The organism is Gottfriedia acidiceleris (assembly GCF_002128425.1).
GTDB classification, from domain to species: domain Bacteria; phylum Bacillota; class Bacilli; order Bacillales; family Bacillaceae_G; genus Gottfriedia; species Gottfriedia acidiceleris.
In genome coordinates this window covers 230,687-332,703 of record NZ_NESS01000006.1, presented here as the reverse complement: position 1 = coordinate 332,703, position 102,017 = coordinate 230,687, and the positions used below count along the sequence as shown (strand labels likewise).

Sequence of the window (102,017 nt, the reverse complement as noted above, 5' to 3'; positions counted from 1 at the left end):
ACTAATGAACTTGCTAAAGATTTATCTTCTAATTTTTCAGCAGCTGGTACATCTGAGTTACCAATTTGAATTGCTCCTGTTGATACTTGGTTTACACCAGTACCACTACCGCCACCTTGGACTGTAATTGATACTTGTGGGAACTTCGCCATAAATTCAGTAGCCGCTTCGTCAGCTAGTGGTTGTAATGCTGTTGATCCTGCAGCACCAATTGTACCTGTTAATTCTACTTTTTTATCATCTGTACTTGTCTTGCCAGTTGTTTTTTCATCTTTATTAGAACATCCTGCTAACATACCTGCTATAGTCATTGCTGCAAATGTTAATTTTAATCCACGTTTCATTATTGTTTGTCCTCCTAAGGAAAATTATTATTTTCTACATCTCTAACTATAGAAAAGAATAATTAACGTAGTTTTAAACGATTGTAAATAATACGTAAAGTTGTTTTAAGTTAACAAAATAAAGATAAAAATAAGACTTTTAGTGTGAAATAGAATTCGACATAAAAAAAATGAAAATGAACGATCTCTTTCCGTCCATTTTCATTACTATTTGTCACTACTAGTTTTAAGAAAAACCTATTTATTCACTTTTTCAACGCATAATTTTAATACGGTATTCAGTAAAACATTTGCCCCTTTAGCGCAGTCCTCATATGAAGTTAATTCATCTTCACGGTGACTATACCCATTTACACTTGGCACAAAAATCATAGCCGTAGGGATATAGGAAGCAATGAATTGAGCATCATGTCCAGCACCGCTATACATTCGATTTTCTTTATACCCTAACTCTTTGCAAGCATATTCAACAGCATTGACTACTTCTTCATTAAAATCTACTGTGTCTCGATCCCATAGACGTGTAGATTTTATTGGACAACCGCTTATATTTCCTGGCAACTCTTCCACCATTCGAGTTACTTCTGCAATGACCCCAGGATCCTGATGTCTCGCTTCTAAAGTAAAGGTTACTTCTGAAGGAATGACCGTATGAATATTAGGATAAGCATTCATACGACCAATTGTATAAACAAGATCTGAATCTAGTCTCTGTAGTTGTTTTTGTAAGTCTACAATTAAATTAGCAGCAGTGAACATTGGATCTTTGCGCATGCTGATAGGAGTTGTACCTGCATGATTTGATTCACCAAAAACAGAGATTTCATAGCATACCATTCCTAGTACCCCTTCTACTACACCGATATCTAAGTTTTTACGTTCGAGTACAGGTCCTTGTTCAATATGTAGTTCGATATAAGCTCTGGCTTCTTTTAAACGATTTGTTTCAGAACCTTCAAAACCACTTACATTTAATGCTTGAGCAAAAGAAATTCCATTTTTATCTGTTGAAGCAATCATCTTCTCTTTATCAAATTTACCTGACAGTACTCCAGAAGACATTAGTGATGGCTCAAATCTTGCCCCTTCTTCATTCGTAAAGTTGACAATTGTAATCGGGTAGTCTAATTCGATGTTTTCTTCTCTTATTGTATAGACAGCCTCTAAAGCTGTGAGTACACCTAACACGCCATCAAATCGTCCGCCCTTAATAACTGAGTCCATATGAGAACCTATTACGACCTGCGGCAAGTTTTCCTTACCCGGTAATGTTGCATACATATTCCCCATATCATCATATTTAACTGTCATTTCCACTTCTTCACATAACGATTGAAATTTCTTCCTTGCAGCAATATCTTCGGCAGATAATGCTAGTCTAGTGACTCCGTTGTTTTCCGTTTTACCATATTCACTAAACAACTCAATTAATTTTTGAAGTCGATTAGCATTCGTCTTTATCATGTGAACGCCTCCTTTAATTATTGGGCAATTTCTTCTGATCCATGCTCAGCCTTTTCTCTTTCAACCAATGCGTTAGTTACTAAACTTACGCCCACACTGATAATAATATTAATGCTAATTGCTACAAATCCAATGTTAATATCATTTATTGAACTTGGAATAGTAGGAAAAATATTGATTAATTTAAATGAAGTTATTGCATTAAATAATACGATGGAAACCCCTGTAATAACACCAGCAATCGCACCGTACTTATTCATTAGTTTTGTGTTAAAGAAACCGAAGATCAATGCTGGCACTAATTGAGTAATTAAACCATATGACATAATGTTTAAAACAGCCAACGCTTCTCCGCCCGTAATAGTAAATACATACGCTACTAAAATAATAAATAAAACAAATAATTTAGATACATTCAGTTGCTGACGATCACTTGAGTTTGGCTTAATTAATTTGTAAAATCCAGTCATTAACCCTACTGCTCCAGACATAACCATTACAGAAACAGGAACTAATGCAGTTAAAAGTCCTGCCCCACCAACAATTCCTACAAACCAAGGATCAAATGTTTTCATAGTAAGACGTAATAGAGAAAGATCACCTTCAGGCCCTTGTAATCCTGGCACTTGAATGATTGCGGCAAATCCAATAAAGAAGGCAAATAAAATTAAGATTGTATACAAAGGCAATGTGATCGCATTTTTCTTTAATGCCCGTTCACTTTTAGCTGCTAAAACAACACTAAAAGATTGTGGTAAAAGGTAAAAACCAAATGCATTAAGAACAATTGTTGAAATAAACCAAGGCATACTATAACCTTCAGATGCGAATGTTAAAGCTTCTGGCTTAACTGTTTGGACAGCTTCAAATAACGGTCGAATACCACCAAAATAATGATATGGAATATAGATACCTAAGAATACAATGACAAATAAGATTAAAATATCTTTTAATACCGCATTCCAAGCAGATCCATGGATACCTGAGTTAATAACATAAATTGCAACAATAACTGCACCGATTGTAGAAGCAATTAATGGCGTAATAACACCATAAGAAGCTTCGGAAACGATAATCCCTAATCCTTTTAATTGAATTACGATGTACGGTACAAGTGCGATTAAACCTATGAAAGCTACAACCATACCTAAAGCCTTACTATTATAGGTTTTCATAAAGTATTGAGGCTGTGAAATAACATTATTCTTCTTTGCAAAACGCCAAATTTTTGGGATAATCCAATAGGAAAGTACATAAGCCAAGCAAATATAAGCTGGCACATAATATGCTGCCGCACCATTTGAATAGGCCCAGCCACTGCCGCCTAAAAAAGTAAAAGTCGTATAAACTTCACCAGCAATTAATAAGAATACGAATATTGTACCGAATCCTTTATTACCTACCGCAAACTCATTTACATTCATTTCTTTCCCACGACTTGCGCGAATCCCTAAATATAATGCAACGGCCCCAATAAAGAAGATAATTAGTAAGGCAACATTCATTCAAATTCACTTCCTTTATTGGTAGAATCTAATTTATAAACGATGAACAGAATAACAGATGATAGAATCATCCATAATACAATCCAAAATAGTAAGAATGGCACTCCTAAAAAAAAGGGTTCTATACGATTAGCTAATGGTAGAAGGACACACATTCCTATAAAAGGAACAATCAGTAATAATTGTGAATATTTTTTCACTTGCTACCCACACTCCATTCCTCCAATTGATTTGCATATACTATTTCACCATTTAAAATTGTCGAGTCTACTTTTACTTCGAGTAAATCTTCCACCTGACAATCTAATATAGAAGTATTTAAAATAACTAAATCAGCCAATTTTCCTGATTCTATGCTTCCTTTAGAATCTTCATCAAAACTTGCATAAGCCCCATTATACGTATACATTCGAATCGCATCCATTAGCGATACTTTTTGTTGTTGTCCAAAATCTGTATTTTGTCGTGTTAAACGAGTAACAGCTGTGTATATGCCAACTAAGGGATTAACTGTCGTGATCGGAGCGTCTGAACCAGCCGCTGTGATGATGCCTTTGTTCAATAAATCTTTTGCCGCGTACATATAATTGGTTCTTTCACCATAGTTACGAATATAACTTTCTCCGAATTCATAAGGAAAGGAAGGGTTGAGTATAGGAATGACATTTAGGGCCTTGGCTTTTTCTTGCAAATCAGGTGGACAGACGCCTAAATGTTCAACACGGTGACGATGATCATCACGTGGAAATTCATTTAAGATATTTTCGATGACACTCAAATATTGCTCAATCGCTCGGTCACCTTGAGCATGAACTGTAATTTGATAGCCATTTCGATGTGCTGGGGAAAAGATAGAATAAAGTTCTTCTTCTGTATACTGTAAATAACCGTAATTATTGCCATCACTTGTGTACGGTTCACGAGTTGCAATTGTCGGGCCAGTACTACTACCATCAGTGAAAAGTTTAGCTGGTCCAATTTTGAAAAAGGCATTTCCTGTATTCGTCAGTACTCCAGCTGCTAACATATTTTTAGTAAAATTCTCGCAATCGTTCAAACTGCCGATTAATGCATAAACTCGAGCTTTTAATTGCTTATTATTTGAAGCAATTTGCATAATTCGAAAGCTATTTTCATCGAATCCACCGGCATCATGGACACTTGTAATACCATAAGCAAATAATTGTTCCTGTGCTTTCATTAGTGCATTAAATAATTCTTCATTACTATAAGTCACATTTTGATTAAATTCTAAAAAGGCATTTTCAATGAGGCGACCAGTAAACTTGCCGTTATTATCTTTTTCGATTGTTCCGCCTTTTGGATTAGGCGTGCTTGTATCAATTTTGGCGATCTTTAAGGCAGTTGAATTAACAATCCCAATATGTCCACAAGTGCGGGTAATAACAATCGGATGTTCCTGTGTAAGTTCATCAAGTTCTTCAATCGTAGGATATCGTTGTTCCTTTACCATTAACTCATTAAATCCAAAGACACGTATTATATGTCCATTTTTAGTATTTTTAACGGTGTCAGCTAATTTATCTTTTAGCTCTTCAATCGAATTAATTGCGGGATTTTTACAATCGAGGTGCATTAATGTATTTCCGTATAAAAAAAGATGCATATGAGCATCAATAAAACCTGGTAAAACAGATCTTCCATGCAAATCAATGACTTGTGTTGAGACAGTTATATATTTTTTTATTTCTTCTGTTGTTCCTACAGCTGCAATCTTATTCCCTTCGATCAGACATGCTTCAAAGACTTCATTTTCACTATTTACTGTAATCACTTCACCATTTAATAAAGCTGTCTTTTTCATTCGCACACCCTCTTTATCTAAATTTTATGAATATACAAAAAATATAACATAGCTTTTTAATCGCTCGATATGCACATAATGTAAAAAAGTTCCCTTTGTCGTTTTACATTATGTTATATTTTCTGTATAAAGCATTGATAAACCTTTTTCTAAAGAGGAGGCTATATATTGTCTTATTCACTTAAGATTCAAGATTTATTTGATAAAAAACATTTCAAAAAGGCAAAAATTCTAGCTGGTCGCAGCGGGGTTTTGAATACTATTAAGTGGGTACATATACTGGAGTCAAAAGAAATTGGTACCTTCATTAAAGGCAATGAATTAGTATTAACGACTGGAATACAACTAACTCAAGAAAAGACGCTTTTCGAATTTGTAGAGCAACTAATTAGTAAAGAAGCAGCCGGATTATGTATTGAATTTGGTGAACATATACAAACTGTACCGAATAATGTAATCGAGCTGGCCAATTTGAATAATCTCCCAATTATCGTGTTTAAAGAAATCGTCCCATTTATAGAGATCACACAAGAAATACATAGTATGTTAATTAATCAACAATATGAAATGATTAAACGATTGGAAAACTATTCGCAAGAGATTAACAAATTAACTTTGAAAATTACTCACTACGAACATATTTTAATGAGGCTTTATAAATATTTAAATATTAACGTTGCATTTATCATTAACGGTCAGCAACCTTCCTTTATTCCAAATGAAAAACAGCATATGTATATGAACTTAAGAGACAAATACGAAAAGAAAAACGAAAGAAAACATTTTGCAAAATGTGAAGTAAACATACTAGAGGAAAGCTATGGTGAGGTATGTATTTTCACCGAGAACCGTACTATAAATGAATTCGAGTTATTAGTACTAGACAGAACTGTAACCGCTTTATCTCAATATTTGTTACGCAGTCTATACATAGAAGAGAAACAAACTATTTACTCCCGCGTATTATTAGAATCTTGGTTAAATGGATCATTCGAAGATTCCACCATTACCTCCTTCTTACAAGAACAAAGCTATCATAATTTAGTAGATTGCGCTTATTTCGTCTTAATCGATCACATAAAGATTTCAAAAAAAGAATACGATTTAAATTATTATAAATTATACTCCCGTAATATTTTTGAAAATAAAGGCTTCGTTATCTTTTTATTGGAGGAAAAGCAAAGACTGATTTATATCATTGCAGATATTTACGGATACGATACAAAAAAGCGTATTTTAGACTGCATTGAAAAAATCAAGAACTTCAGAATGAATAATAATTATATAGACTTAAATGTCACTTCTGCTGTTGGTCAGATTGTAAATGATTATAAATTAGTACACCAAAGTTTCGAAACTGCACAGGATACATTATTAATCCGCCAAAACGCTCTTCAACTTTCTTATTTTTATGAAGATCTCTACTTACATCAATTAATTCTTCAAATGCAAAAAAATAAAGCAATTATGGATTTAGCAAAGAACTATTTATATCCCCTCTATGAATATGATGCAAAAAATAATGGAAATTTGATCGAAACATTACAAGTTTATTTGCAATGTAATTGTTTAAAAAATGAGACTGCTAAAAAGCTATTTATTGTCCGTCAAACGTTATATCATCGGTTGTCCAAGATTGAAAGTTTAATAGGAACTGACTATATGCTTCCACCAAAGCGGCTCGCTGTTGAGTTAATGTTGCTGGCTACTCAGGATAATTTTCAATTTACAGACTTAGAAAAACTTTCTTTATAAACGGCTTTTCATATCTGCAGCTATTTTATTGAATAACTCGCTTTATAAATCCCCTTTATTTCACTCAAGTCAATTTTGTTTGCCTGAATGAAATAAAGGGGATTTTTTACTTAACAAAGTGTCAATATGTGAAACGGTTTTTAGTAAACATTTTACATTCTGTCTGATGATAATTGCGTTAAAAAACTTCACAATAAAGACAGATAAACAAATTACTAAAGGAGTGGCTCAAATGGAAAATGTTCGTATAGCTGAAAATTTGATTTCAAAAGATGAGAAATATCTATGGCATGCAATGAAGCCATATAACCCGCAAGCTACAACTATTATTCAAAAAGCTAAAGGAGCTTGGCTAACAGATATTGATGGTAATCGTTATTTAGATGCAATGTCTGGATTATGGTGTGTAAATGTTGGTTATGGAAGAGAAGAAATTGCAAAAGCAGCATATGCCCAGCTTCTAGAGAACAACTATACACCATTATCTCTTAGTCATCCTTCTGCAATTTTACTTGCCGAAAAAATCAATGAATTACTAGGCGGAGATTATGTAGTCTTCTTTTCTAATAGCGGCTCGGAGGCAAATGAAACAGCATTTAAAATTGCCCGTCAGTATTTTCAGCAAAAAGGACAAGGAAATCGATATAAGTTTGTTTCACGCTACCGCGCATATCATGGGAACACGATGGGAGCACTCGCTGCAACAGGGCAAGCCGAGCGCAAATATAAATACGAACCTTTAGCACCAGGGTTTATTCATGTGAAAGCACCGGATCAGTATCGCTACAATGAGGATGGCTTTAAGAATGCTAGCGAATTACCTTCCGTTAAAGCGGTAGACGAAATCATGACATGGGAACACTCAGAAACAATTGCGGCGATGATTTTAGAGCCAATTATTACTGGTGGTGGAGTCATTATGCCTCCTGAAGATTACTTAAAAGGTATCAGAGAAGTTTGCGATAAACATGGTGCCCTATTAATTGTTGATGAAGTAATTTGCGGCTTTGGACGCACAGGAAAAGCCTTCGGTCATCAACATTACGGAGTGCAACCTGACATCATTACAATGGCAAAAGGACTTACGAGTGCATACATGCCACTTTCAGCAACAGCAGTAAAGAGAGAAATTTATGAAGAGTTTACTAAAAACGGAAACTATGACTATTTCCGCCATGTAAACACATTCGGGGGTTCACCAGTTGCATGCGCAGTTGCCCTAAAAAACCTAGAAATTATGGAACGTGAAAACTTATTTGAACAGTCTTCAAAAATGGGTGCGATTCTACTTGATGAATTAAAAGAGAACATTTCACACCACCCTCACGTTGGTGATATTCGAGGAAAAGGGTTACTAATCGGAATCGAGTTAGTAGAAGATCAATATACGAAAAACCCTTTAAATATCGAGAAAGTCAATCAAGTAATTGCTAAATGCAAAGAACGAGGACTAATTATTGGTAAAAACGGTGTAACAGTAGCAGGCTATAACAATGTATTAACACTATCTCCTCCGTTAAATATTACAACTGAGGAAAAAGATTTCATTCTTTCTGGCTTAACGCAAGCAATAAATGAAACTTTATAAAATCAAAAGTAATGGAAGATAAAACGCACTCTAACGTGATTTATAGAAATGATAGCTGAACTTTGAAAGGAGAACTAGAAGATGACAAATATTACTGAGGTAAAAGAACTTACACATTATATAGATGGAAAAATACTTGCTGGTAAAAGCGGTCGTTTCCAAGATGTATTCAATCCTGCAACAGGCGAAGTTATTGCCAAAGTTCCATTAGCTTCGGTAGAAGAAGTGAAATATGCAATTAAAAAAGCAGAAGCAGCCTTTCCTGCTTGGCGTGACCTCTGTGTTGCTAAACGTGCAGAAATTGTAATGGTATTCCGAAACTTGCTAATGGAAAATAAAGATAAAGTAATCGAATTAATTTGTACAGAAAGCGGAAAAACAGAAGAAGATGCAATGGGTGAAATTACTCGAGGGATAGAATCAGTAGATTTAGCTATTAATGCTCCTCATTTAATGAAAGGCGAGTATTCAGTAAATGTAGGTGGACAAATTAATGCTTATTCTGCTAAGTATCCACTGGGCATAGTAGCAGCAATCTCCCCGTTCAACTTTCCAATTATGGTGCCACTTGCACAAACATGCATGGCAGTAGCAGTTGGGAATGCTGTAATTTTAAAAGCTTCTGAGCGTGTACCTATGACAGCTTTATATATTAGTGAGTTATGGACAAAAGCTGGTCTCCCAGATGGAATTTGGACAGTAATCAATGGAGATAAAGAAGCAGTAAATGAATTGCTTGAAAACCCAGCAGTACAGGCAATTTCATTCGTTGGTTCCACACCTGTTGCACGTTATATTTATGAAACAAGCGCTAAGTATGGCAAACGAGTTGTTGCTTTAGGTGGTGGTAAAAATAATATGGTAGTCATGCCAGATGCCGACTTAGAACAAGTAGCGAACGCCTTCATTAGTGCAGGCTATGGAGCCGCCTCCCAACGATGTATGGCAATTTCAACATTAATGCCTGTAGGACAAGAAACAGCTGATCGTTTAGTAGAAATTTTAGAAGAAAAGATTAATAGGTTAAAAGTTGGAGCTTACACTCAAAGTGCCGATTATGGACCAGTTATATCGCAACAAGCGAAAGAGACTATCCTAAAAGCAATTGATCGCAGTGAACAAGAAGGTGCGAAAATCGTCTGTGATGGCCGTAATAAAGACATTACTAAAAATAACAAAGGCTTCTTCCTAGCTCCAACTTTACTGGATCATGTTAAACCAGGCATGGAAATTTATGATGAAGAAGTTTTCGGCCCTGTTCGTAATATTGTACGTGTGGATTCTTTAGAAGAAGCAATTAAATTAATCAACCAGCATGAATTAGGAAATGGCGTAACGATTTTTACAAACAATGGTTTAGCCGCTAGGAAATTTACGACTGAAATTGACGTTGGTATGGTCGGCGTAAATGTACCAATACCAATTCCTGTGGGTTACCATAACTTTGCCGGCTTTAAAGGCTCAAAATTTGGCGACGGGCAAATGTTTGGTCCTGACCAAGCGCGCTTCTATACAAAGACGAAGACGATTTCGGAGCGTTGGTTGACTCCTAGTGAAAATAGTAGCTTATCGTTTGCGTTTCCTAGTAATAAGTAATCATTTTAATAGACACAAAAAGACGCGGTCCCAGATTGTTAATTGGGAGCGCATCTTTTTGTATTTGAGCTATGAATCTCTTTCATTACTCTCCTCTATTATTTTTTAATCTCAAATAGTAAAATTAGCATCTGTGAGCGTATTTTGCTCTACACATTCGTAGATTTATCCCAATAAATTTTTGCTACATCTTTTGCTTATACAGCCATACCGTGTGCAAACAATTTCTCTTCTCTACTTCACTCCAACTATCTCCTTTATATGTATTCCTTCGCGATCTCAATTCCTACATCTTTTGCTTTTTCAAATACAGAATAGGAAAAAGCTCCCCTACTCTACTACTTCTCTAATATCATCTATTTCTATTAGTTGACTTACAAATTTACTATTCCACAAATCTTCTACCGTTTCATTTACTGCTATTATCCCTTTATCAGCCAGTTTATTTAAATTCATATGAACCCTATCTTGAATTGTCATTAGGTATATTTTATTCAGAAAATTTGTATTATTTAGCCATTTTCCATTGATTTGTGTTAATAAAAAGTTATAATTAGTTTGAAAACAATTTGTGCAAACGTTTGCAAAACTAAGCAATACCTACATACATATTTTTGATGCAACTTTTGTACAAACGTTTTCTTAATTTAGAGAGAAGAAAGGGGTTTTTTCATGAGGAGAAAACAGAAATCAATATTATCGCTCGTCACTGTATTAGGATTAGTTCTCCAGATGGTTCCGGGATTTTTTACAAATGGAACTGTAAAAGCAGCAGAAACGATGGCTAGGCAAGTTGTACTTGTTGGAAGCTTTCAAAAATTGTTAGGAAATTCAGGCGATTGGGACCCATCTTCACACCAAACAGAAATGGTTTATAAAGGTAATGGTCTTTATACATTTAATGGTACTTTACCGGCTGGTGAATATGAGTACAAAATCGCTATTGGTGGAAACTGGTCAGAAAATTACGGTGAAGACGGAAATCCTGGTGGCAACAACATTAAACTAATACTGTCTGAACAAAAAGATGTTACCTTCTACTATAATGATAACACTCATTCAATTACAGACAGCACGCACTACACCTCTTTAGTAGAAGAAAGACAACCTCGCATTGTTGGAACAATTCAACCTGCAATTAATGCAGGGGCAGCTTGGAGCCCAGCGGACTCTACAGCATTTTTAAAGGATGATAATTTCAAAAATATCTATTCGTTCACTACAAAAGTGCCAAGTGGTACATACGAATATAAGATTGTACTGGGAAAAGATTGGACCGAGTCCTACCCTACTTCCAATCTGAAGTTAAATGTACTCTCTGAAACTACTATTACATTTTTCTATAATAATCAAACTAAAGAAGTATATACAGACTATAAGCCAACAGGCTCTGACGGCTGGATTGATCAGAACGCCCTCTATCATGATTCATGGGACGTAGTATACCGAAAGCCATTTGGGGCTGTTGCTGCTAAGACGCCTGTCACTTTCAGGATTTCGGCTAAGAAAGGTGACTTAACAGGCGCGAGCCTCTATGTAAAAAACTATAATTCAGGTACAACAAAAGTCTTATCTATGAAAAATGTAGGATGGTCAAATACAAATGGTAAAGGTGATCTTGAGTACTGGGAAGCTATGTTAACTCTAGCAGACAAAGGTATTTATGGGTATAAGTTCATTGTCAGAGATCAAGATACAACCGCAGAATATGGTGAAGACACACAAGAAGGTCATACTGGAAAAACTGTAGATAAAAATGCAAGTCTTTTTCAACTGACAGTATATGACCCGCAGTATCAAACTCCAGATTGGATGAAAGAAGCTGTAGTCTATCAAATCTTTCCTGATCGCTTTTATAACGGCAACAAGTCAAATGACAATGTAAAGGATAAAATTGGAGCTCGTGGTAATCAACAAATCGAACATCCTACTTCTTGGTCAAGCTTACCAGACAATCCGAATGAAAAAGGAAGTGGTTCGTATACTGGAGACGGCGAGTTTAGTAACGATTTTTACGGAGGAGACATTTCTGGAATCAAAGCCAAGCTTGATTATCTTCAATCACTGGGAGTCAACACACTCTATTTAAATCCGATTACTCTTGCACCATCTAATCATAAATATGATGCAACAGATTACAAAGAAGTGGACCCGATGTTTGGCTCAGAAAAAGAATTTAAGGATTTCACAAAAGAATTAGCGAAGCGTAACATGCATTTAATTTTAGACGGTGTTTTTAACCACGTCTCTGACGATTCAATCTATTTTGACCGCTATAACAAATATAAAACAGTTGGCGCTTATGAATATTGGTCTCGTGTTTATAATTTGATGAATGATGAAAAATTGTCCGAGGCTACTGCCAAAGAGAATGCGAAAAAGCAACTTCTATCCGAAGGCCAGTCCTTTAGCCCGTACGGTTTTGAAAACTGGTTCCATATTGAAAATGTTAAAGTTCCAAACGAAAAAGTTAACGGTGTTTCAACCGGAGAACATTATAAGTATGAAGGTTGGTGGGGCTATGACAGTCTCCCAGTATTTGAATCAAAAGAAGGTTCAAAAGTTGATCACCCTAGTGAACTTAACAACACTGCATTAGCTAACTATATAATGTATGATAAGGACTCTGTAAGCAAATCATGGATTGATCGAGGTTCTTCTGGATGGCGTTTAGATGTAGCGAATGAAGTAGACAGCTCATTTTGGCAGGAATTTCGAAAAGAAATTAAATCCAAGAAGATGACAGGTTCAGGACAAACTCTTCAAAAAGATGAAAAACCACTTATTCTAGGAGAAATTTGGGATGATGCTTCCAAATACTTCTTAGGAGATCAATATGACTCCGTAATGAATTATCGTTTCCGAGGTGCCATATTGGATTATTTAAAAAATGGTAATGCAGAAAATGCACAAAATTCACTCCTTGCTGTCCAAGAGGATTATCCAAAGGAAGCTTTTTATGCTCTTATGAATCTAATGGGATCTCATGATACAGCACGAGCTATATTCCTACTAGGCAATGGAACAGATACTTATAACAGAGCTGAACAAGATCCGAACTATAATTACAATGAAGGTGTGAAACGATTAAAGCTAGCCTCTATCCTTCAAATGGGTTATCCAGGTGCACCAACCATTTATTATGGAGATGAAGCAGGTCAAACGGGATCAAAAGATCCAGATGATCGCCGCACGTATCCATGGGGAAAAGAAAACCAAGATTTGATTAAACATTATCAAAATATTGGTCAAATTCGTAGTAAAAATTCCGATTTATTTAGTCATGGAGATCTTCACCATATTTATGCTAAAGACGATGTATTAGCTTACGTTCGTACTAAAGGTACAAAATCAGCTCTTATCATCATTAATAGAGGGAAAACTGAACGAACTGTTGATGTTGACACAAAAAAGCTGATTGCAAACGGAATCCGTCTAGAAGACCAATTAGATAAAAAATACGCTGCTACTGTGAAGGATGGCAAGTTAACATTGACCATACCTGCTGAATCAGGAAGAATGTTACTTTCTAGTAATGACGTGAAAAATCCACAGTCAGTTAAAAATGTAATCGGTACTGTAGGCTCTAAACAAATTACGTTAAGCTGGACAGGAACTGGCACAAAATTCAATGTTTATCAAACAACTGTTGCTGGCGGATTATGGACAAAAGTAAAAGAAACTAAAGACACTAATGTAACCATTTCAGATTTAAATAATGGGCGCAACTACTATTTTTCTGTAACTGCTGTAGATTCTAATGGGAACGAATCTGAACCTGCTGTTTCAGTTGGTCTCGTGCCTCATTACGATGTTAGCAAAGCTAGCGTGTCCAATATGACAGCTTTAGCCAACCAGGAGCTGAATTTAGCGCTTGATTCTAATGTTAAAGCAACTTTTTACTTGCAAGGTGCAACAGAAACAGGACCAGCTGAAGGAATTAAGGCCGAGCTTCAAGTAAGAATGAAAGGCCAGACTGCTTGGGAGTCATACCAAGCTCTATATAATGGTCAGACTCAGGAAAATCAAGCTAATGAGTTTCAAGGTAGCTTCACACCATTAGAGGCTGGCCAATATGAATACCGAATGGCCTTTACACCTGATTTAGGAAATACATGGGTATACTCTGAAACAAAAGAAGTGAATTATACACGTAGCACTTTAGATACTACTCCCCCTGCTAGTAAGGTCAATGTGGAAACACCAATTCAAGAATCTGGTCAGGTTAACTTGAACTGGAAACTTACGCAGCCAGATCAGCCATATAAAACTGTCATTTATCGTGACGGTCATATACTTACTTCAGTAAACGGGGACACTACTACCTTCCGTGATTATCAGGTCACAAACGGTACAACATATAATTACCAAATCCGCGTCTTTGATCAGGCAGGGAACTACGTGGATTCAAATACTGTAACTGTCACACCAGATATTGTCATGGTACAAGTCACCTTTAAGGTGCATGCACCAGATGACACTCCATTGTCAGCACAAATGAATATACCTAACAGCTTAAATGGTTGGAATACAGGTGCATGGTCAATGAGCCGAAATGGCGCAGTTACACCGGATTGGGAATATACAGTTGAGCTTGAAGAAGGAACTGAAATTACCTATAAATATACGAGAGACAACACTTGGGATCATGAAGGATTAGCAGACCATACACCATCTGATCGATCAGACGATGATATCAGTTACTATGGTTACGGTGCGACTGGAACTGATATGAAAATAGTTGTTTCAAACCAAGGTGGCAACAAAATGACTGTCCAAGATACAATTTTACGCTGGATTGATAAGCCGCTTGTAGTAAGCCAAATTGATGTAAATGGTTCAACTTTAACTCTCAAAGGGAATTCTATTAAAGGAGCTAACCTTACCATCAACGGGGAAAAAGTAACTGTTGATAATGAGATGAATTTTACCCAATCTTTTAATCTAAAAGACGGTCAGACACTAGTACCAGTACACATTGAACCAACTGATACAACCAAAACCACGATTTTTAAAGGTGATGGCGGTTCAATCAACAAAAACACAAAAAACTATGTGATAGATGTTATTAATAAAACGATTAGTGAGTCCAACTAATTAGAAACAAGGTCTACCGATTTTGGTAGACCTATTTTTGATTATTGTTGCCTTCATTTAATAAAGATAATTTCCTAATTGAATTAATCCTAAAAAGTTTTTTCCGAGTATGTATTCCTTTTCGTTATCAGGAATTAGAAGGGATTCAATCCAGCTTTTCTTGTCCGAATAGTCATATTCATTAAAAGTCTTCATTCCATATGGTCCGTCACAGCCAAATAGAACTTTACGGAAACCTAATACCTCTACCGCTTGTTTTACAATTGACGGATTTAGATAATCACTTGATGTATCAACATATACATTTGGTTGTTCCTTAACGTATTTCCATAGTTTTCTCCAAAATGGTAGACCAGCGTGAGCATAAATTAATTTAAGTTTAGGAAAATTTTCAGGTAGATATTTATAGGAATCACTCTCAGAAGATAGATGAATAATCATAGGTACACCTTTTGATTCACATAAAGCAGCAACTGGTTCAAGAGCTTTAATACTATAACCATGCATGAATGGATGAGCTTTTACCCCAATAAAACTAGGGTTTTTAAGATAGAATTCTATTTCTTCCATAAAATTAGGAATCATAGGGTTCACTGCTGCCCAACCTAGAAATCGGTCTGGAAATCTTGCAATTGCAGTAGCCACGATATCATTGTTCGGCTTGTTAAAAATCTTATATGAATTTCCATAAAGTTTCAAATAACCATCTTTTACAAGACTATCATAAAGCTTGTGACCAATTTGAGGTGTATTAAGTATTAGAAAACGGAATAATCGTTGTATATGATACTGAATGGTACTATCTGATTCAAACATTGTTTCACTCATTGGGGGGATAAGAGCAGTTTTTGCTACATTATTTTTATCCATCCCCTCTATCATTTTTTCTAAAGTCAGCATGGATTCATCCACATGAAAATGGCAATCAATAATTATATAAATCTCCCCTCTTCTACTCTATTATTTTCAATGTATTGGTTTATCAACTTTTAAATGATTCACTTTTAACCTATTTTTACTAGTATCATATATATGCTTTGAAAAAAACTTTATTTAATTAAAGACTTCTGAACAGCTTCAATACACCTTTAACAGCAAAAGAATTGCTCTTTCTTTTTTACGAATTTATTTAGAAGCAGAAGCTCTCTCAGAGGGATTTTTCAGCTATTCAATGTGGGATTAAGAATTGGAGATACATAGTATTTTCCAGTCATTATGTACTGTGATACAAAAAAATAGCTGAACCGTTAGTAGCCGAGTGAAACACAGCTACTAAAATAAGTTTCGTATTTTATGGGACTAGCTCAACCCAATAGCTTAAAAAAGAAAAAGGCTTATACATTTCTTTATAAGCCTTTTTTTAGTTAGGTTATCTATAGTCTTTTAATTGAATTGAGTGGTATCTAGTAGTTTTACTAATTAATTTAGTACGTTTGCTGTCTGAGTATGAATAATAAATTATTTTACTCCTGTTGAAATAAGCGTCATTCTTCACATAAATTACCGCTTTTAGATATTTAGGGGTATAGTTACCAAATCCAAGGAAAACTAATATACCATTCCAAACAGCTTTTGCTTTATTTATATAATAACCTCCTGGTAATCCATTAATCAGAGTAGTTGCAACTGCTGCTACGAATCCGTCACGTGCACTTGTAGTACCATAAACAGTTTTTGCATAAGTATAATCTTGATATCCATCATTTACTACCATACGAGCTGATTTCTCAGGAGTTTCAGGTGTAGCTAATGCTTCAGCTTCAAGTTGTTCAAGTTTATCTGATTCATCGACGAAAATCGTATCATCAGTTATGTTGCTTGCTTCTTCCTGTACTAGCTGAGTTTCTTCTGCATTTACAAAGTTTGGAGCAATTGTTGATGTCAAAATTGCTCCAGAGAGTACGGTTATTCTTAATTTTGTCATGATTTCCTCCTAACATTTAACTATTCACTTTTAATGTTAACAAAATATTTGGAGGAAAAATGTTCCATAAATGACGTTTTTATGTACTTTTGTCACAATATTTATCAAACTATTTTATGGTATAATATAACAATTAATCTATAGATTTAGAAGGTGTTTGTGATGACTTATTTGACAAAAAAAATAAAACCTTTTTTTATAGCAGTAATGATAGGTAGTCTTTTTATTATTAAACCTCAAAATATTGATTTAAAAATAATTTTTATGTGCATTTTAGGTGGATCACTTATATTAGAATCTTGTTTTCTAAGCTACAAAAATAAACAGGTGACTAATCGTATAGATTTCTTTTTTGGTTTGTTTTTAATTTGTTTTTCTATCTTTCAAAAAATAAATTAAATCTATCATCCGTCACAGCTTGCATTAAAATTGTATTACTATCAGTTAACATTTTTTTATTACTTTATTTTCTTTTTCAAATTCTTCAAAACGTTCATTTGTAAACTTCAAAATGCTCCAATATTGTATCAAGTTTTTATAAAAGGTGTTACAGGATTATATAGACATGTGTAGAGTGCATGTGGAAACACTTGAGATGCCAGTGAGTTACATCCATATTTATATAAATTAACACTATACATTATATACGTTCAATTATTTTCGCCAAAATGCGATTAGAATATATATATCTAGCTACCGAGGGAGGGATATTTATTTGATCCATAATATCGGGATTAAACACTGTTCTGTCTTTGGTAAAAAAGTAATAATTTTTATAATAATTTTCCTTTGTGAAATTCCATTCAATGAAATGTTTTTTATTTGTTAATAAAAAGTCTAAAATAAATATTTTTGCCTCACCACTTGGCTCATCTTCTAATTATTTTTCTGGTCCTTTATTCTTTTTTCTAATACAATTGGTCTCATTAACAATATTCAATTTGATTTAAAAAAGGATTTTCAATCGAAGAACCTTTGAAAAAAATCTTTATGTTAACTAGGTGTATAAAATATCTATTGTATAGTTTAAATCAATAAAATTAGAAATTATTTATATTTTGTTTTGTTATTATGACTTCTCTATTCTATACATGTTTTCATTTTTCATGATTTTATTTCATTTAAAACTTTAAAGTTATTGTTAGTAAATAATATGTAATTTTGTTTTGTTGTTTTAATTAAAATTCGATTAGTTGTACCATATGGTGACCCTATTCGAATTGCATTGTTATCTTCTCCACCATAAGTACTATCCTCTGAAATTCCAATAATTTCCTCTAATGGAATATTGATTTTTGTCAGCTGCCATTTAATAATCAATTCTTTTTCTGTTTTTTTTACGTCAATTCCTAATGTAAACATATTTTGAAATCCTCTTTCCATGTTTTTTATTTATATAATTTTTATATAGATTCTTATAGTTAAATATAAAGAATTTTCAAATCCACTTTTTTTCCATTTTATCCCTTTTTATGAAGAAAGAGCAAATAAATATTAATGAAAAAGCTAAGATACTCATAAAAGGTAGTGTTATAAAACCAAAATATTGAACTTGGATAGTCGTACAGTCACTAGTAATATTACAAAAAGCACTCTTTTGATGTAGATTTTGAATAATATATTGATAGGATGCTGTTAAAATTCCAAGGAAAGTTAAAATTCTAATGTAATATTTAACATTAGTGTCTTTTATTATCATAGAAATGATAGTAATTAATGGAATGGGATACATTAAAATTCTTTGATACCAACATAAATCACAAGGAACTAATTTAACAATTTCACTATAATATAAACTTCCTAGGGTCGCTGATAGTGAGATTAAAAGAGAAATTATTAAAAATTCTTTTGATGTAAGCTTTCTCATAGTAATATCTCCTTATAAAACCTCGTTTAGTTTTTCTTTTAAGTCATTTACATAGTCTAAATACTCTTTTTTAATTTCTTCGGATTCTAAATTTTTATAGATACTTATTGACTGTTCCCATTCTCCTAAAAAACAGTGTAATTTTAATATTGAATATTTAATATGATCATTAGTTGAATTTATAAGACTATATTTTATTTCTTCAGAGTTATCTAAACTTATTTGTAAGTAGTTTATTAGTTTTTTTACTTTTAGTTGTATGTCTATAAAAAATAGGGTTGCTTTATAGTAAGCTATATCTAAACAATTTGGAAAAGTTTGTTCTAATGATTTTAATATTTCACTTAACTCTTTAAAGTCCCTAGTTAGGAAAAGTATTTTACACAGGAGCAACATAGTGTCTAGATAATATCGTTTATCTGAACTAGAATTATATAAATCCAATGCATTAAATAGTACATTTTTAATTAAAGTACTATCGTCATTAGCTTGTTCTAATTCTCTTGCGTAAAAAAATAACCATTTAGGATTTTTAGGTTCTATATTTATCATTTCTCTAGTTAATGCAATATTTCTTTGGTTCTTCTCTATTTGATTAACTACTTTAGGACTATATCCATCATGATGAACATAAATATCTACACTCATATGATTAGGTATAGTATTATCAATAAAAACTGGTTCTTCATGTACCTTCCCTTTAAATAGAATTTTATTTTTTAAAGGGAATAATCTTCTAGTTTCTGTATATATATGACCATTATGTTCAATAATCATAGGGCTAACAACACATTTAATTTTTAAAAAATCGATTAATTTTGCTATTCTTTTAGCTTTTCCCTGATTTTTTATATCATAAATATTATCTGCATCAATAAAATATATCCAATCAGAAGAAGCATGCTCAATAACTTTATTTCTATGAAAAGAAAAATCATTTATCCAATTTTCAGAAAGGATCTCCACACTTGGAAAGTAGTGCTTTATGATATCTATGGTATTATCTGTTGATAATGAATCAATAATAATGATCTTATCAAACTCATCAATAACACTTTCTAAACATCTTTTTATGCATCTTTCCTCATTAAAGGTTAATATTCCACAAGTAATAGAAGGAGATTTTAGATTTTCATATCTCTCCACCATTTCCTCTAGACTTCCTGTATAATCCACTTCTATATAATTAATTGTATTAATTTCTCTTATAAGATGTATGTCTTTTAAAAGTGAAGAACCAGGAAAGTTCAAATTTAAATTTTTAAAAAGATTCTTTAAGTCCCCCAAAAAGTGTTCCTCCTACGAAAAATTTAATCATATTTCAAAAATTTTTTTAAAACTTTTTCTGATTGTACTCCTTCTAATCGTGCTAATTCTTTTCCATTTTTATAATGTAAGAAGGTAGGTGTTTTAGTAAGATTTTGATCTTTTAAGAAAGATATATCAAAATTTTTATCTTCTTCTACATTCATTGCAATGAGCTTAATATGATCTTCTTTTATTATTTTGTTTACGATTGGTTTCATCTGTGCACATCCTGGACAACTTGTCTTATGAATATAAATAACAAATTCGGAATTCGATTTAATTTTATCTTCATATTGTTTTAAGCTTATATTTTTGTAAAGGGGCTTATCTAAACTACTCGATTGTGAAATAATACCTACTATACAAATAGAAGCAATTAGTAAACTAATAATAAATAACCATTTTTTCATACACTTACCACCTTTGTAGTATTTAAATTATCAAAGTTTTCTTTTATGACTTTATCTTTAAAAATAAACTTTTTATCATAATGATTAATAATTTCAGGATTATGAGTAATAAATAGAATAGAACATTCTAATTCAGATAAATTATTGTATATTTTTTTAAAGGTTTCTGAATCTACATTACTAAGTGATTCATCTAAGATTAAAACACTCGGATTATGAAGAATAGCTCTTGCTAGTGATAATCTTTGTCTTTGTCCTGTAGATAAATTTGCAGCATGCTCACTTAAGTAAAATTCAAATCCTTTTGGTAAAGTATTTATAAAATTATAAATTCCTGCAATTTCACAGGCTTTTATGATATCTTTTTTGTCGAAGTTTTCTCCCATACATAAGTTTTCTATAATACTACTTTTAAAAAGGAATGGATTCTCGTCTAAATAAATAATTTCTTTTCTTAGTTCTTCAGCATTTATATCATTAATATCTATATTATTTATACATATCTTTGATTTTTCGACCTCATAAAATTTGACCAAAGTTTTTGCAAGGGTACTTTTTCCTACCCCACTTTCACCAACTAATACAATTTTTTCATTTTTGAGAATTGAGAAATTTACATCTTCGATAATTTTATTAAAACTATCAAAGCTAAAGGAAAAATTGCGAAATTGTATTTCAGAAATAGGATGCATTTTTTTTATTTGTTCTTCTTTTTTTATCGGATAATTTAAAATATCTAAAAATCTATCTGTCGCAACGAATGCTTTTTGTAGTTCTGATTGTACACTTATTAATCTATCTAAAGAATTCATTAAAAATAGAATGAGCGAATTAATAAATAATAAGCTTCCTAGTGTAAGTGCATCATTTAAGACTTGTTGGGATCCAATCCATAATATAATTATAGAAGCTGAGCTTTGAATCAAATATTTTAACGTATTATTATTATTTACCGCTTTTAATTCTTTCATTGTTGAATCTAGCTGTACATTAAATATTTTCTCAAATGAATCTGAAAAATATCTTTTCTTATTGAGCGAGTATATAGTTGGCATGTTTTTGATAAATTGAACTAAAAAAGATGTAGTTTTAGCTCTACTTACCATTAAATCTTTATTTTTATTTTCAAGGACTTCATAAAAAAGAACTGTTAGACACAGTAATAGAAGTAAAGGTAATAAGGATGTAAAGAATAAAATGCTATTTACCTTAAAAAGGATAACGCTAATTGCTAATATTATAGTGATATCTAATACTGCAGATACAATATTTACGCTAAGAATATTTCTAATATACGCACTATCATTAAACCTTGAAATAATCTCTCCATCATCCCTATTTAAGAAAAAGTTAATTGGCATTCTAGTTATTTTTTTAAAATATTTTTCAGATATATTCTTATCTATTTTGTTAGACATTTTTAATATAAATAGATTTCTTATATAATCTAACGATACACGAAGTAGACTACTAGCTACGAATATTGCCCCCAAATAAGGTAGATATGAATCTAAGTGCATTGGAATAATAAGATCTACGACAAATTTCATAAACATGGACAATCCAACTGTTAATCCCACAAGTAGTAAGGATAAAAGAAATACTATAATAAAAGAAAATACATTTTCTTTTATTATTCTCTGAAAAAATGTTTTTTTATTATGTATTTTATTTGTTGTATTAGAAACTTCTTTAGTAATCTCAACACTTAATATTATTCCCGAAAAGATATTGTTAAACTCTTTAATCGGCATCTTAGAAATCTTTCCCTCTTCTGGATCACTTATAATTAGATAATCTTTCTCTTTTTGGTATACAACAATATAATGTCCTTCATTATCATTTTTTGTTAAAGCAATAAAGGGCGTTTTAAATTGTTCTAAAAAATCTACTAGTCTCTCTTTATTAATTTTCAGTGCCTTGCATGTAAAATTATCAAATTTATTAAAAACGGAAATTAAGTCTTTTAAACTATATCCCTTCTTATCGAAAGTAAGATCTCTTAAATAATCTATTCCATAATAAAGACCATGAAACTTTAGAATTGAAGAAATACACGCAAGTCCACAGTCATGTTTATCAAGTTGTTTTGTATGTATGAAGTTATTCTTATACATATTACATTTTCCTTTAATTTATAAATTTTTTATTTAAAATCAAAAAAGAAATTTCATCAATATATAATGAAATTTCTTTTGGAATTATATAACTTCATTTAAAAGCTTAGCTCTTAAACATATTAAATATAAGAAGCTTTTCATATGTACACTTTTTAATTGAATTTATATAATTAATAGTTAAATTTTTTATTAATAGCAGTAACTTCTATAAATTTCACAAGAAGTTGCTCCACCGCCACAACCGTAAGCTCCTCCACCTGCACAAGATAGCCAGATAGCTGTACATTGTGCTTTAGTAAGTGCTCCATTTCCTACGTAATTTTCTAGTTCCTCAAAACATAATTCTTGAACTAAGTTTTCCATTTCTAGTTTGTTCTCCATTGTCTATTCCCCCATATATAAGTTATTAAAATATACATTTAAAATTTTTCACACAATTCGAATTCTCAGACTAGTCAATGTGTTAATAATATTCTATTTTAAATGTAAATATATACTACCATAATATTTTGAAAAAATATAGAAAAAAATGGAAAAAATGGAAAAAAAAGTAAACCAGTTGCATTATTGTTGAAAAAAATGTGAATCAATTATGGGGTCCACTTTCTTTAGAAATTGATTGAATACCTATTAAGTTTTATATAAAATTAATTGCATTTAACTTATTTTCCTTTCAATACGCCTTTAAAATTCCTCACAAACAAACATACTAGACAATAGATACCTTTCTTAATGAAGTTTCCAAAACACTTATGCTACTTTACGAAGAACATTTTACCTTTTCTTAGCATTACATTTTCTCCTAACCTCCTAAATCAAATAAAAATGACAATTACAACAGAAAAAACGTCCTAATAGGTTGATATGCAGTTGATTACAAAATTTTTTATCTTTTTTGCAATTTTTATATCTGCTAATCCATGTACTATTTATCAAATGCCAGTTCGATTGAAGAAAAATTGAGAATAGCTGTAGAACAAGACTTAATATCTAATTTTATGGTTACTAGTTTTCTAGAATACAAAAAAATGAAGGTGAAAAATAATGAAGAATGCTAGTCTTTCATTGGAACAAATCAAAAAAATTTTTCCAGGGACATCAACTACTATCATCTCTAATAAACGTTCTGTAACTGTACAGAAATATGAACAATTAAGTTTTTTAGAAATAGAACTTGAAATTTTATCTAATCATCAAAATTAAACCCACTTTAAATTGTCGATGCTTGGTGGTGAATGTGGTTAGATGGCTAAAAAACGAATTATTCTACAGCCAGTTGAAAAAAGTTTTGAAACCCTTACAACAATGGGTGTTTTTATTAATCCAAAAAGTCTTGATGGATGAATTAAAACTTTCACCAACCCAAAAAGCACGACTTTATCAAACGATGTAAGGAACCAGGAATGATTGATATTCAAGAAAATATTTACTTTAGTGGAAAATACCATGTATTCATGCGACGTGTTAGTACAAATCAACAGGATATAAAATCGCAAATTTTAGCTGATGAAATTTACCGTTCATTAATTCCTGATCATTTAATTCTAATTATTGAGGAAAAAGGTGTTTCAGCTAATAAATTACGCTATCACGAAAGAGAGAAAATGAAAGAAGTAATTAGATTAATACAAGCCGATAAAGTGGATACTGTTTATGCTTTTGATCGAACAAGATTATTTCGTAAATTCCTAGATTCTATGTTGTTTTTTGACTTATGCATAAAGTTAAAATAATTTATACATCTTCTGAACATATTCAATCTACTAATCGTGCGCTTTTAGGGGGCATACTTTTTGTTTTTGCGGAAGAGGATGGGAAAAATATAGCAAGAAAATCAAGTGAAGTCAGAAGAGCTTATCCTGCACAAAAATATGGATTTGTTAGAAGTGAGGATAAAAAATGTCATATTTACAATCCGGATAAAAAAGAAACGATATTACTTTTATTTGAAAAACTTCAACTCGTAAATAGCGAGGAAGAATTTTTGGAACTTGTGAAACAGCATATAAACAATTTAAACTTAACCCTAAAAAATTTCTTTCTATTATTCTAGATCCTTTTTACGCGGCTCATGACCTAATAAATAAAAAAGTTAAGCTTAATCATGTTGATCCATATATAGCCTTAAATAAATATAATCAAATCCCAAAAAGAATAACTCCTTATTTTGATAATTATTTAAGACATTACAAAAGCTTGATGCTATTCAGCCTACTTCTGTACCCGTTATATGTGGAGTGTGCCAAAAGACACTTAAACTAAAAAAAATTTCTCAACAATTCTATTCTTGTTTCTTTCTGTACAAAAGATGTTATCAACATGAACAAGGACTTCTACTGCTACGTTGAATGTAATTAAGGAATGTGGTGGAAGCATAAAGTATGGAAATATATTTTGTAAAAATAGTAAAGCAATAAAAGAGAAAACTTTATGTGAAACGATATTAAATGATTTATCTAATCTATTTGACGAGCTTAATAAAAATCAACTAGATGATGTACTTCGGAAGCAAATTGATAACAAAAGGAAGCTATTAGCAAAAGAAATTTCTACTCTTGAAACTACTATTCGAAAATTTACAAAAAAGATTCAGTACTATGATTTATTTCTAGAGAAGGAAATTTCAAAAGAAGAGCTTGAAGAACTAAGAGAAATGTTTAAACTAAAAGTTAATAAACATAAAAATGAAATACTAAATATTACCTCTCAGATAGAAGAAATTGCACACGAAGATCATCTACACAACCTTAAAGACAAATTAAACGAGTGCACTAAAAGAGCTTACAGCAAATATACTCCATATTTTTGTAAAGAAAATTGAATATCGAATTGATGGTAGTATTGATATACACTACAATTTTGCAAATGCATTAAAAAATGTGTAAAGGCAACGTACCATGAAAGGGACGCTGCCTTTTAAAGTATTTATTACTTAGTTTTTAAAATGAGTTGCGAGATACACTCCACGTGAGCAGTATGCGGAAACATATCAACAGGCTGTAAATACTTCACATCATAACTCTTACTCAATACATTTAAATCCCTAGCTAAAGTAGAAGGATTACAAGAAACATAAACTAATTTCTTCGGTTTAATTTTTAATACCGTATTTAGAAACTCCTCATCACAACCAGTTCTCGGTGGATCAGTTATGATTACATCTGGTTTCCAGCCTTCATTTAACCATTTTGGTAATACTTGTTCAGCTTTACCTGCTTCGTAGTGCGTATTTGTAAATCCATGGCTTAGAGCATTTGTTTTCGCATCTATGATTGCTTCTTTCGTTACGTCCATGCCTCGAACTTCTTTTGCGTCTTTTGCTAGCCATAGTCCGATAGTCCCTACTCCACAATAAGCATCTACTACTTTTTCTGTTCCAGTAAGTGCAGCTGCTTTTTTGACTTCATCATATAGCTTAACTGTTTGTTCAGGATTTAATTGGAAAAACGCTCTTGCCGAAAGTTCGAATGATAAGTCTCCAAGCTTTTCTTCAATTACTTCTTCACCTGCTAAATAAACAGTTTCACGACCAAAGATCACTGAAGTCATTTGATTATTAATGTTTTGCATTAAGCTTGTAACTTCAGGAATTCGCTTTTTAATTTCACTGATTAATTCATTTTTCTGAGGAAAATCTTTCGTTCCAGTTACAAGTACTAATTGGATTTGACCTGTACGTAAACCAACTCGTGCTACGATTGTTCGGATTACCCCTTTATTTTTTCGTTCATTATAAACAGGGATATTTAAACGAGTTAAAATTTTCTTCACTTTACCTGTAATTTTATTTAAATCCTCATGTTGAATTGGGCAATGGCCAATATCGACAACATTGTGAGAGTTTTGTGTATATAATCCAGCAATTATTTTATTTTTTTCTAGCCCAGCTTGAAGCTGACTTTTGTTGCGATAATTCCAAGGATTTTCCATACCAATCGTTTCTTTAATTGGTGTTTTTTCTAGTAAATCTTTCGCATACTTTTCCATTGCTTGGATGACAATGTCGCGTTTATATCGAAGTTGTCCTTCATAGGTTGCATGCTGAATTTGGCAGCCACCACATTTTTCGTAGATTTTACAAGTCGGCTCTACACGATCTGGCGATGCTTTTCGAATACGTTGAATTTTCCCTTCAGCAAAACCGTTGCGAACATTCGTTACCTCTGCGACTACTTCCTCACCAGGTAATGCTCCTTTAATAAAGACTACTTGTCTTTTGAAGTAACCGACACCCTCACCATTAATCCCAATACGTTTAATTGTTATAGGAAAAGATTGTCCTACTTCTAATTTATTTGTTAACTGATTACTCATATAGACAACTCCATTATTCTATGCTCTTCCAAAGATAAAGGGCCGCGTAGCTTCCAAACGGAGAAACCTGCTCCTTTACATAATTCATTATTTCTTTCGAAGGCTTTTCATCTAAATTTAAAAGCTTTTGAAGTGCGATTTGAATGCCAACATCACCAACCGGGAAAATATCTTTTCTACCAAGACCAAATAATAAGAAGTTTTCAACTGTCCAAGGACCGACTCCTTTAAGCTTGATTAACTCCTTTGAAATGTCCTCCGAAGATAATGTCCGATAATCTTGATGACTTAAAACTCCTTCACTCCAAGCTTTAGCAATTCCAATCATATATTCAGCTTTTCTAGTACTAAGCTGCAAATCTCTTAACTCATCTATCGTTAAATTAGCAATTATTTCAGGTGATGGAAAAAACCACGAATTACCAATTCTTTCACCATACATTCGAACAAATCGTTTTGTTACTTGGATTGCAAATGTACGCTGTATTTGTTGATGAATAATACATGTAATTAAACAAGCAAAAGGATCATTCGAAACGGTAATTGGTGTATGTCCAAAAAGGTCGATTAGAGGAGATATTGTAGTTTGTCTTAAATGATGATGTAACTCTTCAAATTCTGTTTGCCATTGCAAAATAGTAGCAATTTCTTCGAGTATTTTCTCTTTATTTCCATGTTCACTAATGACTTCAAACCGTACGGGAGCATCATTTATTTTCTTAACCTTCACAACTGCTTGATCCCCATCAATATAAAGCGGAATGCTTAACCGCTTTTCAGCAGAATGTACTGTAAATGTTGGCTCATGCTCTAATCTCTTTAAAACTTCTTCCCATTGATATGGTGTTTCTAAAGCAACCTCTTCCTTCCACATTCACCCGTTCCTCCTTAATTACTCTGAAGTGTATTATAGCATAACAAGTACCGCTTAAGAAAATTTGTGTGAAATGCAAAAAAACTAGAGAAAGATCTCTAGTCAGTACAAAATCCAAAATTTTCACAATAATTGCAAGCGCTTGTCAACAGTTTGAAAATACAAAAAAAGCTTGGGGACTAGTCAAGCTTTCTTTGCTCTTTAAATTTTAAGGGAATGGGGAAACTTTCAAGTCCAATCAGGTTTCAAAACTTATCAAATATCGCTACAGCGGTGTTGATATTTGCTATACTTAAATGATAACGATTATCATTATCAAAGTCAATAGTTGAATTAAAATTATTTGAATCTTTTTTTGAGGCTTCTCTCTTAAAAAACTATTATTCAGCTCTACCTCTACTCTCTTCTTTCTTAAAATAACTCTATAAATAATTGGAAACAATACAAGTACAATACCTACTTACCATTCGTAAATTATGTTCTTTCGAAGACGCATTAGGTTATAATTTATGATAAACTATTTAATTGAAAGTAGAGACTAGTGAGGTAAGACTATTATGGAAAAAGCCAAAGTTAGTGTAGTCGTTGTTGCCCATAATCATGAAGATGTCTTAAAAGATTGCTTAAACAGTTTACAAAGTCAATCATTAACTGATATTGAAATGATTATTATTGACAACGGTTCATCTGATAATAGTAAAGAAATAATTGAGGAATATTCAAATTCACATAAAAATTTTCGCTCTATATCATTAGAGCTAATGGCAAAAAACAAAGCACGTAACATAGGTTTACATGAAGCTACTGGAGAGTTTGTAGCAATTATCGATGCAGATGATATTGTAAATCCTTCAGCCTATGAACTTTTATATAATAGTGCCAAAAAAGATCAAACTGATATTGCTTTAGGAAATATCCAATTATTCAATGGTACAAGAAAATGGGAGCACCATGAATTAAAATCTATCATAAAAAAAGATTTACCAACATTACGTGAGTTTCATAAACATCCAGAACTTCTGTTAAATCCTTCTATTAAAAATATGATGATTAAAAGAAGTTTAATAATCGACAATCAATTGCAATTCAATGAGCTTTTAACAGAACAACAAGATTTATTATTTACTCAACAATCTTTTATTTGTTCAAATAAAGTTTACGTAACTTCAGATATCGTCATAAAAGTGAGAGATTTAACAAATAGTGATGTCATTAAACAAACTAGTACTTTAGAATTTTTTGATAACCTTCTCGTTACTCAAACAGAATTAATAAACTATTATAATCTGAAAGATATCACCTCTCATTACTCGCATGTTGAGAAAAAATTATGGGATTATTATTTAACGTCTTTACTGACTAAGGCATACTATTTCCCTTCTGAACAGTACAATGACCTTTTAAGGATCTCATCGGATTTTGCTAAAAACTTGTCTAAAAATCTAATGGAAAATAATACTTCTAAAATTAGTAAAGTATTTTATACAATTTTTCTAAATCAAAATCCAGAAGAATTTCATTTATTGATGAGTTTATTATCAGATCGTACCTTACAAAAAGGCGCAGTGATGATAGAGGGAAAATATTATCATTATTTTGCAAAGTATTTTCCAAAATATAAAGAATACCTAGAAATAAAGGAATTTAATTTACATCAAAAAATTGAAATCCTTTCGTTACGAGGTGACCGCTTGCAAGTTGGTGGCTTCGCATTTATCGAGGAAATTAATAATTTAAATTCTATTAAGGAATTACAGTTTAAAAATAAATCAAATGGTCAATTAATTACAGTTACACTCGAAACTCTTGAACGATCTGATTTGTCTTATCTTTTCTCAAAAAATAGTATCAATTATAATGATGGTGGCTATAAAACAACTACAATTGAGCTAAGTAAAATATTACCAGATGGCGATTATGAAGTGTTTATTTCAGTAAAAGTTGGAGATATTTCATTAAAAAAACCACTTCATATTTTCTATTTTTCAACTAAGGCAAACTCAAAACCAGCAACAACTAAAACACATAGTATCGTACCTTATTTTCCAAAGAAAAATTTACACATTCGAATCAAAAAAACAGGCTTACTCGGAAAATTAAAAACAAAAATCCAAAAATCATTCCGTGATATCGTTTATGAATTTGGGTTACTTGTACTTAGAAGAGAATGGAAGTCATTCCTTATTTTTTACTTATACCGTTTAACCCAAAGATATTATCGAAATAAGCATATTTGGTTAATTGGAGAACGAAAAGATACGGCACAAGATAATTCATACCATTTATTCAAGTACATTCAGAAAAATAAAATAAGAGATAACTGTTATTATTTGATTGATAAAAAGGCAAAGGATTACGAATATATAAAGGAATTCGGAAACATTGTCCAATATGGAAGTTTAAAGCACACACTTTATTTATTAACATGTGATAAAACGATTAATGCCTATTCAGAGCGTGCAAACATGTACACCCATGAGTACTTACAAGTTTTAAAATGCCATCCTGAATGGCAGCAAAATCAAAAAATCCTTATTCAACATGGCGTTATTGGAGTAAGTCGAGTAAATCATGTACTGAATAAAAATCGAATGGGCTATTCATTGTTTATCGTTTCATCTGATTTTGAAAAAGATCATATTGTTAACGAATTCGGTTATGCTGAAAATGAAGTCGCCGTTACTGGATTGGCTAGATGGGATGCGCTTGAAAATACAGGAAATGGGAAAACCATTTTAATCATGCCAACATGGAGAAACTGGAATAAAAGTACTCAGCAATTAATGAACTCTGAATACTTTAACCGTTATTTTTCATTACTTAGTAATCCCGAATTACATCAAATACTAGAAAAAAATGATTTAAATATCATCTTTTATCCGCACTACCAGACTCAAATTTATATGAAGGATGTACCAAATTTCCATAAAAGGATAAAAGTGATTCGTCAAGGTGAAGAGACCGTTCAATCTCTATTAAAAAGATCAGATTTATTAATTACTGATTACTCGACAGTTTCATTTGATTTTTCATATATGGAAAAACCAGTTATTTTCTATCAATTTGACTATAAGCGATTTTACTATGAGCATTACAATCAAGGACCAATTACACAAGACTTACTTTTTGGAGAGGTTGTATCTGAAGAAGAGGAAGTTATTAACGGAATAAAAAAATTCGCTAATAAAGATAAACAATTCTTAGAAAATACAGTCGAAAATCCATTTGTAATTAAAACACCTAAGCAACATGCTAAATTAAACTACGAAGCAATCGCAAACCGTTAAAGAACTGACTAGCCTTTTAGGCGACGTAGATGCACAAAAAAGCTAATGATTAAAGTAGTTCTAGTAAAACTACTTAATCATTAGCCTTTTATTTTTTAGGTAGATAAAAGTTCGGATCAAATCCGCTTCTCTCCATCATTAATTCATCTAAACTTCTAAATTGATACCCTCGTTTATGTAAGCCAGTAATAATTGCATCCATCGCTTCTGCATTATCCTTTGATACAGTATGCATTAAAATAACTGCTCCAGGATGAATCATTTTCATCACATTATCATAAGCATATTTCCAACCTCTTTGTTGATCAACCTTCCAATCGACATATGCCAATGACCAGAAAATATTTTCATACCCTTGTTTATTAACTAGTTGCAAAGTACGTTCACTAAAAACGCCCCTTGCAGGTCTGAAATATTTCATATCTGTTCGGCCAGTTAACTCCTGGTATGCAATTTTCACTTGTTCCAATTCCTCTACAATCTTTTGATCACTTATGGTTGTCATATCAGGGTGACTCCATGAATGATTTCCGACAATATGCCCCTCATTTACCATTCGTTTCACTAATTCAGGATTTTCCTTAATATAATGCCCCGTTATAAAAAAAGTCCCATGTACACCATGTTTCTTTAAAACATCCAAAAACTTTGGTGTAAAACCATTTTCATAGCCATTGTCAAACGTTAAATAAACATCTTTTTTGGTAGTATCCCCTAAATAAACTGACCCCGTATTTGACAATAATTTATTAAGTTGCTCACCTGCATCCGGTGGAACCTCATTCTTCGCACGAACAATTCCCCAGCCGTGTGGCGTATTACTATAAGCAAATGTTGTACTAGGAAATACTAAGAAGAAAGTAAGAATATATACAATAATTTTTTTCAATTCATTCACCTCACTTAAAATTAGTATCTGTAAATAAATTAGAAATATGAAAAGAAATGGTGTATTTTTGCTAGAAAACTAAAATTTTCTAGCAAGGATTTTTGTTGAAAAGGAGATGCTTTCGAATTAAGATGTTTTTTGATTCGGAACTTAGGACCATTCAATTTTAATTAATTTACCCTAAAATTAGATTTTTTCTTCATAATTTAACTACTTATTTGTACAAAAAAAGCAATGTCATAAAAATGACATTGCTCCCTAAACTAAAATTATTAAAATACCTTCTCAGCCATAGTAGCTAATTTTTCAAGTGAACTCTTATCTACATCTTTATGCAATGAATTACCATGAGAATCCATTGTTACTACTGCTTTGAAGTCTTCAACTTGTAAGTGCCACATAGCTTCAGGAATACCAAACTCTAGGTAGTTTACGTCTTTTACTTCTTTAATACATTGTGAGTAGTATTGTGCTGCTCCACCAATTGCATTTAAGTAAACGCCGCCATGTTCTTCTAGAGCTTTTAATGTTTTTGCACCCATTCCGCCTTTACCGATTACAGCGCGAATGCCGAATTTTTTCATGATATCGCCTTGGTATGGCTCCTCACGAATACTTGTAGTTGGACCAGCTGCTTTAATATGATATTTGCCATCTTCATCTTTTAATACTACAGGTCCACAGTGGTAAATAATTTGTCCATTTAAATCTACTGGACAATCGTGGTCTTTTAAATGATGGTGGATTGCGTCACGTCCTGTGTACATCATGCCACTAATTGAAACGACATCTCCAACTTTTAAATCACGAATTTGTTCTTCTGTAATTGGAGCGACTAATTTCACTTCACGAGGTGCTTCAGTCGTGTCATCCGTTTCATTTGTAAAGCTAATTTCTTCGCCTTCGCGATATAGCCATTCTGAAATTTCACCAGTTTCAGGATTGATTTTCATTCCTAAACGACGGAATGCCCAGCAGTTATACGCTACTGATACGAAGAAGCTCGCAGGTAGACGGTTCATCACACCAATTTTACAGCCAAGTAGAGTTGTTTCTCCACCAAAGCCCATTGTTCCTACGCCAAGCTTGTTCGCATTTTCCATAATGTAATCTTCCATTGCTTTAAGCTCTGGAATTGAATTTTCATCATCAGATAAACGGAATAATTGATCCTTAGCAAGCTCATATCCGCTAGTACGGTCTCCACCAATACCAACTCCGATGAAACCTGCGCTACAGCCTTGTCCTTGTGCTTGGTATACGCTGTGTAAAATACATTTACGGATACCATCTAAATCACGACCTGCTTTTCCAAGTCCTTCAAGTTCGCATGGTAAGCTGTATTGGATGTTTTTATTTTCACATCCGCCACCTTTTAAGATTAAGCGAATGTCGATATAGTCACCCTCGTGTTGCTCAAATTTAACAACAGGAGTACCCGGTCCTAAGTTATTACCACTGTTTTTACCAAATAAAGAATCTACAGAGTTAGAACGAAGCTTACCGTCTTTTGTAGCTTGTTCAATTGCAGCGTAAATTGCTTCTTTTATCACAAGTTGGTTTACCCCAACTGGCGTTTTCACTTTAAAAGTTGGCATACCAGTATCTTGGCAAATCGGTGAAACATCGCCTTCAGCCATCATAATATTGTTTGTAATCGTTTCCAATGCGATGGCACTTCTTGTACCTGCAGTTTCACTTGCTTTAGCTTGTCTGATTGCTTTACGTACATCTTTTGGTAGATTTGTTGATGTTTCTACAATTAATTGATAAATACTTTCTTGTATGTGTTGCATTAATGCTCCCCCTTAAACCCTTTATAAAAAATACAGAATGTTCCCCTTTTCATTATAATACAATTTTTAATAAACGGAATAAAAAAAGCCCTTCAGAATTAGTTTCTGATTTGGGCAAATATTTAGCTACTTCTACAGTTAATTGAGCGACACTCACAATTATTCCGTACACATTTTTTTCGCTTTCCAATAAAAAAAGCCCATTATAATGGACTCAATCTGGGCGATTAACTTCACGACATTTACTTTCTAAGTCATCTAAAACTGATAATAATTGATCTAGCTCTTCTAAGCTTACTTCTTCAGCTTCTAATGATTCAATTGTTTCCATTACTGAATTAAAACGTTCTTTAATATAAGATAATTGTTCAACTGTGTTTGACATGAAATGATCGTCCTTTCTAATTCATTTATATATTTATTATAACCTTCTTCCCCTATATATCGTAAACTTTCGACATTTTTTTATATTTTAGGAAGTTATTTCTATACAAGGCTTAACTTTCTTTCTTATAATAGTTGAGGAAAATTAAATTAATCTAATACTTATGGGTGCAGTTTTGTACCTAAAGGAGTAATCAAATGAAAAAATTATTACAACAAATAACACCTACATATGATCCTTGGGAAGCATATTTAGATGTTGAAGAGTATGGTAAAAACATACTTACAAATGTAGAGTTTACGACTACAACGATTTGTAATATGCGCTGTGAACATTGTGCTGTCGGATATACTTTACAACCAAAAGATCCAAATCCACTACCAATTGAGCTAGTATTAAACCGCTTAGAAGAGATCGAAAAGCTTCGTTGTATTAGTATCACTGGTGGGGAACCAATGCTTTCTAATAAAATGTTGAACGGTTATGTTGTGCCTTTATTGAAATATGCACATGAACGTGGAGTTCGTACTCAAATTAACTCAAATCTTACATTAGATTTTGAAAGATACGAAAAAATAATTCCTTATTTAGATGTGTTACATATCTCTCATAACTGGGGAACTGTTGATGAATTTGTAGAAGCTGGATTTGCGATGATGGATCGTAAACCGACTTATGCGCAGCGTGCAAAATTATTCGAAAACATGATTGAAAACAGCCGACGCCTGGCTGATGCTGGCGTTATGGTATCCGCTGAAACAATGCTTAACAAACGTACTCTTCCATACTTAGAAAAAATCCATCGTCAAATCGTAGAAGAAATGAAATGCCAACGACACGAAGTACACCCGATGTATGCCAGTGATTTCGCTAGTACACTAGAAGTGTTGACAAAATCAGAGCTACGCGAAGCAATTTCTACTTTACTTAGTGTGCGTGATGAAAATATTTGGATGCTCTTTGGTACTCTGCCATTTTATCCATGTAGCGATGATCAAAACGATTTAGATATCATACAGAGATTATATAATAGTAAAAACGTAACATTACGAAATGACCCTGATGGTCGTTCTCGCTTAAATGTAAATGTATTTGATGGAAGCATCATCGTTACTGACTTTGGTGATGTACCTCATCTTGGAAATATTCAAACTCATACATTACAAGAAGCATATGACACTTGGACATTATCAAAAACAGCAAATGAACTAAGCTGTCATTGTCCAGCAGTTAAATGCTTAGGACCTAATATTCTTGTAAAAAACAGCTATTATCCTGAAACTGATTTTTCGAATAGAAGTACTAAGATTTTAAAAGGAATTTAAATTCCGGGAAAAGGAACATGTCATATTTGTGGCATGTTTTTTTGTGTACTGAACTCTAGTTTGTTCAAAGCATGGTTCAAACAAAAAAAACCACAAGGAAAATAATTTACCTTGTGGATTTCTCTATTATCTAGGGTGCGGCGAAGTAAAGTAACCAAACGAAACATAATCCTGAACAGGAATCCATGCACCTACACCTTGTGATACTACATTCTTAACTTGTAGAGTTCTTTTATTACCTTTTAAGATTAAGTACACTTCTCCAAATGTGACTTTTCCTTTTTCATTAACTGCAGGAGCATAAGCATATAAATAGCCGAGTTGCTTTGGTGGTACATTATATACTCTTTCATTTTTAGTTCCTGCTCCAACGACTGTTTGGAATGCTAGTGGGAGAGTTGTTTTTTCTGATGCATCATGCATCATTAAATTAATCACGTCATCCGAATTCCTTACTTTAGCAGTTAAACCACCTTTAACAATCTGTTGTGAATTTTGGTAGTATTTTATTCGTTTGTACGCTTTTTCTCCTCTATTATCTAGAAAGTTCGTATTAATTTTTTTATATTGCCAATTGATTGTTGTCTCATTTGATTCGTAATTTAAAGGCCAAACTCCTAAGAAAATTTTCGCATTATAGCCTACTGCAAATGGTGCTTTACTGACAGAGGATTCATTAAACATACGAATTAGATTTGGATTCTCAATTTTTACATTTGATGAATTTAATAACTGCTTAGCTAATCCCCCTGGTTGAAGTTCTGGAAGGTCCTGAGTTGGATTAGGATAAGTATTTTCTTTTGTCACATTTGCAGCCGAACGTGGGACTTTAATTTCTGAATTAGCTGCAAAAGTTGTTTGTCCATTATTTAAAGAAATAAATAAAATTGCTATATTAAAAAGAACGAATGGCTTAAACCATTTAGACATATTCATGCCCCTTTCACAAATAAGGAAATTATTACTCTTAGCATGAACATTTTATGTAAATATATGTATTCCTTAAAATGAAAAATTTTACGATGAAGTCAGCTTAATATATAATTTCTCTATTGGACCTCTTAACTTTTGCAAAATAGGTCCAATACTAAATGTAATTAAGACGGTTCCGATTCCAATTGGACCTTTTAGTAGAAATGCTAATACTAAAGCGAACACTTCACCAATCGTTTTCGCCACTCCTAAGCTTACTCCGAACCGCTTATTTAGGGAGATCATTAAATCATCTATTGGACTTAAAGGAAACTTTGCTTGCAAATAAATCGCAATTCCAATTGTCATACTCAAAATGGCTAGTACTAATTGGATATATCTAGTGACCATATTAGAATCAAATAAATGCTCAGACTCCACAGTTAGCCAAAAATCAAGAAACCGTCCTATTAAAATAAACGTAATTGTAGCAAGCCAATCCGGTCTTTTTTTTTGTAAAAATGCATTTACAAACAATAGTACTGATGAGTTAATGATAATCCAATTTCCAACAGATAAGCCAAAGGTTTTCGACTCTCCAACAGCTAATGCATCCCATGCACTAGCTCCTAGGTTAGCTTTAATAGCTAAACTAATTCCTAAAGTTAAAAATAGTAATCCAATTAAATAAAATAGAATTCTTATTATTATTTTCAAGTATTACCACCTTCAATTTTTGTTTTTATAATAGATAGAACCCGATCCCCATAATGAAATAAGCAGCTAATAAAGTTAACCCTTCAAACCAGTTTGTATCTCCATCATTCATAATGGCAATTGTTAAGAATACTGAAGTGACCATCGCAACTAATTCAGGGATTGAAAATATTAAAGGCATGCGATGACCTAGAAATAATGAGCAAATCACTAAAACTGGTGCTACAAACATAGCGATTTGTAATGAAGAACCGACAGCTATTTCTACCGCAACGCCTACTTTATTTTTATATGCCATAACAATAGCAGATGCATGTTCAGCTGCGTTACCAACGATTGCAACAACGATTATACCAATAAATAATTCAGTCCATCCAAACTTATCTCCAACTGTCGTAAACGTGTGGACTAGCTTCTCTGAAACATATCCAACCGCTACAGTAGCGATTGCTAAAATGATCATTGCTTTCCATGTTCCCCACTCTGCTTCTTCGTGTTCTTCTACGATCTCTTGATTTTTAGCTACGTAAACCCCACGATGTGTAACTAACTTGAAGTAAAGTGCTGCTAAATATAAAACCATTAAAACAATCGAAACGCCCACACTAAGTGTCATCTTATCATTTGCAGTCATTTTAACAGAAAACATTTCTGGAATGACAAAGGCTAGTACTACTGCAAAGATCAGTAACCCTGAATTATGTCTAGCATCATAAACATTGAAGCTTTGACGCTTAAATTTTAGTCCACCTACAAAAAAGGATAATCCACCTACAAGAAGTAAGTTACCTATTACAGAACCTGTCAATGATGCTAAAACTACTTCTACTAAACCGTTTTGTAATGCAATAATCGCAATAATTAACTCTACCGCATTCCCGAATGTTGCATTTAAAAGTCCTCCAATTCGCGGGCCAGCTGCAATCGCTAAACTTTCAGTAGCTCTTCCCATAATGCCAGCTAATGCAATAATCGTTATACAGTAAATGATAAATAATAGAATCTCGCTCCAATGCATCAAGCTCCCAATTACCGATAATGGTACACCAATAAATGTAACAATAAAAAATAAACGATGAGCCATAATAACCTCCTAAATAAATATCCTTATTAAGTATCATATGCAAAAGACTTAAAAAAATAGGTTTAAATGTAAAACAATTAACAAACACTTAAAATGTTGATGGCTAAATCATCTATAAAAGTTTAGTTTCTACCTATATGGTTCAAAGGATTATGACCTCGAGAACTAGAATTACTTAAGTTGGAGATTTGGTTGGTATAATCTATTTCTACCTCCCCATCTTCTGAACTAGGAGGGAGTTAATAAAATGATTCAACAAAATATTTTGAAAGTACTTAAAGCGAAACAATTAGGTATATTTACAACCATTCGTGAAGACTTTCCGCATAGTTGTTACATGGTATTTTTCTTTAAAGGCCTAACACCTTATATCGCTACAAATAAGAATTCACAAAAAGTAGAAGATATAAAAAAGAATCCAAACGTACATATACTACTTGGCCATGATGGTGATCGATTAGATGATAACTTTGTTGAAATGTTTGCAAGTGCTGAAATAATTGAAAATGCTAGTCCTGAAGAGAAAGTTTGGACAGAGGAATTGTCTAGATGGCTTGAAGGTCCCGAGGATCCTAACTATGTACTCATTCAAATGAATCCAGTTAAAATCGGGTATGTAGAAAAAGCAGGAACAGAACCTACTTTTATAAAGCTTTAAAAAAAGAAATCTTATCTAATTGAATTTAGATAAGATTTTTTGTTGTTGAAAAAGAAACTTGTCATTATTTTTATTTGATCTACTTTTATTTGACTGTTAATAACTGTTCAAAGAAACCACCTATCGCAAGCTCTCGATCTATAAAGTGTATCTCTAGAATCCAATCTCGTGGTTGACCGTTTTTATCAGGTTCTCTCATAGGAACTTTATTATCTTGATGAATATAGTTCTCAACTTCTTCTCCTTGAATTCGTTCGTGGGGGAACTCACCTATTAGATGACCTGCGTGTGGACCACCATATTCCCATCCATATTTTTTTGCAAGATCACAAACATATGCGAAGAGTTCACTACCTGTGATATTTGGCCTTGATTGAAAGAAAGCTTTTCCCTCTTCCCAAGCCTGTTCAATATCATTACGAAGCTTTAATTTGACTGGGTCTTCTCCAAGAACGTATGTCCTGCCGAAATCTGCTTCCCAATCTTCAAAAATCGGACCAAAGTCAAGAAAAATAATATCTCTTTTCTTTACGGTTAAATCTGGTGGATTTTCTCTATAAGGAAATAGAGTGTTCTTTCCAGCTCGCACAATGCGTTTATGCCAATATTTTTTAATTCCGAACATTTGAAATGCCAATTCATAAATTTCTTTATTTATTTGTTTTTCTGTTACACCATCACGTAATATACCATTTTCTTCAACCGCTCTAAATAGTTCTTCAGCCTTCCTTTCTGCTTCTCGTAAGGCTGAGTGTCTTTTTTCTAGAAATTGATTCATCTTACCTCCACCTCGCATAATAATAATTTTTAATTCTATTACTACATTATGTTAATTTCTATTTTTAAAAAATTTTACCTCTTTAAACTTTTCAAAAGCACAATCAATTTATTAGGTATTTCATTACTTTATCGAAATAACTGTCTATTGGATTTGCTGTTTCCACAATAAGATAATCATTTGTAGGTCTTTTTGTATTGTTAACCCATTCATGAAATGCTTCTTCATTTTGTACCTCATGTATTTGGCTTATCATTCGCTCCCGCTTTTTTAATCTATAATTAATTTCATTAAAATTATTGAGATAGCATTCAACAAATTTGTATTTAGCATTATGTTTTTTTGTTAGTAAGGTTCCCTTTTCTACCAATTCTGTATATAAACAAGGGCTATCCAAAATAACATTTTGTCCTAAAGAAAGATGAAAATCGATTAAAGACCATTCGATGTCATATGATATTTTTCCTACTTCCTTTGGATCAACATTAGGTCCTAATGATTCTAGTAATGGCGATTTTACAATATCATGATCTATAACAACCGCACCTGTCTTTTTCGATATCAATCTTGATAATGTTGACTTTCCTGAACCTGGAAAGCCTGCCATTTGAAGAAAAAACATGTAATACACACCTTTCATACTACGCTCATTTAACGAATCTCAATTTCATTCGACAAAAAAAGCACATCTCCTGCTTTACGATGTGCTTTTTATGTTTAGTTATTTTAGAGTTTGATTTCACAAAGAAAAAATGGGTATTAAAATTAAAAATGATCCTAAAAAGAATATTAATCCTTTATTTATACCATGGTATAAATAAAAATAGTTCAACTGAAAAGTATGTACTTCCTCTATTTCTTGCTTACTCATGACGTTCTTTTGTATGAAAATATGCAATTACAATTATGCCAATACCAATGATTTGTCAAACCAAGCCCCTGATGAAATATAATTATTCAAATCCAGTCTAAATTTTCCCTTATCGAAGCGTTTTATCTAAAAAAATAGCACTTCCTTGTTTAAGTAATCTGGCATTTACGTTTAATAACCTCAGTTGTATAAATAAAGCTAGTTCAATATTATAAGAATCTCGTTTCGGAAATGAAATAATGTGGATTTTGGCAAAGAAAACTTATTTCTTTACGAACAGATCAGGAAATAAAACGATGCCTTCGTCTCATACATAAGAAGCCATTCGATTAAACTCGAATGGCTTTTTGAACTTTCGCTTTAAGCTTCTTATTTATTAATAAAAATAAACATGCCCCTATTAGAGCTCCTATTGAATCAATTACTACGTCATGTACTAACGGAGTTCGATTTGCAGTAAAGGATTGGTGAAATTCATCCGAAGCTGCATAAAGTATCGAAAAAATTACTCCTACGAAAAAGGAATTCTTCACGTAAAGCTTTGCTAATCTTGTAGCAAAATAAGCAAGTAAAAGATAGATTGAAAAATGGGATAATTTACGAATAAAGAACTCTGTAAATCCAGCTACTCCAAGCTCTTTTATGCTTACTACATGACCAGCATAGCTAAAGTCGACAAATGTAAAATGCTTCATTAGATTATATAAAAATGTTAAATGACTGATCTCAGGCCTTATATCTTGTTTTTCATATGGTGTTGCTGATGAATAAAATATAATGCCGGCTATAAGGATAACTGGTATCCAATAACCAATAAAAATTCGAATTCTACTTTTGGATTCCATGATATTCCTTTCCAACACAATTGACTTATTTTCTATACCTTTATTTCTATAAAATTCTATTAAAATAGACACTATTATGAAGAAAATCTAATTCATAAAGTGTCTATTTACGTTATTGGCTTACATGCATATTCTCTTCACGGTCTTTTGCACGTTCTGCAGGTGTTAATTTATTATATTCAGTTAGGAAGTTTTGATAGTTATCGCATACCTTATTTATTTCATCATACTCAACTAATTTTCCATAATGAATCCATAAGCCTTTTGTGCAGAAGTTTCTAACTTGACCTAATGAGTGACTAATAAAGAAGATTGTTTTACCTTGTTCTTTAAAATCATTCATTTTATCTAAACAACGCTTTGTAAAGGTAGGATCACCAACAGATAATGCTTCATCGATTACCATGATATCTGGGTCGATATTTACAGAAATGGCAAATCCGAGCCTAGATCTCATACCACTTGAATATGATTTAACTGGTTGATTAATAAATTTTCCAATCTCTGCAAATTCAATAATATCAGGCGTGATTTTTTCAATTTGCTTAATTGTAAGACCCATCATCAAACCTTTAAGTCGAATATTTTCCAAACCAGTTAATCGGTTATCTAATCCAGCTTGAATCGCAATTAGTGAAGCAACTCCATTTACTTCAACTTCGCCATCATTTGGCATTGTTACACCAGCAATTAAATTAGACATTGTACTTTTACCTGAACCATTTAAACCAATGATCCCTACAATTTCACCTTGTTCAATTTCAAAGGAAATGTTTTTTAGCGCATGAAAATATTCTCCGCCTTTACCACCAAAGAATAAATCCTTCAGTTTGTCAGTCGGTTTATTATAAATTTTAAATTTTTTAGTAACATTTTTAAAAACAACTTTTTTTGTCATACATTTCACCTTCTATAGGAAATCAACAAACTGCTTCCTGAATTTAACATGAAAAATTGAGCCGATAATGAAAAAGACTAGCAATACACCCCAAAAGTAAAAAGTATAACTAGAGAAAATAATATCTGAATGACCATATAATAATGCGCCACGATATCCCTCTACAATATAATAAAACGGATTAAGTTTCATTAATTGAGTTAAAATATTTGATCCTTTTGGTTCCCACAGAATAGGTGTTAAATATAAAAGCATTCTAGTAAATGATTGAATTAATAAATGAACATCTCTAACCATTGTAGATAAAGTAGATGTTAGTAATGCAAGTGCTATATTAAATATTAGGCCGGTAATCATAAAATAGATCAAAGCAAATATATTCATCTGATCGATACCTTGATTAAAAATAACACCAATTATTAATACGACCATCATGAATAGATGTGTATTGAACCTAGATAAAACGACATAAGATGGAATGATACTTAAAGGAAAATTCATCTTTGAAACTGTTCCGATTCGGTTAAAAATCGAACTTGAACCTTGCATGATTGCTGCACTAATAAAGAACCACGGAATTAATCCACAAAGCATCCAAAGAAGAAACGGAATTCCATTAACTGGAGCTCCTCCCCTTATTCCAGTACCGAAAGTCACCCAGTAAACAGCTATTTGAAAAAGTGGATTTAAAAATACCCAAATTACGCCAAGTTGGCTATCTGCATATTCTTTACGCGTCTCATAAGATGAAAGACGAAAAATTAATGATAAGTTTTTAGCATGTTCTTGTAAAACTGTTTTTATACTACTCATAAATCAACCACATTCTTTTTTATTTCTTTATATAAAGTTCCGTAATTAACAAATTTCATATCAGAATCACTTGAAGTTGGTACACAATTACGTGTATCAAATAGGACAGCTTGCTTCATTTGTTTAGCAAGTTTATTGTAGTCCATTGTTTTAAATTCATTATGATCTGTTAATACAAGAATTAAGCTTGCATCTTCCACAGCTTCTTCAGCAGATAAAACATTAATTTTCTCAGAAGATACATGTGGATCATGAATTGTGACATTTAGTCCCTCTTCATTCAATAACTCAATAATTTCCATTGCAGGACTTTCTCTCATATCATCTACATTGCCTTTGTATGTCACACCAAATGCTGCAATTTTAGGATTATCTATACCTGAAACTAGTTCTTTTACTGAGTCTACAACATATTTAGGCATAGAAACATTCGTATCACGAGATAATTTGATCATACCAGCTAATTCAGGAGCTTTCGCTACAATAAAGTATGGGTCAACAGCAAGACAGTGACCTCCAACACCTGGACCTGGTGAATGAATGTTTACACGTGGATGTTTGTTTGCCATTTGAATAACATCTAATACATTGATTTCTAATGAGTTACAAATTTTTGTCAGTTCATTTGCTAAAGCAATATTTACATCACGGAATGTATTTTCCATTAGTTTAGACATTTCAGCAGTTTTTGCATCTGTTTGAATAATTTCGCCTTCTACAAATGTACGATACACTTTTGCGCCTGCTTCACTACATGCAGCTGTAATACCGCCTACAATACGGTTATTATGAATTAATTCGTGTAAAATTTGGCCTGGTAATACACGTTCAGGGCAGTGAACAAGATAAATATCTTCCCCTACAGTAAATCCAGCTTGTTCTACTAGTGGTTTTACAAAGTCATCCATACTTCTAGGTGCGATTGTTGATTCAACGATTAAAACATTCCCTTTTTTTAAATAAGGAATTACTTTATGAACCGCGTCTAATACATATGATAAATCACATGATTTATTCTCATCATCATTATTTGGAGTTGGTACCGCAACAATAAATGCGTCAGCCTCTTCAGGAGTTAAAGACGCTCTGAAAAATCCTTTTTCTACTACTTCTTTAACCATTTCGCCTAATCCAGGCTCTTCTATATGAATTTCTCCAGAATTTAATTTATCTACAACACTTTTTTGTACGTCTACACCTACAACAGTTGCTCCATACTTCGCAAACATAGCAGAAGTTGGTAATCCTATATACCCTAGTCCAATTGTGCAAATTTTCATTTTACTATAACCTCTTTCAGAAATTTTAATAATTTCTACTCTTTCGCTTCACTAATAGTTTACTGATATTTAGATTATAGTAAACGTATTATTAGTAAACTTTTTGGATAATTGGATAAAACTTAAATCGCCATAACTTACCTTTTCAATTAAAAAACAGATAAATTAGAAAAGCACCAATCATCATTTTAAATTAGTAGAAATTATATTTCAATAAATATCTATTTATCTTATTAATCTTACAATTAATTTTCACATTTCGACTCTATTTTACATTAAATTAACTAAGATTTAACAAACTTGTATCTTAAAGAGAATAGTGAAAGGAGATAAACTACTTTTCTTAACTTACTATTCGTCATTTTAGGGTTTGATTTTAAGGATAAATAGATTTTTAAAGCTCGCTGATCTTTTAATCGTAATGTATCTGCTATAAACTTTGGTACCGCACTAAGATCATCTTTAATCGATTCATTTCGAATTGTTCTCATAAATTCATTACCAACAGAAGCAAGATTCAACTTCTCGTGATCTGGTAGTTTATTTGCCTTTATATTAATTGAGTTAATAAAGAATTTAAGCTGTCTTCTTTCAATATGAATTAATTCTTCCGTAAAACCATTTTCTTCAAAATAAGATCGCAACTCTTTTTGAAGTACGACTAATTGATTAAAAAATTGAATTGTTCCAGATTTAATTAGACTATTTTCAGGGTCTTCAATTCGATAACCGATGACATCGATGTTGCAAACAACTGTACAGTTTGATTGTAGCAAAGATTTCTCTGTGAATAATAAATCTTCACCAACACGTAGTTCTTCGTGAAATAAAATTCCTTCGCGCTCGAGAAGTTCTTTTTTAAATAATTTATTACTAGCAGATGGTGTAAGGTGTAGCTCAGGATTCTTTAGAATCTGTCTATTTTCTGGTAAATTTTCTTTAAAAACTTCTTTCATATAATCTAAACGCCAAGTTTTTTCGCTATTAAAGCATAAAATATTACCTATTGCCGTATCAGCGTTATATTTTTTTGCTAAAGAATATAATTGGCCATATGAATCTGGGTAAGCAATGTCATCTCCATCTAAAAAAGCAATATATTCCCCACTTGCATGTAATAAACCTGTATTTCTTGCGGCACTTGGCCCCTTATTTTCCTGTTTAATAAACTTTGCATTTTGATACTTTTTTGTGAATTCTTCTGCTAAAACACTACTTTTATCAGTCGAACCATCATCGACAACGATCAGTTCAATATCTTTTAATGACTGATTCATGACAGATTGTAAACTTTCCTCAATAAATTTCTCTTTGTTATAGTTAATGACTACAACACTTAACTTATAATTGGTCATCTAGCTAACCTCTCTATGCATAGAAAGGTAAAAAGAAATATGGCATAATCCCTAGTTCTTTTTACCTTCTCTACTAAAATATTCACATAATCGATAAATTTTTAGCTTACCATTGCCCTTTCACCGTATAAAACTTTTTCGTAAATTCCGATGAAAACTTTCTTCTCATTATCCCAATTGTATTTATGTCTTGCTTTTAAACAGTTTCTGCTCATTTCGTCTCGAACTTCAGGGTTGTCTAATAAATAGTTCACACCTTCAGCTATTGAATCAATATCGTGGGAGTCAACACATACACCAGTATGTTCACCTTCAACTACCTTTTGGATCTCCGGAAAGCTACAAGCAACAACTGGTACGCCGCTCATCATGTACTCAAATAATTTATTTGAAGACGCTGAATAGTGATTAAAATTTATATTATTTAATACTTGAAACCCTAGATAAGCATTTCTTGTATAATTAAGCAATTCATCTACTGGTACTTTATCAATAAATTTCACTCGATCTTGTAGTTGTAGCTCTTCTACTAATTTTAAAAGAGTAGGCTTTATCTTACCATCACCAATAAAAACAATGATCCCTCTTTTATATAAAGGTGCAGCTTTTACAATTAATTCTAATCCACGCCCCTTTTGTATACCACCTTGATAAAGAAGGATTGGTTCGTCTTCACTAATTCCTAGTTTTTCATGAAGATTAATCGCATTACTTTCTTCCGGCTTAGATACAAATGGGTAATTGTGAATTACCTCAGGATATGGAATATCATATAATTCTTGCGTATATTTTGCTCTAGTATTATTTTCGTGAATCATCACATCAATATATTTAATTAAAAACTTCTCAATTTTTCCGAATATCGGATTCTCATAACCAGATCGACTAGATTGTACTTCATGTGAATCATAAATTAATTTACTTTTTTTGAATACTTTTGCACAAATGATTCCTTGAGGTAAAGTATTTAAGTCATTCGCATGATAAATATCGTAATCCCTTTTTAGACCATGATAGATCATTTGTAAAATATTATAGCCTCTTGTTAAGAGTACTTTCATATAACGATTTCCAAAAAGGACGATTACACCTGCAATTACAATCGTTGCAACTGCATTTAAAAATAAACCTAGTAAAATCAATAAAATAGCAACTAGTTTCATTAATAAACTACTTTTTACTAAATGAAAGATTTTTGAACAATAATGAACAAGATGATAGAGTCCAAATGGTAAACGATTGTTTACTCGGATCACATTAAATCCTTCTTCCATTCGTTCTCTTTTTGGTAATTCTTTTGAATCATCATGTAAAGCAATTAAATCAACATCATATCCGACTTCTGCTAAAGCAGAACATTCACGCAGTACGCGTGCATCATTCGTAAAATGATTAAAAACAAACGCACAAACCTTTTTATTCATGGATTTCCTCCATCACTTTTAATAACACATTAATATTCGTTTTCCAACGTAGATTTTTGTATGCATATTGATAGCCATTTTCTCCATAAGTTTTTCGGAGATTTGGATCATTTGCAAGTTTATATATATTTTCAACCAATTCTTCAGGTGTATCTTCTTTCAATATAATGCCACAGTTCGCTTCATGAATAATTTCACTTGCATATCCTGCTACATCTCCAATGATTGGTTTCTTTACACACATATAATCAATTATTTTCCCAGGCAAAACGGTTTTAAACACTTCTTGGTTTACTAAACTTACATAAGCAATATCAGCACTTGCTACAAGTTTTAAAGTTTCATTTCGGGATTTTGCGGTATGTAATGTTACATTCGTTAATCCGTTTGAATCAATATAATTCTTAACTTCATTTGTATTTTTCCCATAACCAATAATCGAAAAATTAATTGATTGATTCTCTTTTAACATTGCAGCAGTTTTCATAAACTTATGCAAATCCTGTGCTAAGCCTAAATTCCCGGTATAAATAACGGTTATCTTATCTTTTTCTAAATGAGCTTCCTTATAGTCTAATTCACTTTCCGTTAATGAATTAGGTAGAAATGTAATTTTATCCTTGCTTACATTTTTATTTGTCATATATTGAATAAAACTTCGGCTATTAACAATGATCTTCGTTGCTTTTTTATATAATATTTCTTCTACTTTATATGCCACCTTTAAGATTAAAGGATTAGAGAATACTTGTACGCCCGTTAGTGACTCTGGCCATAAATCTCTTATATCTACTATTAATGGAGCTTTTAACTTCCATTTAGCAATTAAACCTGCCACACCTACAAATATTGGTGGAGAAGTAACAAAAATATAATCAAATTCAGCTTTTTGCTTAAAAATCGTACCAATAAATCGTACCATAACTTCTAGATATAAATATAATCTTTTTAAAATACTTCCAGAGTGTTTTTTTATAGAAGGATCAATTCGAATGACATCCTTTTCGTCGATTTGAGGCTCATTCCAAAATTGTTTATCTTCATATAATTCACGACTAGGATATCTAGGTTCTAATGTTAGTACTTTAACATCGAAACCTTTTTCCTTTAACTCTATGTAAATATTTTTCATACGGTTTGCTGCACTACCTATTTCTGGATAAAAATGTTGTGAAATAAGTAAAATCTTCTTTTTATGAAAACCCAAGAATGTCTTACCTCCTGAATAGAATGAATGATTAGTTTAACTTGACAAAATATACGATATTTTACCATAAACCAACCTTTTTTACCATTTTTCTAAAATTGGAAAATTTTATTTGAAGCTACTTGTACTAAAACATCGAATAATATAGTATAATGTCGACTAATTATTTTTTATTTGATATGATTATACTTATTGTATTTGAAGAAACAATACATGAAATGTAATGTTTTGTAATGTTTTTATAAACTTTGGGTATTTTATTAAAATATGTCTAATTTTTAGACAAAATATCCTTACTTGACATATTAATTCCAAAATAATAAAGCAGGTGAAAATGAATGATTTATGCAGAAATATTAGCGGGTGGAAAAGGTACCCGAATGGGAAATGTTAGTATGCCAAAACAATTTCTTGCGCTGAATAACCGTCCAATTATTATCCATACAATAGAAAAATTCATGTTAAACGACGACTTTAAAAAGATTTTAGTTGTAACTCCAAAAGAATGGATTCAACATACTAAAGATATTATTAAAAAGTATATCGGTACAAACGACCGTATAGCTGTTGTTGAAGGTGGTAGCGACCGTAATGAATCAATTATGAGTGGTATTCGCTATTTACAACAAAACTTTGAAATAACTGATGAAGATATTATCGTAACTCATGATGCTGTTAGACCGTTTTTAACTCATCGTATTATAGAAGAAAATATTGATGCTGCTTTACAATATGGAGCTGTTGATACGGTTATTGAGGCTGTTGATACAATTATTCAATCTTCAAATCACGATACGATTACAGATATTCCAGTAAGAAATACAATGTATCAAGGACAAACTCCTCAGAGTTTTAATATTAATCTACTTACAAAACACTATTCTGAATTAGATTCAGAACAAAAAGCGATTTTAACTGATGCTTGTAAAATTTGTCTTCTAAAAGGTGTAGACGTAAAGCTAGTTAAAGGTGAAGTTTTTAATATGAAAATTACGACTCCGTATGACTTAAAAGTAGCAAATGCACTTTTAAAGGATCAGGTGACAACAAAATGATTAATCAAATCTATCGTTTAGTTTCAACAAAACAAATTGAGATAACGTATAAAGAACAATCTTTAGAAGGTGAATATATCGTAGTACGTCCGACACATTTATCAATCTGTGCTGCAGATCAACGCTACTATACTGGTACTCGTGGTAAAGAAGCGATGGCAAAAAAATTACCAATGGCATTGATTCATGAAGGTGTTGGTAAAGTTGTTTATGACCCAAAAGGTGAATTCAAAACTGGCTCACATGTCGTGATGATTCCAAATACACCTACTCAGGTTGATGATGTAATTGCTGAAAACTATTTAAAAACAAGTAAGTTTCGTTCGAGTGGCTATGATGGTTTCATGCAAGATTATGTATTTCTTGAAAGAGACCGTGTAGTAGCATTATCAGAAGACATAAACTTACAAGTTGCAGCGTTCTCTGAATTAATCAGTGTAAGTATGCATGCAGTTGTCCGATTTGAAGAACGTGCACATAAACGTCGTGATGTTTTAGGCGTTTGGGGAGATGGAAACTTAGGATTTATAACTGCTCTTATCCTGAAAAAACGCTATCCAGAAAGTAAAGTATATGTATTTGGTAAAAATCATTCAAAATTAAGCTACTTCTCATTTGCAGATGAAACGTATCAAATTGATGAAGTTCCTGAAGATGTAACAGTCGACCATGCTTTTGAATGTGTAGGTGGTATTGGTAGTCAATACGCAGTAGAACAAATCATTGAACATATTCAGCCTGAAGGCTCGATTCCATTACTTGGAGTATCTGAATATCCTGTTGAAATCAATACACGAATGATCCTTGAAAGAGGAATTACTTTAATAGGTAGTAGTCGAAGCGGACGCGCTGACTTCGTTGAAACTGTTAACTTCCTTCATGAGTACCCTGAAGTAGTCGAATATTTAGAGACTCTAATTGGAGATGTAAATGTAGTTCGTAGTATCGATGATATTCATAATGCATTCGAACGTGATTTAACAACTAACTGGGGAAAATCAGTTATGGAATGGAAAATATAATGTAAATTTGAGGGGATATTGCTCTCCTCTTTTTTATGTTAATCATATAACTCATAAACTATTTTAATAATGAGGAGAAATTACCCAAAATGAATTTTGAAGTAGTAAGACCATCTATTGTAGATCAACCTAAAGTTAGTATCATTATTCCTGTATATAATGTAGAAAATTATATTAAAGAGACAATTGAATCACTTGCTAAGCAAACATTAAGTCCAATTGAAATTATATTAGTTGATGATGGTTCAACTGATAATACGCCAAACATTATCAATGACCTTTTAAGCTTATATCCAAATATACTTTATGCATTACAGAAAAACGCAGGTCCAGGTGTCGCAAGAAATAATGGGTTGACTTTAGCTAAAGGTGAATACATTAGTTTTGTCGATTCAGATGATTTATTACCTGAGGATGCATTAGAAACTATGTATCTAGCAGCAAAAACTGAGGATGCCGAAGTAGTTACAGGAGCTTCTTTAAGCTTTAATAGTACTCGTTCTTGGTATATTGCTAGCCATGTCAATAATGGTGTATATACTCCTGGTACGAAATCGCTTGTTGCAAATAAAGGACTTTTATATTCATTAGGTCCTTGTAACAAAATGTTTAAATCTAGTCTAATTAAAGATATGTCATTCCCAACTGATATTAGGGTAACAGAAGACCACCCATTTATCATTGAAGCTTATTTAAAAGCAAATAAAATTTTTACAGTTGATAAAGTAATCTATCATTACCGTAATCGTGAAGAAGAATCAAATCTTTCTCTTTCACAAGTAGTACGAGTTAATTCTGTTAAAGTTTTACGTGATATCTTAAAAAGTTTGAGCTATTCAAATCGATTATGGAATAATTTAATACCAAACGAGCTAGAGCGTCTGGATGTGATGGGTGTTTATTACCACCGTATCGTTACAGCTGATCTATGGCCTGCCATTATGAGTGCAGTTCGTTCAAAAGATGCTTCGATCCAAGAAGAAGCATTCCAATTAATCTATGACTGGCTTAAAACACTTGACTATAAATTATATAATCGAGTACCTTCTCTAACTAGAATTACATCATACGAGTTGGTTCCTCATTATGGTTTATTATCTCAAAAAGCAAAGGAATTGCATTTAAACTGGTTGAAAGAATGGGTAAAACTTAGTAACCCAGGCACTATGCACACTTTGAAAAACTCAAATAGAAAATTTGATACATCGTTATGTTTAAAAGCATTACAAAAAGATTCAATCAAACCAATTCAACGTCATATTAGCAAAAGAGATCGCAGAAAACGTATTAATAAAATTAAGAGTCGCTTTAAGAGTGCCTTTGCACGAAGAGTAGTTTTTAAGTTTGCTAGTTTACTACCTGCACAAAATACAATTGTTTTTGCTTCAAATAAATCAAAAGGTCTTGATGATTCATATCCTTTTATTTACGAAGAAATTAGAACGAAACGCCCACAATATAAAGTAGTTGATGACTTCTTTAAGAAACGTGAGTTCTCTGATTTATGCAAAACATACTACCAATTTGGCCGTGCTAAATATATTATTCTAAATGACTATCACCGCCAAATTTATAAAATGAATTTTAGAAAAGAAACAGAAGTTATTCAAATGTGGCACGCTTGTGGTGCATTTAAAAAGTTTGGACATAGTGCAGTAGGTTTTGCAGATAGTAATCCAAAACAATTTGAAACAAATGCTCATAAACCTTATACAAAAGTTGTTGTTTCAACTAATGAAGTTGTACCTCATTATGCTGAGGCATTTAATATTGATCAAAAAAATGTTTTACCTTTAGGACTACCTAGGACTGACCTTTTCTTTGACGATCAAACAAAGGATTATGTTCGTAGAAAATTCTTAAATAGATATCCAAAATTAAAAGATAAAAAAATTATTACTTATGCACCAACATTCCGTGGAAACCCAAGAGATCGAAAAACGTTCCATTTAGAACTTGATTTAGCTTCAATGGAAGAAAAATTAGGCGAAGATTATGTACTTGTACTAAAATTGCATCCGGCAGTTACGAATAATGTAAAAATTCCTGAATCTGCTCGTGATTTTGTATTGAATTTAGGCAAGGAAAATATTAATGAAGTGCTGTTAATGACAGATATTTTAATAAGCGACTATTCTTCATTATTATTTGAATATACATTACTAGAAAGACCTGTTATTTTCTTTGCATATGATTATGAGAACTATATGAAAGAAAGAAGTTTCTTCTATGATTATCATGATTTTGTACCTGGTCCAATTACTTCAACTACAAATGAGATTATCGATTTAATCCAAGAAGATCAGTTTGATTTAAATAAAGTGAAAGAATTTAACCAACGTTTTAATGAAATAGCTGACGGACGAGCTTCAGAAAGATTCGTAGAAACGCTAATTAAATAATTTTATAAAGGCAAGTAAGCATTGAAATCTGTGGATTCAACTGTTTACTTGCCTTTTCTTTTTCTTAACCTATTCATAAATCCTTATACAAGGAATAATTTCCAATATTTTTGACAAAATTACTTTTAAATAAGAAATAAACCTTTTATTTATTCGTTTTGAAATGAGGAAAAATTGATGAGTTTTGAATTAATAATCAACCCTGATTTAAAGGACGTTAAAGTTAGTTTAATCATCCCTGTATATAATGTAGAGGAATATATTGAAGTAACGTGTTCATCCTTAGTTAATCAATCACTTAAAAACATAGAAATTATATTTATAGACGATGGTTCAAGTGATCAAAGTGTTGAATTAATTAAGCAATATGCAAAAGTTTATCCTAATATTGTATTAGGTATTCAAGATAATAGCGGACCTGGTATCGCTAGAAATAATGGAAAGAAGATTGCTAGAGGCGAGTATATTGGTTTTGTCGATTCTGATGATTTATTGCCTCACGATGCAATCGAAGCAATGTACCAAGCAGCTCTTGATGAAAATGCCGAAGTTGTTACAGGGCAATCATTAAGCTTTAATAGCACCCAAAAATGGTTTATTGGCAGTCATGTTAGTAACGGAGTAAATATACCTGGAGAAAAGTCACTAATCTCAACCCCTGGCTTACTCTATTCTCTTGGACCATGTAATAAACTATTTAAAGCTAGCCACGTCAAAAATATCAATTTTCCTAAAAATATTAAAGTAACAGAGGACCACCCTTTTATAATAGAAGCATACTTAAAGGCAAATAAAATTTTCACCGTTGATAAAGTGATTTATTACTATCGCTCTAGAGAAGCTGAAGATAATATTTCTTTATCTCAAATTGTCAGAGTTAATTCTGTTAAAGTCTTAAACGATATCTTAAAAAGTCTATCAATTTCTGATCCTCTTTGGGATCAATACATTGAAAATAAATTTGAACGAATTCAAATAAAAGCGCATTACTACCAAAGAATCGTAATGGCAGATATATGGCCGGCAGTGAACAGTGCTATTCGTAGTATGGAGACAGAGACACAAGTTGAGAGTTTAAAACTTTTTTTGGAATTTATAAATAAAATTGATATTAATCTTTATAACAAAATCCCAGCTATACCTCGGATTGTTTCTTATGAAATCGTTAATCGATATCATTTTATGAGTCCAGAAGCAAAACGAATCCATTTAGACTTACTAAAAGTTTGGGAAGCACGTTTAAATCCAGAAATGGCTCATCAATTAGTAACTTCTATACATAAATTAGAAGTATACTCTTGTTTTGCGGCCGTTAAAAAAAATAGTCTATCTCCTATTAATAGCCTGGTCAGAAAGAAAGCAAATAAAAAAAGGAAAAACAAATTCTCAAGTCGTTTAAAAAGTGCCTTCGCTAGACGGGTTGTCTTAAATTTTGCAAAAATGCTCCCAATGAAAAATGAGATTATTTTTGCTTCAAATAAATCAACTGGCCTTCAAGACTCTTATTATTTTATTTACGAAGAACTCATTAAAACAAAACCAGAGTATAAAATTATTGGCCACTTTATTAGAAAGCGTAATTTCTCTGAGTTATGTAAAATGTATTATGATTTTGGGCGTGCTAAATATGTAATCCTGAATGATTATCATAGACCTCTATATAATGTAAATTTACGAAAAGATACGAAAGTCATTCAAGTATGGCATGCATGTGGAGCCTTCAAAAAATTTGGACTTAGTGCAGTAGGCTATAAAGATAGTAATAGTAAGGATTTTGAAATTAAAGCACATACTTCCTATTCCAATGTTATTGTTTCTTGCGATGAAATTATTCCTTTTTATGCAGAGGCATTTAACGTTCCAGAATCGAATGTTTTAGCTTTAGGTTTACCTAGAACTGACTTTTTTTATAATGACGAAATGTTAGAGTCTATTAAAAGGAAATATTTCAACAAATATCCGATGTTGAAAGGCAAAAAAGTTATTACGTACGCTCCTACATTTAGGGGTAGCCCTAAAGAGCGCAAGAATTTTAATTTACAATTAAATCTAATCCAAATGGCCAATAAGCTCCAAGATGAGTATGTACTCGTACTTAAACTACATCCAGCCGTCAAAAAAGGGATAGTCATTCCACAAGAAGCAAAAGATTTTGTCATTGATTTAGGCAATCATGATATGAATGAAGTTCTTTATCTGACAGATATACTAATTAGTGATTACTCATCACTTGTATTTGAATATGCAATTTTAGAACGACCTATGATCTTTTATGCATATGACCTTGAAGAATACTTAGATGAAAGAAGCTTTTTCTATGATTATGATGAGTTTGTTCCCGGACCGATAGTCAGAACAACAGATGAAATAATTAACCTTATTAAAGAAGGTAACTTCAATCTTCAAAAAGTAGCTGAGTTTAATCATCGATTTAATAAATATCAAGACGGTCAATCAGCAAAAAGATTAATTCAAACTTTAATTAAGTAATGAAAGCACTACCGTACTAGTGGTTTTACATGGTCTAGTTTGTATTCCTATGGTAAAATTAATATCATAATTTAAGTTAATAGATAAAAAAATATATGATTGCTAGTACATATTTAAGGAGAAGTTTTATGAAAAAGATCTTAATTACAGGCGGTGCTGGTTTTATTGGTTCAAATCTTGTAAAAACGTATGTAGAAAAAGGTTACCAAGTTGTAGTTGTAGATGATCTTTCAAGTGGAAACATAGCTACTCTTCCACCAAATGTTACTATTTACGAAGAAAGTATTTGTAATTCTAAATTTATTGATATCGTACTAAAAGAAAAACCGGATATCATCAATCATCACGCGGCACAAATCGATGTTCAATTTTCAATCTTAAACCCATTAGAAGACGCAAAAATTAATATTTTAGGTACTATCAATTTATTAGAAGCTGTACGCAAACTAAAAGAACAAAAAGAAGTAAATCTTGTCTATGCTTCATCAGCAGCTGTTTATGGTAATCCGGTCTATTTAGGAGTCGATGAGAACCATCAAAAACAACCTATTTCTTATTATGGCATTTCAAAATTAACACCTGAATATTACATAAATGTATATCATCAACTATATGACATCCCTTTTACTATTTTAAGATATGCGAATGTATATGGTATTGGTCAAGATCCAAAAGGTGAAGGCGGAGTTATTAGTATTCTTATGGATAAAATCTTATCAAATTCTATTTTTACGGTTTTCGGAGACGGCGAGCAAACTAGAGATTATATTTATGTAGAAGATATCGCTTCGGCAAACTTCCTTGCAGGAGAAAAGCCAGCAAATGATGTATGCAATGTTGGTACAAACATAAAAACATCTTTAAATACATTATTAGAGGTTACTGAACAAATTCTTAACCGAAAAATTGAAGTTCAATACGAAGATGAACGTAGTGGCGATATTCGTGACAGCTATTTAACAAATGAAAAAATACACTCATTATTAAATTGGAAACCAGCCTACACTTTGTATGAAGGACTAGAAAAAACATTGAACTATTATATTCAACAATCTAAAAAGGATGTTGACTGATTAAGTACTATAAACCACATCGAAAACAAAAACGACTAACTCTAACAAAAGGTTTAGTCGTTTTTATTTATGTAATGATTAAAGCTGGGTTCATCCTTTTAGGTACCCTTATTAAGTTTTTGGCTCTGTTAAATTTAAATGTTGATTTTTGGACAAAAGAAGGTTGTCTAATTAGACAACCTTTAAGAACTCTTATAGAACTCGCATCCGTTAGTTTAAGTACAGTTTTTCACTATCAGCTCTTTAGTATTTACCAAATAACTTGTATTTTTAGAAGGGCTTATTTTTTCTTACCATATTTTGCTTTCAGTTCCTTTTCTAATTCTTTTGATATTATGCCTATGCAAAATTATCACTAATACACTAATAAATAATGTAAGGACTATAATGGCTTTATCCTCAAATATAAGGCTATATATAAAAATTGCTATTCCAGCTAACATTGAACTTAGTGAAACATACTTTGAAAGTGTCAAAGTTAATATAAATACAACAAAACCTGTCAAAGTACCTAAAGGTGTCAAAAATAATAAAACTCCTGCTGCTGTCGCAACAGCTTTCCCGCCTTTAAACCCTGCAAAAACAGGAAATACGTGTCCCAATATTGCTAATAAACCACAGAAAATGGGGTTAACCGTAGAATTAAATATGTGGGGAAGTAAACAAGCAAATGTACCTTTTAATAAATCTGCAATTGCAACAATTAGTCCTGTTTTCTTTCCAAGAACTCTAAAAACATTGGTTGCACCAAGGTTCCCACTGCCATAACCTCGAATATCGGTTTTATATAATAGTTTACCGACAACTAAAGCAAATGAGATTGAACCAATCAAATAACATAGAAATAGAATTGAAATATCGAACATAATATACCTTTCTTACTTAAATTATTAATATTGATATTCTATTTAATAACCCTTTTTCCTTCTTCCACTCTACTGCTATTTAGTTCAATAAGAAAATCAACAATCTACTTTAACAGAGCCAAGTTTTTAAATCGAAAAAAGACTACCCTTGAATTTCAAAGATAGTCTTTCCTTGCTAATGATTACTTTATTTTATGATTAAAATGTTTAATAATCACTTCAACAATTCTTCTAGAAGCTTCGCCGTCTCCGTATGGGTTAGATGCTTTAGACATTTTTCTATGTGCTTCTTCATCAGACAACAGTTCATCGGCTAACGTATAAATGACTTCTTCGTCAGTTCCAGCAAGCTTTAATGTACCAGCGTCAATTCCTTCAGGACGTTCTGTCGTGTCACGTAAAACTAGAACTGGTACGCCTAAAGAAGGTGCCTCTTCTTGTACACCACCAGAATCAGTTAAGATTAAATGAGATCTCGCAGCAAAGTTATGGAAATCAATTACATCTAATGGTTCGATTAAATGAATTCGATTGTCATTTCCTAATACTTCATTTGCAATTTCGCGCACAACAGGATTCATGTGCACAGGGTACACAACTTGAATATCATGATGTTTTTCGACTAAGCGCTTAATCGCTTTAAACATATTTCTCATCGGTTCCCCTAAATTTTCACGACGGTGCGCGGTCATTAAGACTAATCTGTCATTCCCAATCTGATCTAGAACAGGATGAGCATACTCTTCTTTTACTGTTGTTTTTAGGGCATCGATTGCAGTATTACCAGTTATATAAATCGAATCTTCCCTCTTATTTTCAGCTAATAAATTTTGGGCAGCTTTTGTAGTAGGTGCAAAATGTAAATCAGTCATGACACCCGTTAATTGTCGGTTCATTTCTTCTGGGTATGGTGAATACTTGTCCCAAGTACGTAAACCAGCTTCAACATGTCCAATTGCAATTTGATTATAAAAAGCTGCAAGACTAGCAATAAAAGTAGTAGTCGTATCACCATGAACTAATACAATGTCCGGCTTTACTTCTTGCATTATCTTATTTAAACCTTCCAAACCTCGTGTTGTTACATCAATTAAAGTTTGGCGATCCTTCATTATATTTAAATCATAATCAGGCGTGATTTCAAAAATTTCGAGAACTTGATCCAGCATTTGACGATGCTGAGCTGTAACCGTCACAATTGATTCGATCTGATCCGGATATTTAGCTAACTCAAGCACTAAAGGCGCCATCTTAATCGCTTCTGGTCTTGTTCCAAAAATTGTCATTACTTTAACAGTCAAAATTCTTTCCCCTTTCAAAAACAAACTGGCTTATTGAATATGTATCTATCTATTGTATCTTAACTGAAGAAATAAAAACATTTTTTACCATAAAAAAATATCGTTTTAATTCCTAATAAGTTCTTTAACTAGTAATTTTCCTATTCTATTTCATCATGATAAAGTCTATACACTTAGTTTCCCACATTTAAAATCATTCATACTCGATGGAATCATAATAGAAGAAAAAAGCGCAGATTCTTCTATTTAAGAATTCACTGCGCCAAAAATTAATTAATGAACTAATTTTACTTGTAACTCATCAATTAGACTCAAAATCTCTGAACACATTTTATCCATACAGTAATTTTCCTTCACAAACTCAACTAGTTCTTGCCTAGATCCTTTTCTACGATCCGCAATATACTGTGCTGCTTGATCGATTGATTCAAAAATGTACTCATCAGGGAATATCGTTCGAGCTCCTTCACGATTTAATACTATTGGCACTGCGCAAGAAGCCATCCCTTCAACTGGTGCTAAGTGAAAACTTTCATAATCGCTAACTGATAAAACAAAACCAATCGACTCAAGCCATTCCGCTGAATCTCCCCACTCTTCAAACTGAACATGATTACGATAGTGGGATTTTTCAATCTTTCGAAATAAACTTGTATAATAATCCTGCTCTTGTTGATTATTCCATACCCATGGAAACTCTTTCGGGTGCTTTCCTTTTATCGAAAGAGTATATCGGCTGTCTCTTTCGTATAATTTTTCAAATATCTCAAGCGCGCGATCTAACCGTTTTAACTTCGGCACGTAACCAAGTAACCCAATTCGAAAATCTGCATCATATTGCTTAGGCAAATGGAATTTATCTACATCAACACCATTTTGAATGACAATCATCTTTTCTCTAGGAATCCTTGCAACGCGGTGGAATTCCTCATATATATAAGAAGAAATCGCAATAATCTTATCAATTTTCGTAAAATCAAATCGTTCTGGAAAAGGAGTATTCATTTCAAAACGGTGCATTCGAACAATTAATATTTGATGATCTTTTTTATGCTCCTGATACCAAATAACATTTCCAAGTCCCCACTCGCAAAAAAGAACATCAGCCCAATTAACGATTTCTAAGCTTTTTCCAACTTGATGAATTGTATGGCCTTCCCATAAATCAATTTTTATTTCAATATCACTTCTAGATTCAAACCTTTTAATCGCATCGTTTATAAATTTTAAATCATGCCCTATAATCGCCAGTTTCATAAAAACAGCTCCTTATACTAAAATTCTCTCAATTTTGTCTCGGCTAATGGCTTGTTCATAGGCATCTCGATAAAAATTAAACTCATCAATTTCAAAAAATTGAACCCCAGCTTTTGAGAAGTGTCCAATTGTTGATTTTTGATCTAAAAGCTTTATAAATTCACTTGGATGAATAAATCTAGTCGCCTTTTTACAAATCAAAGCCCCGTCAATATGGCAATCATTTACGTAGTTATAGCTATTTCCAGCGCCCTTGGCAATAATCGTATCATTCGTATACTTAGTAGCTAACATCAAGTCTCTTAAATAATTGTCTCCATAATAATGGTCTAGATTGATAGGAGCAATATAATTCGAATCAACGAGATCATTCAAGCTAAAGTAATGATGGCAATAATCAATTAGATAGGTTTTTACTTCCCCATGATTGTTTTGATTAAAAATGTCTAAATAGCCATCAAACAAGTCAAGTAAAATCACTAGCTTTTTTTGTTTGATTCCTTGTTTATTGTAAATCGCCATTAACTTTTCATAGTCGGCTTTACTTCGAACAATACCTACTAATGTAGCAGTTTCATCATATTTTTCGTATGGCAGATTAATAATATTGAATAAATCTTCCACTCGATTCGTATAAGTATGTTCCTCTAATACTTTGCGCAATGTGAGTAAACGATTTTTTTTATAAAAGGTGTCATCAGTATAGTAATTAGCAAGTCGGTCCTTCATCAGTTTTTCATCGTCTGTAGCTGTTACAATCTCTCCAAACATTTTATGAATTCCCTCTGAATGGGAACTAATAATTGGGGTATTACTTGCCAGTAACTCAAATACTCTCCGGGCAAACATTGTCGGAGATTTCGTAATACTATTTACATTTAGTGCTACTTTATATCCTTTATATGCAAGATCGATTTCATTTTGTTTTAAGTTTCCAATAATAAATGGTTTATACTCATCTGGAAATTGATTAGGACTTGTTGGATTATGATAGTTTCGATCATATATATCTAGTCCATATTCCTTCGAAGCATTTACTAGTTTCTCCATCGCACTCGTACGCTCAGGAAACTTTTTACCATAATAAGCTCCAGCAAAAACGATCTTCTCTTTACGTGTAATATATTCAATTGGATTGTGAATTTTCGGTTGAGCTGCAAAAGGTAAGCAGTAAACATTTTCACAGCCTTCATCCACGTAGTTCTGAACTGATTCAAAATCAGTCGTGAATACATAATCAAAATGTTTAGCTGTTTCAATAAAAGCTTGGTAATGAAACGGATCTTCTTTATTCCAAAAGACGGTCGGGATATTGTGTTCTTTACACCAATAAACTAATTTTAATAGTTTCGTATGATTTCTGTGATTTTTCGTACCGATTTTATCCTTCCAAGCTCCATCGTTTCCAAGCCATGCAGACTCACAAAAGAATAAATCAATTCGATGCTTTTTAAATTCAGTCAACCAATTCTCTGGAGTGATTTTTACAAGTTGAAACTCATAATCGAAGCATCGTGTCGTAAATTCGTCTGCAATAAACCCAACACGAAAGTCCTTAATTTCTTTCTTTTGTTTCTTCAAGTGACGATTGTCTATTGTACTCTTTTTATATGAACCCATTAATTTAGCATGGAATAAATGGAGTGTGGCTGCACCTGTCATGTAAATCGAAAAAGATGCAGATTGAATCTCATTTCGATTAAATTGAGATAGATCAACTAACTCATCCATATGAAAATTGATTGTGCTAGCGTTATTCTCATGATCTATCAATCGTAATTCGCAAACTACCTCACACTTACCGCTGACAAAGCCTGTGATTCCAAATTTAGTATATAACTGACTTCTTCCCTCATTAAAAAGGAGATCCATTAATTTTTGTTCATCTTTATAATCAATGACCGCAGTCTGCTTTATTAGTTTGTTATTAAATAGCGTCTTCTTTTCTTTTTGAAACTTTTGAATGCCTTTTGAAACTGTAAAATCATCAGCTGAAAATGGAAGTAACTCATGGTTTTGAAAATAAAAGGGTTCATCCACATTCATTAATTCTTGTAGCATCATCTTTGTGTCATATTTTTCATTACGTAATTTAGTAATTTGTTTTTCGATTAATTCTTTTAACATGAATGACCCCTCATTTTCTTTTTAAATACTTCAATATCTTCCAATACTTCCTTGCTAATTTTCCAAATTTTGAGTTCCTAAACGTTTCATAATTTAATTGTAGCTTTTGATATTCTTCTTGCAGTTTTTCATATTCATACGAACCAAATGACTGCTTTACTTCGTTTACAAGAACATAATCATCGAGCCCCATCATAAATTCCTCATGCTCCACGATTAAATCTAACTGACGAAATAATTGCTCTTCCATTCTTTTTTCCATTTCCATCACTTTATTTGAGAGGAATTCATTTTCTTTCATTAATAATTCATTTTTCCGTAGAATATTAGCATCGAAATCCTCAGTCGAAACTTCTATTAAACTTGGTTTAAAATTTACAGTTGTTGAATCAACATGACTACTATTCAATAATTCACTATTCTTCATTTCAAACCTCCAGAACATAAGATAAACACTGTTTCCATGTAAGACGTGTTTATTAAAAAAGGTAAAATTTTATTAATTTAAGATTAACGATTTTTTGTGAATCTAAATAAGTATCCATGTTAAAAAAATGTAAAAAAATAACTGCCTTTGCAAATTTTGCGATGGCAGTCTTTAATATTAATTAATATTTTTTACATCAATTTCTTGCTTATTATTTATTTCCATATTGCTTTTCAAAATAATGTTTATACTCACCAGAAACAATTCTTTCCCACCATTCTTTATTTTCCATATACCACTGAATCGTTTGAGCTATTCCAGTATCGAAATGATAAATAGGCTTCCATCCTAGTTTTTCTAATTTACTAGGGTCAATCGCATATCGTTTATCATGACCTAAACGATCTTTAACGAATTCAATTAAGTCTTCAGATTTACCAAGTGTTGAAATGATTGTTTTAACGACTTCTAAATTTGTACGCTCGTTATGTCCACCTATATTGTAAATTTCACCATTTTCTCCTTTATGCAAAACTAAATCGATTGCAGAGCAATGGTCAAGAACATGTAACCAATCACGAATATTTGCGCCATTACCATAAACGGGAACTTTTTGATCATTTAAAACTCTAGAAATCGTTAATGGAATTAATTTCTCTGGGAAGTGATATGGTCCGTAATTATTCGAACAACGTGTGATATTCATAGGAAATCCAAACGTTTCATGATATGCACGAACTAATAAGTCAGATGAGGCCTTACTTGCTGAGTACGGGCTATTTGGTTGTAATGGAGTTTCTTCTGTGAAGAATGTAGTAGGATCAAAATCTAATTCACCGTACACTTCATCAGTTGATACGTGAACAAATTTCTTAAGATTAATCGCTTTTGAAGCATCTAATAAAACTTGAGTTCCTAATACATTTGTTTTAACGAATATTTCTGGTTCTGCAATTGAGCGATCCACATGACTTTCAGCTGCAAAATGCACGACATAGTCGAATTGTTCTTTCTTAAATAATTTTACAATCTCTTCACGATTTGAAATATCAACTTTTACAAAATGATAATTCTCATTCTTTTCAATAGTTCGATGCTTTGTTAAATCACCCGCATATGTTAAAACGTCCAGATTGTAAATTGTATATGAAGGATATTTATTTAACATATATTGAACAAAGTTGCCACCGATAAATCCGGCACCACCTGTAATCGCTACTTTCATTTTATTACTGTACCTCGTCTCTTGAATGAATTGAACTTGATTTTAATTGAACTAAATATCTGGCTAATGCGTCTTGCCATGAAGGTAAAGCATGAAAGCCACTTTCTACTAGCTTTTGCTTTAATAATCTCGAATTTTTTGGTCGAGCTGCTCGAGTAGGATAGCCTTCGGATGAAATCGATTTTACTAAAATTATACGGTCGGTTTGTTTGAATATTTCTTTTGCAAAATCAGCCCAACTAGTAAAACCTTCATTCGTTGCGTGATAGATTCCATATTTATCGGATTTCATTAAATCTACTATTAAATTAGCTAGATCAACTGTATAAGTTGGGGAACCAATTTGATCTCCTACTATAGTTAATTCATTTCTAGTTTCAGATAATCTTAACATCGTTTTAATAAAGTTATTCCCATTAACGCCAAATACCCACGAAACACGAATGATAAAATAGTTTTCGATTAACGATTGAACAACTTTTTCACCTTCGTACTTTGTTAAGCCATAATAACCGATTGGGTCCGGTTGATCATCTTCATTAAACGGACTTTCACCTTTCCCATTAAATACATAGTCCGTACTAATATAAATGAATTTTGAATGATGCTTTTTCGCAGCTTCGACTAAATATCTCGTTCCTTCGACATTTACATTCCAGCAATTCTCTTTATCATCTTCAGCCTTATCTACCGCTGTATAGGCAGCACAGTGAATCATTACATCTGGTTTAAATGAATCTAAAATAGAAGAAACTGATTCCCTTTCAGTAATATCCAGTTCTTTTCGTCCGATTCCTTTTACAACTAAACCATGTTGTTCACAAGCCCGAACGACATCATAGCCTAACTGCCCACCGTAACCAGTTACTAAAATCTTCATTCGATTACTCCTTATAAATGAAATTATTTTCAGCATCCTTTAATAATGGTGCGATTTTGTCTTTTGCAGATAATAATGGAGAAATATTGATTGGCCATTCCACCTGAATAACTGGGTCGTTCCAAATAAGACCTCGATCACATTCAGGTGAATATAGCTCATCAACTTTATATTGGACTTCCACATCATCTGTTAAAGTCATAAAACCGTGAGCAAATCCTTTTGGTATGAATAATTGTTTTTTATTTTCAGCACTTAACTCGATTCCGAACCATTTACCGTATGTCGGGCTCCCTTTGCGAATATCGACAGCCACATCAAAAATAGAACCCTTTGTACAACGAACTAATTTCGTTTGTGCTTTTGGAGACAACTGATAATGTAATCCACGTAACGTTCCCTTAAATGCAGAAAATGATTGATTATCTTGAACAAAGTGTAAATCCATTCCAAATTCTTTCATTTTAGAATCATTATATGTTTCCATAAACCAACCTCGTTGATCTCCATAAACAGTCGGTTCAATCACTACAATACCTTTTATAAAAGTTTCTGTCACTTTCATTGATAATGACCCCTCAATATTTAATCTCTCCATCCGCAACTTTTCGTAAATAGTTTCCATAACTTGTTTTACTAAGCGCTTCGCTTAAATGTAATAATTGTTCTTTATCGATCCAACCGTTTATATAAGCAACTTCTTCAGGAGCAGAGATTTTAATCCCTTGATGCTCTTCAATTGTTTTTACAAAATTCGTTGCCGAAACTAAGCTTTCATGCGTTCCAGTATCTAACCACGTATAGCCGCGACCTAGTAACTCCACTTCTAATTCACCTAAGTTTAAATAAGCTTCATTTACAGAAGTAATCTCCAATTCTCCACGATTGGAAGGTTTTACGCTTTTAGCAATTTCAATGACACGATTATCGTAAAAATACAATCCAGTTACTGCATAATTTGATTTCGGAGCCGTGGGCTTTTCTTCAATACTCAAAACTTTTCCAGACTCATCAAACTCTACAACACCAAATCGCTCAGGATCCTGTACATGATAACCGAATACTGTTGCCCCTTTTTCTTTCATCGCTGCCTTCTTCAAAATACTACGCAACCCGCTGCCGTAATAAATATTGTCACCTAGTATCATCGCAACAGAGTCGTTTTCGATAAACTCTTCACCAATAATAAAAGCCTGAGCCAACCCATCTGGACTAGGCTGTACTTTATATTTCAATGAAAGCCCAAACTGAGAACCATCGCCTAATAACGCCTCAAAACGAGGCAGATCCTCTGGAGTTGATATAATTAAAATCTCTCTAATACCAGCTAGCATTAAAGTAGATAATGGATAATAAATCATTGGTTTATCGTATACAGGTAATAGTTGTTTACTAGTCACCATCGTTAATGGATACAGACGAGTACCGCTGCCGCCTGCAAGTATAATCCCTTTTATTGTTAAGACCTCCTAAACATTTAGGAATATATATATTATTATGATGGTAGTTAAGGGGTTGTGTAGGTTAAATTCTTAGGGGATATGTGAGTTAGAGAATAAAGAGTGGGTTTTTTGGTGACTTTTATCAAAAAAAAATAAACACCGTTAAAAAAACTTTTTAACAGTGTTTAAATAAATTTTACTAAATATTATTTTGTTTCTACAGGTAACTCTAAATTCTGACGAAGATCTTTTGAGATAGCGTTTTGTTCTTCTTGCGGAACTAAATAATAGTAGATACCATCAATTTTCTTACCTTCACCAGTCACTTGAGACTTACTAATACTTTTCGAAGCCGCACGATAATTTTTTTGAATTGCGATCATATCGTCTAACTTGAAATTCGTCACAATATTCTTTTGAATCGCTTGTAAAACGGATTGATAGTTAGTTAAAGAAGAAATTGAAGCTCCTTTTTGGATTACCGCTTCAATAATTTGTCTTTGTCGATCCTCACGACCAAAGTCACCTCGTGGGTCTAATTTACGCATACGAGAATACTTTAGGGCATCCTCACCATTCAAATGAAGTGGTCCCTTCTCAAAATGTACGCCACCATAAGTAAAGTCTAAGTTATTAACCACATCAACTCCACCTACTGCTTCTACAATATCTTTAAACCCTTCCATATTTACTTCAAGATAATAGTCAATTGGAATATTTAAGAAGTTCTCAACTGTATCAACTGACATTTGGATTCCACCAAATGCATAAGCATGGTTAATTTTATCTACTTTACCTTTTCCAACAATTTCAGTTCTTGTATCACGTGGAATACTAACCATTTTAGTTGTATTAGTATTCGGATTAACCGTTAACACAATGATCGTATCCGAACGCCCCTTATCACCAGGACGATGATCAACACCTAATAATAAAATTGAAAAAGGCTCTTTCTTTTCAACACTTACTTCTTCTTTTCGTTTCTCTGTTTTCTTAATTCCTTTATAAATGGCATCCGTCGTCTTATTTACATTATGGTAAATTGAATACGCATACCCACCTATTCCTAAACCGATAACAACTATTACACTGACTACAATTAATAGTACTTTTTTTGCCGTGGACATTTTTTTAGTTGAGTTTTTTTCTGATCTAGACAAGAGTTTTCTCCTTTTATGACCTTAATTTTCAATTAAAATAACTAAAATTATTTTATCTCGCTTCGTTTTTATCTGCTAATTTTACCATTTTTGGTAAAATATAGATAGAACCCTCGAACAGAGGAATTTGTTCATTCTAAATTCTTTTCCATTTTTAATACTCTAATTTGATAAAAGCAAACTGGAAACTTTCACATCTTCTAATTTTATAAAAATAGTTTGTTACTACAATAAAAATTGGTAATAATAAAATAAGAACAAAAGAAGTAAAAAATAAATCCATCTTTTTTCAACAGTTTCCATCATTTAGAGCTTAAAATGATTGGTTCGAATCTCGTTGCTTTTTTTCTAATCATCGATCCTTATTTAATATTTACTGTTAATAAGTCCTGTAAATATTTTAATAAATCATCTCTTAAATCATCATACTTTAAAGCAAACTCAATCGTGGTTTTAATAAATCCTAATTTTTCACCAACATCATGACGTTTTCCTTCAAAGTCATATGCAAAAACACGTTGAATTGAATTTAATTTTTGAATAGCATCGGTTAACTGAATTTCTCCACCTGCGCCAATTGTTTGTTCTTCTAAGAACATAAAGATTTCAGGTGTAAAGACATAACGACCCATAATCGCTAAATTCGAAGGAGCTGTACCAGGTGCTGGCTTTTCAACAAAGTTTTTTACTTCATATCTTCTACCTTCCTGCATGCTAGGATCTACAATTCCATATCGATGAGTTTCTTCTTCTGGAACAGTTTGTACCCCAATAACAGATGAATAAGTATTGTTATATTGGTCAATTAACTGCTTTAATCCTGGTGTCTCAGCTTCGACAATATCATCACCAAGTAATACGGCAAATGGTTCGTTACCAATAAAATTACGTGCACACCAAACAGCATGACCTAATCCTTTTGGTTCTTTTTGACGAATGTAATGAATGTCAATATTAGATGGAGCTTTAACTTGTTTTAATATCTCATATTTTTCTTTTTCTAATAAATTTTGTTCTAGCTCAAATGAATAATCAAAGTGATCTTCAATTGCACGTTTTCCTTTACCTGTTACGATAATGATGTCTTCAATTCCTGATTCAATGGCTTCTTCTACTATATATTGAATTGTTGGCTTGTCTACAATTGGTAACATTTCCTTTGGCATTGCTTTTGTTGCAGGTAAAAAACGTGTTCCTAACCCCGCAGCTGGTATAATTGCTTTTCTTACTTTTTTCATTAAAAGTCCCCCTGTTTTTTTCTACATTAAAATTTCTTGCATATTCAATTAACTCTATTTAAACAAATAAAATCTAGGATATCTACTCTGACGTCTATCTTCTAATCAGACAATTGTATTCTTTGAACAAATATTAATTCAATCTCCTAAATCTCTCAGTAACATCTCACCTTTATAATTTTATTGGAATAACATCGTTTTATCAATAGACCTAATTATAACAATTTCTTAACATATCGTTAAGTAGTTTTAAAAATATTTAGTTTAACACTTCTATAAATATAGAAGGTTTATCTGCACTATAATGATTAAATACCTTTTCAAACCTATTCATATTACAATCATTATGTAAAATTGTAACATATGTTATTATATAAATATAATTTTTTCACGATTAAGGTTTAACAAAATAAATTAACTGTTTTTTATCAGAGGGAGTGTTGTTAACGATGAGGAAAAAAAATACCCGGATAATTGACCTCTTTTTTAAGAGTCTATTATCCGGGTAACATTTCATAGCGTTAAAAATATGGCTCTTATTATTAATATTATTCTGCAGGTAATTCTAAATGCTGACGAAGATCTTTTGAAATATTATTTCTGTCTTCTTCAGATACAAGTAAATAATATATTTTATCAATCAGCTTACCTTGACCTGTAATCTGAGTTTCTGTAATATTCTTCGCAGCCGCACGATAATCTTTTTGAACTGAAATCATATCGTTTAAACCAATATTCGTCACAACATTTTTTTGAATCGCTTGTAATACGGGTTGATAGTTTGTTAAAGAAGAGATCGTTGCTCCCTTTTTAACAACCGCTTCAATAACTTGTCTTTGTCGAAGCTGACGTCCAAAGTCACCTCGTTTGTCTAACTTACGCATACGCGAATACTTTAATGCATCAACGCCATTCAAATGAAGTGGCCCTTTCGTAAAATGAACACCTTCATAAGTAAAGTCTAAGTCATTATTTACATCGACTCCACCTACTGCTTCAACGATATCTTTAAAGCCTTCCATGTTTACTTCAAGATAATAGTCAATTGGAATATTTAAGAAGTTTTCAACCGTGTCAACTGCCATTTGAATCCCACCAAATGCATAAGCATGGTTAATTTTATCTTGCTTACCTTTTCCGACGATTTCAGTTCTTGTATCACGTGGAATACTCACCATCTTTGTCGTGTTCGTATTCGGATTAACTGTTAACACAATCATTGTATCCGAACGACCTTTATCACCAGGACGGTGGTCAACACCTAGTAATAAAATTGAAAAAGGTTCTTTCTTTTCAACACTTACTTCTTCTTTACGTTTTTCAGTTTTCTTTATGTCTTTATAGATTGCATCTGATGTCTTATTTAAATTATGGTAGATTGAATAAGCATATCCGCCTATTCCTAAGCCGATGACAACTAATAAACTAAGTACGATTAATAGTACTTTTTTTGCTGTGGACATTTTTTTAGTTGCTTGTTTTTGTGATCTGGACAAGATTTTTCTCCTTTAATTATGAACTTAATCTAAAAACAAAATTACCTAATTTCTATCTTACTTGATTTGATAGTCGCTTGCCTAATTTTTTTGCTAATTTTTCGAAAAGTAAAAAATATAACCCCTCGCATTAAAGAAGGCCATGTTAACTTCAGTTCATAATAAATTGTTTCTTATATCCATTTGGATTCTTTTGATGCCAGTTCCAGGCAGTTTCAATTATTTGCTCTAAAGAATACTTCGTTTCCCAACCTAATTCTTCATAGATCTTATTAGATGAAGCTATTAGTTGAGCAGGGTCACCTTCACGACGGTCAGTAAAAATCACATTTGCATTTTTATCTGTAATTCGTTCACATGTTTCAATAATCTCTTTTACAGAAAATCCTTTACCATTCCCTAAATTATACGTCTTATTTAGGTCTCCATTTTCTAGTAAACTTTCTAGAGCTAAAATATGAGCTGATGCCAAGTCAGTAATATGGATATAATCACGGATACATGTACCATCTGGAGTTCGGTAATCAGTTCCAAATACACTAATTGACTCACGTTGACCAAGTAAATGCTGTAGTACAAGTGGAATTAAATGTGTTTCAGGAGTATGATCCTCTCCAATTAATCCTGTTGCATGAGCTCCCGCTGCATTAAAGTAACGTAATACAACATAACCTAGCCCATATGCTTTATGGAAGTCAGCTAGTATTTTTTCAATCATTAATTTTGATTGGCCGTATGGATTGATTGGATTTGTAACTGTTTCTTCAGTAATAACATCTACCTCAGGAATTCCGTATGTTGCTGCAGTAGAAGAGAATATAAATTTCTTCACGTTAAACTTCATCATATTTTCTAATAATGTTAATGTCGCACCAACATTGTTTTGGTAATATTTTAAAGGATTCGTTACTGATTCACCTACTAGACTATAAGCTGCAAAATGCATCACGGCATCAATTTTATAAGTTGAAAATACCGTCTCTAAAACGTTTGCGTCACCTAAATCACCTTCAACAAAAATTGCACGTTCATCTACTGCATCTCGGTGACCAGTTGTTAGATTATCTAATACAACTACTTCATAGTTTTGATCAGCTAGTTCTTTAACTGTATGACTGCCTATGTATCCGGCTCCACCAACTACTAAAATCATGAAAATCTCCTCCTTTAGCTTCTTCTATTTATATTGAAAATCAGTCTTTCCCTAACAAAAAATTGTTCTTTAATCTAAGTCAAAAAATAAAAAAGCACAGGATCCAAGGATTCACTGTGCTTTAATTTCTTTATTATTCAAAACGACTTAATACATCTTTCTTAATTGCTTCTAATTTTTCACAGCTATTAGTTAAAGAATTACCTTTAACTCCAAAATAGAATTTAATTTTTGGTTCAGTACCAGATGGACGTAATGCGCACCATGATTCATCTGATAAAATGTATTTTAAAACATTTGATTTTGGTAGATTGATCTCGTTTGTTATATCATCTTTAAATATCGTTTTAGTACTTTCCTTATAATCTTCAATAACTGCAACTTCAAGACCAGCAAACTCTTTAGGTGGGTTCATACGAAACTCATTCATCATTTGTTGAATTTGCTCAGCTCCATCTTTCCCCTTAAGTGTCATTGATACTAAATCTTCTTGAAAGTAGCCGTACTTTTCAAAGATTTCTAGTAATCCATCATATAATGTTTTACCTTGAGACTTATAATATGCTGCTACTTCACAAGCTAACAATACGGATTGAACAGCATCTTTATCGCGTACAAAATCTCGGATTAAGTAGCCATAGCTTTCTTCATAGCCAAATTGGAATTTGTATTCATCAGATTGTTCATATTCTTTAATTTTCTCACCAATAAACTTAAATCCTGTAAGTGTGTCGATTGTATCAATTCCATAACTTTGTGCTATTACTCGTCCAATTTCAGACGTAACGATTGTTTTTAAAACAACTCCATTTTCAGGTAATGTACCAAGTGCTTTCTTTTGTGACAATAAGTACTCAAGCATTAATGCACCAGTTTGGTTACCTGTTAGAATCGTAAACTCTCCTTCAGAGTTACGCACAGCAACACCTAAACGGTCTGCATCTGGATCAGTTGTAATTAATACGTCTGCATTTACTTGCTCACCATACTTAATACTTAATTCGAATGCTGCGTGTTCTTCTGGATTCGGAGACTTAACAGTTGTAAAATTCGGATCTGGAAGCTCCTGTTCTTTGACTACAGTTACATTCTCGTAACCTAGCATTCTTAATCCATTACGAACAGGAATGTTTGATGTCCCGTGTAACGGAGAGAAGACAATATTTAATTCCTTCGCGTGCTTTTCAACGATTTCAGAATTTACAACAACTGTCTTTAACTCTTCTAAATAAGCAGTATCTACTTTTTCGCCAATCATTTCTAGTAAGCCATTAGAAAGTAAATCTTCCTTTGAAGTTACTTCAACTGTTAATTCATCTTCAACTTGATCTACGAATTTCGTTAATGCATCTGCTTCTGCAGGTGGCAATTGTCCTCCATCAGGACCATATACTTTATATCCGTTGTACTCTGGTGGGTTATGACTTGCTGTTAGAACGATTCCACTAAATGCACCTAAATAACGAACAGCAAACGACAATACTGGAGTTGGTCTTAAGCTTTCGAATACATATGTTTTAATTCCATGATCTCCGAGAGTTGTTGCAGCCTCCATTGCAAATTCAGGTGATTTGTGACGTGAATCGTAAGCAATTACTACTCCTTGGCTTTTTGCTTCTTCACCTTGGTTTTCTATGAAACGTGCTAGTCCTTCTGATGCTTTTCTTACTGTGTAAATGTTAAGTCTGTTTGTTCCTGCGCCTAGTTCTCCTCGCATGCCACCTGTTCCGAACTCAAGGTTTTTGTAAAAGCTGTCTTCTATTAGTTTTTCATTTGATTTCATTTGTTCTAGTTGAGTTTTTAATTCAGTATCTAATGTTGGATGGTTGTACCATCTATTAAATTGATCTATATGGTTCATATATTATTACCTCTTATTATCAAAAAATATAAAATTGACTGTAAATTAGAAGCAGCCAATTACTTAAAGACCTTAAATTTCTCCTTATTACACATGAGATGTAATTAAAACCATTTGACCATCAACAGTAAATTCCTTTACATAACATGGAATTAAGAAGTGGTCACCTTTTTTTAAAGAACATGTATCCTCATTAATAGTAATAGAGCCTTCACCTTCAACTACACTAACTAAAATGAAAGGATTATTATTTGAGAGAGTAGTAGTTTCTGTAACTTCCCATCTTTCAACAGAGAAGAATTCATTGTTTACAAATTCTGTAATTAAGGTACCTTCTTGTTCAAACTCATTTTCTAGGGAGTTAGCATCTACATGAGGAAAAGTAATGACGTCCATTGACTTTTCTATATGTAACTCTCTTAAATTATCATTATCATCTCGTCGATCATAATCATACAGACGATATGTTGTGTCTGAATTTTGTTGAGTTTCTAGGATTAATGTTCCTTTACAAATTGCGTGTACTGTTCCGCTTGGTATATAGAAAAAATCTCCCGGCTTTATCTTAATTCGACGAAGAACTTCATCCCATCTGTTCTCTTTAATTGCGGAAAGAAACTCAGCTTTTGATTGAGCATTGTGGCCAAGTATTAATTCAGCATTTTCTTCGCAATCAAGAACATACCAGCACTCAGTTTTTCCTAACTCACCGTTCTCATTGATTTGAGCATATGTATCATTAGGATGAACTTGTACTGATAAATCTTCCTTTGCGTCTAATATTTTTGTTAATAGTGGGAATTTCTCACAATGTAAATTTCCAAATAAATGTCTTTGTTGGTTCCAAAGTTCACTTAAAGATAATCCACTAAATTCACCATTAACTACGATACTTGGACCATTTTCATGCGCTGAAATTGCCCAGCATTCACCTGTTTTATCGTTAGGAATATCGTAACCGAAGATATCTTTTAGTTGAGTTCCACCCCAAATACGTTCTTGAAATACAGGATTAAAAAAGAAAAGATCCTGTTTTTTTAGTAATAAGTCCATTTACATAATCCTTCCTCATTTATTCTAAAACAATAGCCATCTAGAATTTCTAGATGGCTTTAGGATTCATTACTTAATATTCAATATTTCACAAAATTTATTTACAATAAGATCTACTTCATTATTACTTTTAATTGATTCTCGAATAGGTAAATCTTTGAATTTATATAATTCTTCTAAAGTGATTATTTGAGCCAAATTATGATTTGTTAAATAAGAAATTGTATTGCGATCTTCATTTAAGGACTGTCTGTCAATGACATATAATGACTTTCCTAGATTTACAGCCTCACTAACTGTACCCCAGCCTGCTTTCGTAATAACAATGTCACTTGCTGCGATATAGTTTTGTGATTCTGTATAGTTGAAAGGAATTTTAAAAATATTTTCTCCTTCAACTTGGACATTTGAGGAAACAATATAGACGTTTTCATTATTAGACCAAACTGGTAAACCCATTAATGGTACATCTATCTTCATACCTATGCCAACAAAAACAACCTTTTTGTTACCTTGTGGATTTACAAAATTCCTTATACGATTTACTTCTTCTTGTTTTATCGTTCTACTAAAGAATGAAAAATCCAACTGGTCAATTCTGCCCAATTTCTCTTGATTTGTAGCAAGCGCAAAATAAAAATCCATTTTCTCATAGGAATTTCTTAATCTTCCTAACTGGTTTTCATCTACTAAATCTTTGTAAGCAGAATACCAAGTAAAGTTTGAGATACCTATTGTCGGGATTCCTAGTCGAGATCCTACCTCTATACCTATCGGTGATATATCTGTTAAAATGCCAACAATAACTTTATCTTTAAAATATTCCAACTCATTTTCAACTATATCTTCCCAATTTTCATAGAAAGCTTGAAGTTGTTTTAGTAGTCTAATAGGGTCTGGTTCAAGTGAGTCTTTTTTTAGCACATATCCGATATCGGTCTGAACTTCATGAAAAACAACACGTTCACCATAGTCAGCTAAAGATTCTTTTAAAAATTCTATAGCGAACGAATTACAAATAATTACTCTAACATCTGATGTTCTATTTAAAAAATTACGGATAACGGCAATACTTCTCGAAGCGTGACCGTACCCGTAGTCTGAAATATAATAGCTAATTGTTTTCATATTCAACTTTTACCCTAAATTTAATGTTTCTATTTATTAGGCCATCCAATAAATTTTATCTTTTAAAGTTCGTATAGGATTCCCACCAATAATAGAGTTTTCATTATTATAATTAGCAGTTACTACACTATTTGCTGCAACAACATTGCCATCCCCTATTATAGTACCTTTTAAAATTGTACATCTACATCCTATCCAAACTTTATTTCCAATTATGATTTCTTTATCATTATTTATTATTTCATCTTTATGGTTCTTAATAATATGAAAATCTGTATCCATTATTAATGTCTCCCATGACATTAATACATCATGGCCAATACTAATTTGTTTAAAGCAAACAATTGAACTTTCAGCAGAAATTCTAAAATTATTACCAATCTCTAATAATCCAGCAACCGATATTTTTGAACCATGCCCTATCGATGCTCTACCTTTAAAAATTATTACTCCACTATTTTCCCAGATCGTTCTTGACCTCTGCTTATCAAATATTCCAACATCTCCAAAACCTATTCTTATGTCAAACAAAGTTGGATTCGAATTTTCGATAATTACTTTACCTTTAGTCTTTAATAAACGAACATTATGAGATATCAAAACTGGCATCTTAATTGCTGTACGAAATTTAAAATACCTAAAATTAAAATAAATTGTTTTCGGTATAGCTCTTGTCAATAAATATATTTCCGAAAATTTCAAAATAATTCTCCAATCTATATTAATATATTAAATTTAATAAAGTTAATATATTTAATACTAATTATTTTCTTAGCGTACTATAGCACTCACGTTCGATTTCTAACCACTCTAAATACTTACGTTCAATGTCGCCTTCAACAACTGGGTAACCCGTTTGAACTTCAATAAATTCTAAATCAGTAATGGCTTTTAATGAGTGGAAATATCCAACTGGTATAGTTAATACATCACCCTCGCGAACAACATTTATTTGTCCATTAATAACATATATTCCTTCACCTTTTACAATCGTCCAAACTTTTTCACAGTGCTGATGACGATGATAACTTAAATTTTTTCCGGGTTTCACATTAATTCGTTTGGTTACATTATGTGTTCCATTATCATATACCATTTGGTCAAGTACACGATATGAACCCCAACGACGTTCTTCAAACATAGGACGCTGATCTAGATTTTCAACAACTTCTTTGATCTTCTGACTTGCCATTTTTTCAGAAACTAATATGCCATCAGGACCAACCGAAACAATAGCATCTTGAATCCCCATTACTGTTACAGGAATATGCAATTCATTAATGACATGAGTATTTTCACAATTACCCCATTTAAAAACTTGTCCTAGTGTATCAGAACCCATTTCCTCAGTTAACGTATTCCAAGTTCCTAGGTCTTTCCAATAGCCCTCGTAACCAATCGCAACAATTTTATCTGTTTTTTCAACAACTTCATAGTCGAAGCTAATTTTTGGTAGTTTACTATAATTTGATGATAATTCGCTATAAACAAGTGGTAGATCTTTTTCTTCAAGAATTTTTAACATTGATCCTAAACGAAATGCGAATACGCCACTATTCCATATTGCGCCATCATTAATTAATTCTTCTGCTTCTAATTCAGAAGGCTTTTCTTTAAAATGACTTACTTGGATAACCCCATCATTTACCGTTGACGGAACTATATATCCATATTTTGATGAAGGATAAGTTGGGTTAATTCCCATTAATGCCAAATCTGCATCAGAATTTTTCAAAATATTTTCTAAATCTAAAACACGTTTAAAAAATGCTTTATCAACGTATGGATCAACTGGTAACACTGCAACAATTTCATTTTCATCTACAAGTTCTTCTGAAAATAAAAAAGAAGAAGCTAGTGCAATTGCTGGGAATGTATCACGCCGTTCCGGTTCAACAATTGTTTTCACTTCTTCACCTATTTGACTTTTAATCATTTCTGTTTGTGTTTTACTTGTCGCGATTACAGTATTTCCAGCTACTCCTAAGCTCGCTAATTGACTCCAGACTCTTTGAACCATTGATTCTAACTCATTCTGTTCATTCAACAATACTTTTAAAAATTGTTTTGATCGTGAGTCATTTGATAGTGGCCAAAGTCGTTTTCCTGACCCACCTGATAAAAGGACTAAACGCATAGTGTCTCACCTCTGATTAATTGTATTAATTTAACTATTTGAAATTATTTATATATTCTTTATAATAATCTTTTCCTAAATTTACAATTTATCTGGCCAACCAGATAAATATTACATATGTTGATTTCTATTCTAGAAATCCTTATTTATTAAGTATAAGAAAAACCACTAGATTCTACTCTAGCGGTTAGTTATAAATCATTATTGAAAAATTTTCTAATACAATTTTACATTTTTATTGAAAAAACCACTTAGTTGGCCAATACCTTTTATTAAATAACTTAAAGAATAAAATACTCCAGTTTTTCCTTTAAATATTAATACTGGAAAAAAAACAATTCCAGTTAATATATGAACTATTGCCTTAACTATTCTAAGAAATATATCTTTTTTACTATAAGCTAACTCTTTTTCAATTTTTATATATGAAATCGAATTAACATAAACTCTTTTTAGCATATATTTCATATTTTGTCTTTCTTTGTGAAGGTTTTCGTAAACTTTTGCTTCTGAACAAAATACTATTTTATGGCCGTCTATTACCATTTTTTTAAAAAACATAGTATCCTCTCCACCCGATAGATTGTACCTAGGATCAAATTTATATTTGTGCTTTCTTAATATTGAAGTAGAAATTAGAGTATTGTTCGTTGCACAATGATGTAATTCCGTTCCAGTTGATGATAATTTTTCATCAAAAAATTTAGTATTTTTAATCCATTTACTGGTATTATCATTATATATAGTAATTGCTGGTCCTTTTACTACACTTGAGTTAAACTTCTGAACAGTTGTTATCATATTATATAGCCAATCACTACTTGCAACTTCATCATCATCAATAAATATTATATAATCGTAATTGTTATCTAAAGCTACATCAATACATCTATTTCGAGCATACGAAATTCCTCTTTGACTCTCGACTTGATATATAATATTAATATTTGTGTCGATATTTTTTAAAATATTTCCAATGTCTGATTTACCGTAATTATCCACAATAATTATATCAAAGCTAATATTAATATTAGTCGTCTGATTAATGAGTGAATCAATTAGTTTTAAGAGTAATGTATCCCTTTTATAAGTACATATACAAATCCCTACTTTTTTCATAATCAACTTCCCTTAATAATCCTAAATTTAAGAAATCTCTTTGTAAACCCTCCAATAATATAATAATATCTACTAATTATTACAGAAATTGTTCTCAATACACCAAAATGTCTCTTATAGAATTTCCAGTTAATGATTATATTATTGTTAGATCTAATACTAAATAGGACATCTTTTAAATCTTTAAAGTTTGCTATCTTTGCACTTAACCCAGTTGTTTCTACATTATTATAAACTTTACTAAATGGCACACTTAATATTTTATATCGTAATTTTCTTGCCCGATACATAAAATCAGCATCACCATAGTATTGTGGAAAACTAATATCATCAAATAAGCCTATATTTTCAAATATATTTTTAGGAATCAGTACTCCCATTCCTCCACACCATTCTATCTCTCTACATTGGTTAACGTCTTCATACTTTTTGTATAATTTTAACCCTTGTTTCAAAGAAAAGAATCCTCCTGCATCTATTAACTCATTATTTTTCGAATCATAAACAGCTGACGAAATAATTGAATTAGGGTAATTATTACTTACATTCATCAATATTTCCAAAATATCATTTTCAATAAAATTATCATTGTTCAGTAGTAAAACATAGTCACTTCCGTTTTCTAAGGCATATTTTATGCCTTTATTAACCCCTCCAGACCACCAAAGATTTCCATCTCCATATAATAATTTTACTTTAGGATAATTCTTAAGTATTATTTCTGAACTATTGTCCGTAGAACCATCATCTACAACAATTACTTCATAATTAATATACTTTATATGGCTTAATGAATTTAGACATATTAAGGTATTCTCGATACCATTATAAATCGGTATCACAATACTTACTTTATACAATTTATAACTTCCTTTCTATTTTTGAAAATTTTTCAACTCATAACTAACCTGTATCGATAGAGGTATGGCGGTTATTAAAAGACAAATTAGTGTAGCGAGCTTGACCCCTCCCATACCAAAATCACATACTTTTATCATATAGATTGATAAAGGGATATTTAAAATTGCAGCAACTATACAAAGCTTCAATTGTAAATCTAATTTTCCCATCCCATTTAGTATATTTACATTTATTGCATTCCAAGCTAACACAACACCACTGATAATAAAAATACTAGTAGTAAAGAAATCGTACCTTACATCACTTCTACCCAACCAAACTCTAGTAATATCATTTAAAAAAAATCCAACAAATAAGCACCCCATAGAATATGGTATAAGCATAAGCAATAATTTTTTTCTTGCTTTTATTATCCAACTAATATTTTTAGTTGTCATTGCATGAGTAACAGCTGACCATAAAGTAATTAACATAATTGAAAATAAATCATTTCCTGAATTAAAAACTTTACTAATTATAGAAAAATCAGCTACAGCACTACTATTAATAAAATTATTAATTATAAAATTATCTGTAGAAAACATTATTAATACGTAAATCTGTAAGAGAAAGAATTTTATGCCGATATTCATAATATTTTTAACCTTACTTTTGTTAAAATAACTTATTTTAGGCACTAATTCATTTCTTTTATTAATAATAGAAATAGTTAGAATTATATTCGAAATACATAAAGCCAAAAAACTAACTATAGAGTATAAGATCAAATTCTCTTCACTAAATTTAGAAATTAGAATTGTACCCAAAACAGATAATATTGCTGATATAAACTGAGTAATTGTCACTTGGCCACTTCGATGTATGCTATAAGCTATATTTCTACATGTACCTAAAATAAAGTTTAAGCAAAAGCCTCCTAGAGTAATGAAAATGGGTGTTAATAAGCCTTGAGAGATTTTATTCATTGAAAATAATACACATAGAATAATAGAAGCAATTATAAAAATAATTAACATTATTATAGTAATTCCGATATATGCTGTAGATACTAATTGCTTTGCCTCTTTTTTGTTTTGTTTTGCTAATGCTTCGCCTAGACGATTTCTTAAACCATTTCCTATTCCTAAATCTGTTAAATTAATCCAACCAATAATTGAGATAATTGTTGCCCATAAACCATATAAATTTTTACCTAGATAATCAATTGTAATCCTTACACTTATAAAGCCTAAAAGTAAAATTAGTAATCTAAAAGTGTAATTAATAAGATTATTTTTTCCTATATTATAATTCATTTCAAAAATACCACCCTTAAATAAGGTAACTTTCCAAATTAAAACCATTAGCTACTTTTAACTAGTTTAGAACATCCCATTTGTTCTATATTTTAGTTAAGTTCGTACTTCTATTAAAATTAATAAAAAAATTGGCAACGTCTCATACCGTAGCCAATTTTTTATTGTACTAATTAATTTTTCATGAATAAAAATTAATTAGTTCATATGATTTTAAAGGATATTATCTAAATTAATCACAAATTTCTATCATAATTTTTTTAAAATTATTTGTAAATTCTTCTAATTTAAATTTATTGATTGTAAACTTTTGTATTGCCATTCTTCTAGAGAATATATAATCATAATCAAGCGTCAAACATTCATCAATTACACTATTTATATATTCAATTTTATAATCATCTAACAAGATACAATGATCAATAAATTTATCGAAACCAATTCCTTTTGATACAATTGGGATTAATCCATGTCGCATTGCAGTTAAAACCGCTGTGGATGTAGCTTCAGAACAAGATGGAAAAATCATGAAATCACATTTATCACATATATTAATGAATTCTTTTTGTTGTACATCGATTTTTCCTATATCAAAAATATTCTCACTATTGATTCTTAATATTTTCCTATCCTTATCCGTTAATCCACATATAAAAAGATTCAAATCATTTCTTTCAGTAAAAATATCTATTAATAAGTCTAAACCTTTATGAACGGCACCATTAGAACCAAACCATAAAAAATTTTTATTTGCATTGCCTCTATTACTAATTTTATATTCTTTGTTTTCTAGATATGTTGGATGTAATCTATAAGTTTTGAACGGGAAATCTTTATAATAATATTCTTCTCCTAAAGTGATACAAAAATCAATGTTTTCAAAGTGATTGTCTTTATAAAACACACCACTTCTGGATATGTGTACTTTTTTATTCTTACGAAAATAATAATAATCTATTCTCTCTTTTTCTTTTTCATAAGAAATCCACGGTGGATTCTCTGTAACATATAATATTTTTATTGCTTCCTTATTAGATTTACATGCTTCATAGAACAAATTGCCTATTCCTAGAATATAATCATACTTTTTATTTTTTAAAATTTCTTTAGCCATATTGTCCATACAATTAACTACATCAATACAAAAATCTAGTTCAGTTAATACATTTATCATTTGTTGAGCTTCAAATATATTTGTATGAGCAACATTTTTAGATTTGTCTATATAATAATTATTGTTTAAATATATAAATAAAATCGTTTTTTGATCTTTAATATAATTTTTATTAATATTCTCTATAAATCTATAATTTCTTAATTTTCTATTGAGAAAATCCTTAGTAAGTTTCTTAAACATTTTTATCACCTTGCTCTAAATCAAAAACTGATTCTTTTTCAAAAATTACTAAAAATAAAACTATATAAAGTATCGTAGAAGAATCTTGTAAGTAAAAACCAGAAGGCAATGATAATAAAATAAATATTATCATAAGCCATATATATATATAGTTCTTTTTATTACATTTCTCATTAACTGCTACTCTTCTACTTATATAAAAAATAAAACTTAAGAAAAGGAGTATACCAAAAATTCCAACTTGAAAAGCAAATCCTAGAATGCCTATATCTCCAGTATAATATCCTTTATCCCTTCCCAACAAATAATAGGAATCTATATAAGAATCATTATAAATCCCCCAACCCATCAAAGGTTTCTCCAAAAACTTTTGAAGATAATAATTAATTTCTTGAAATCTAAAACCAATAGAACCTGTACCATGAGCTATTTCATCAATTACACTAGATTGAAAATTGATATAATTAAGGGATATTGAGATCCCAACTAATATTAAAAAAACAGCTAACCCTACTACTATTTTTTTAGCTTTTGTTCTAAAGTCAGAATTAATTATCCATATTATTATTATTGTTCCAATTAATGCTATATTAACATTTCTTGTATTACATACAAATAGAAAATAAACTACATAGATTGATAAATACAGGATGTTAGAAATACCTTTTTTATTACCTTTAAGCCAACTATCTAAATACATGAATAATGAAAAAATTACTAATGACATCCCCTCATAAAACCTTACATTTCCATCTCGAATTGAAAAAATAACATCCAAGAAAATAATTTTGGGATATACAATAGCCTGAGCAATATAAATTATTGCAGCAATAATACCTGTATTTATTAAAATATCTTTTACTCTAGATATACTTTTCGCATTAAAATACAGCATAAAATAGAAATATAATAAATATTTAAAAAACATTAATATACCTATAATACCTTTAGTTATTGGTTGTGAAATTATAATATTTGCATTTATTATCTCCAAAATGACCCATAAAACTAAAAATAAAATTTGAAATGAAAACTGCATTTTAGAAAATTTCCTTTTAATCAAACATACAAATAAAGCAAAAATAATTACTCCAAAAATATAAATATGAAACGGGTTATCTGATACAAAATAAAATAACTTTTCATTTAATAGTATTAAAATAATTAGCGTGTAATATGGAAAATATAGTACTAAGAAAAATAATCCTATCATTGCAATTGCTAATATGATTTTTGTATCATAGGTTGCAGAAATCGCACTTATTACTATGGCCCATAAGATTAGTAATAAATTTATAAATTTACTAAAATTATCCTTTTTTAAGATATTTATCATTCTAAATGCTCACACTTTCAATAGCTTTTATAAATTCTTTGCTTACGTTATTAAATGAAAATTTATTAACTAACTCTAAAGAATTAAATCTTTTTTGATCAATATTTTCTTTATTATCTATAATATCTCTTAATTTTCTTAAAAAGTTATCTTGGTCATAAGGATCATAGATATAACCATTATCTTTAATTACATCATAGCTTGCGCCAGCATACTTTGATGTCAATAAAGGTAATTCTGCACATAGCGCTTCAATAAGCACCAAACCAAAACAATCATTTAGAGATGGGAATATAAATAAATCAGCATTAGCATAAAGCTCTCTTAACTCTTTTCCTTCTTTATATCCAAGGAAAGAAACCTTTTGATCAATTTGTAACTCTTTACACAAATTAATCAACTTTTCCTTTTCTTCACCTTCTCCAACAATTGTTAATGTATACTCTTTTTCGATTTTTGAAATAGCTCTAAATAGAAGATCTAATCCTTTTAGCTTTATTAATCTACCGACATAAAGAAGATTATTAGTATTGTTCCTCTTATTTTTTATAATATATTTCTCTAAATCAACAGTTAAGTAACTAATAAATATTTTATTACTATTAGCACCATAAAATCTCTGAGCTTCCTTTGTCTGAGTACTGCTTGCTATTAAAGCATCTGAATTACTACATATTATTTGTCTTACTTTTTTTGAAATAGGATTAATATTTTTTTCAGATTGCAATGTACCATCTGACCATGAAATATACTTTTTATTATGTTTTTTTGCCCAAAGATAACCTAAAAGTGTAGAGGGATTATATTCAGCACCTATTACAATATCAGGATTAATTTCATTTAATTTTGACTGTACTCCTATTGGCAAATTAGTATATTTATTGAATTTGCCTATTTTGATTTTTATTGCTTTACTTTTTAAAAAGTGTGAATTTAACATATTTTTTTCATCAATCGTCCAATTTCTATCAAATGCTTTTGGTTTAGCTGCATACAATACTATAAATTCATATTTATAACTAAAATTTTTTACTAAAAAATTAAATAAGTCAACTCTATATGGAGAGACAGATCCTTGAATTATTGCAACTTTCATAAGTTTACCTCTAGTATATTTTTCTTTTTTCGTCTTCATATAATCTTGTTAACAAATTATCACTCATCTGATTTAAGATACCATCATATTTTTTTACAGATTTAATTGCAATTTTTAATGCTACTTCATGCTCTCTTTTATTTAACAATGTCTCAATTTGATAAATATAATGAATCATATCGAATCCATAAAACCTAAATCCACAATATTCCCAGTCAAATAATAAAATCTTATCATCGATTTTTCTCATGTTCCATGGCGCAAAATCTCCATGTGAAAAAGCCATATAAACTCCATTTTGATCTTTTTTAATTTCTTTAATTGATGTTACATCTTTAAATAATAAATATATTTTCCTATTAAATTTAGGGTATACTCTTTTACCATTAAACTCTGATGTACTCATTAAAAATATCTTACTTTTTATTTCGCTAGAGATTAGTTTAGGTAACTTCATAATTTGGCCAATTAAGTTATCATACTTATCCAAAAACTCTATTTCATTTATTAACTGATTACTCGAATTTTGAGTTCCAATTTTATGGTAATTAATAACTCCCTGGTCAAATAACTGTAAAACTAATTTTTGATGTTTACCGTAGGTTCCAACTAATACATTAAAATTTAATTTTTCACTCTTCAAACTGTTAAATAATGCTATTTCCTTTGATACTGCTTCGTTAAATGACAATTTAACGTATTTTGCTATACCAATTTTCACTTTCAATTTATCAGGTATTAATTTCATTATATATTTGAACAAATTATGTTTCATTGAATAAGATACTAATGCATTATTTAAATATTTATCTCCGTTTTTATCATTACTAATAAAATATTTAAATTTCCCCTTAAATAAAATTAAAACATGGGTGCTTTCATTTTTATTTCTCTTTTCCTCTATTACTAATATGTCTAATACTTCCATGTTCTATCTTTCTCCGATAATATCAATTTGTATAGCTCTTCCATAAATTTAATTTTATTTTCCCAAAGAAAGTTCTTTTTAGCTAAATTTATAGAATTTTGACTTAATTCATTATAAAACTCTTTGTTATTTTCTATTTTTATTAAAATATTCAAAATTTCTTCAACTACATCATCTAAATTTTTTCCATTGGTAATAATTTTAGTATTTGAATCAACATTTACTCCCGGTCCACCTAAATCAAGAGAAATCGTTGGAATACCTCTGCCCATAGCTTCTAATACAACCATTCCACCTGAGTCATGTAAACTGGGAAATAAAAATAAATCTACTGAATTATATAGATTAAATAATTCTTCCCTTTTTTTTCTACCCAATAATTCTATATTATTTTCTATTCCATCTTCTTGAAGTTGTTTTTTAATTTCACTTAGTAGATTTCCTTCGCCAGCTACTAATAATTTTGCATTTGGATTAACTTTAATATATTTTTTAAAAGAATCCATTAATATATTAATACCTTTCCAATATATTAAATTACCAGCAAATAAGACTTTAAGGTTTGAGTCGTTATATCTAATTTTTGGCTCAGCTATTTCTGTACTTTCAATTCCAATTGCTTGGTATACGATCGTTTTTTTATAAAAAACTTTAGGAAGTACGCTCAAAGTTTCTTTAGTAGTTACTAATATTCTATTTGCCCTCATCATTGTATAAATATTTAATGGATTTAATCTTGCTAATACAATATCAATATCTCTTAAAACTTCCTTAAAAATATCCCTTTTTCTACTACCCTTGTATAGTTTATATGGGGCACGTTCTCCTCCACCAACTGGCCCAAAAACAAATGGTTTTTTTAAAAAAGCTAATGAACTAAATACTTTAAATGTTACAAAAGTAACGTGATGACATATATCTATCTTCTCTTGGGTGCATATACTTTTAGCTAAACTTAAAATACCCCATTGCCATAAGAAATAATAAAGAATGTTTGATTTAGTAAACTTCTTTATCTTAAGAAATATATTAGGTAAATCAAAATAATATAATTGAATATTATTCTTATATTTATAGTCTTTTAATCCCTCTTCAATATTTTTTTTGTTATTAGTTCTTGTTATGACAAAAACCTTATTATTTATCGCTAATTTCTTTATCCATTGCCAGCCAACTTCAGGTTCAGATCCTTTATTAGGTTCACACGCATATGCTGAAACTAAAACGTTCATGCTAGTTCCTTTCTTTGTAATGACTGTAATAATTCATTACAAACTTCTATCGTTACCTTTTCTATAGAATTATTTACATCAATAATTTTATTATTATTAAAATAGTTTTTATTCTCTTTCAGCTTACTAATTTGACTCTCTATTTCATTTAATGGAATTTCCTTTTTTCTATTATAGATTGTGATTGGATCCCCAACTAATAGAAATGTAACATCTGGTTTAGGAATAAATTTATTTGCAAATATTATCCATCTTTCATCAATATCCATACGATATCTATTAATATCAATAAAATAGTCGTAATAATATCTATCAAATATAACCATATGATTCTTTACTAATTTAGGATAAATTAAAAGAAAATATCCAAAAATATAATCTAGATTAAAAATCATAAACTTAATAAATGATTTTATCCTATTGTGAGGCGGCTTTTCATGTGGATTTTCAGAATTAGACTTAATGATGTTTTCCTTTTTTTCATTTAAAATTAATTTTGGTCTCCAATGAAAATAACTAATTGAACTTTTAGGATACGATTGAAAGAGTTGATTTTGGATATTTTCTATGACTGTGCTTTTCCCACTGCCATCTGTACCTAAAAAAGTAATAAATATTCCTTTTCGATTCGATATTCTTTTGAAATTATTGATAATCCATTTAGATTTCATGAAAAGTAAATTATTTTTTAAATTGAATATACTTTTTTGAACTATTTTTTTTCTGACATTAATAACATTATTCTCAAGAACTTCCCATTCTTTAGAAATACAATTATTATATATTTCTTTGGATAATCGTTTACCAAATAGATTTTCTAATGTTATTAATATTTTTTCTTTATTAAGTATAAAGTTTGAATGTATAAAGTCTTTATATTCTTCCTTTATATTTCCGTGATAAAGAAACCTTGATAATAAACAAATAACCGCTTCATTGTCCTTACTTATAATATTTAAGTCCTTATAAATTAGCACATTATTTAAGAGTTCATTATTAGTTAATACAGTTAATCCTTTCCAATTAATATCTTCGAAGATATCCAAGTGAACAATTTCAACTTTATTATCAACTATTTTATATAAGTGTATTGCCACTAAGCCATCTTTATAAATCGTATTAAACACAAACCAACCATAGTAGTTACATAATCTTTTTAATACACTAAATGTTTCTTTAAGCTTATTTTTTTCTATACAAAAATCAATATCATTAAATTCATTTACATATATATTTTCGTATTTACGCAAAATAGCATATTTTATATTTTCTTTATTTAGTTCATTAAAAAATTCTAAAACAAAATTATTGGTATTATTAAATGATTCACTTACCATCTCATACTCCTTATTTAATATACCTTTTTTACTAAATTCATAAAAAGGTACATTGTAAATTTTATGTTAGTATTAAAATACCTAGTTAATAACCTTGCTGGATCCTGCATTAATCTATACAGCCATTCTAGACTCGACTTTTGCATCCAGATAGGAGCTCTTTTTAACTTTTCCGCATGATAATCAAATCCAGCACCTACACCTATCATTAGACCGTTAACTTTATCTTTATGTTCATTCATCCAAATTTCTTGTTTAGGCGCACCTAATCCTACCCAAATAAAATCTGGATTACACTGATTAATATTTTTTATTATTTCATTATCCTCTTCGATACTTACTGATCTAAATGGAGGGGAATACATCCCTACTATGCTTAAATTAGGGTACTTTTTTAAAAGTTTTTTTCTTAACTCTTCTAAAGTTTCCTCTGTACTACCATAGAAATAGTGTTTATATCCATTTTCATAAGAAATATTAAAAATTTCTTCCATTAAGTCTGGACCAGTAACTCTATCAGCATTTTTAAAACCTTTTAATTTACTAACTACTGACAAAGGCTTTCCATCCGGTAGAGCCATTATCCCCTCGTTTTGAATATTACAATAGTCATCATTTTCATAAGACATAACAGTTGTGTGTACATTTGATACACAAATATATTTCCCTTTTATTCTACTTAAATTTTTTTCTATAAATTCTAAAGTACACTGCATATTTATTACATTAACGTTGACACCTAAAATATTAGTAGTCATTAATTTATTTTCATCATAATACATTGCTTAAATGTCCTCTCTTACATGTATTATAAATTCTTAATAATTGTTTATAGTTTTTATCATAATTATATTTTTGGTTGTAACTATCCTTTGCACCCATTGATAACTCTTCTAATAATTCGCTATTCTCATTTAAAGTATTAATTTTATTTCGTAGATCATTAATATCGTTGTACTTAAATATCAAACCATTTTTGTAATCTTCTACTATAGTTGGTAAATTCCCAATATCACCTGCAATAACTGGAGTCCCCAAAGAAAAACTTTCAGCAATTGTCATTGGAAATCCTTCATACCATTGTGATGGAACTACTAAAGCTTTTGAGTTATCAATTAGTTCCATAACTTCATCTTTTTTCTTAAAACCTAATAATTCTATATTTGAAAGATTATAATTTTTAATAATATCATTTAGCTCTTTCTCTAATGGACCATCACCAACAATTAAAAGTTTAGTATTTTTAATTGTTTTCCATGCCTCAACCAGTAGCTTTACTCCTTTAAGTTCATCGAGTCTTCCAAGAAACAAAAAATAATTCGAGCTTTTATTACTCTTTATATACTTATTTTTTACAAAGTTAGGCTTCACATAGATTTTTTCTTTAGGTATAACTCTTTCCAACATTTTCCTATTAAACTCTGTCAAAGTGATATAACCGTCAACTTTTTTATACGTACCGATAAAACGATGAAAGCCTAGACTCAATGCTGAAATTAAGCTTTGTATACGTGAGTTTCGATAACAGTTATATTTAACTGCAGAATATAGTCCTTTAGTTATACAAGCTTCACATATTGAATTATTTCTAACTAGAGTAGCGGCAGGACACATTAATCTAAAATTATGTATCGTTTGAACTACTGTAGCATTACTATGTCTAGCAGCATAATAAACGGATGGGCTAATAAGTGGTAATGTATTATGAACATGAACTATATCTATCTTTTTATTTCTAATTATCTTTTTAATTTCAAAATAAGTTTTGATTGAGAATATTGTTTCTAAAGGAAGTAATAGTTTTCCGAAAATGCCTTTATTTTTCAAATCATTATTATGTCTAGTATATAAAAAAACATTATGCCCTTTTTCCACCAAAAGATTTTTCTCATTTTCAACTACTGAATCTTCACCACCAGGAATCTGATAAAAATTATGCACAATTAAAATATTTTCTTTACCCATATGTCCCCCATAAAATTAAAATAGTCATTTTTATTTCTTAACTGTACATAACTCAAGAACATTCAATATAGTAATTCTATTTTTGAGCTATGTGCAATTAAGTAATTTGCTAAATTAAAAAAGCAGGTAATATTACCTGCTTTAATCAAACATCTTCTTAACTCGATCTTCCTTCTCAACCTTCTTCATATCATGAGTAATCATGATCTCAACTAACTGCTCAAATGAAGTTTTAGTCGGATTCCAACCTAGTAATGTTCTAGCTTTTGTAGGATCACCTAATAACTGATCAACCTCAGCTGGACGGAAGAACTTTGGATCAACTTCAACAATTACATCCCCAGTTGATTTATTAATACCTTTTTCGTTAATCCCCTCACCTTGCCATTCAACTTCAATTCCTGCATGTTTAAATGCTAGAGTTGCAAACTCACGTACAGTGTGCATTTCACCAGTTGCGATAACAAAATCTTCTGGTTTATCATGTTGAAGTATTAGCCACATACATTCTACGTAGTCTTTTGCATAACCCCAGTCACGTAAAGAATCCAAGTTACCCAACATTAATTTTTCTTGTTTACCTTGAGCGATACGTGCTGCTGCAAGTGAAATTTTACGAGTTACGAAAGTTTCACCTCGACGTTCTGATTCATGGTTAAATAAGATTCCGTTTACAGCGAACATATTGTAAGATTCACGATAGTTTTTCGTAATCCAGAAACCATAAATTTTAGCTACTCCATATGGAGAACGTGGATAAAATGGTGTAGTTTCCTTTTGTGGAACTTCCTGTACTTTTCCATATAATTCAGAAGTAGAAGCTTGGTAGATTCTCGTAGTCTCCGTTAACCCTAACATTCTAACTGCTTCTAAAATACGTAATGTTCCAACTGCATCAACGTCTGCAGTGTATTCAGGTACATCAAAAGAAACACGAACATGTGATTGTGCAGCTAAATTATAAATTTCATCCGGACGAATTTCGCTAATTAAACGAATCACATTTGATGTATCAGTTACATCACCATAATGTAAGTTAAAGTTATCATGGGCCATAAACGAATATTTTTCATCATTAAATAAATCCTCTAAACGCTCTTGGTTATAAGAAGAACTACGACGAATAATACCGTGTACTTCATACCCTTTTTCTAATAAAAATTCTGCTAAGTAAGACCCATCTTGTCCTGTTACGCCAGTTACTAAAGCTTTTTTCTTCATAGTCATTTCTCTTTTCTCCTTGTCTAATTACTTCATTAGTTGAAATTGCGCTAAAAATGCTTCGTATGCTTTAACTAATCCTTCATCTAAAGAGGTATTTGCCGTCCAACCTAAAGAATTAATTTTTTTTGTATCTACTAATTTACGTGGCGTCCCATCTGGTTTTGTTGAATCAAATACGATTTCTCCTTCAAATCCCACTACATTTTTTATCTTCACTGCTAATTCACCAATGGAAATGTCTTTCCCAACTCCAACGTTAACGATTTCGTTTCCTTCGTAATTGTGCATTAAGAAAATACAAGCGTCTGCTAAATCATCTGAGTATAAGAATTCACGTAATGGCGTTCCTGTTCCCCAAACAGTTACAGTTGGATTATTATTCTCTTTCGCTTCATGGAATTTGCGTAATAATGCTGGTAGTACGTGAGAAGTGTGTAGATCAAAGTTATCATTAGGTCCATACATATTTGTGGGCATTGCAGAAATATACTTCGTACCATATTGACGGTTATATGATTCACACATTTTAATCCCTGCAATTTTAGCAACCGCATAGGCATCATTTGTAGGTTCTAACTCACCGGTTAATAAATATTCTTCTTTTAATGGCTGTTGTGCCATTTTGGGATATATACATGTACTTCCTAAAAATAATAGTTTATGCACATTATTTTTATAAGCAGCATCAATGACACTAGTTTGAATTAATATATTGTCACGGATAAAATCGGCTGGGTATTCATTGTTTGCAACAATTCCTCCAACTTTAGCTGCTGCTAGAAAAACATATTCTATTTTTTCCTCAGCGAAAAACTCTTCAACTGCTTTAAAATCACGTAAATCTAGTTCTCTACTAGTACGATATACTAAATTAGTATAGCCTTCTTCTTGTAATTTACGTAAAATTGCTGAACCCACCAATCCACGATGACCAGCTACATATATTTTCGAATCCTTTTTCACTTTTCTCTCTCCTCATTAAAATGCGTCGTTTGAACCAAATAATACTTTAATCGTTTTTAAAATAATCTTAATGTCATAAATAATTGATTGATTATTTATGTAAGTTAAATCAAGTTGAACCATCTCATCAAAACCTACACTATTCCGTGCACTTACTTGCCATAGTCCAGTACAACCAGGCGTAACGAGTAATCTCTGTTTATCATAATCTGTATATTCATCAACTTCTCTAGGAAGTGGTGGTCTTGGACCAACTAGTGACATATTCCCTAATAGAACATTAAAGAGTTGAGGTAACTCATCAATTGATGTTTTTCGAATAAGTTTACCGATTCTAGTAATCCTAGGATCGTCCTTCATTTTAAACATTGCACCAGAAACTTCATTGTATTTTAGAAGGTCTTTTAATCGTTCTTCTGCATCCGTTACCATTGAACGGAACTTATACATTTTAAATTCTTTTCCATTTTTACCGACTCTAGTTTGATAAAAGAATACCAGACCTTTCGGATCTTCTAACTTAATAAAAATTGCTACTACTATAAAAATTGGTAATAATAATAGAAGTCCAAAAATCGCTCCAATTAAATCCATTAATCGTTTTGTAAACAAATAGATCCTTCTTTTTTCAAGTATTTCTTTCGATAAGAGTGGTTGAGAAGCATATTCTGATTGTTCAAATCTCATTGCTTTCAATCTGATCATCCATCCTTATTTAATATTTACTGTTAACATGTCATGTAAATACTTCAATAAATCTTCTTTTAAATCTTCATGCTTTAATGCAAACTCTATAGTCGTTTTAATAAATCCTAATTTCTCACCTACATCATGACGTTTCCCTTCAAAGTCATATGCAAATACACGCTGAATTGAATTTAATTTTTCAATCGCATCTGTTAATTGAATTTCGCCACCTGCACCAATTGTTTGTTCTTCTAAGAACATAAAGATTTCAGGTGTAAATACATAACGACCCATAATTGCTAAATTAGAGGGTGCTGTACCAGGTGCTGGTTTTTCAACAAAGTTTTGTACCTCATATCTTCTGCCTTCTTGGATAATCGGATCAACAATTCCATATCGATGTGTTTCTTGTTCTGGAACAGTTTGTACACCAATTACAGACGAATAAGTGTGGTTATATTGGTTGATTAACTGCTTTAATCCTGGTGTTTCAGCTTCAACAATGTCATCTCCAAGTAATACTGCAAATGGTTCGTTACCAATAAAATTACGTGCACACCAAACAGCATGCCCCAATCCTTTTGGTTCTTTTTGACGAATGTAATGAATGTCGATATTAGATGGAGCTTTAACTTGTTCTAATAACGCATATTTTTCTTTTTCTAATAAATTTTGTTCTAGCTCATATGAATAATCAAAATGATCTTCAATTGCACGTTTTCCTTTTCCTGTAACAATAATGATATCTTCAATTCCTGATTCAATTGCTTCTTCAACAATGTATTGAATTGTTGGTTTGTCTACGATTGGAAGCATTTCTTTTGGCATTGCTTTTGTTGCAGGTAAAAAACGTGTTCCTAACCCCGCAGCTGGAATAATTGCTTTTCTTACTTTCTTCATTTTCAAAGTCCCTCCATCTCTCTCTTTTCCCCAATTAATAAAGTTTCCACTTCTATATCCATGTGAATAAATACACAAGAAGAAACTCTATTTTCTTTTAAATCAAATTTAATTTGGGGCATCTAACCCCTCCTCACACTATACCTCTGACGACTGGCGTCTAAGCAGATCATTTCAAGTTTGTAACTCCTTTTCTAAAATACGCATAGACCTTTAGTTTGAGTGATTTCATGAGGTCTATTTGCATTTAAGATAAATGGAAAACTAATCAATTTAATCATCTACCACAATATAGCCGAGTACCTCCATTGATAACGGTAAGGAGATATCACCTATCATTTATTAAATTCCTAGTAAACGACTAAAAATATTTTGTTTTAATTTAAGTGGCTCTTCTGGATAAAGAATGTCACCATTTACAATTGACTGATTATTTTCCCTCAATTGAAACTCAGTTTCTATTCCAAACTTTTCTCGGATGATCTCGTACGCTTCAATTAATTCAAAATTCCGATTTTTCGTATTGTGTGCGTCTGATGCAATCGTATGTATCCAATTTGCTTCAATACATTTAAAAGCAAACTTTTGAATTTTTTTACCGAATTTACCAGTTATTGATGAAGCAGTTAGTTGAGTTAATATCCCTTTTTGGACAAATTCAAAAAGAACGTCTGGTTCGTTTATAAGAACTTTGTTTCGTTCAGGATGTACTAGAATCGGTATTATTCGATTTGCTTGCATCTCATATAACAACTTATTTGTAAAATGTGGTATATGGGATGATGGAAGTTCGCATAGTAAATAGCGCCTTCCATCATTAATTGAAACAATTCGATTAAGCTCATAGTCTTGAATCAATTCCCCATAAAGCCTTACCTCTTGCCCAGGTAAAATCGTTAAAGGTATTGCTTTTTCTTTTAATACTTTATTTAACTCTTCTACTTTTTTTACTATCTCTTTTCTGTCTGTATTGTAACGTCCGTTCTGATGATGAGGTGATGCAACAATTGTATGAATCCCATTTTCCACGGCAGCTCGAGCCATATTAATACTATCTTCCATTGTATTTGGTCCGTCATCTAGACCATGTAAAATATGACAGTGAAGATCGATCATTTCTCATTACCGTAGTAATAGTAATAACTGTCTTTTTCCTGTTCCGCTCGGTTTAAAACCACACCTAGAATATTGGCATTTACTAGTTTTAATAATTCTTTTGCTTTTTTAATTTTTTCTTTTACCGTATATCCTCTACGAACAACTAAAATCGTTCCATCACAAACTTGTGAAATAATTTGAGCATCTGTAACTGCTAACAATGGAGGAGCATCAAAAAGAATCACATCATATTGTTCATACATTTGTGCAATCAAATTTTTCATTTTCTCTGAAGATAATAGTTCAGATGGATTTGGTGGGATAGGTCCTGAAGTCAGAATTGATAGATTGTTAATCTCAGTTTTTTGTATAACGTCCTTTAAGGACTTTTCTTGTGCGATTGCAGTTGTTAAACCTTTAAAATTCTCTAACTTAAAATCAGAATGCAATTGCGGTTTACGTAGGTCGGCATCTACTAAAAGAACTTTCTTTTCTTGCTGTGCATACGTAATAGCTAAATTTGCAATTGTCGTTGTTTTACCTTCAGATGGTTCTGAAGATGTTACTAAAATTGATTTTATTTTTTTATCGATTGAAGAAAATTGAATATTCGTACGAACTGTTCGATATTGCTCTGCAAATGGTGATTTAGGGTTTGTTAATGTAATAAGAAATCTTTTCAATTTTTCATTAGCTGTTTTTTTAACCATTTTACGCACCCTTTCCCAATTTTAAATTTATTTTAGGAGTAACTTTTCCCTTTGACACTTCAGAAATAACACCTAGAATCGGTAATTCTAATAGTTCTTCAAGTTGTTTTTCAGTTTTTACTGTGTTATCTAAGTACTCAAGTAAGAATGCAATACCAAAAGAAAGCATTAATCCTACAACAAAACCAATTGCAATATTTAACTTCTTATTAGGTTTTATAGGGCTTGGATTTTCACTTAAATCTGCTTTTGCCAAAACAGTTACGTTATTTACACTCATAATAGATTTAATTTTCTTCTGGAAAACATCTGCAATCTTATTTGTAATATCTCGAGCTTGTTCGGGATTTGGATCCTGTACTGTAACAGTAAACACTTGTGAGTCTTTTTCACTTGCAACTGTAATATTTTTAGTCAGTTCTGCAACTGTATAATCTAAATTTAATTGATTAATAACTTCATCTAAAATAGCTGGACTCTTAATAACGACATTGTATGTATTGATCAATTGAACATTTGTTTGTACTTGGTTATTCTGGTAAATCGATGAATCTTTTGTTTCCTTTTGATTGACTAATAATTGAGTTGAAGATTGATAAATCGGGGTTAAAAATAAATAGCTAATGACACCTGTAACTACTGCGGCTACAACTGTAATACTAATTATCATAATTAGACGTTTCTTAATAACGCCGAATAATTCTTGTAAACTAATCGTCTCTTCCATCATTTCCTCCTAATAATATAACTATTTACTATTCTATTAAAATATCGCATTAGTTTCAATATTACATAGTATAACAATTACTTAACGATATGTTAAGGTATTCTTAATGTAGCATTTGTAAATTTTAGTTAATTTTTCCATTATATAGGCGAAATTTGTGGAATTATGAAACCGTTTTTACCATTACATACAAACTGGTCTAGTTATGTTACAAACATTAACAAAAAATGTAATATCAGATATTATACTAAAATAATTTATACGTTACATTCTGAATAATGATTAATCCAATTTTAAAATTTTTTTTACATTTTTTGTGAAAAATAACTAGCACATTTTGGTTTTTCTGTTATATAATAATTATTAATTAAATATACTGTATTAACACAGTTTGGAAGCGAAATTAAATCAAAGGGAGTGTTGTTAATGATGAGTAGAGAAGAGCGTAAAAACATGGTTCAATTTTTGGAATTAACAAAAGGATTTTCAACTGAGGACTTAGTTTTCATGACTGATGCTGATTTAGAGCACCTTTACGACTCGGCTTATACGTATATGTTACATCACGCTGAGTAAGATCTTACAACTTTGGTTTACTGCACTTATAAAATAAAAAGCTAGGTGAATCCTATTGTTGGATTCACCTAGCTTTTCCATTTACAAACGTTTCGTTGGTAAATACTGATTCTAGTTACTTACATTTCCTCATTTTTTCGATTTTACAAAAAACACCAAAAATCCTACTTCTCCGACTATATTCCTCAATTTGAGACAAAAAATTTTAAAAGAGTATTTTCTATGCATCTTTTTGTTATATCGAAATTTTATTATTACCAATATATGGTAAATAAACAGATTAGCCATTTTTGTTGTTTAAGTTTTGAAAGCGTTTAAAATTCAATCTCTTTTTCCTTAGTCATTTTGTTTATTTGGGTTTGTTCATAAATTTTTTTATTTATTTAAATTCAATAAAAAAATTCGTCTCTTGTTAAATATCAATCAACTTTTTTAATAAAAACAATAAAATTTTCAATCCCTATCTACTTGAACCTCTGCCTTATAAAAGTAAAAAAAGCTAAATGGCATCCTTAAAAAGAATCCACCTAGCTTTTAAATTACACTCCTATTCAATAAACAAGCGTTTCAAACCGATAGCCTTTCCCCTTAATTGTTTTAATATATTTAGGATAATTCGGAAGTTCTTCAATCTTATGTCGTAAACTATGAATATAAATATCGATTAATCTTCTATTTTTATAAACAGAAATGACTTCCATTAATTCTTCTCTTGTTACAATAAAGCCAGCTTTTTTGATTAAAAAAAGTAAAATTGTGTATTCCCTACCATTTAATTCGATCCTCGTTTTATTTTTATAAACCTCTTCTCTATTTAAATAGAAGGAAATTTCTCCAAAATGTAATACTTTTTCTCTGTCTTCTTCAATTTTTTCATTGCCTGCCCTCCTCATAACTGCTTTTATTCTTGCGGACAAGTCTCTTGGATGGATCGGATATTTAACATATTGATCCGCTCCAGCTTCAATACAGATTGCTGCTTCGTATGAATCATATGTTTCAACTAATAATATGATCGGTATTTCTGTTATCCGTCTTATTCTCATTATTAATGGAATAAACTCGTCCAAAACTTGGCTTTTCATTAATACTATGCAACCTTTTAAGAAACCTAGATGTATTTCTTCATTAAACTCTCCATATCGATATGTGCTGATTTTAACCAATCCGAATTGTTTACTTTGTTGAAGCACATGTTCAATCTCGTTTTGATCTTGGATGATGACAATTTGCTCCACCGTATATCTCTCCCATTTTTACTGTTTATACGGTCATTTTAATTGGTTATTAACAAAAAAGGGGGACTTTCACTATACCTTTACAAATTCTTTACGTAGCGTTAAAAGCAAGTTAACCTTTGTGGGATATTGTAAGAAATGTAGTAAAAACAATGAGGGGGAAACTGTAGATGCAACTAAGAAAAGCACTTTTATTCGTCGTAGCAATCACAGCTATTTTATCTTTAGCTGCTTGTGGAAATGCCAATCATTCTAATTCAAGTTCATCTGAAAATCAATTAACTGGTAGCATCCTAATCGACGGTTCATCTACCGTTTTCCCGATTATGCAAACAATAACAAAACAATATATTTCTGCACAACCTGATGTAACTATATCAATAGGTAATAGTGGTACAATTGATGGTTTTAAAAAATTCGCAAATGGAATAACTGATATAAATGATGCATCACGTAAAATAACAGTTGAAGAAGCTAAAATCGCTAAACAAAATAAAATTGATTATATTCAATTAGAATTAGCTTACGATGGTCTATCCGTCGTAGTAAATAAGGACAATCATTTTGTTAATCAATTAACAGTTGATCAATTAGCAAAGTTATGGTCTGTAAAAAGCAAAATAAAAACTTGGAACGAACTAAACTCAGCTTGGCCAAAGGAAGAAATTAAATTCTTCAGTCCTGGTAGTGAGTCAGGAACTTACGAATACTTTAATAGGACAATCTTAAACCAAGCTGGTGAACGGAAAGATGTTCAAACGTCAGAAGATGATAAAAATCTTGTAGTTGATGTTGCTAGTGAAAAAGGCGCAATCGGATACTTTGGTCATGCTTACTATGAAGAAAACAAAGATCAATTAAAAATCGTACCAATCGTTAATCCAAAAACAGGTAAAGCAGTTTTACCAACTGAAGAGAAGATTAAAAACGGGACTTACGCACTTTCTCGTGAACTCTACACTTATGTAAATAAAAACTCACTTAAACGTCCTGTCGTTTTGGACTACTTGAAATTTGTAAATGAAAATGCCCCAACTTTAGCAGAGCAAGTTGGCTATATCCCATTACAAGATGATCTATATGAAAGCAATATTAATAAAATAGAAGAAGCTACACACAAATAATCTTACTCACCCCCCATTAATATATATAAAAAAAAGCTATGATTCGTATTTGAATCGTAGCTTTTTGTCATTTTAAAGTTCAATAATCGTTTTCTTATTTATAATTCGATCTTTTAGTTCTTCACAAAGGTCAATGACTCTTTGCGTTTTCTCTTCGTATTTCATATTTAATACATGATAAAGCGTAATATCACGACATTTTAAAAATGCAGGGATTCGGCTATACCATTCTTCATCTAATACATACTCGGTTTCATAACCCTTTCGAAAGATTTCTAGTTGTCTTTTTGCGAAATTAGATTTTTCTTCGAATGATGCTTTACTGCCCCACGCAGTGTAATATAAGACGATTGCGATATCTGAAATGAAATAATTATATTGCAGATCATCGAAATCAAAAGCCGTTATTTCACCTTTATCATTTACGAAGAAATTATGAAGATGTAGATCACTATGGATTAGTCCGTATGAATCTTTTTTTCTTTCATAGCTTTGAATTTCTTCGATTAATTCTTTCGTATTTGCCCCAAGCTCTTCGTCCGCTAGCATTTCATTTAAATATGCTTCTTCATCCCAATGTTCACGATGATTTGTTACTGGATAATCAACTGTTAACGCGTGAAGCTTTCCGATTGTTTTCCCCCATGTGTACATTAGATCATCATTCCACACAGCAGGGTTTGTACGATCAACTAATTGACCATCTGCCCATTCAAACATTGATGCGTAAAAGCTTGTACCATCACTTGCATTTTGGACTTCTACTAAATTACCGTTTAAAGAAGTTAAAGAACCTGCTGCATTTGCTCCGTTTTCTCTAGCATATTTTAAAAACTTAAGTTCTGCTTCAATATCTTCCTTTGAGCGATGAGATGAATGCGTTAACCGTAAAATGCGATCCGTTCCATCTGCCAGCTTACCTTTAAATAAATAGTTCTCGAACTCTCCGACTGGTTTTTCTTCTACTGTTATACCAAATTGTGATGCTGCATTCGTTAAAATCTCTTTTGTAAAAACTCTTTCAACTGCCTGTTCCATTTTTTAATCCCCCAAAACATAGAATAAATCATAGAATAAATATCTAATTACTAATTCCCCAGTTTCCAAGGATTTCCTGCAACTTTTTTACTAATCATTCAAATTTCGGTATTCATTTGGGGTCATCCCAACGATTTTTTTAAACACTTTTCGAAAGTATTTGTCATCTTGATAGCCGATTTTCCCAGCTATTTCATAGATTTTTAAATTTGGAAACTTCAATAATTCCTTCGCTTTTTCGATTCGAATTGAAACAATATAATCTGATATATTCACACCGTAAATTTGTTTAAACTTACGGGATATATATTCACGGCTTAAATAAAATTTCTCTGAAAACTCCTGAAGTGAAATTTCTTCAGCATAGTTAAGTTGAATATAGTTTGCAATTGCTTCTATACTATTCAGTTCTTGGTTCGTTTGATTCTTTTCTTGAATAATCGACTGTACTCTTTCTCTTTGGGTCGCTACATAATCACCAATTTCAAAATGCCCTTTCGCATTCCAGAACAATTCTAGATTCACTTCCTGAATCGTTTGAAGTGATAACTTATTAATCCAGTGATTTAGAAAGATTAGAAACTCCTGATGCAATGAAAGTAACTGCGCAAAAGGAAGATAATTCTTCTGTGCTATTCGTTTACTAAAAAGTTGAATGACTTCATCGTAAATATAAATATCCTGCTTCTCAACCATTTGTTCAAACAAGTTGATGATTTCTACTAAATTAATCGGATGATACTCTTTTATATCATCATAAGAATAAACTGGTACATCTCGCTTTTCCAAAATATTTACATGCTGTAGAACGTTTACAACTTCTTCGTACCCAAATTGGATTGATTCAATCGTTAACTTTTTGCTGATTGCAAAGTGAAACGGAAAAGGCACAACTGTTGATAAAATTTTAGCTATATGTTGAATACTGTCAGTTACTTGCTCGCCCCAGTATAGTAAACAAATCTCCTTTGTACCTTGTAAATTACGAAATGCGATTCCTCCATTTTGTTTTTGAAGAACTTCATTTACAATATTCAACAGAGCAAAATAGCATAAATCCTCCGGCCATATATCTTTGAATGTCTCTAGATTTCGTAATTTTAGTAAAGAAACATGTAAAGTTTGCCCTTCTTCGTATCCTAATTGGTTTAACATGTTTTGATTAAATTCTTTTCCGTAAATTGCATTTGTTAATTGTTTGTCTCTGTAAACAGGTAAAACTTCCTGAAGCAAACGAAAATCATTCAATGCATCAATTCTCTCTTTTTCTTTCTCATTCCAATCTGAAACTACTTTTACTAAAGTTTCATTCAATATATCCGGATCAATTGGTTTCAATAAATAATCAGACGCACCGAACTGAATGGCTTCTCTCATATAATGATAGTCATCATATCCTGTTACAACGATTACTTTACAATTGATATTTTCTGAATGAAGCCACTTTAATAAACCTCTACCATCTAGCTCTGGCATCATTAAGTCAGTAAATATAATTGTCGGTCTTTCCTTTATAATGATATCTTGAGCAATCGCTCCATTTTCTGCTTCTAATATTTCAGTAACACCAATTGCATCCCAATCTGCAAGAAGTTTTACACCTTCTCTTACATGCTTTTCGTCATCTATTAGTAGAACCTTCATGATTAACTTCTCCTCTTGTCATTTCAATAGGTAAGATTATCGTTACAACAAAGTTTTCATGCTTCACACTTTCTATTTTTACTTCTGCCTTTTTACCATAATAGAAATGAATGCGATCAGAAATATTTTTTAAACCGATACTCTCGTTCGTATTTAATCCACCTACTGCTAGCGATGAATTGATGATTTCTAATTCCTCTTCTGATGCACCTTCACCATTGTCAGCAATGACTATTTTTAAACGATTATCTTGT

86 protein-coding genes and 2 pseudogenes (1 of these 88 cut by a window edge) are annotated in these 102,017 nt (G+C 31.5%); 18 read left to right on the top strand and 70 right to left on the bottom strand.

What is annotated here, in order from left to right; all coding sequences use genetic code 11:
* The 5 genes from B6K90_RS13965 to B6K90_RS13945 form a co-directional block, all read right to left on the bottom strand.
* The coding region (locus B6K90_RS13965) for a substrate-binding domain-containing protein (RefSeq protein WP_174567634.1) at positions 1-344 on the bottom strand (344 nt) is incomplete at its 3' end.
* A gap of 237 nt (positions 345-581) precedes the next feature.
* Positions 582-1,808, bottom strand: coding sequence for a Zn-dependent hydrolase (locus B6K90_RS13960; RefSeq protein WP_088013387.1), 1,227 nt, complete (start codon positions 1,806-1,808; stop codon positions 582-584).
* Positions 1,809-1,825: 17 nt separating this feature from the next.
* Positions 1,826-3,313 (bottom strand): sodium:solute symporter family protein, encoded by a 1,488-nt coding sequence (locus B6K90_RS13955; protein ID WP_088013386.1) that lies wholly within the window; start codon positions 3,311-3,313, stop codon positions 1,826-1,828.
* Positions 3,310-3,513 (bottom strand): DUF3311 domain-containing protein, encoded by a 204-nt coding sequence (locus B6K90_RS13950; RefSeq protein WP_268875920.1) that lies wholly within the window; start codon positions 3,511-3,513, stop codon positions 3,310-3,312. The genes B6K90_RS13955 and B6K90_RS13950 overlap by 4 nt, the downstream gene beginning before the upstream one ends.
* A complete protein-coding gene (locus B6K90_RS13945) occupies positions 3,510-5,138 on the bottom strand; it encodes an amidohydrolase (RefSeq protein WP_088013385.1) in 1,629 nt (542 codons plus the stop codon). Before B6K90_RS13945 ends, B6K90_RS13950 begins: the two co-directional genes overlap by 4 nt.
* Before the next feature lie 168 nt (positions 5,139-5,306).
* Between B6K90_RS13945 and B6K90_RS13940 the strand changes: the two genes are divergently transcribed.
* The 4 genes from B6K90_RS13940 to B6K90_RS13920 all read left to right on the top strand — a co-directional run bounded on the left by B6K90_RS13940 (position 5,307) and on the right by B6K90_RS13920 (position 15,174).
* Positions 5,307-6,893 (top strand): PucR family transcriptional regulator, encoded by a 1,587-nt coding sequence (locus B6K90_RS13940; RefSeq protein ID WP_088013384.1) that lies wholly within the window; start codon positions 5,307-5,309, stop codon positions 6,891-6,893.
* A gap of 232 nt (positions 6,894-7,125) precedes the next feature.
* Positions 7,126-8,481, top strand: a complete 1,356-nt coding sequence (locus B6K90_RS13935; RefSeq protein ID WP_088013383.1) for an aspartate aminotransferase family protein — start codon at positions 7,126-7,128, stop codon at positions 8,479-8,481.
* Between the two features lie 81 nt (positions 8,482-8,562).
* On the top strand, positions 8,563-10,077 hold the full coding sequence (locus tag B6K90_RS13930; protein WP_088013382.1) for a CoA-acylating methylmalonate-semialdehyde dehydrogenase: 1,515 nt from the start codon (positions 8,563-8,565) through the stop codon (positions 10,075-10,077).
* 672 nt (positions 10,078-10,749) lie between these two features.
* Positions 10,750-15,174 (top strand): pullulanase X25 domain-containing protein, encoded by a 4,425-nt coding sequence (locus B6K90_RS13920; RefSeq protein ID WP_088013380.1) that lies wholly within the window; start codon positions 10,750-10,752, stop codon positions 15,172-15,174.
* A 57-nt stretch (positions 15,175-15,231) separates the two neighbouring features.
* Here B6K90_RS13920 and B6K90_RS13915 read toward each other — a convergent pair whose 3' ends face one another.
* From B6K90_RS13915 to B6K90_RS13875, 8 genes are all read right to left on the bottom strand, one after another.
* Positions 15,232-16,074, bottom strand: a complete 843-nt coding sequence (locus B6K90_RS13915) for an amidohydrolase family protein (protein WP_088013379.1) — start codon at positions 16,072-16,074, stop codon at positions 15,232-15,234.
* 469 nt (positions 16,075-16,543) lie between these two features.
* Positions 16,544-17,098, bottom strand: a complete 555-nt coding sequence (locus B6K90_RS13910; RefSeq protein WP_088013378.1) for a hypothetical protein — start codon at positions 17,096-17,098, stop codon at positions 16,544-16,546.
* Between the two features lie 1,104 nt (positions 17,099-18,202).
* On the bottom strand, positions 18,203-18,460 hold the full coding sequence (locus B6K90_RS13900; RefSeq protein WP_088013376.1) for a SunI/YnzG family protein: 258 nt from the start codon (positions 18,458-18,460) through the stop codon (positions 18,203-18,205).
* 76 nt (positions 18,461-18,536) lie between these two features.
* Positions 18,537-18,965, bottom strand: a complete 429-nt coding sequence (locus B6K90_RS13895; RefSeq protein ID WP_088013375.1) for a disulfide bond formation protein B — start codon at positions 18,963-18,965, stop codon at positions 18,537-18,539.
* A gap of 12 nt (positions 18,966-18,977) precedes the next feature.
* On the bottom strand, positions 18,978-20,252 hold the full coding sequence (locus B6K90_RS13890) for a SunS family peptide S-glycosyltransferase (protein ID WP_088013374.1): 1,275 nt from the start codon (positions 20,250-20,252) through the stop codon (positions 18,978-18,980).
* A 23-nt stretch (positions 20,253-20,275) separates the two neighbouring features.
* A complete protein-coding gene (locus tag B6K90_RS13885) occupies positions 20,276-20,683 on the bottom strand; it encodes a thioredoxin family protein (protein WP_088013373.1) in 408 nt (135 codons plus the stop codon).
* Positions 20,680-22,800 carry a peptidase domain-containing ABC transporter gene (locus tag B6K90_RS13880; RefSeq protein ID WP_088013372.1) on the bottom strand — a complete coding sequence of 707 codons (2,121 nt, stop codon included), beginning with the start codon at positions 22,798-22,800 and terminating at the stop codon, positions 20,680-20,682. Before B6K90_RS13880 ends, B6K90_RS13885 begins: the two co-directional genes overlap by 4 nt.
* Positions 22,801-22,992: 192 nt before the next feature.
* Positions 22,993-23,184 (bottom strand): sublancin family glycopeptide, encoded by a 192-nt coding sequence (locus B6K90_RS13875; RefSeq protein WP_328588103.1) that lies wholly within the window; start codon positions 23,182-23,184, stop codon positions 22,993-22,995.
* Positions 23,185-23,847: 663 nt separating this feature from the next.
* On the opposite strand from B6K90_RS13875, the gene B6K90_RS23740 reads away from it, so the two are divergent.
* From B6K90_RS23740 to B6K90_RS13860, 4 genes are all read left to right on the top strand, one after another.
* Positions 23,848-24,006, top strand: a complete 159-nt coding sequence (locus B6K90_RS23740; protein WP_167555366.1) for a hypothetical protein — start codon at positions 23,848-23,850, stop codon at positions 24,004-24,006.
* 200 nt (positions 24,007-24,206) lie between these two features.
* Positions 24,207-24,536: a recombinase family protein gene (locus B6K90_RS13870; protein WP_088013371.1), complete on the top strand. Its 330-nt coding sequence runs from the start codon at positions 24,207-24,209 to the stop codon at positions 24,534-24,536.
* Positions 24,518-24,856, top strand: coding sequence for a hypothetical protein (locus tag B6K90_RS13865; RefSeq protein ID WP_088013370.1), 339 nt, complete (start codon positions 24,518-24,520; stop codon positions 24,854-24,856). The genes B6K90_RS13870 and B6K90_RS13865 overlap by 19 nt, the downstream gene beginning before the upstream one ends.
* Before the next feature lie 291 nt (positions 24,857-25,147).
* The gene (locus B6K90_RS13860; RefSeq protein WP_088013369.1) at positions 25,148-25,624 is read left to right on the top strand and encodes a hypothetical protein; all 477 of its coding nucleotides are present in this window, start codon (positions 25,148-25,150) and stop codon (positions 25,622-25,624) included.
* 107 nt (positions 25,625-25,731) lie between these two features.
* Here the strand turns inward: B6K90_RS13860 and rlmD are convergent, their stop codons facing one another.
* Entirely contained in the window at positions 25,732-27,117 is a 1,386-nt protein-coding gene (gene rlmD, locus B6K90_RS13855) for a 23S rRNA (uracil(1939)-C(5))-methyltransferase RlmD (protein WP_088013368.1), read from the bottom strand.
* 13 nt (positions 27,118-27,130) lie between these two features.
* Positions 27,131-27,991 (bottom strand): DNA-3-methyladenine glycosylase family protein, encoded by an 861-nt coding sequence (locus B6K90_RS13850; protein WP_088013367.1) that lies wholly within the window; start codon positions 27,989-27,991, stop codon positions 27,131-27,133.
* Positions 27,992-28,548: 557 nt separating this feature from the next.
* Between B6K90_RS13850 and B6K90_RS13845 the strand changes: the two genes are divergently transcribed.
* The gene (locus B6K90_RS13845) at positions 28,549-31,278 is read left to right on the top strand and encodes a bifunctional glycosyltransferase/CDP-glycerol:glycerophosphate glycerophosphotransferase (RefSeq protein WP_088013365.1); all 2,730 of its coding nucleotides are present in this window, start codon (positions 28,549-28,551) and stop codon (positions 31,276-31,278) included.
* 88 nt (positions 31,279-31,366) lie between these two features.
* Here the strand turns inward: B6K90_RS13845 and pdaA are convergent, their stop codons facing one another.
* The 3 genes and pseudogenes from pdaA to B6K90_RS23735 form a co-directional block, all read right to left on the bottom strand.
* Positions 31,367-32,167: a delta-lactam-biosynthetic de-N-acetylase gene (pdaA, locus tag B6K90_RS13840; RefSeq protein ID WP_088013364.1), complete on the bottom strand. Its 801-nt coding sequence runs from the start codon at positions 32,165-32,167 to the stop codon at positions 31,367-31,369.
* A 272-nt stretch (positions 32,168-32,439) separates the two neighbouring features.
* Positions 32,440-33,957 (bottom strand): annotated as a pseudogene (locus tag B6K90_RS13835) (fumarate hydratase); the annotation flags it as partial.
* Positions 33,958-34,177: 220 nt separating this feature from the next.
* Entirely contained in the window at positions 34,178-34,348 is a 171-nt protein-coding gene (locus B6K90_RS23735; RefSeq protein WP_088013361.1) for an SE1561 family protein, read from the bottom strand.
* Between the two features lie 197 nt (positions 34,349-34,545).
* Between B6K90_RS23735 and yfkAB the strand changes: the two genes are divergently transcribed.
* A complete protein-coding gene (gene yfkAB, locus B6K90_RS13825; RefSeq protein WP_088013360.1) occupies positions 34,546-35,673 on the top strand; it encodes a radical SAM/CxCxxxxC motif protein YfkAB in 1,128 nt (375 codons plus the stop codon).
* A 126-nt stretch (positions 35,674-35,799) separates the two neighbouring features.
* Here the strand turns inward: yfkAB and B6K90_RS13820 are convergent, their stop codons facing one another.
* From B6K90_RS13820 to cax, 3 genes are all read right to left on the bottom strand, one after another.
* A complete protein-coding gene (locus tag B6K90_RS13820; protein WP_088013358.1) occupies positions 35,800-36,603 on the bottom strand; it encodes a YfkD famly protein in 804 nt (267 codons plus the stop codon).
* Between the two features lie 87 nt (positions 36,604-36,690).
* Complete coding sequence (locus tag B6K90_RS13815) at positions 36,691-37,302, bottom strand: YczE/YyaS/YitT family protein (RefSeq protein ID WP_235821803.1); 612 nt, start codon at positions 37,300-37,302, stop codon at positions 36,691-36,693.
* Between the two features lie 25 nt (positions 37,303-37,327).
* Entirely contained in the window at positions 37,328-38,386 is a 1,059-nt protein-coding gene (gene cax, locus B6K90_RS13810) for a calcium/proton exchanger (protein WP_088013357.1), read from the bottom strand.
* A gap of 247 nt (positions 38,387-38,633) precedes the next feature.
* Between cax and B6K90_RS13805 the strand changes: the two genes are divergently transcribed.
* The gene (locus tag B6K90_RS13805) at positions 38,634-39,044 is read left to right on the top strand and encodes a pyridoxamine 5'-phosphate oxidase family protein (protein ID WP_088013356.1); all 411 of its coding nucleotides are present in this window, start codon (positions 38,634-38,636) and stop codon (positions 39,042-39,044) included.
* Positions 39,045-39,129: 85 nt separating this feature from the next.
* Here B6K90_RS13805 and B6K90_RS13800 read toward each other — a convergent pair whose 3' ends face one another.
* The 9 genes and pseudogenes from B6K90_RS13800 to B6K90_RS13760 all read right to left on the bottom strand — a co-directional run bounded on the left by B6K90_RS13800 (position 39,130) and on the right by B6K90_RS13760 (position 48,515).
* Entirely contained in the window at positions 39,130-39,822 is a 693-nt protein-coding gene (locus B6K90_RS13800) for a M24 family metallopeptidase (RefSeq protein ID WP_088013354.1), read from the bottom strand.
* 103 nt (positions 39,823-39,925) lie between these two features.
* Positions 39,926-40,444, bottom strand: coding sequence for an AAA family ATPase (locus tag B6K90_RS13795; protein ID WP_088013353.1), 519 nt, complete (start codon positions 40,442-40,444; stop codon positions 39,926-39,928).
* A gap of 578 nt (positions 40,445-41,022) precedes the next feature.
* Positions 41,023-41,538 (bottom strand): VanZ family protein, encoded by a 516-nt coding sequence (locus B6K90_RS13790; RefSeq protein WP_088013352.1) that lies wholly within the window; start codon positions 41,536-41,538, stop codon positions 41,023-41,025.
* Between the two features lie 127 nt (positions 41,539-41,665).
* Positions 41,666-42,436: pseudogene (gene tagH / locus B6K90_RS13785) on the bottom strand (teichoic acids export ABC transporter ATP-binding subunit TagH); the annotation flags it as partial.
* 12 nt (positions 42,437-42,448) lie between these two features.
* A complete protein-coding gene (locus B6K90_RS13780) occupies positions 42,449-43,249 on the bottom strand; it encodes an ABC transporter permease (RefSeq protein WP_088013349.1) in 801 nt (266 codons plus the stop codon).
* On the bottom strand, positions 43,246-44,529 hold the full coding sequence (locus B6K90_RS13775; protein ID WP_088013348.1) for a nucleotide sugar dehydrogenase: 1,284 nt from the start codon (positions 44,527-44,529) through the stop codon (positions 43,246-43,248). Before B6K90_RS13775 ends, B6K90_RS13780 begins: the two co-directional genes overlap by 4 nt.
* 284 nt (positions 44,530-44,813) lie before the next feature.
* Entirely contained in the window at positions 44,814-45,884 is a 1,071-nt protein-coding gene (locus B6K90_RS13770) for a glycosyltransferase family 2 protein (protein ID WP_088013347.1), read from the bottom strand.
* A gap of 101 nt (positions 45,885-45,985) precedes the next feature.
* Positions 45,986-47,308 (bottom strand): glycosyltransferase, encoded by a 1,323-nt coding sequence (locus B6K90_RS13765; protein ID WP_088013345.1) that lies wholly within the window; start codon positions 47,306-47,308, stop codon positions 45,986-45,988.
* The gene (locus B6K90_RS13760; protein WP_235821802.1) at positions 47,301-48,515 is read right to left on the bottom strand and encodes a glycosyltransferase family 4 protein; all 1,215 of its coding nucleotides are present in this window, start codon (positions 48,513-48,515) and stop codon (positions 47,301-47,303) included. Before B6K90_RS13760 ends, B6K90_RS13765 begins: the two co-directional genes overlap by 8 nt.
* 338 nt (positions 48,516-48,853) lie before the next feature.
* Here B6K90_RS13760 and B6K90_RS13755 point away from each other — a divergent pair, with 338 nt between their 5' ends.
* The 5 genes from B6K90_RS13755 to B6K90_RS13735 all read left to right on the top strand — a co-directional run bounded on the left by B6K90_RS13755 (position 48,854) and on the right by B6K90_RS13735 (position 56,557).
* Positions 48,854-49,570: an IspD/TarI family cytidylyltransferase gene (locus B6K90_RS13755; protein WP_088013344.1), complete on the top strand. Its 717-nt coding sequence runs from the start codon at positions 48,854-48,856 to the stop codon at positions 49,568-49,570.
* Positions 49,567-50,592 carry a ribitol-5-phosphate dehydrogenase gene (locus tag B6K90_RS13750; RefSeq protein ID WP_088013343.1) on the top strand — a complete coding sequence of 342 codons (1,026 nt, stop codon included), beginning with the start codon at positions 49,567-49,569 and terminating at the stop codon, positions 50,590-50,592. The genes B6K90_RS13755 and B6K90_RS13750 overlap by 4 nt, the downstream gene beginning before the upstream one ends.
* 89 nt (positions 50,593-50,681) lie before the next feature.
* Positions 50,682-52,994 (top strand): bifunctional glycosyltransferase/CDP-glycerol:glycerophosphate glycerophosphotransferase, encoded by a 2,313-nt coding sequence (locus B6K90_RS13745; protein WP_088013342.1) that lies wholly within the window; start codon positions 50,682-50,684, stop codon positions 52,992-52,994.
* Positions 52,995-53,171: 177 nt separating this feature from the next.
* Entirely contained in the window at positions 53,172-55,484 is a 2,313-nt protein-coding gene (locus tag B6K90_RS13740; RefSeq protein ID WP_088013341.1) for a bifunctional glycosyltransferase/CDP-glycerol:glycerophosphate glycerophosphotransferase, read from the top strand.
* 128 nt (positions 55,485-55,612) lie between these two features.
* A complete protein-coding gene (locus tag B6K90_RS13735) occupies positions 55,613-56,557 on the top strand; it encodes a GDP-mannose 4,6-dehydratase (RefSeq protein ID WP_088013339.1) in 945 nt (314 codons plus the stop codon).
* 290 nt (positions 56,558-56,847) lie between these two features.
* Here B6K90_RS13735 and plsY read toward each other — a convergent pair whose 3' ends face one another.
* From plsY to B6K90_RS13555, 36 genes are all read right to left on the bottom strand, one after another.
* The gene (gene plsY / locus B6K90_RS13730) at positions 56,848-57,423 is read right to left on the bottom strand and encodes a glycerol-3-phosphate 1-O-acyltransferase PlsY (protein WP_088013338.1); all 576 of its coding nucleotides are present in this window, start codon (positions 57,421-57,423) and stop codon (positions 56,848-56,850) included.
* Between the two features lie 182 nt (positions 57,424-57,605).
* Positions 57,606-58,709: a non-hydrolyzing UDP-N-acetylglucosamine 2-epimerase gene (gene wecB, locus B6K90_RS13725; protein WP_407920523.1), complete on the bottom strand. Its 1,104-nt coding sequence runs from the start codon at positions 58,707-58,709 to the stop codon at positions 57,606-57,608.
* A gap of 288 nt (positions 58,710-58,997) precedes the next feature.
* The gene (locus tag B6K90_RS13720; RefSeq protein WP_088013336.1) at positions 58,998-59,981 is read right to left on the bottom strand and encodes a glycosyltransferase family 4 protein; all 984 of its coding nucleotides are present in this window, start codon (positions 59,979-59,981) and stop codon (positions 58,998-59,000) included.
* Positions 59,982-59,993: 12 nt separating this feature from the next.
* Positions 59,994-62,108, bottom strand: coding sequence for a CgeB family protein (locus tag B6K90_RS13715; protein ID WP_088013334.1), 2,115 nt, complete (start codon positions 62,106-62,108; stop codon positions 59,994-59,996).
* Positions 62,109-62,118: 10 nt separating this feature from the next.
* Positions 62,119-62,535, bottom strand: coding sequence for a hypothetical protein (locus B6K90_RS13710; protein ID WP_088013333.1), 417 nt, complete (start codon positions 62,533-62,535; stop codon positions 62,119-62,121).
* Positions 62,536-62,746: 211 nt separating this feature from the next.
* The gene (gene rfbB, locus B6K90_RS13705; RefSeq protein WP_088013332.1) at positions 62,747-63,760 is read right to left on the bottom strand and encodes a dTDP-glucose 4,6-dehydratase; all 1,014 of its coding nucleotides are present in this window, start codon (positions 63,758-63,760) and stop codon (positions 62,747-62,749) included.
* A gap of 4 nt (positions 63,761-63,764) precedes the next feature.
* Positions 63,765-64,640 carry a dTDP-4-dehydrorhamnose reductase gene (gene rfbD / locus B6K90_RS13700; RefSeq protein WP_088013331.1) on the bottom strand — a complete coding sequence of 292 codons (876 nt, stop codon included), beginning with the start codon at positions 64,638-64,640 and terminating at the stop codon, positions 63,765-63,767.
* A gap of 4 nt (positions 64,641-64,644) precedes the next feature.
* The gene (gene rfbC, locus B6K90_RS13695; protein WP_088013330.1) at positions 64,645-65,205 is read right to left on the bottom strand and encodes a dTDP-4-dehydrorhamnose 3,5-epimerase; all 561 of its coding nucleotides are present in this window, start codon (positions 65,203-65,205) and stop codon (positions 64,645-64,647) included.
* Between the two features lie 13 nt (positions 65,206-65,218).
* The gene (gene rfbA, locus B6K90_RS13690; RefSeq protein WP_088013329.1) at positions 65,219-66,097 is read right to left on the bottom strand and encodes a glucose-1-phosphate thymidylyltransferase RfbA; all 879 of its coding nucleotides are present in this window, start codon (positions 66,095-66,097) and stop codon (positions 65,219-65,221) included.
* A 191-nt stretch (positions 66,098-66,288) separates the two neighbouring features.
* A complete protein-coding gene (gene tagU / locus B6K90_RS13685) occupies positions 66,289-67,209 on the bottom strand; it encodes a polyisoprenyl-teichoic acid--peptidoglycan teichoic acid transferase TagU (protein ID WP_088013402.1) in 921 nt (306 codons plus the stop codon).
* 395 nt (positions 67,210-67,604) lie between these two features.
* Positions 67,605-68,480 carry a UTP--glucose-1-phosphate uridylyltransferase GalU gene (galU, locus tag B6K90_RS13680; protein WP_088013327.1) on the bottom strand — a complete coding sequence of 292 codons (876 nt, stop codon included), beginning with the start codon at positions 68,478-68,480 and terminating at the stop codon, positions 67,605-67,607.
* 548 nt (positions 68,481-69,028) lie between these two features.
* Positions 69,029-69,976 (bottom strand): polyisoprenyl-teichoic acid--peptidoglycan teichoic acid transferase TagU, encoded by a 948-nt coding sequence (tagU, locus tag B6K90_RS13675; RefSeq protein WP_328588115.1) that lies wholly within the window; start codon positions 69,974-69,976, stop codon positions 69,029-69,031.
* Positions 69,977-70,127: 151 nt separating this feature from the next.
* Positions 70,128-71,129: a UDP-glucose 4-epimerase GalE gene (gene galE, locus B6K90_RS13670; RefSeq protein ID WP_088013326.1), complete on the bottom strand. Its 1,002-nt coding sequence runs from the start codon at positions 71,127-71,129 to the stop codon at positions 70,128-70,130.
* Between the two features lie 133 nt (positions 71,130-71,262).
* On the bottom strand, positions 71,263-72,990 hold the full coding sequence (locus tag B6K90_RS13665) for a phospho-sugar mutase (RefSeq protein ID WP_088013325.1): 1,728 nt from the start codon (positions 72,988-72,990) through the stop codon (positions 71,263-71,265).
* 87 nt (positions 72,991-73,077) lie between these two features.
* On the bottom strand, positions 73,078-74,043 hold the full coding sequence (gene manA, locus B6K90_RS13660) for a mannose-6-phosphate isomerase, class I (protein ID WP_088013324.1): 966 nt from the start codon (positions 74,041-74,043) through the stop codon (positions 73,078-73,080).
* Between the two features lie 69 nt (positions 74,044-74,112).
* Positions 74,113-75,171: a glycosyltransferase gene (locus tag B6K90_RS13655; RefSeq protein WP_088013323.1), complete on the bottom strand. Its 1,059-nt coding sequence runs from the start codon at positions 75,169-75,171 to the stop codon at positions 74,113-74,115.
* 36 nt (positions 75,172-75,207) lie between these two features.
* Positions 75,208-75,873 carry an acyltransferase gene (locus B6K90_RS13650; RefSeq protein WP_212667546.1) on the bottom strand — a complete coding sequence of 222 codons (666 nt, stop codon included), beginning with the start codon at positions 75,871-75,873 and terminating at the stop codon, positions 75,208-75,210.
* Between the two features lie 61 nt (positions 75,874-75,934).
* Entirely contained in the window at positions 75,935-77,308 is a 1,374-nt protein-coding gene (locus B6K90_RS13645; RefSeq protein WP_088013321.1) for a sugar phosphate nucleotidyltransferase, read from the bottom strand.
* A gap of 216 nt (positions 77,309-77,524) precedes the next feature.
* Complete coding sequence (locus tag B6K90_RS13640) at positions 77,525-78,427, bottom strand: glycosyltransferase family 2 protein (RefSeq protein ID WP_088013320.1); 903 nt, start codon at positions 78,425-78,427, stop codon at positions 77,525-77,527.
* Between the two features lie 2 nt (positions 78,428-78,429).
* Complete coding sequence (locus B6K90_RS13635; RefSeq protein ID WP_088013319.1) at positions 78,430-79,287, bottom strand: glycosyltransferase family 2 protein; 858 nt, start codon at positions 79,285-79,287, stop codon at positions 78,430-78,432.
* Positions 79,288-79,302: 15 nt separating this feature from the next.
* The gene (locus B6K90_RS13630; RefSeq protein WP_167555365.1) at positions 79,303-80,583 is read right to left on the bottom strand and encodes an oligosaccharide flippase family protein; all 1,281 of its coding nucleotides are present in this window, start codon (positions 80,581-80,583) and stop codon (positions 79,303-79,305) included.
* 232 nt (positions 80,584-80,815) lie between these two features.
* A complete protein-coding gene (locus B6K90_RS13625) occupies positions 80,816-81,940 on the bottom strand; it encodes a glycosyltransferase (protein WP_088013317.1) in 1,125 nt (374 codons plus the stop codon).
* A complete protein-coding gene (locus B6K90_RS13620; RefSeq protein WP_088013316.1) occupies positions 81,933-83,276 on the bottom strand; it encodes an O-antigen ligase family protein in 1,344 nt (447 codons plus the stop codon). The genes B6K90_RS13625 and B6K90_RS13620 overlap by 8 nt, the downstream gene beginning before the upstream one ends.
* A gap of 1 nt (position 83,277) precedes the next feature.
* Positions 83,278-84,372 carry a glycosyltransferase family 4 protein gene (locus B6K90_RS13615; RefSeq protein ID WP_167555364.1) on the bottom strand — a complete coding sequence of 365 codons (1,095 nt, stop codon included), beginning with the start codon at positions 84,370-84,372 and terminating at the stop codon, positions 83,278-83,280.
* Between the two features lie 10 nt (positions 84,373-84,382).
* Positions 84,383-85,300 carry a hypothetical protein gene (locus tag B6K90_RS13610; protein ID WP_088013313.1) on the bottom strand — a complete coding sequence of 306 codons (918 nt, stop codon included), beginning with the start codon at positions 85,298-85,300 and terminating at the stop codon, positions 84,383-84,385.
* On the bottom strand, positions 85,288-86,532 hold the full coding sequence (locus B6K90_RS13605) for a glycosyltransferase family 4 protein (RefSeq protein ID WP_088013312.1): 1,245 nt from the start codon (positions 86,530-86,532) through the stop codon (positions 85,288-85,290). Before B6K90_RS13605 ends, B6K90_RS13610 begins: the two co-directional genes overlap by 13 nt.
* On the bottom strand, positions 86,529-87,869 hold the full coding sequence (locus B6K90_RS13600; RefSeq protein ID WP_088013311.1) for a nucleoside/nucleotide kinase family protein: 1,341 nt from the start codon (positions 87,867-87,869) through the stop codon (positions 86,529-86,531). The genes B6K90_RS13605 and B6K90_RS13600 overlap by 4 nt, the downstream gene beginning before the upstream one ends.
* 14 nt (positions 87,870-87,883) lie before the next feature.
* The gene (locus B6K90_RS13595; protein ID WP_088013310.1) at positions 87,884-88,651 is read right to left on the bottom strand and encodes a WecB/TagA/CpsF family glycosyltransferase; all 768 of its coding nucleotides are present in this window, start codon (positions 88,649-88,651) and stop codon (positions 87,884-87,886) included.
* Entirely contained in the window at positions 88,641-89,834 is a 1,194-nt protein-coding gene (locus B6K90_RS13590) for a glycosyltransferase family 4 protein (protein ID WP_088013309.1), read from the bottom strand. The genes B6K90_RS13595 and B6K90_RS13590 overlap by 11 nt, the downstream gene beginning before the upstream one ends.
* A 141-nt stretch (positions 89,835-89,975) precedes the next feature.
* On the bottom strand, positions 89,976-91,055 hold the full coding sequence (gene gmd, locus B6K90_RS13585; RefSeq protein ID WP_088013400.1) for a GDP-mannose 4,6-dehydratase: 1,080 nt from the start codon (positions 91,053-91,055) through the stop codon (positions 89,976-89,978).
* A gap of 27 nt (positions 91,056-91,082) precedes the next feature.
* On the bottom strand, positions 91,083-92,021 hold the full coding sequence (gene fcl / locus B6K90_RS13580; protein ID WP_088013308.1) for a GDP-L-fucose synthase: 939 nt from the start codon (positions 92,019-92,021) through the stop codon (positions 91,083-91,085).
* 15 nt (positions 92,022-92,036) lie between these two features.
* Entirely contained in the window at positions 92,037-92,708 is a 672-nt protein-coding gene (locus B6K90_RS13575) for a sugar transferase (protein WP_088013399.1), read from the bottom strand.
* Positions 92,709-92,732: 24 nt separating this feature from the next.
* The gene (gene galU, locus B6K90_RS13570; protein ID WP_088013307.1) at positions 92,733-93,608 is read right to left on the bottom strand and encodes a UTP--glucose-1-phosphate uridylyltransferase GalU; all 876 of its coding nucleotides are present in this window, start codon (positions 93,606-93,608) and stop codon (positions 92,733-92,735) included.
* A gap of 342 nt (positions 93,609-93,950) precedes the next feature.
* Positions 93,951-94,724 carry a tyrosine-protein phosphatase gene (locus tag B6K90_RS13565; RefSeq protein ID WP_088013306.1) on the bottom strand — a complete coding sequence of 258 codons (774 nt, stop codon included), beginning with the start codon at positions 94,722-94,724 and terminating at the stop codon, positions 93,951-93,953.
* Entirely contained in the window at positions 94,721-95,416 is a 696-nt protein-coding gene (locus B6K90_RS13560; protein WP_088013305.1) for a CpsD/CapB family tyrosine-protein kinase, read from the bottom strand. The genes B6K90_RS13565 and B6K90_RS13560 overlap by 4 nt, the downstream gene beginning before the upstream one ends.
* A gap of 1 nt (position 95,417) precedes the next feature.
* Complete coding sequence (locus tag B6K90_RS13555; protein ID WP_088013304.1) at positions 95,418-96,143, bottom strand: YveK family protein; 726 nt, start codon at positions 96,141-96,143, stop codon at positions 95,418-95,420.
* 426 nt (positions 96,144-96,569) lie between these two features.
* On the opposite strand from B6K90_RS13555, the gene B6K90_RS13550 reads away from it, so the two are divergent.
* On the top strand, positions 96,570-96,719 hold the full coding sequence (locus B6K90_RS13550; RefSeq protein ID WP_170927399.1) for a BH0509 family protein: 150 nt from the start codon (positions 96,570-96,572) through the stop codon (positions 96,717-96,719).
* Between the two features lie 551 nt (positions 96,720-97,270).
* Here the strand turns inward: B6K90_RS13550 and B6K90_RS13545 are convergent.
* Positions 97,271-97,957, bottom strand: a complete 687-nt coding sequence (locus B6K90_RS13545) for a winged helix-turn-helix domain-containing protein (RefSeq protein WP_088013303.1) — start codon at positions 97,955-97,957, stop codon at positions 97,271-97,273.
* A 170-nt stretch (positions 97,958-98,127) separates the two neighbouring features.
* On the opposite strand from B6K90_RS13545, the gene B6K90_RS13540 reads away from it, so the two are divergent.
* Positions 98,128-99,081 carry a PstS family phosphate ABC transporter substrate-binding protein gene (locus B6K90_RS13540; RefSeq protein ID WP_088013302.1) on the top strand — a complete coding sequence of 318 codons (954 nt, stop codon included), beginning with the start codon at positions 98,128-98,130 and terminating at the stop codon, positions 99,079-99,081.
* 72 nt (positions 99,082-99,153) lie between these two features.
* On the opposite strand, the gene B6K90_RS13535 is transcribed toward B6K90_RS13540, so the two are convergent.
* From B6K90_RS13535 to B6K90_RS13525, 3 genes are all read right to left on the bottom strand, one after another.
* Positions 99,154-100,119, bottom strand: coding sequence for a phosphotransferase enzyme family protein (locus B6K90_RS13535; protein ID WP_088013301.1), 966 nt, complete (start codon positions 100,117-100,119; stop codon positions 99,154-99,156).
* A 90-nt stretch (positions 100,120-100,209) separates the two neighbouring features.
* Entirely contained in the window at positions 100,210-101,763 is a 1,554-nt protein-coding gene (locus tag B6K90_RS13530) for a response regulator transcription factor (protein WP_088013300.1), read from the bottom strand.
* On the bottom strand, positions 101,741-102,017 hold the 3' portion of the coding sequence (locus B6K90_RS13525) for a sensor histidine kinase (protein ID WP_088013299.1). The gene runs 1,553 nt beyond the window's last position; 277 of the gene's 1,830 nt are visible here — the last part of the coding sequence; the start codon falls outside the window, past its right edge; the stop codon is at positions 101,741-101,743. Before B6K90_RS13525 ends, B6K90_RS13530 begins: the two co-directional genes overlap by 23 nt.

Bases quoted from the DNA above. Each gene is read 5' to 3' on its own strand.
- B6K90_RS13960 (WP_088013387.1), bottom strand. From the start codon at position 1,808: ATGATAAAGACGAATGCTAATCGACTTCAAAAATTAATTGAGTTGTTT.
- B6K90_RS13955 (WP_088013386.1), bottom strand. From the start codon at position 3,313: ATGAATGTTGCCTTACTAATTATCTTCTTTATTGGGGCCGTTGCATTA.
- B6K90_RS13945 (WP_088013385.1), bottom strand. From the start codon at position 5,138: ATGAAAAAGACAGCTTTATTAAATGGTGAAGTGATTACAGTAAATAGT.
- B6K90_RS13935 (WP_088013383.1), top strand. From the start codon at position 7,126: ATGGAAAATGTTCGTATAGCTGAAAATTTGATTTCAAAAGATGAGAAA.
- B6K90_RS13930 (WP_088013382.1), top strand. From the start codon at position 8,563: ATGACAAATATTACTGAGGTAAAAGAACTTACACATTATATAGATGGA.
- B6K90_RS13920 (WP_088013380.1), top strand. From the start codon at position 10,750: ATGAGGAGAAAACAGAAATCAATATTATCGCTCGTCACTGTATTAGGA.
- B6K90_RS13915 (WP_088013379.1), bottom strand. From the start codon at position 16,074: ATGCTGACTTTAGAAAAAATGATAGAGGGGATGGATAAAAATAATGTA.
- B6K90_RS13910 (WP_088013378.1), bottom strand. From the start codon at position 17,098: ATGACAAAATTAAGAATAACCGTACTCTCTGGAGCAATTTTGACATCA.
- B6K90_RS13900 (WP_088013376.1), bottom strand. From the start codon at position 18,460: ATGTTTACATTAGGAATTGACGTAAAAAAAACAGAAAAAGAATTGATT.
- B6K90_RS13895 (WP_088013375.1), bottom strand. From the start codon at position 18,965: ATGAGAAAGCTTACATCAAAAGAATTTTTAATAATTTCTCTTTTAATC.
- B6K90_RS13885 (WP_088013373.1), bottom strand. From the start codon at position 20,683: ATGAAAAAATGGTTATTTATTATTAGTTTACTAATTGCTTCTATTTGT.
- B6K90_RS13880 (WP_088013372.1), bottom strand. From the start codon at position 22,800: ATGTATAAGAATAACTTCATACATACAAAACAACTTGATAAACATGAC.
- B6K90_RS13875 (WP_328588103.1), bottom strand. From the start codon at position 23,184: ATGGAGAACAAACTAGAAATGGAAAACTTAGTTCAAGAATTATGTTTT.
- B6K90_RS23740 (WP_167555366.1), top strand. From the start codon at position 23,848: ATGAAGAATGCTAGTCTTTCATTGGAACAAATCAAAAAAATTTTTCCA.
- B6K90_RS13870 (WP_088013371.1), top strand. From the start codon at position 24,207: ATGATTGATATTCAAGAAAATATTTACTTTAGTGGAAAATACCATGTA.
- B6K90_RS13865 (WP_088013370.1), top strand. From the start codon at position 24,518: ATGCATAAAGTTAAAATAATTTATACATCTTCTGAACATATTCAATCT.
- rlmD (WP_088013368.1), bottom strand. From the start codon at position 27,117: ATGAGTAATCAGTTAACAAATAAATTAGAAGTAGGACAATCTTTTCCT.
- B6K90_RS13850 (WP_088013367.1), bottom strand. From the start codon at position 27,991: ATGTGGAAGGAAGAGGTTGCTTTAGAAACACCATATCAATGGGAAGAA.
- B6K90_RS13845 (WP_088013365.1), top strand. From the start codon at position 28,549: ATGGAAAAAGCCAAAGTTAGTGTAGTCGTTGTTGCCCATAATCATGAA.
- B6K90_RS23735 (WP_088013361.1), bottom strand. From the start codon at position 34,348: ATGTCAAACACAGTTGAACAATTATCTTATATTAAAGAACGTTTTAAT.
- yfkAB (WP_088013360.1), top strand. From the start codon at position 34,546: ATGAAAAAATTATTACAACAAATAACACCTACATATGATCCTTGGGAA.
- B6K90_RS13820 (WP_088013358.1), bottom strand. From the start codon at position 36,603: ATGTCTAAATGGTTTAAGCCATTCGTTCTTTTTAATATAGCAATTTTA.
- cax (WP_088013357.1), bottom strand. From the start codon at position 38,386: ATGGCTCATCGTTTATTTTTTATTGTTACATTTATTGGTGTACCATTA.
- B6K90_RS13805 (WP_088013356.1), top strand. From the start codon at position 38,634: ATGATTCAACAAAATATTTTGAAAGTACTTAAAGCGAAACAATTAGGT.
- B6K90_RS13800 (WP_088013354.1), bottom strand. From the start codon at position 39,822: ATGAATCAATTTCTAGAAAAAAGACACTCAGCCTTACGAGAAGCAGAA.
- B6K90_RS13795 (WP_088013353.1), bottom strand. From the start codon at position 40,444: ATGTTTTTTCTTCAAATGGCAGGCTTTCCAGGTTCAGGAAAGTCAACA.
- B6K90_RS13790 (WP_088013352.1), bottom strand. From the start codon at position 41,538: ATGGAATCCAAAAGTAGAATTCGAATTTTTATTGGTTATTGGATACCA.
- B6K90_RS13780 (WP_088013349.1), bottom strand. From the start codon at position 43,249: ATGAGTAGTATAAAAACAGTTTTACAAGAACATGCTAAAAACTTATCA.
- B6K90_RS13775 (WP_088013348.1), bottom strand. From the start codon at position 44,529: ATGAAAATTTGCACAATTGGACTAGGGTATATAGGATTACCAACTTCT.
- B6K90_RS13770 (WP_088013347.1), bottom strand. From the start codon at position 45,884: ATGACCAATTATAAGTTAAGTGTTGTAGTCATTAACTATAACAAAGAG.
- B6K90_RS13765 (WP_088013345.1), bottom strand. From the start codon at position 47,308: ATGAATAAAAAGGTTTGTGCGTTTGTTTTTAATCATTTTACGAATGAT.
- B6K90_RS13755 (WP_088013344.1), top strand. From the start codon at position 48,854: ATGATTTATGCAGAAATATTAGCGGGTGGAAAAGGTACCCGAATGGGA.
- B6K90_RS13750 (WP_088013343.1), top strand. From the start codon at position 49,567: ATGATTAATCAAATCTATCGTTTAGTTTCAACAAAACAAATTGAGATA.
- B6K90_RS13745 (WP_088013342.1), top strand. From the start codon at position 50,682: ATGAATTTTGAAGTAGTAAGACCATCTATTGTAGATCAACCTAAAGTT.
- B6K90_RS13740 (WP_088013341.1), top strand. From the start codon at position 53,172: ATGAGTTTTGAATTAATAATCAACCCTGATTTAAAGGACGTTAAAGTT.
- B6K90_RS13735 (WP_088013339.1), top strand. From the start codon at position 55,613: ATGAAAAAGATCTTAATTACAGGCGGTGCTGGTTTTATTGGTTCAAAT.
- plsY (WP_088013338.1), bottom strand. From the start codon at position 57,423: ATGTTCGATATTTCAATTCTATTTCTATGTTATTTGATTGGTTCAATC.
- wecB (WP_407920523.1), bottom strand. From the start codon at position 58,709: ATGACAATTTTTGGAACAAGACCAGAAGCGATTAAGATGGCGCCTTTA.
- B6K90_RS13720 (WP_088013336.1), bottom strand. From the start codon at position 59,981: ATGAAACTGGCGATTATAGGGCATGATTTAAAATTTATAAACGATGCG.
- B6K90_RS13715 (WP_088013334.1), bottom strand. From the start codon at position 62,108: ATGTTAAAAGAATTAATCGAAAAACAAATTACTAAATTACGTAATGAA.
- B6K90_RS13710 (WP_088013333.1), bottom strand. From the start codon at position 62,535: ATGAAGAATAGTGAATTATTGAATAGTAGTCATGTTGATTCAACAACT.
- rfbB (WP_088013332.1), bottom strand. From the start codon at position 63,760: ATGAAAGTAGCGATTACAGGTGGTGCCGGATTTATCGGTGGCAACTTT.
- rfbD (WP_088013331.1), bottom strand. From the start codon at position 64,640: ATGAAGATTTTAGTAACTGGTTACGGTGGGCAGTTAGGCTATGATGTC.
- rfbC (WP_088013330.1), bottom strand. From the start codon at position 65,205: ATGAAAGTGACAGAAACTTTTATAAAAGGTATTGTAGTGATTGAACCG.
- tagU (WP_088013402.1), bottom strand. From the start codon at position 67,209: ATGTCCACGGCAAAAAAAGTACTATTAATTGTAGTCAGTGTAATAGTT.
- galU (WP_088013327.1), bottom strand. From the start codon at position 68,480: ATGAAAAAAGTAAGAAAAGCAATTATACCAGCTGCGGGGTTAGGAACA.
- galE (WP_088013326.1), bottom strand. From the start codon at position 71,129: ATGATTTTAGTAGTTGGTGGAGCCGGATACATAGGCAGTCATACAGTT.
- B6K90_RS13665 (WP_088013325.1), bottom strand. From the start codon at position 72,990: ATGAACCATATAGATCAATTTAATAGATGGTACAACCATCCAACATTA.
- manA (WP_088013324.1), bottom strand. From the start codon at position 74,043: ATGGACTTATTACTAAAAAAACAGGATCTTTTCTTTTTTAATCCTGTA.
- B6K90_RS13655 (WP_088013323.1), bottom strand. From the start codon at position 75,171: ATGAAAACAATTAGCTATTATATTTCAGACTACGGGTACGGTCACGCT.
- B6K90_RS13645 (WP_088013321.1), bottom strand. From the start codon at position 77,308: ATGCGTTTAGTCCTTTTATCAGGTGGGTCAGGAAAACGACTTTGGCCA.
- B6K90_RS13640 (WP_088013320.1), bottom strand. From the start codon at position 78,427: ATGAAAAAAGTAGGGATTTGTATATGTACTTATAAAAGGGATACATTA.
- B6K90_RS13630 (WP_167555365.1), bottom strand. From the start codon at position 80,583: ATGAATTATAATATAGGAAAAAATAATCTTATTAATTACACTTTTAGA.
- B6K90_RS13625 (WP_088013317.1), bottom strand. From the start codon at position 81,940: ATGTTTAAGAAACTTACTAAGGATTTTCTCAATAGAAAATTAAGAAAT.
- B6K90_RS13620 (WP_088013316.1), bottom strand. From the start codon at position 83,276: ATGATAAATATCTTAAAAAAGGATAATTTTAGTAAATTTATAAATTTA.
- B6K90_RS13615 (WP_167555364.1), bottom strand. From the start codon at position 84,372: ATGAAAGTTGCAATAATTCAAGGATCTGTCTCTCCATATAGAGTTGAC.
- B6K90_RS13610 (WP_088013313.1), bottom strand. From the start codon at position 85,300: ATGGAAGTATTAGACATATTAGTAATAGAGGAAAAGAGAAATAAAAAT.
- B6K90_RS13605 (WP_088013312.1), bottom strand. From the start codon at position 86,532: ATGAACGTTTTAGTTTCAGCATATGCGTGTGAACCTAATAAAGGATCT.
- B6K90_RS13600 (WP_088013311.1), bottom strand. From the start codon at position 87,869: ATGGTAAGTGAATCATTTAATAATACCAATAATTTTGTTTTAGAATTT.
- B6K90_RS13595 (WP_088013310.1), bottom strand. From the start codon at position 88,651: ATGTATTATGATGAAAATAAATTAATGACTACTAATATTTTAGGTGTC.
- B6K90_RS13590 (WP_088013309.1), bottom strand. From the start codon at position 89,834: ATGGGTAAAGAAAATATTTTAATTGTGCATAATTTTTATCAGATTCCT.
- gmd (WP_088013400.1), bottom strand. From the start codon at position 91,055: ATGAAGAAAAAAGCTTTAGTAACTGGCGTAACAGGACAAGATGGGTCT.
- B6K90_RS13575 (WP_088013399.1), bottom strand. From the start codon at position 92,708: ATGAGATTTGAACAATCAGAATATGCTTCTCAACCACTCTTATCGAAA.
- galU (WP_088013307.1), bottom strand. From the start codon at position 93,608: ATGAAGAAAGTAAGAAAAGCAATTATTCCAGCTGCGGGGTTAGGAACA.
- B6K90_RS13565 (WP_088013306.1), bottom strand. From the start codon at position 94,724: ATGATCGATCTTCACTGTCATATTTTACATGGTCTAGATGACGGACCA.
- B6K90_RS13560 (WP_088013305.1), bottom strand. From the start codon at position 95,416: ATGGTTAAAAAAACAGCTAATGAAAAATTGAAAAGATTTCTTATTACA.
- B6K90_RS13555 (WP_088013304.1), bottom strand. From the start codon at position 96,143: ATGGAAGAGACGATTAGTTTACAAGAATTATTCGGCGTTATTAAGAAA.
- B6K90_RS13550 (WP_170927399.1), top strand. From the start codon at position 96,570: ATGATGAGTAGAGAAGAGCGTAAAAACATGGTTCAATTTTTGGAATTA.
- B6K90_RS13540 (WP_088013302.1), top strand. From the start codon at position 98,128: ATGCAACTAAGAAAAGCACTTTTATTCGTCGTAGCAATCACAGCTATT.
- B6K90_RS13535 (WP_088013301.1), bottom strand. From the start codon at position 100,119: ATGGAACAGGCAGTTGAAAGAGTTTTTACAAAAGAGATTTTAACGAAT.
- B6K90_RS13530 (WP_088013300.1), bottom strand. From the start codon at position 101,763: ATGAAGGTTCTACTAATAGATGACGAAAAGCATGTAAGAGAAGGTGTA.